The organism is Streptococcus sanguinis (genome assembly GCF_050225395.1).
GTDB lineage: Bacteria > Bacillota > Bacilli > Lactobacillales > Streptococcaceae > Streptococcus.
Genome location: NZ_CP071431.1, coordinates 2,186,749 through 2,290,000 on the forward strand (window position 1 = coordinate 2,186,749; position 103,252 = coordinate 2,290,000).

Consider the following 103,252-nt stretch of genomic DNA (forward strand, 5'->3'; position numbering starts at 1 on the left):
AGCCGATTTTCCGCATTATTCTCTGAAAAGTAGAGATTCAAAAAATCAGTCATAAATAGACTGATTTGGTTAGAATAGATTCTGGGATTTTTTTCTTGAACTTGCTGGATAATTGGCTTTGTTCCCATGGTCCGAATAGCATTGGAAACAATCGTTAAAACAGACAATCCCACAATTCCCACTACAAATCCCATCAGAATTCGATTAGCGGCCTTTTGGCTAATTTTTCGCGGTTTTACTTCCACATTTGTTTTTCTTGGCTTTGGAAACTTCACTTGTCGTGCTCTCTGTCTTAAGTCAGAAAGCCATTGTTTTACATCCAATATTTTTCTCCTTTACATTGTTTATTCTGCTATACTTCAGATAGGCGAGAAACGAATTCATTATAAGCCTGAACATCTCCCCGTATAGCATCTGCCTGCTCTTGAGTGAGATAACCGAATTGAACCCATTTCTGCAATTCTCGAAAAGTCCAATACAAGGCCTCTCCAAACGATAAATCATCTTCAAGCAATTCATCTCTCAGCCAAACACTGTACGGATTTTCTTCTTTTATCCGGTCATGTTGAATGGTATAAATGTTCATATTTCAAACCTCCACATAGAAACCTCTGGGAGTGTTCAGCACAACCCCCTCACTGATATAGGTTTGGATAGCAGCCGTCCAGTTGTTGGCTTGGTAAAAGAACATGACTACCCTATCCATTTCAACCTCTTTTAACAGATGCTGCATAAGCTCAACTTCGTCTTTGCTCACAAATTCAAAGTTATGAGCCATCACAAAGATAAAGGACTTATGAGCTTTGAATAAATACTGGACTAAGTAGTCATCTCCTTCATACCGATTCGCAATCTTCTGTTTTAGAATATAAGCTTCCTGAAGAGACATAACTATATCCACTTCCCAATCAGAGAAACCCGAAACAAAAACATTTTCCTCCCGAATCCCTTTTTCTTCCATCCTCTGACGAACCCCCTCAATACTAAACTTCATCAGGTCTAACTGACAAAGTTCAGAGCTGGATCCGTCTGCTCGAACTCTTATCGTCGCAATCATGAGTGCTCTGTCATCCTCCTTTCATAGTCTAAGATCCCCTCCCAAGTCAGCCATTCTGGCTTACTATCTTCTGGGAACTTTCTCCAAATGCGTTTCATCTCTGTAATTTGGCCAGCAACATTACCAGCCCAGAGATGCCCCTCATAGCGATTGCCATAGCCTAGAAAATAATTACAGTCCTGCTGCAAGCGGCTTAACATCATATAATCAAAATGATAAGGATTTTGACGATTTTCGTAGTCTTTAAGATACTCCCGCAACTCTTCAACCGTCAGATAACCGTCTACCCCAAAACCGAAAGTATCATCTTCACCATCTACATAGAGCTCTCCTTCAAAGTTTTCATCTACTCCAATTTTGCTTAATTGACGGATCGAAAAAGGCAAAGAAAATTTAGCCTTTTGACCGGTCCGGGTATTGGTAATCATTGCATGTTGTGTCATTTTGGTCTCCTTCAAAACAAAAAAAGAGAGGCATTTGCCTCTCCCTTATTCCACCTGCGACAGTTTCCCACCAATAGCGGTCATGGCTTTGTGAGCTTGGGTCACAATACCATTTTGATGGTAGTAGTCCCTGGTATACTTTTCCAAAACTTCAACCATATAGCCCGGCAAGGTTAAATCGTCTTTCTTCTTGATTAAACTATTTAACTGCCCCATCACTGGCCAGACTTCATCATATTTATGATTGACCAGCAATGTCCCTGCCTCTTTCACAAGAGCCAAGACTTTCTTATCTGATTCGTTTCGTGTTTGTGCCATCTGTTTTCCCTCATTTCTTTTAAGTTCTCTGGTATTCACTGATGCAGAAGGCAGGAGGAGGACGGGATTTTCTTTGTTCTGCCTGCTTACAGAATAAGCTCTTAGATTTTTCTTGTAGCAGCTTATTTGGAAAGGTCAGGCCTACCCATTCCACCATACCAGGCGGTTCCCAAAATCTATAAAACATGGCCTACCTCCTTGTCTTAGTTTCCAATAAAAACTTCTCTTTGTGGTATTTAGCCGCAAAGAACAAAATATCTTGAATCTGCTGGTCTTTTTCCAGACGCAACAAATTTTCTTCCAACCAGTGGCGCTTATTCTTTACTAAGTTTCTTAATTCTTCCTCATACTGCCGAATCAGCGAGCCAAGCATTTCCTTATCAGAAGAGCGCTTGTACTTTCTCAGGTCCTGAACAAGGCACTGGATGTCCATTTGATAATCTCGGTAGGTCGGATGATGGCGCACTTCTGGATAGTAGAAGGAATGAGCTGGAATTACGTAAACTAGATTTTTTATGACAAGAGTCAAATCTTCTTTCTTCTGCAACTGGCTTTTCAATAATAGACTAAGATTGGCCATCTCCCCTCCTTTGCTTACAAGTTTCTACTAAAGCTGTGATACCCTCCGGCATCCGGTCCCAATCAATCGAACAGTCCCGCAGAAAACGAGGTTGGGTCTCGGACGGGATAACGGGAATCTGCAATAAGCGGTAAAACCCCCGATATGTAGGAAAATACTGACTGGCAAAAACTAAATCTACTTTTCCCTCCACTTGAACAAATAAGCGTTCACGGTCTACAACTGCCATCGAATCTGAGGTAATTCTTTCAATCTTTTTCAACCTGCTGCCTCCTTGCTTTCTTTTTGGAGCCATTCCAGTTCTTTCAACCGTTTTTCTGGAATCTCCGCATATTCTTCTATCTCTGCTAGTCGACCCGAACCCGTAACAGCCTCCACTTCCTCCAGAAACTTTCTAGTCCCCGCTACGACTCGCTCATACCAGCGGTATTGTTTTTCTGCTATAGCCACCTCTTGAGGAGCTGTCACAAACTGACAGGCTTTCAAGCTCCCCATGAGCTTGTACCAGTCTGGATCCAGAATCAGGCGCTTGCCTTTTTTGGCATAGACATGGAGCTTGTCATTGATAACGCCGACCGCCTTTTTGGCCATATCCTCCCGCTGATAGTACCACTCCAGGAGGAAATCATGAGATTTATCACCGAACATGCGGACCTCATAGCGGTTTTTATAGCCGTACAGCTCCCGAATGGTTTCCAGCGAAACCTTGGACTGGTGAGCCTGTTCAAAGTCCTTTTCATAGAAGTTCAACAGAACAGATGACTGCCTAGAGCCAAAATAAACTGAGCAGCCGTCTGCCTGGTTCTGCGTTTCCCCATCAATGAACTTGAAAGAGCGCATTTTAGACTGAATCAAGCCCTGCTCTTTCTTTACCTTGAGCTTGTATAAGTCATAGTTCCCGTCCTTGTTATAGGTTTCATCCAGTGAAACATCCAGGCGAGTGATTTTAAGAAAATCGGCCGCCTCTTCCTGAGACTGGGTTTTCCTCTTGGCATAAGCCAGAGCTGCCTCTACAACCTCCTGCCAGGTTCGGCCCCCTTGCTCATTTTTCAAGTACCACTCGAACTCCCGACAGCCTCGCCCGGTCATCTCAACCAACGTCCCCATGTTCTCGTCTTTCTCCGAGTGATAGACATTGATAAAATTGAAATTTTCAAGCATACTATAGCCGTAGCGACCAAAGTCATACTGGATAAAGGGCTTCTTTTTCAGTCCAAAGACTTTATCTATCACTCCTAACCAATCCAAAGTACGAAAGCGGAAGCGGATATAGTCAATCCGGCCAGTCAAGCGGACACTAGATGTTGAGTTCAGCGACAGCAGTTCCTGCAGGGGCAGACCGACCTTTTTAAAAGATACCGTGTCCTTTCCCAAGTAGCGGTTATAAGTCGCTGGTGAAATGGTTAAGAGCCGACTAAACTCTTTCTTGGAAAAACCCAAGTAGAGGCGTAGCCTCTCCATGTCCTTTGTTTCAATCCCTTTCATACAGCATAGATTCACCTTCCTTTTTTAATTTGTCAGTCTTTCGACTTTAAAAATTGCTGAAAGTCTTTCTTTCAGCAATTTTTAAAATCGCCTTGAAAGCTAGAGTCTCAAGGCATTCATGATTTTGTGATTCACCGTAACCCCCTTATTAACATACAGGGGGTTACATGAAAGCAGCCCGCCTCACGGCCGGCCGCTTTCAGCTAGGCAGAAGCGCCCAGCGCCTCACCGCTTAAGCTAGCGCTGTTCGCTTGTCCGCTCTAGCCAAATTGTTCCTGAACAATCTGTTTATAAGACTTGTCCGAGCGTTCCCTCTCTTCAAAGACCTGACGAAAGGCCGCCAAGTCTTTTTGTTTGATAACTGGACTGCCGGTCTCTCCAGTTTCAAAGGGATAGAATCCATCTTTTAAGAGGTCAAAGACCGTTCGGATATTTCGGTCTGTCAGGTTGGAGAATTCTTCCTGCAGAGCCTGTAAAGCCTCTTTACGAGTTAAAACCTGATTCTCTGATACAGGTGAAGCAGGCTGATGTTGGCTGCCTGCCTCCAGAGGATCAAAAGGATTTTCAATCCGTTCATATTTCTCAAAGAGATCATAAAAATTGAAATCTTTGTCAATCAAGGGAGCATAGAATTCTTGAGCCTGGTCGCCAAAATTGGCACAGTAGCCTCGGCCATAGACACGCTTTCCTGCTAAATAGGATACATTACGAAAGTTCTTATTCTTGTTTTCTTCCCCAAACATAGCCGCATAAGCATATTCATCTAGGCGGCCCATTGTGACATGGAACATCATATTAGAGCGGATTTTCAGCGGTAAGTCGTCATGACCAGGACGTTGGAAAGCTTTAATGATATAACAGCCTGCCTGACGGCCCTTTAATGTCACATTATCATCCGCCTTTCGATACCGTTCCCACAAACCATAAGAAGCATTCCCATCAAGAGAAGACATGAAGGAATTCACTTCATCATGAATCAGAAAAACGGGTTTTAGGTCATATTTTTCAAAATTCCTCAACTCTTTCTCGCCTCGCTCTTCCATGAGTTGATTCATGTGAGCATAACGAGCCTCCATTATTTGTTCGAACCGCTCATACATGGCGACAATGTCTTCTTTGGTATAAAAGACTCGATCTTTAAAGACCTCTAGTCGGGCTAAGGGAACAAAATCAGCATGTTTTGGATCACATAGATAAGCCGCACCTTCCTTTCCCGCTCCGACCAACAGAGAACGCAAAAAGACTGTCTTCCCGCCGCCAATTCCCCCAGCAAGAAGCAAATTAGGATTTTCAACATAGTTCCAGTACACAGACTTAGACAGTTTCAGTCCTTTGCCTTTAACGACTTTTACATCCCTCGCATGGATTCGGTTCAGATAAGCAGAATAGGCCAATTTATAAACGATAAATTTTTCTTCGTAGTTATCTTCAATATAATCCATGAAAAAAGTGGTTTCAAAGTCCCCACCTAGTTTCAAAAACTGGTCTTGAAACTTAGAACCGGACAATTCCAGCATGACCTCCAGCTCATAGCGGCCTTGCTTGAGGTAAACTCTGGGAAACTTGATGGTTCTTTTCTTGCCCGCTTCTTTCTTCTTTTTCTCGTAGTAGTAGCCTCGCTCATAAAGATAACGAGCTAGGATACTCATGCGAAATAGTTTTTTCCAGAAAAGCAACCGCTCCTCCAGGAAGCGATTGAGAAAGGCCGCCAAGAAAAAGTTCAGCAACCATCCGGCTCCCACCATTAACAGTAAAGCTTGATTCAGAGCTTGAACTTCTTCTCTGCGAATGTAGAGCAGGAAGCCCAAGGCCAGCCATACAGGAAGCAGCAGGAGGCCATACAAGAGTAAGGGGATTTTCATCATCCAAGGCCGAATCCGCACCCCCTTATAGCGGAAAATGGAGTGTAAAACAGACATTTCCTCTCCTTCCTAGTCCAATTAAAAAAGACCGAATCTGGTTGATTCAGTCTTACCCTTTATTTTCCGGTGCTTTGTCTGGTTTTGGAGAAGCTGCCTTCTTAAAGCCATCAACCCGCAAGGCGAAACCATACGAGCGGACTTCATAAGGATCTGTATTTCGCTGGTTGACTGTCCGGTTAAAGTTATAGATAAAGGGACTGGCTTTGCCAATCACCTCAATCTCAGACATGAAAGGAACTTCTTCGGGTTGGTAGCCATCCGGCAATTTCAGGCCAATAACATCATTGAGCTTATCTGAGAAGACCTCAATGTGGGTAGCATGAGCCTCTCGCTCCCCGTCTTCGGAAATATCAAATGCTTCCCGGAAACCAACAAAGGTCAGCTTGCCAAGGTTCGCCAGATTGTAAGGATCGGTACTGGTATTAAATTTTTCTACTACAAAAGTCATAGTTGCCTCCTTATTTTGCCAATTTCATTTTCTTTGCTTCAAAGACGATTTCATCTTTAGACTTCCCACGAGAACGGACGGACCCAACGGTCATCACAAGACCAGTCAGGCTCTCAATTTTCTGCATTCCCTTATCTTTTGGAATATCAGAGTTTTCCAGGCCATAAACCCGAATCCGGACACCATTTTGCACATCTCCGCTGACTTCAAAGTCACGGTATGCGTCATTGTAAGTAGTCGCTGGTCGTTCCGTAAAGTTTGGTAGGACAAAGAGTCCTGTCTTTCCAATCACTTCTTGCCCCACAGGGAGCACTTGCAAATCTGCCATGTGTATTCCTCATTTCTTTTATTTGTTCTATTTGCTTTTACTTAGAAAGCAGCCGCAGGAGCACGAGCCATTATCATCTATCCACCTCATTCCTAGATTCCCAAATATTCCTTTTTCAACTGACGCTTATAGCTGTTTCGACAGTCCATCAGCTGCTTAGAAAAAGCGTCATGGCTATCGTGACGGTGAAAAATTGCATCCATCTCTCCCATGCTCTCCTGATAGCACTGCTCACAGTGCGCTGGATCCCCCTTGTACATCCGCAGGGAAAATCTAAACCTTTCCAATATTCCTTCAAATCGATTTTCAAAATAACGCATTTCAAACTCCTCTCTGCAGCTTTCGATACTGTTTTTCAATCTGTCTCTTGTATGGCAGCATAAGAGACTGTGTCACGATTTTATCTCTTTCTATGGATTGTTTGCTTAATCGTTCTAAAGCCTCTATGCTGCTTTTACAGAGTCGTTTTAACATCAGCCTATTATTCTTATAAATTTTAAAAGAAAATAAAAAGTTATCGTAGATTCTACGATAACCCGATTGATAATAGACAATAACAACTTCACTATGATTCATTCCTGATCATCCAGTTTCCTTTCTCTTTACTCAAAACAAATCAGATAGTCTAGCATCGCTGCATGAACTTTATTCAAGCCTGCTTCCAGCTGCCAGAGCTCATCATAAATTTTTCGTGCGTCAGCTGTCTTGAAGGTCCGACTTACTCCGAAGAAGGAATCTTGTAGTCTAAGCACATACCCGTCTTCTGTTTTTGTCACACTTCCTAAAAACTCAGTGTTTGCATAGTTGTCATAAAGTTTTAGGACTTGATCAACCCCATCTACAACCAAAGCTACAAAAGTCTCATTTTTTATTTCTTCAAATAAATCCATTTCATCCTCCTTTATTTAACTAACTTCAAAACTTGACTGAAAAATTTCTAATATAATCTGGATTCGACAAAAAACCACTAACCAAACAATACAAAAGCATATAAATCATCTCACCCCCTCTATCCTCTCACCGCCTTTCCAAGCAAAAGTATTATCAAAAGAAAGACAAAGACAGAAAGAGAAGCTGTTAAAATAAATAGACTCACAATAAACAGCAATATTTTCTTAACCATCTCCATCACCTCATTTCTATAAAATAAAAAACCAGCTCTTGGCTGGCTGTATCATCTGCTTAAAAGAGAAGAAAATAGTAGAGTCTCTAAGATAATCTTTTATTGAAATTCTTCAGATGAATAATATTATCAAATCTATCTTCATCACTAACAGTCTTTTTATATTTATCAAAGAACTGTGGTTGAATAGTCAATAAATGAGACAAGAAACGTTCGTTAACTTTTAAAGCGTTAAACATACTATCTACTGTTAGAAGTTTGGACAAAATAGTATTTAGCATACTCCTTACTTTAGATGGTCTTCTCACTATTATCTCATCATCAAGTCTTTCAAAAGTTTTATAATTATTTTTTCTAATCAATCTATAAAAATAACCATGTTGAGATGGACTAACCAAGCCTAATTTAAATGCTCGGTACTCAAGCGCTTGTATAGAAACAGAGTATTTCCGTTTTAAATCAATATAATTATCTGGATTACTTACCCGTTTTCCAACAAGGCTCGTCATATCTTTACAAAATTCTTCTTTGGGAAGTAAGAAACAAGAGGCAAAATTATTAGCTTCTGATTCTTTTTCTAAAAATTCATCTTTAGACAACGTGCTAAAATCAATATTTCTATGTAGTAGAAGATGTCCTAATTCATGAGCTAAGTCAAAATTTCTCCTCACAGCTGTTTTTCCAATCCCTAAAATAATAAACGGTTTATTAGTATTAGACCATATACTATAGGCGTCTTCATTGTTTGCCATATTTCTTTCAAAAATATAAATACCTGATTTTTCTAACTGATAGAGAAGATCGCTGTTATCATTAGAGACTTCTAAAAATCTTTTTGCAAATAATGCAATTTCTTCTAAACTAACAGTGTCTTGGTCTTTTTGAGAAATAATATCTACTAAATCTATAATTTTTTGATTAGGAATAGTAACCATACTTTCTAAATAGATAACAAGTCTATCTAATGTGTTTAAATAAGCTTCCTGTATGTCTGTGGCTTTTCTTGTGTTTTCTGCTTCATTTCTAAAAGCTACTGATGTCATGTCAAAATTTGAAATAGAATTCATCTGAAAAAAATAGTCTGAACGAACCCCAAACAAATTAGTCATTTTTTGTTTAACAGATGCTTTAGGGGAAGTTTCATTTTTTTCAAATTGCCAAACAGCTTGCTCAGTTATATCTAGTTTAGTCGCCAACTCCTTCCTTGTCATGCCATACAAAAGGCGTAATTGTTTTAATATATCACCATTAAACATGAGTGAAAACCCCTTTACATTTTAAGTTATTTATTTGATTTCTTTTACTTCAGCTATCCTTTCATCAAAGATTGAAATATCATCATCACTCTCTTGAGGAGAATAGGTAATATTAGTATATTGTGAATTATCATTGCTGTCAAATTGACTTGACTGAATATAATCTGTTAAATCTTGTGCCAGTCTTAAATTATTTGTAATTGGATTAGGAAAAATTAACTGAATATTTGTAAGCTTTTCATTAGAAACTTTGTATGAAAGAACAAAGAAATAAGCAATGTCTTTATAAATATCTCCTTCATCATCAATTAAAGAAATAAGCGACTCCCTCTCATCCTCAAAAAGAGAAATCGGTTGTTCAAACAAACCTTCTAGCGGCTCCTTACTTTGACGAATTACTCTCTTATTAATTTCCAAATAAGCCTCAATATATTCCTTTTCTTCTTGTTCTGTAGTTTCTGTAACATTAGATTTAGAAAAGCCTCTTTTTAAAGCGTCTTCAGATTTGACAATAAATAAGAATTTCCCAAAAGTTGTTTCACAAATATATTCACCATACTCCCATGTGCGCCCAGCTTTTTTGATATTAGAATCCTGTATAAAGCTAAATTTATTTTCTTCAAACGCTTTGAAGAGAGAGCTATCAATTATATTCACCCGACCATTTTTCGCAGCAGAGTTAATCCTATACCGATCTTTTTCTGCTTTCATTTTTTGGGAGAAATCATCATTTCCTTTTAAAACAGAATCTACAATTAGTTGACAATGTTCAGCACGCAACACTTCTAATTGACTCATTTATTCACCTCGAAATATAATTTCCTTTATTATATCATATTTTAAAACAAAGTTACAAATATATCCAATAAAATTAAAGTGTTTTGGCTCGAATAAGTTAATCTTTTAATTTTCTGCTCTCCTAAACAGATGACTAATCTGATTAGTACGCGCTCTTATCCTCGCGCATTATTTCACTAGGAGTCCCTAGCTACCGCCCAATCCACCTGCCGACGAAAAACAAAAGTCCCTCGCTTTCCATATATCTCTCTATGTAGACAAGCTTCATCTCCGACGCCACCAGCGCCAGCAGTTCCTTGTGATTCATCCAAGCCAGCTCACAAGGCTAAAAGCTGATGCGTGTGTGCTAGATTTGTCATAACCTAGAACAGCTCCAATCCCCCACTTTTAACCTCTCTAGCAAACTTGACAAATTGTTAAGTTTACTATATACTAAAGTTGCTACGCTTTAGTGTGTCTGATTGTCTGAAAGGATTGTCTGACGCACTTTTATTTAATTTTCAAAGAACAATCTTCAATCTAGACTGTCAATCTTACTGCTCAATTTTTATCTATCTAAAGCATAACATTGAGAAAGATCGGACTAGATTTAAACAACATTTTGTTGTTAAAAATATAATACAACGTTTTGTTGTTTTTGTCAATGTTTTTTTGAAAAAATTTAAAAATTTTTTAAAAAGAGGTTATCTCATGTTCCCAGAACGCTTAAAAAAACTAAGAAAAGCTGCTGGAATGTCTCAAAAAAATCTTGCTTTAAAACTTAATACTAGTCAACAAAATATAAACTATTGGGAAAATGGCCAGCGAAACCCAAAAAGAGAAAAACTAATAGAAACAGCAGATTTTTTTGATGTCTCTGTAGACTATCTCTTGGGTAATACTGATGAAAAGAAACCTGTTTTGGAAACAGCACAAATACTTTTTAGAAAAACAGTAGATGATTTTAACTTAACAAAAGAGCAGCAAGAGCAATTTAAAATTGATATTGACAATTTTATTGAAATGAGAAGAAAAGCTTTTGAAGAAGAGCAAGACTAAATGAATCCTATTTACCAAAAAATCACTGCTATAGCTCGTACTGAAATTTACCAGTTTATTAAACTTCACGATATTTCCCTAATAAACTATTCTTTTGAAAGTTATTTCCAAGCAAAAAAAGAACAGTATCACATCAAGGTTTTCGAACATCATTTTGAAAATGATTTAATATCAGGCATCACCATGATTGATCCTCTTGGAATTTCTATATCTTACGAAAAAGATTGTATTCAAGAAAGACAGAATTTCACCAAATGTCATGAATTAGGGCACTTACTTTTAAATCACAAAGGCAGCCTCTTTACAGAAAGTCTAAAAAATAAAACCGCCCAAGAATTAGAAGCAGATTATTTTGCTTCTATTATTTTAATGCCAGATATAGTTCTTTTAACTAAAATTTTCTATCAACAAAAAACTTATCAAGGAGTTATGCAAGATTTAGCAGTTTCTAATAAAGCTTTAGAAGTTCGACTAACTCAACTATTTCAACACTATACAGATATGAGCTACCCCAAAGCACAAGGAATTGTGACCAGCTTTAGAGCAGGTACATCTGCTGGAAGAAAATTAATTTCTTACTTGGAGATTATTAAAGACAATATCATCAGCAACTATGAAACGATTAAAATTAAAGCTAGTGATAAACTAAAACTACTGCTAGAGAATAATAATTTTATTACTCATATTGAATTTCCAGAACTTCAAAATCAATCATTTTGCCAAAAAATAAAAAGCGCCCTTCCACATATCAAAACCTGGTCTAAGTACGATAAAGGACTTACACTATGGTATGCCTGGAACAGCAAGCAGCTAACCGACACAGAAGTCAACAGAAAAGTCAAATTCGCCTTCTATGATCTACAAAATAAAAAAGACTGAGTGATTCAGTCCATTTCTTTATATCTACCTAATTATTTTCATAATCCCATTCAGTCATCTTCTTTGCCTTTCTATAGGTTTCAGAATTTTTCTCTACATAATCATCATTATCAAAAGTAAGTACACCATCTCTTAAGACATATGGAAATTCGTGCATGCTCGTCTGCCGAACTACAATCACCTGTTTTTTGGTATCCACATGCCACATAACCCCCTCATTTTTATCACCATTTTTCACCCAAAAGGCATCCTTAAATAGAGCTGTTTCTCCATCAATTTTCAGAATGTTATCTTCGATAACTGTATTGTTCTGTCTATGATAAACATAATAGGTACCATCTAGGTTATTCCCTGAACTTTTAGAACCACCGTTAGAATTGATACCCACTAAGTATACTACAAGAGATAAAGCAGCAATCGATCCAATAAGAATCCATGCGAACTTTTTATTAATAACTTTGTCTTCTTTTTCTTCCATTATTCCGCCTCCATATATTCTATAAATATTATACCATACACTCTATACAAACTAAATACCCTTGACTTTTATAGAATGTATAGTATAATAAGACTACTAGGAATTGTGCTCACTGCACACCCAAACACCCCAACTACTGCAAACAGTTGGGGTATTTTTTTATGTTCCTTGCGGTTTAAACAGGGTTAGTTAGGCTAGTCATCTCGATTGTCCTTGCTATCTAGCCATTTGCAAATGAATACGCGATTACGTTTGCTGCGATAGCAAGTAAGAGCTATAGGAATTGACTCACTGATACCACCCCCTTCGCTTCTCAACTAAAGTTAAGAGATGATACCGTCATTATATCATAAAATAGACAAAATAAAATGTACGAATAAAAAAACTCATACGCTTTATTTTACCTTACTCCATCTCCTATCTCTAATCATTTCTTTCCAAAATTTCTTCTATCATATTTAATCGAGAACGCATCCGCCAAATCTGTAATTTCAGTTCTTTATTAGATTTATCCCATCTAAAATGTTGAACAACCTCTTGAATGCTCCAGAGTATATCTTCTTTTGTAAAATTATGTTGAAACTTATTCATAAATCAATTGTAGCATATTTTACTAACAATAAATATTTCACCCTCAAATGCACTTTTTTCACCCTCAAATGACCATAATTACTTTCTGCTTTAAACTATAGACAATTAATTCTTTTTTTATATAATAAAGTTAATCAAACGTCATATGATTACTGAGTGTAGACATTATATCAAGACATATTTTTTTTTCATGTTCAAAAATAAAGAAATGATTTCCTTGGAATTCCATATTTCCTAGATAATCATTAGTATGTATCTGCCAATCTTTCACATAAGTAGTCGGACTAACAAAATCTTGTTCACCGCTATATGTCTTAATTGGGCATGAAATTTTTTTAGTTGGAAAATAAGAATTACTCATTAATTTATAATCAGATTTAATAATAGGTAAAAAAAATTTTATAATTTCCGGATACGGAAGTAATTCCTCTGGAACACCTCCCATCTTGATTAATATTTCAACTATTTCACTGTCACTTTTTCCTAACAAATAATTGTTATTACTTAAATGTAATTTTGGAAAACAACCCGAAAAAAAACAAAAATCCGGAGAAATAGAGTACTTTTCGTAAAGATATACTCCCGAACAAAATGCAAGTAGTCCTCCCATGCTGTGTCCCCAAAAAATAAACTTGGAATCTCTATAAGATAAATATATCTTGTTAGAAATCTCCTCAATTACCTCAACAAAATTCTCATTAAATTCCTCATTAATTCTATTCCCCCTGCCGGATAATTGAAGAGGAACTATTTCTATTTCCTCTTCAAAATAATCTTGCCACCTTAAAAATTCATTTCCCTGCCCACCAGCAAATGGGAAACATATCATTATTATTTTGTTCTTCCGTTTTCTTTCTATCATTTATAACCCTCTAAAATTTATAATTATTTCAATATGTATAATTTATCTGACATTACTTTAGTAATTGTTAAATTTGATAAATCTTCACCTTCAATATTATGACAAACTGCACAACTATAACCTTCGAAGTTCTCTAATAAACAACAATTTATTCTAACTTTCATTTCACCCCCATCAAACACTATTAGTTTTTCAAGATCTATATTAAATGAATCTAGAGATTTCAATAAACCTATTCCCTTATATTTTAAATACGCCTCTTTTACACACCACATTCTATAAAATAATCGCTTCCTTTCTTGAAAAGGTTTACTTTCTAAAAATAGTCTTTCTTTTAAATGAAAAAAAGTAATTAGATTGTCAAAATCAATATCCTCCTCTTTCTCAATATCAATTCCAATTATACCATTTCCAATGGCACAAATTACAATATCATCTGAGTGCGAAATATTATATTGTATTGAACTAAATTCAATTTTAGGCTTACCAAAAGGATTGTCTATAAAATTAATTTCATTTTTTTTAAATCCAAAATCATGAATTAAACCATAGCGAACTAATAATTCAGATAAAATACTCTGAATTTTATTTTTATCAAATATGTATGAAGAAAGTTTCTGTTTTTTTTCTTCTGAAAGAATTTCAAAAAAATCATCATATAAATTATTATAATCCATTTCCTTAACATTGGCATAATATATATTTAACAATGTTTTCTCCTTAATACAAATAGGCGAAAGTTAATCAATAGTATACTTTCACCTATATTCGATTCAAATTATCTATCTACTCTACGGACTTTAAAGAGTCTAACATATTAATATTTCTCAATTTAAAAATCATAAAAATATTAATAATCATAGCAAAAACCAATGTTATAATACTTGAATATACAAAAGTAGATATACTTATATTTTCGTTAAATACATAAAAATCGGTTCCAATTGATTTTATAACATTAAGGAAACTGTAGTAGCCTATCATTAACCCCAATACGCAACCAAAAATTGTTAGAATAATTACTTCTCTAAATACATATGCTTCAACTTCTCCATTCTTAAAACCTAAAACCTTTAAAGTGGATATTTCACGAGTTCTTTCTGAAACATTTATATTATTAATATTATACAGCACAAGAAAAGCTAAGAGTCCTGCAGCTACAATTAGTATGATAACTATCATATTCATTCCTTGTAATCCTTCATCAATTTGATTCACTATGGTTTGTTTTTTATTAATGTAAGTTACCTCTTCAATACCTCTCAACTTTTTATACAAAGTATTTTTCTCACTATTGTTAGCTTTAACAAATTTTATATAATAGTTATTATAAATTGGTTTCTGTTTATAAAGACTTTCATATAATTTAGGTGATAAATATAGATAGTTTTCCTGATAATTCTTAGTAATTTTAGATATTTTAACTTTTTTCTTTTCTGTATCTCCATATAAATTGAAAGTAATAGTATCACCCTCTGATACTCCCAATCGTTGAGCAATATTATGACTTATTATAGCACTACTTTCATCAAAAGATAAATGATCATTAGTCTTGTAGTCATTTAAAGAAATAAAAGATTCTATATTTGCATTTCTCAATTCAGGTACAATAAGATTAATATTATAGTTGGTATTTTCTTTCTCAATCTCAATTGAAGAATTTTGAAACTTCAAAAACTTCACGTCATTAGATTCTAAAATTTTTGATACTGAGTTGTCTACCGTTTTGACTCCAAAAGTAGCATCATATTTAAATATTTCTTTGTACTGATCTCGAGTAAAATTTTGTAGACTTTCTCTTAAGCCAAAAGCTGTAACTAGAATCATTGTACATCCCATTACGCCTAATATTGTCATCCACATTCTTTTTTTATCTAAAAAGACATTTCGTATTGTAACCTTATATAAAAAAGAAATCCTTTTCCAAATAAAAGTAACCCGCTCTAGAATTACTCGCTTACCAGCCACTGGTGCTTGAGGTACCAATAATTGAGAGCTAGTTTGACTAACATTGTTTCTGACAGAAACTAATGTTGAAATCACAGTTACTATTGTAAGACCAATAATTGAAATTAAGGCAACCTCCCAATCAACACTCTGAGTAAGAGTTGGAAGTGAATATTTTATCGAATATGTATCCCAAATGCTATTTGGAATACTTCTGAAACCAACAAAGGCACCTATAGTACTACCTAAAATACTTGCAGTCATTGAGTATATGAGATACTTCAGTAACACCCTCTGATTAGAGTAACCTAACGATTTTAATGTACCAATTATTATTCGTTCTTCCTCTACTAATCTAGTCATTGTAGTCATTGCAACAAAAGCTGCAACAACTATAAAAATAATTGGAAATATCCGCGCCACTCCTGAAATACTATTGATATCATTCTTTAAAGCAATATAGCCTACATTAGCATCTCTATCACTTATTAGCCAATTTTTACTATCAGAAATATCTTCCCTAATCGATTTTTTCAATTGATTTATTTTGTTCGAATAGTCTACATTAGCAATTCCCTTACCTTTGATATAAGTAGGTGAAACTGTCAAATAAAGTTGATTATAAAACTCATTTAATAATAAACTCGTTTTCCCGTAGATAACAAAATCAATTTTCCCAGTTCCTACAGATGAAGAAACTGACCCATTTGAAAAATATTCAGGGGAATTAACAATCCCAACAATAGTCACCTCATCAGTTTTTAATAATCTACTTGAAAATAATTTAATTTTATCACCCACTTTAATTTTAGAATCAGAAAATCCCTCAACAGGTTTTACTATTACAACCTCTTTATCATCTTTAGGCATTTTTCCCTCAATTAAAGTTAGCTTGTTCATACCTAAGTTATCAAAACTAGATAAAGCAATCAAACGTAACGTATAATTTTCTGAATTAATTTCCGATTGACTATCTAATAAACTAGTTTTTAATATTTTTTTCACATTCTTTTGGTTTGATATTTTAACTAATTCCTTATTAGAAAACATTGAATTAGAAATAATCTTAATATCAAATAAATTAGCATTAGAAAAATATGAATCCGAAGTTTTCGTCATACTTGGCGAAGTAGAAAGAAGGCCTGAAAACATCATTGACCCCAAAAATGTTATTCCTAAAATTGCTAGATACCTTCCTAAAGACTGCTTAATTGTTCTAAAAATGTTTTTATAAAATGATTTCATTACATTCACCATTACCACTCAATTTCATCTATGTTCTTAGGAAACTCATTAACAATATTTTCTATTATTCTCCCACTATTAACTCGTATAATTCTATCTCCTATATCCTCAATCAACGAATTATGAGTTATAATAACAACAGTTTTATTGTTTTTTCTACAAGTATCCTGTAAAAGCTTCAAGATACTTTTACCGGTTTTATAGTCTAGAGCACCAGTCGGTTCATCACATAAAAGAATATCTGGATTTTTAGCAATAGCCCTTGCTATTGCTACTCTTTGCTGCTCACCACCTGAAAGCTGAGAAGGAAAATTACTCAATCTTTGTTCTAATCCTACTTCTTTTAGCACCTGAGTTTCGTTAAGTGGATTTTGAGAAATTTGTGAAGCTAGCTCTACATTTTCTAAAGCAGTTAAATTAGGAATCAAATTATAAAATTGGAATACAAAACCAATATTTTTTCTTCGATATTCTGTCAATTGCTTTTGAGAAAAAGTACTAATATTTTGCCCTTCAACCCAGATGTCTCCATCAGAAGAACTGTCCATTCCACCTAACAGATTCAGTATAGTCGTTTTACCAGCACCACTAGCACCAACAATGATAACCAATTCACCTTTTTTTATTGTAAAACTAACATCATCAACTGCTGTAACAACAATTTCCCCACTATTATACCTTTTACTGACATTTTTAAATTCTACAATTGTATCCATATTATTCTTCACTCCTATTCATGTTAAACAACATATCCATATCTTCTTTTTTCAATAACTCAAACTCTTTAGCCTTTGCTTCCTGATGAATTTTAGTCAGTCCTTTTTCTACTAACTCATCTACAGTTACATATTGATATAATTTTTCAATGTCTGTATGATAACCTAATTTAGATAATTCTGAAATGACTCTTATAGATTTTATAGAATCAAGTCCATTTGCAAAAAGATCTGATTTAACATTTAAATTTTCCACTCCAAGTATTTTTTTGACTAGTTCAAGTACATCAGATTCTAGTTTTGATTTTGGCTTAGAGTTTTTTGATATCGGCAATTTTATTGAATAAGACTTCAATTTTTTGATGTCTGTTTTTCCGCTATTACTTAATGGCATCTGTTCAATCTTTTCAAATATGGAAGGCACCCATTTTCTTGGCAGAGTATTTAATAATGAAGTTCTAAGTTCCATATTAGACAATTTTTTTTCCCCTGTATAGAATGCAACTAGTAACTCTTTACCATTTATAACTCTACTAACTACTGAAACGTCAGATATACCTTCCAACTTCAATAATTGTGATTCAATTTCTCCAATCTCTATTCTAGTACCATTTATTTTTATTTGTCCATCTTCCCTCCCAATAAATATAAGCTGCCCTAATCTATTCCAATAAGCAATATCACCTGTTTTATAATATCTCATCCCACCTCGCGATGAATCTGCTCCAAATACATCCTGAGTTAAATGTTCATTACCAAAGTAGCCTTTAGCTACTTGAATTCCATAAATCACTAATTCTCCTGCAACTCCGATGGGTAAATCTTTCATTTCTTTATTAACAATACGAATCTCTGTGTTATACACAGGTTTCCCAATAGGAATAATACTGTTTGATAAAGCTTTCTTATCTACAGAATAGCACGTTACATCTATAGCTGCTTCAGTCGGCCCGTATAAATTATAAATTTGAACCCCAGGATTTTCCATCAAAGCAGCTTTAACAGTCTCATATTGTAGTTGCTCACCACTACATACAATTTTCTTCAAATTAGTTCGTACACTATCTTCAAGAAAAACGTTTAATAAACTTGGAACAAAATGTGCACATGTAATTTCTTCAGAAATAATCAATTTCTTCAAATAATCTGTATCTTTTGCGGTTCCTAAATCACAAAGGATTTGTACAGCTCCAATTACATGTGGTAGTATTAATTCCCAAACTGAAACATCAAAACTTATAGATGTCTTTTGCAATATTCTATCATTCGCTGTAAATTTTAATTGTTGCTTCATCCATAAAATTCTGTTTAAAATACCGGCGTGTGTATTCTCAACTCCTTTAGGATTTCCTGTAGTTCCAGAGGTATACAAAATATATGCTGAATCATCTGCTCTAAATCTGATATCTAAAGACTCTGTTGAATAGAAAAACAACTCTCCCAACAAATCTTTTATATCTATAAGAATAACATTATCTTTTTCCCTTTTAATTTCGTTATTTATGCTATTAGCAATATAGAATTTAGATTGTGAATTACTAATTATATATTTCCTTCTTTCTAAAGGATATTCGATATCAACAGGAACGTAGACTCCACCCGATTTTAATATTCCCCAGAAAACAATCATTAAATTCAGATCATTATTGAGACAGACACAAACCCTATCACCTTTTTTTAAGCCATGTTCTAACAGATAATGAGCAAACTGATTAGATTTATCATCAAGTTCTTTATAAGTCAAGGTTCCTGTGGAATCCTTTGATGCCACTTTTTGGGGATTTAATTTGGCAACTTCTTCAAAAAGTTGCGAGACATATTGAGTTCCAATATCCTCTGAAATTCCTTTAGAGAAATCATTGATTTTTTCTAATTCATCCTCGGGAACAATAGTTATATCTTTAATTTTTTGTTGTGAATTATCTATAATTTGTTTTACAACATGAAGTATTCTTGAATGGAAAGCTTCAATTTCTTCTAAAGAGAGGTTATTTATCTGATAGTCATAAGAAATTTCAATCGATTCTCCATCTCTCTCATTAACCATCATTACCAACGGAACTTCTGAAGTCCCATTTGAATAATATCTTGTTTTCACATGATATTTCGAAGCAGATTCACTTTTACCATTTTGATAATTAAACATAACATCAAACATACCCGAATCAAACCCCTGGGATGCAGATAAAAATTTCATAATATTACTTAGACTATAACTTTGATGTTTAAACAATATTTTATGTTTATCTTGCACTGCCTTAAATAAATCTTGTAATGTATCTTGGTCCTGTTGAATGTCTATCGTCATCGGAAGCATACCAATAAACATACCAAGAATTTGTCTTTCCTTTCCTTTTCGATTTAGAGTCGGCAAACCGATTGTAATAGCTGAATTTTGCCTACTAATTTTTGATAAATAAATAAATAGAGCCGACTCAAATAATACTGCCAGTGACAGTTTAGAATTATTGCAGAATTCTGTCACTGTTTGACTTTCCAAATCAGTAAGATTAAAAAAGATCCTATCTCCAGTAATATCGTCGCGATTAATTGGAATATTACTCAATTCTGATAACACAAAATCTTCTGAATAAAGCTGTTCAAAATAGGCTCTCCCTTTTTCATTTTTATCCTCTATTTTCTTAAAATCAAGCGATTCTAGATAGGCTTTATATAATTGACGCTTAGGATTAGTAATACTCTCACCTTTTAAAAGTTTAGTATATTTATCAATAACTTGATCAACAACCAAAGGGAAAGACCAAGCATCAAATATCAAGTGATTTACTATAGCAAACACTCCCACTTTGCCATTTCCATGTTTAAATATACAAAAGTTATAAAGTTTTGAATTTTCCAATTGTTGAATTTTTTTACTCTGTTCAGTAAAATATGCGTTGATATATTCATTTGAATAACCTGTAAAGTCTAATTCTTCAAAATTATCAAATTGATTATTCTCTATGAAATATTGGTAAGGTTCCCCATCTAACTCAGAAAATCTCAACCAAAAATTATCGTTTTCAAAAATAATTTGATTCAGAACCTCTGACATAAACTCAAAATTATAATCAAATTGAAAGAACCCCACTCCACCTAAATTTGAAACTGCTAAACTAGGATTAACCTTTTGAATATTCCAAATATTTCTTTGAGCATTAGTTAATGGAAAATTTTCAACCATTATTAACTCCTTTCTTATAAGCGATATATTCTACTAAATCATTTACCGTCTCTGCAAATAATAACAGATCGTCTGGTGTAAAGGATTCATCAAATTCTTTATTAATCTCCGAACAAAATCTCAAAATTTGTATAGAATACATTCCAAAAAAGTATAAATTTTCAAGATTTTCAGGTTTAAAACCAACAATATCAAAATGAATCTTCTTTATTTTATTTAAAATTTCTTTTCTGTAGTATTGAGATTCCGGCTCAACAAAGTTGCTACTAGCAATATTTTTAAAAGTCTCCTTTGTCGAATAACACCAATAATTTTCATCATTTAAAATGAGCTTAATATTTTGTTTGAAACTTCCTAAAATATCTTCAAGGACTCCATCCTGAAAATATTCTAGGTATCTTGCAAATTTACAATTTAGTTCTCCACTGTCCCCCCTCTCAATTGTTGGAATAAAAGGGAATTGAGTCGTATATATGTTTAACTCCTCCATTTTTAAACTTGGTAGATATTTCTCTCCAAATTTCATTAAAATATTGTTTGGTTTCAGCACATCATCTTGTGAAGGATGTGCGATATTAACCGTACAATTAAATCCAACTGGAAAAGTTACCTCTGCTCCCAGTTGTCTATCAACTCTCAATTTACGAATTTCTTCAAATCCACTATATCTACCATTATCATAATTAAACGCAAATTGCTTAGAGATATCGAGAACTCTTTCATAGAAAGTAGCAATTCCTGAATCAAATTCTATAAAATCAACCGTATTAAAGTTTCCTAATATAGAGACATTGGCACTCTCTAATTCAGGCAAATGATAAGTATTTATCATCCCTAAATAATATCTGGGACTAGCAACCCACTTTGATACAGCATCTGCAAACATTGTAAGAAGAACAGCTGGTACAGTCACTTTCTTTTTTGCGATTAATTCTTGGAATTCTTCCCATTCTTGTGCCGTTAACAATGTGAATTTATCAATTTTAAAACGTTGATTTTCGAACTTTCTTATGCTTCTTCTATCTTTTAATGGTAAATTTGGAGCAGGAGGTAAATTTTCTAACCTAGCTATTTTCTTCTCTTTAGCATTTAAATAATCAGTTGTTCCTTTTTGCTTTTCATAATGAACGACATAATCTCTATATGTTAATCCATTATCATAAACACGTTTATGTCTAAATCCAAGAGCATTCTGAAATAACTGAGTTAAAAATAAAGCTACTCCATCACCATCCATCAACAGCGGACTAATTGACATCTGAACATTTGTACTATCTTTCCACTGTGTAACAATAATTTTTAGCAACGGCCATTCACCATAGTTAATATGATTATTAATTAAAGACTGTTTTTGACTTTCAAGAATATTCTCATTTCGTAGAATTTTTGAATATTTTTTAAGCTCTACTCTAAATTTTAATTTTTCATTACTAGTTTGTTGTTTAAACTCCTTTACAATTTTTGTTCTAAGAATATCATGATTTTGAATCAGTAAATTCACAGATTTCTCTAGTCTCACTTTTAAAATTTTAGGAAAAATAAAACCTGTTTTATCAAAATTCAAGCAAACATATATATTACTTAATCGACGGTTAAATTTCAAAACCCCTTTATTTTCGACCCAATACGATTTTTGTACATCCGATAATGGATAAATATCAAACCTTTCTTGATCATTATGAATAATTGTTTGATTTTTTTTTGAAGGCTTTGTTGATTCTAATAATTCTTTAAGTATTTTTTCTCTTTCTATAGGATCCAAGTTTTCAATATTCATATCCAATTTTTATTCCTCCATTTACTACAAATTTTAAGATCTTTCTATAATTAATTGTTTTAATATTTCAATAGCAATCTTCTCAATAGTTGGATTTTCAAAAATTTTCTGAATCGACAATTGGATAGAATACTTTAAGTTAATTTTTTTAGTTAATTCTAAAACTGTTAGAGAATTACAGCCCATTTCAAAAATGTTACTATAGATACTCATGCCACTTGATCCTAAAAGTTGACACAAAGTATCAAATACATATTGCTCCGTCTCATTTCGAGGAAGAGTCATCTTTTGGTTGCTTTTATGTAATTTTATAGCATTTTTATCTAGTTCATGAATACTTAGTTTGCCATTGTCGTTAGTCGGTGTCTCCTCTAAAATATAGAACTCTTCTGGAACCATATAAAGAGGTAAGTATTGTTTTAGAAAATCAATTAGTTTATCTACTAAATTTTCTTCAAAATCTAATTGCTTATTTTCTAATACTAGATAAGCTGATATATATTCTCTACTTCCTTTTTCGCCTTTTATAATATGAGCTGTCTCCACATTAGGAAATTTTTCTAAAATATTTTTGATTTCTGAAACTTCTATCCTAATTCCATTTATCTTAATCTGGCTGTCCACCCTACCATAAAAATATACGATATTTGCCCCTGTAATCTTCCCTTTATCTCCGCTTAGATAAACTCTTTTTTCCCGAGATTGCTTAGAACAAGTTAAGAAAGTCTTAAACTTTTTATCAGTCTCTTTCTGTGAGGTATATCCTAAAGCCAAGTTTTGTCCTGATATTGCTATCTCACCAATTACATTCTTGGGAAGAGGTTGTAGTAAATTATCAACGATTGTTATAGCAATATTGTTAATCGGTTTCCCAATTGGAATTTCAAAAGGCTCATCAATATCTATCTTAGAAGAAAAATTGAATTCCGATGTACTGATAGTCCCCTCTGATGGACCATATAAATTTCTAAATTCATAAAATTTCGACCAATTTTTTGCTAAATTAAAAGGGCATTTTTCTCCAGCTACACTGACCATTCTCAATGTTTTAAATTCTTGCGGCTTTACACTCGAAAGGATAGAAGGAGTCGTGGTTAAAACAGAAATACCATAGTACTCAATATTACTCTTTAAATTTTCAGCCAATAAACTTTGAGTTAATGGTACGCACAGACAAGATCCGCTTGAAAGAGAAATCAAGATATCAAAAAGGCAACCATCAAAAGCAATATTAAAAGTCATTAACACTTTATCATCAGCAAAATAATCATAATTTTTTATTAAATTCGATATACCTTGATGAGAAATACATACCCCTTTTGGAACACCGGTTGTACCAGATGTATATATGATATATGCAATATCATTTTGTTCAACAATTTTTGAAGTAATCTTTCGTTCAATTGCTGGTTCATCTTCTTTTAGTACATCTAAGCTAACTACTGGGGTATTGCTTGGTAAATTTTCAATATCTTTTTCATCCCTAGCTATTATACAGTCTATTGAGGAATCATTAATAATATGCTCAATACGTTTAATTGGAAACTTTCTATCTATCGGAACATACACTGCACCTAACTTCCAAATAGCTAGTATTGAACTAATTAATTCAAAACTCCTATCTAAATATACACCTACCTTGCTTTGCTTATTTAACAGCATTTTATTTTGTAATAAATACGCAAGAAAATTAGAATGCTTATCAAGTTGACTGTAGGTATAAGACTGACTTTCTTCCTTTATCGCTACTTTTTCTCCATGATTTTGAACGATATATTCAAATCTTTCTAAAATTGATACTAAATCATTATCATCTCTATCCCCTACCAATTCAGCATACCAATTTGAATCTTCCAAAAGAATTAGACGATTATCGCTTACTGGGTGGTCCAAATAATTCAAAACAATTTTAAAAGTCGCTAGATATAAATCTAAAGCCTCGTCAATTTGTTCATTACTGAATTGTTCCGAATTGTATGTAATTGTGATGCCTAACTTATTTTCTAAGGAGTTATTAACAAATTGAGCTGAAAAAGAAAAATTCGTTTTTTCTGTCACCTTAAGATCATAAAGCGAAAAGAATCTATTATTCAGTGTGTCAGATTTATAAGCATGAAAATCAACATAATTAAAAGCTGTGTAGAATATTGCATCTTTATTGTTGTCACTCAACATTTTAGAAAGAGGATAGCGCCTATATGGCAGAATTTCTTTTTCTTTTTCAAAATTACTTAAAATAAAGTCTGACCAATTTTTAGAATCTGGGATTTTTACTGTGAACGGAAGTGTATTCAAAAACAACCCCAAAGTAGACTCTCCCCCTATCTCTGGCCGGCCATTTGCCACAATACCTGTAGTAATCTTTTTTTCATTGGAAAGCATTGACAACACTTTTAGATGTACACTCAAACAAATATTTTTCAACGGAACTTTTAACCGATTGCTCAATTGATATAAAGAGACAGTATCATCACTATTAAGATTTCTTGATTTGTCATAAATTTTAATATTAGTATTCTTGCTTTGAGTTACCCCGTAAGGTGACACTAAATTACTCTTTTTAACTTCATTTTCCCAAAATTTTTGATGAATTTTATCATCACTAGCAGATCTCTCCAATTTAATAAAATCTGCATAAGTTCCTTTGTTATTATCCTCCTCAATTAATATATTATGTGCTTCTCCATTTAGCTCTTTAAAATAATATTCGCAAAACGTCTGCATAAGCGTCGCTACACTCCACCCGTCTAAAATAGAGTGATGAAAATCCAAACAAATACTAAACTTATCATTGTTTTGATTTTTAAATACCCCTACTTGCCACAAAGGGGGAAGCTCCCATTCAAATGATAGATGTCGTCTCTCAGATACGTAATCATTAATATCGTTTTCTAACAACTTATCCTCAAAATTTATAAATTCTGTTATTGATACTTCAGCTTTTTTATGCACCAATTGGATAGGCTCTGATAAATCTCCTATCCTAAACGAAGTTCTCAACACTGGATTTTCATCCATCAATATTTGAAAAGCTTTTTTAATCAAATTAAAATCATATTCCCCCGAAAAAGAATATATAAAAACATCATGATAGAGTCCATCTTCTTTTTCCGTATAAAAAACCATGCCTTTTTGCAACTCACTTAAAGGGTATGCATTTTCAATAGTACTCATATATCCTCCTATAAAATTATAATTCTACTCAAACTATATACCTTTTATGATTAGTTGTCAACACTTTATTTCATTAATATATATGTTTATGTATAATTTCTAAGGAAAATTATAAATGTAAATTCATATAAAATAAAATAAAATAGGCAAATAAGCGCACTCACTTACTCACCTATTCAAATTATTAGCTAAAGTTACATTTTCGTTACAAATTATCTTTTGACTCTCTTCCCCTACTAGATCCTGTACAAAAACTTGAGATAGAAATACTCTCAACATTTTCTCTGAATCAGTTAATCTATTTCTAATATTGTTCTCAATCCTCTTAATAGGGTTCCCAAGCAAACTAGTATTATATTGTATTTTAAACAATGGATTATTTTTTTCAATTGCTTCAAAAATGTCTAACATAGTAATCTCAGATAAGCTCCTTACAACTGAAATACCCCCATTAATTCCTTCTTTCGTAATAATTAAATTTTCAGATTTTAATTTATCAATAATTTTTACAGTTGTAGAATAAGAAAATCCTAAACTTTCAGAAATTAATTTCACCGAAATATACTTTCTATCATCCTTCTGAGATGCTAAACTAATAAAAATAACTATTTCTATTGCTTGAAAAAAGCATTTGAATATGACACTTATTACCTCTTCTATTGACTTCTTAAATACTTTGTATTAGAATTTCAGAATACCGTGTATATCGAAATTATTATAATTGTTACAATTAGTAGTTACACGTTTTAAATTATACTCTATGACTTCATTATATAATAATAAGGATTTTTTTACCATTGTCAGTTATTAAAGGAGGACAAATAAATGACTAAAATACTCTCTTTACTATGCTCAATAAATTTTTTTATAAATGCCGCTTTACACTATGCTTTATTTCTAGGAGCACCTTTTGGACAATTTATCTGGGGCGGCTACTACACGATTATTCCTAAACAAATCCGCATTTATAATTTGCTGTTTTTCGCTCTATGGTTTTTTTGTGGTATAACATATTTAACTTATGGAAAAGTGATCAAACTATCTTGCCACAAACTATTATTGAATATTAAAATAATTATTTTCACACTTTTCTTGTTCCTAGCTAGTGTATTCAACTTATTTGTAACTACTAGTTACTTAGAAAAATATTGTACTGGATCTATATCTATTTTTACTTTTTTCTTAAGTATTGCTTTAGTTGTTAAAAATTTAAAATTATTCCAAGATAATGCTCTATTTTGTAATCCTTTTAAATGACTGTTAAGCATATCTAGCCTTACTTTTTCCTTATTTCATGCCCTCTCATGGCATAAAAGGGACTTTCCTTCGGCATAAAAAGGATATTTCTCCTCTGAAATACCTTCTGTCCGATTTTTGACCGACTTCTTTCTATTTTCCAACCTCTTTTATCACATTTTATTACACTTTAATAAGCCTAAAATACTGTTCTATCAACTTTTGCAAAATTACCCTACAAAATCCAAGGCATGCAGGGGGCATCTAAATCAACAGGAAAAAGCCTTGATTTATAAGGCTTTTTTGCTTGTCTATAACTGATTTGCCCCATCATTTGCCCCACATTTTTTTATGAGCAATCTTTCCAAACATCTCTAATTTGATTAAATTCTTCAAAAATTTTCTCTTCTAAAGTGTGTCCATATACTTCTACTAACATTGAAATATCTCTATGCCCTAGAATTTTTGCAATAACTCCAAGGTCAAATCCTTTGTGCCAGAGGTAGCTTCCATAGGTATGACGTGCTCCTTTTGTCGTGATAATTGGATAAATATCTAATTCATTTAAAAGAACACTCAAAGCTTTATTGACACTTGCAATATCTGGTACCAAGTGAATATATCCATAATGCTGAAAAATCATTTTATACCTATTCTTGATTCCTAGCTCTTTATTAGCCTTCTCCTGTTCAATTTTTAGGACTTGTAATATCTTAATACATTCTTCGTCTATCGGTACCATCCGAATAGACGTTTTATTTTTTGGAGGGACAAATTTATGAGAAAGGGTATTAAACCTCCTATATGTTTTTAGCAGTCCTCTGTCAAAGTCAACTTCATTCCAAGTTAACGCTATTAACTCTCCAAACCTCATGCCTGTTTTTAATAGAAAATAGACAATATAAGGAACAATTGAACGTTGGTAATCAAATTTTCTCTTTACTGCTAAAAGTAAATCCAGATAGTCCTTTTCTGTATGTAAATATTTCTCTTCTGTCATCTGTTGTTCTTTGGATGAAAATAACTCGACATGTTGTGTAAAATCATCTATTAGAACTTTGTCTGCAATTGCCATTTGGATGCTCTGATGAATCCCAGTATTCAATCTACCAAGAAAATTTCTACCAACTGTTTGTCCATACTTATTCATAATTCTTTGGTATTCACTCGCACGAATTTGAGTGACTTTTTTATTTCCAAATAATCTTTCAATTGTGTTTTTACGGAGAAGATATTTTTTCTTTGTCTCTTCCGACCTACTACTCGGTAGAATTTTTAGTTCAAGCCATTCTTGATACAGATCTACAAGAGAAATATCTCTAGAAATTCTTTTTCCTAAACGAAGTTCTTGCAGAATCGGTTCAGCTTCTGACTCTGCAAGTTTTTTTGTTTTAAAACCGCTATTATGAACAACAGTTTTCCCTTCGCTACGAATTTCATAGGTCCATAAATTACTATCTCCTCGCTTTCGATAACGAACACTTGCCATATTACGCCACCTCAGTTCCTAGAATCTCATTTACAACACTTTTTGGAACAACCATCAAACGTTTGCGATTATAAAATGTATAGCCTCGTGAGACAAGTAATTCTCTTGCCTGATGAATGATATCATTTGCTGTATGAGGGCGATAGCCCATTTCAATTAATTCTTTGTTACTAATTAAATTATTGTCCATAGTTATCCTCCTTATTTATTTTCTAAATTCAGAAACTCGCCTACAAGTAGTTGTAATTCTGCATTTAATTTAGGGAGATTCTGTATTAATACTTCTTTTAATTCTTCCGCAAATTGGTTCGTTTCTTCTCTCAATAGTTTGCGGACTCTTGTTTTTTTCTTTTTGATGCTGTCTGATTTTAAATTTGGAAAAGCCAATGATAACAGTTCAGGATTGTTGAGAAAGATAATTGTAAATGCTCTTTGCTCCACTCGAATATGTTCTAGCTTATAAAATCCGAAATTATCAAGTCGATTCATAACATCTTGGACCATCTCCTCACCAATCGCTTTGGTTCTAAGTTGGAATTCCAGTCTCCACCAAAACGGATTTACAGCCAAATCTAGCTTCTCATCGCGCTTGTGAGCAATGATTTCTTTATTCTTATCATATAACCTAACTTGTACATTACTACCGCTAGAACCCCAATATTTCGTCTCTAATTCACCCCCTCTACCATAGAAGACCTTATGGGTAACACCACCTTTAATATGTTGCAAATTAACGATTTCAGGCCTATTGAAAATGTCAAATGCCAAATCAAAACGAGACAAACGTACTGTCAATGAATTCAATCTAGCAAAGTACATTAATTGCCTCCATACTTTCATTCCATCAAATTCTTTTAAAGTATTAGGATTGAAATCAATTCGAATCAATTGTTCATTTCCATAAGTGGATAATTGAAAAAATATAATATTGATTGAATCATACTCATTAAAATCTTTAGCTAAAGTAAATACATCATCTCGTACGTTATCATGTATTTCAAATGAATCAACTCTTGTACTTATTGCCTGTTTCAGATTTTTAAAAATTTGTCTTAGGGAACCAATGTCTGTATCCCAGATAACCGTTAATCTATCAATACTGACATCTAACCGCTGTACTAATTCTCCTACATCACATCGTTCTTGAATACTTCTTAAATCTTGTATAGAAACCAACAAAATTGTCCCCCTTCTTTTAGATTTTTTAGGTTTCAGAAACACCGTCAAATCAACGATTGCTCGTTCCGTCGTTCTTTGGGCGTTGCCCTAAGTGTCCCTTTTTGCTGGCTGTTAGAATAGCCAGCTTTTGCTTGGCTAGAAATTGTCTGGACGGCAGTCTGCAGGACTTCGCCTGACTTCCCGTCAGGCTCGTCCCTTGTCCTTGTCCACACAATTTCTAGCTCCAAGGCTTCGAATAGTCATAAGTCATAGTCTCATCCTCAACTTCCTCCTCACTCACTGTCCCTAAACTTATGAACTATTTTTTATCATTTATAACTTATTTCTAAGTTATAAATATATTTTATAAAAAATATTTGGGCAAGTCAACTAAAAACTTGATTTGTAAGTTTTTAGGTGATAAAATAAGTTAAAAATAAAAATAGGAGTTTCCCATGACCTTTATTATTCAAAATTTTGGACCCAATTTGGCACGATTGCGCATAGAAAAAGGAGTAAGCCAAACTCAACTAGCTGAAGATTTAGGAATCGGTAAACAGTCCATCTCTGATTACGAAAAACAAAAAAGCTATCCTACCTTTGCAAATTTGGATAAGATAGCGGAATATTTTAATGCAACTCCAACCCAACTCTTTGGAACGAGTAAAGAGATTGAGTTAGAAAAGAGTGTTCTTGAATCTAATGAATACTCTGATAAAGTAAGTGAAATCTTAAAAGCTGTCAAATACATCGAGCATTTCCTACATACTGATGGACAGTACTTAGAGGATTTACTTTACCTAACAAGAGGCAACCAACTATACACAGAAGATGGAGATGAGTTGTATATTGATCCAACTTCTCAGAAAAGAACACTTCATAACCAATATGAACCTGGTTTTATTGTAGCAAGGGATAAATCTCCACTAGAACTCTTAATTGAAAATAAGGAATTGTTTGATAAATAGAAAAAGCGAGGATAACCTCGCTTCAGATTGAAGTTAAAATCTTTAGAAGACACTTTTATAAGGACTTTGTCTTCAATCTGTGAAAAGGAGTGAAAACTCCTTTTCTTTTTGTAAGTCAGACTGAAACTTCCAAATTGTTTATTTATTTTATTGACATTTTCTATAAAAATAAGTACAATAGTTTTATTAACAAACTATACTATACTATATAGGGGGTATTGAAATGAAATTTTCTAATCGTTTACTGCTATTCCTTGCAGGAGTTGTTTTTGTCCTTTTAGGACTTTTCCTATTTACAAACCCAGTAGCTAATCTTGTTGCTTACAGCTGGTGGATTTCATTTGGTTTACTGGTTTCTTCTATAGCAGCTATTTTAGGCTATTTCTCTGCACCAAAAGAGCTTCGCTCACCTGTTTATCTTTTCGAAGGGTTTGTTAGTCTTCTCTTAGCTCTTTACCTCGTTGCTTATGGCTTTGTGACCCTGCCGGTCGTCATTCCGACCATTGTAGGAATTTGGTTAATTGTAGAAGCCATTATTGCTTTCTTTAAAGGCATTCGTCTAGGATTGATTTTCCCTATTATTGGTAGCAATATCACGTGGGTAGCCTTGCTTGAATTTTTACTAGGTCTAGTGATTCTGTTCAATCCAGTGGCTACAGGTGTCTTTGTCGTTTATGTCATTGCCTTTTCATTTTTAGTTACTGGCTTCACCTACATTATTGAGGCCTTTCGTAAATAGTCTAGTTGCTATTTCTATCGCATTCAAAAAAGCTGGGAAATCATATTCTCAGCTTTTTCGTCTCTTTAATTATCACTTTTTCGCATTCCATTCTGCGTAGAATTGCTCCAAGTATTCTTCCAAAAAGTGATGGCATAGTGCTCTAGCATTCGATAAGTTGCAATAATAACCGGTCGAGAACGGGGCATCGACTCAATCATACCGAAAATAAAAGAGCGAATGTTATCTGCAAAAAGAAAGCTTAGATTCTTTGCGATTTCAACAAAAAAAGCACTGTTTGTACTGACCCCAAAAAGTTAGACAAGTAATTTAAGTGAAGGATTTAGTTCTGTATTTCACAGGACTAATGTAAGTGGCTCATTTGGACTATCCTCCTGTTTTGTTTTGTCACTTACAGTATAGTCTTTTTAGGCTTTTCTTGTATTTTGAGTTTAACTAATGCATGTTCTTAAAATTTCCTAAGTCTACCAACAGCTCTATCCAAATCTTTCTTTTTAATCAAAATTTTAAAGTTGTCTAATTTATAGAATATAAGTTTTGTAATAAAACCTCAATCTCTTTGTAAAATATTGTATATTACATAAAAGATTATTGTATGCTATAATTCACCTTGTGTAGCAGTATTTTGTACTACTAAATATAGGAGATTTTATTCTATCTCTATAAAGTAATAAAGGAGTGTAAGCCCATGGAAAATGTTGTTGTCTCAATTTTTGATATTGAAAGTGAAGCCTTTCAGGCCTTTTCAGAATTAAAACAGTTTGGTCAAACTGAAAATACAAAATTAGCTCAGGCTTCAATTGTAAAAGCTGAAAATGGTGTTGTTAACGTCAAAGATAGCTTTGATTTGATGGATTCCCTAGGAGATGATTATTTCGAAGGCGGATTAATTGGTAGTTTAATCGGAATTTTAGGTGGACCACTAGGTGTTCTCTTTGGTTTTGCTGCTGGTGGAGCAATTGGCGCCTCCGTTGGTTCAGACAAAGAATTGGCCAATTCGGTATTAATTACAACCGTTAGTAATAAGTTGACAAATGGCGAAGTAGCTATTATTGCACTTGTACAAGAAAATGATGAATCTGTTTTAAATTCTATTTTTGAAAAGTATCAGGTTCACATTGCTAGGTGGGATGTCGCTACTGTTGCGGCAGAAATAGAGTCAGCTCTCAAAATTCAAGAAGATTTAGAGCATCAAGCTAAAGCTCGCTTAATTGCGGATAAAAAAGAAGCTCGTCGTGAAAAATTTGATAAATTGAAAGCTAATATTAAAGAGAAATTTTCGAAAAAAAATTAACAGACTGAAGAGACTGAGGTAATTAGGAATCGGTAAACAGTCCATCTCTGATTACGAAAAACAAAAAAGCTATCCTACCTTTGCAAATTTGGATAAGATAGCAGAATATTTTAATGCAACTCCAACCCAACTCTTTGGAACGAGTAAAGAGATTGAGTTAGAAAAGAGTGTTCTTGAATCTAATGAATACTCTGATAAAGTAAGTGAAATCTTAAAAGCTGTCAAATACATCGAGTATTTCCTACATACTGATGGACAGTACTTAGAGGATTTACTTTACCTAACAAGAGGCAACCAACTATACACAGAAGATGGAAAAGAGTTGTATATTGATCCAACTTCTCAGAAAAGAACACTTCATACCCAATATGAACCTGGTTTTATTGAAGCAAGAGATAAATCTCCACTAGAGCTCTTAATTGAAAATAAGGAGCTATTAGATTAAATAAAAAAAGCGAGGATATCCTCGCTTTTCTATTGTAAAATCTTATTCTTCATTATCAATCATCAAACACTCTGCCTGTGAGTTGGTACATGAGGTAAATGTGCTCCAAGGTTTTGACAATTCGCGCCACATAAAGTTATTTAAGCATCTCCTTTTCTCTCATTACCATTTTATGGTATAATAAATTGTACTTCTAAAATAGAAAGGTCTTAAGATGACAACTCTTATTAAACATAAACGTGTAGAATTTTCAGAACTTTTTTATGACTTAGTTTTTGTTTTTGCAATTTCAAAAGTAACTACTTTAATCGACCATCTTCATAACGGTATTTTGACTTGGAATTCTTTCCTTGATTTTTTCATTGCTATTTTGTTTCTCATCGATTCCTGGATGATTCAAACCGATTATACCAATCGCTATGGAAAGAACTCTTTATTTAACATGGTAATCATGTTTATCAAAATGGGACTTTTACTCTTTATAGCCAATATGATTGGACCTGATTGGCAACAATATTCTCATTATCTCTGTTGGGCTATTGGTACATTAACCTTTACCTTATTTTTACAATATTTGGTTGAATTTTTTAGAAAATCAACCGATAATGCTAATCGGGAAAGTATCAAAGGTTTTCTATGGATAACAGGTCTAGGAAGTTTAGGAGTCTATCTAGCAGCTCTTCTTCCTATTTACGTTGGGGTCTCTATCTTATTTGCTAGTATTCTGCTAACATTTATTATGCCAATTATCTTGCTTAGTAAAGATAAGCATTACCAGGTAAATCTCCCCCATTTAATCGAGCGCATCTCCCTTCTTGTCATTATTACGTTTGGAGAGATGATTATGGGGCTAGCTAACTTCTTTACAATCGAGAATTTCTCGATTTATTCGGTTCTTTATTTCATAATTATGATTTCTCTGTTCTTGTTTTATTTTGGTCAATTCGACCATGCTATTGATGAAAAATCTAATCAAAAGGGGCTATTTCTAATTTACAGTCACTATCCTATTTTCATTGGGCTTATGATGATGACTGTATCGATGAGTTTTCTTCTGAATCCTGAAGCTAATCGTCTCTTTGCAACCAGCTTCTCTTATATCGGATTTGGCCTCTTTCAAGCTGCTGTCCTAGTAAATGGGCCCTATAACAAACACTATCTTCGCTATTCGAAAAGTTACTACTGTGTCCAAGCGACACTCTATCTGGCTGCCTTGATTCTCTCTTTAATCTTTGCTTCTAATCCTATAATAGTAGTGAGTATAACAACCATTTTAGCTCTAGCTATAGCCATTCATTTTATTTATTTTTATGTGACACAGAATAAAAAATATTCCAAATCTAACTGGGGGTTCTTTTAATGAGTTTATAACATAAAAAAGCTTTGGGAACCAAGGCTTTATATGATATCAATCACCGACCACGAAAATGTTTAGCTTACAGAACTGCTAGTGAAGCTCTAGAGGATGAGTTCGAGTAAATGTTGCACTTATTCTTGCAATTTATCATTTACTTGATGCACGAACTCGATATTTTTTTCGTTAATTTGTTTTTGCCCCACTTTTGCCCCATTTTTAAATCCTGACATTGAAAATACCTAAAAGTATTTCCCTAAAATCAGCTATATTTCAACATTTTTGTTTATTTTCAATATGAAAAGTTCTTACAAATTCATGCAGGGGGCATAGAAATAGATAAGAAAAAGCCTTGATTTACAAGGTTTTTTTGTTTGTTCAAAATCAATTTACCGTGCAATTAGTCGGGGGTTCACAATAAACTTTTTACTGCCATAAACTCCTCTGTGATTTTTTCGTCCAAAGTATACCCATATACCTCTACAAGCATTGAAATATCTTTATGTCCCAAAATCTTAGCAATAATTCCTAAATCAATACCTTATGCCATAAGTGGCTCCCATAAGTATGATGTGCACCTTTTGTTGTTAAAATTTGCTCAACCTCTAAATTCTTAAGCAAGCCTTTAAGATACTTATTGACTGAAGCAATATCAAGTTTTCAAGCCAATAAATCTAGCCAACTTATAAATGACCCTAATTCGGACCTTTCGGCCAGTTAAACCATCATATTTACCTCACAGAGTAATAATTCGTCGCTTACTTGATATCTTTTGTCACCATAAAGCCAATCAGCCTCTCAATTTTCTCCATTCCCTATCTTTGAAGATATCAGAGTTTTCTAGGCCATAGTTCCAAATTTCAGACTCCATTTTGGACATCTCCGTTAACTTCAAAGTCACGGTACGCGTCACTGTAATGAGTTGCTGGTCGTTCCGTAAAGTCGACAGGACAAAGCCCCTTGTCTTTCCAATCACTTCTTTCCCCGCAAGGAGCACATGTAGATCTGCCATTTGTATTCCTCATTTCTTTTATTTGTTCTGTTTGTCTTTTACTCAAAAAGCAGCTGGAGCACGAGCCAATCTCATTATTCCACCTCAAATTCCTAAATATACTTTCTTCAAACGCCGCTGATAGCTATTCTTGCAGTCCATCAAGCGCTTGGAAAAGCTATCATGGCAATCATGACGATTAAAAAGTGATTCCATTTCTCCCAAACTTTCCTGATAACATTGCTCACAATGTACTTTATCTTCACGGTACATTCGTACTGAGAATCTAAACCTTTCCAAGATTCCCTCAAATCTATTTTTAAAATAGTCCATTTTTACCTCTTTTCTAAATTTCTTAGCTCTCTTTCTACAGCTTGTTTATAAGGCAGCATTAGCCGATAAGTCGATAATTGATCCAGAGAAATCGACTTTTGATTAAGCTGCTCTAATTGTTTGAGTGTACTTACACATGCTCTTTTCATCATCAAACAATCACAAGCATAAATTTTGAACGAAAAGAAAAAGTTATCGTAGATTCTACGATAACCCTTCTTATAATATTCGATTACTTCATCACTATACAATCATTCATACTCCTCTCTATATTTTCCTAGTTCAAAAATTTCTTTTTACCTCACAATAAAAAGGTAACTTGTAAATATACAAATCACCTTTTCCTATTTATTATGAAGTCAACACTGACAGTTCTTCGGCTATTTTCCTTAAAGTAAAACGGATTTCCTCTCCTTCTTCATATTCTCTATCCGCCTCCACCGAGGCCAATTTTCTTTCAAACCTATTAATAGCACTAAGCAACTCCTTAGAATCGGTGGCCTCTTTTCGTGCCTGAGATAACTCTTGATTCTTAACCTTTAACTCAGACACCTCAGCATTCAATTGAGCATTCTGAAGAATGACCTCTTTCATCATATCCATGGTTTCTAAGATTTCCTTAGCACGAGAGCTGTTCTTATATAAACTTTCACGTGCCATTTTTTCATATTTCATTTCATCAGAAATATACTTTGTATCTTCTTTAATAGATTGATGTTCTTTTGATAATTCCTTTGACAACGAATCATGACTTTTTGATAATCTCTTTGACAATGAATCATGAATTTTTGATATTTTATTTGACAATGATTCATGATCTTTTGATAATGCTTCATTATCTCTAATAATATTCCACAGCGCTGCAGCGCCACCCAATACCCCAGCTACAGCTGTTAGTATCCCGCCCAAAGTGATCCAATCCATAATTGAAAATTCTCCTATCATTATTTTCTTCTTTCATTTTAACATATTTCCAATAAATATTTCATCATCATCCAATCATTCATATTCTTTCTCTCATCTTCTTTTTACCCTCTCACAGCTAACCAACAGCGTAGCTAATATCAAAAACAAGGTGGCCATCGTCATCTCGGCTGCCAATATTGATGCGATTTCAAAAGGGGACGGCATGGATTCAAATGGTGATTGATTATCACTGAAAGCAGTCTGAAAACGCAGTCCATCACAGACTATAATTCTGCACTGGATTATGACGGTGCTGGTTCAACTTCTGGTGGCACGACTTGGGCTATTGGACACATGGGATTTGCCCAAGGATTCTCCACAGGCACCAAGCAGTCTTATGTCAGCGCCATCGTCTCCGGCTTAGCTGGTGATACGATTACTATCACTGACTCAAAAGGCCGCATCATTGCACAAACAAGAGCAGATATTGACTTTGACCATATCGTCTTTTCAGATAAGGTACTCAAGGAAGGAAAGAACTACACGGTCACAAGCTCTGACGGCCATAAAGCAACTGTCACTGCAACGAGGCAGACAACTCCCCATCCTTCAGGTAGAATTGTAGACAAAAATACTGTTCCGCTCCTTCCAAACGGACATCATCCAGCCTTCCCAGGGAATGGTACTCCTCCCAAAGAGAACAAGAACTGATCCTCTTGTAAAGCATGCAGCAATACTCAATGAAAGTCAAAGAGAAGACTGCACTAATTAGCTGTAGACTGCTCAAAGCACTGTTTTAAAGTTAAGAATCAGACAGTAAAGGGAGTATATTGAGGCGACGCTGACGTAGTTTAAAGAAATTTTCAAAAGGTATTAAAAATCCCCTTCCTTTAGGCACAAGAAAGGAGGGGGCATTGCATAACAAAAACTACGAGAGAAGACTGAAGTAAAATAAGTTTGACGAAAACTTGACAAAGATGGTTACACACCGAGCATATTCCTAAGGATGTCTTATAATTTTTTTGGTTTAGGAATTAAGAAAGATTATATATATCAAGTTTTGATATGCCTCACGCTTGCATATCCAAGCGGCTTTCCCCGTAGTTCTGAGCAACTAATTTGTTCTAGGAAACATCTTAGTTGCTTTTTATTTTAAAACAACTATATTACGGAACATCACAGTCTGGATTAACAAAAGAATACAAGATAGTGACTGATTGTAAAAAAAGCATTTTCTTGCTTTCTAAAAAACGGCTACTGCTAATCCGGGTTTGGAGCAAAAAATCTCTGTCCCTTAAGGGAACAGAGATGAAATTTATTTCTTCTTCGCACGGAAGACAATGAAGCCTACCAAGCCTACTAGAGCTACTCCAGCAGCAATCATGATCCAGCTAGCATTCTCACCCGCTTTAGGGAGAACTTTCTTGGTTCCAACATTAGAGGCATTTCCTCCGCCAGTACCATTGTCTGATTCGATGATCACAACAGTGCTTCCTGTAGTGCTGCTTGAGCTAGAAGTCGTGCTACTGCTACTTGAGCTAGAGCTAGAACTACTACTGCTGCTCTTAGAGCTATTGTCCGAGCTAGGTTTCGGCGGTTGCGGAACTCCTGGAACTGGTGTATTGGTAATGTTCATACCATCAACAGTAGCTGTATAACCATAAACACGGTCTTCAGTAACTGAGTAGACAATATCTTTTCCATCTTCACCAGTCGCTGGCAAGTCAGTGAACTCATACTTCCACTCACCCTTATCATTCGGACCAACTTCTTTATGAGCGACTTCAGTGCCATTTGCATAGAGACGAACGGTAATCTTGTCTGGGCGTTTGCCATCTTTATCGTTATCATCATTCCAAGTCTTGGTACCTGAAGCAGTAATCAATGCCTTACGGTTGGTAAAGTCTTTGTAAATAATACCAGAACCATAATTTTTGAGCTGAGCGGCATTAACCTGAATCTCTTCATCTGACAGTTGGTAACCTTCTGGTGCCTTGGTTTCCTTAATCAGATAATGCTCCTTAATCAAGTTGCTGAAAGAAGCAATCCCATTAGCATCACTGGTTGCTTTTTGAACAATTGTCACACCATCTTCATCGTACAATGTGAATTCAGCACCTGCTAGGGCTTTACCAGCTTCATCTTTCTTAGTCACCTGCACACCATAGACATCCCCATGTGCATAGCCGTTTGCACGTTGGTAGCGGACAGCAACTGAAGATTTTTGCTCTTCGATATTATCTGCTCGCATGATTGCTTCGTTCGGGAAGAGTGTTCCATCAGTCGGAACTGTAGGGAAGTTGACACGATAGCGAACATAGAAGCCTTCATTGGCACCGATATGCCCCATGTTAATGGTAAAGGAACGCTTGTCAGCAGCAAGACTAATCGTATAATTTGCTGTCACATCCTCGCGTTGCTGGCTTAGTCGATAAGAGTTATCAGCCGGGTCAACAACCCATGAGCCTTTAAGAATTTGGAAGCTGTTGAGATCAATTTCTCCGGTATTAAAGCCCAGAGTATCTGAAATAACAACATTATCCAGTTCTTGATTTTGTTGGTTGATATTCAGGCTGTAAGTAATGCTCTTGATATTATCCGCATTATTCCAGCCGTATTTTATGAAAGTATAAGGAGTTGCTTGGCCAGGAAGACCTTTGTAGTCAATTTTTCCATATTCAACAATCTTCTTGCCAACGATAAGTTTCAGAGGAATAGAGCCTTTATCTCTAGCTACTGTATGATCAACGCGAGCTAAAAGATGGACTTTCCCTTCAATATGAGAGCGAGTCAGGACATAGTCTGTATAGGTCAGTGTAAGCTGTTTAGAGCTTGCATCAACCACAGCTGTCGCTACGAGATTGCCGTCATCATCTTTGACTTCAAAATCAGCTCCCTCCAAGGCAAATTCAGCAGGAAGTCCAATGGTCGTAGTATCTCCTGGCTGAACCTTGCCATAATTAAAGGCAAAGTTTGCGTCAATTTGGAATTTTTCCCAAGGGGAAAGGCCGTCAGTCAGTTCTTCACCCTTTTGATTGTAAACATTTACTGAGGTGATAACATCGTCTACCGTGTTAGCTCTGGCAGATTGACTGCTAGAAAACAGGCTAAAGAGGAGCACAAAGGCTACTGAGAAAAAGCGCGCAATAGTATGAGATATTCTTTTCATAAATAATCCCTCCGTTTTTTTCCTTTTTTCCTTTTTATTGAATATGTAAAAATATTAAAATTTCTTTACATTTCCAATATACTACATATATTAGACTAGCATACGATTGACTATAAGTCAACTATTTACCTTTACCAGTTCAGCTTTTGTCGACAATGTGTAAACCAGTTTATTTCTCCAAAAACCTTGTCATATAAGAATTGAAAACAGTTTCCTCCGTTATCTCCTTGTATTTTCTTGAAACAAAAATGTAATATTTGGCTGCATAATAAATGAACAAATATGAATTATATGACCATAAATATTCATATATATAAATTTGTTTTTAAAGATAAGCATAATTATTAATGCTTGCTACATAACTAGTCACAATAAAAAAACTGAACAAATATGCTCAGTTTTCTAATTGATAAATATAAGACAAAGATTATATCTAATTTATACGAGTATATAATCCCGTTATTTTTCTACATCATTCCGCCCATCATGCCTGGATCCATAGCTGGAGCTGGGCTAGCTGGTTCTGGTTGATTAGCCACCACTGCTTCGGTTGTCAAGATAAGACTGGCAACAGAAGCGGCATTTTGCAAGGCTGAACGGGTCACCTTAACTGGGTCAATGATTCCAGCCTCAATCATGTTAACCCATTCTCCAGTCGCGGCATTGAAGCCTGTACCAGCTTCAGAGTTTTTCAGACGGTCAATGACGATTGATCCTTCAAAGCCTGCATTCAGAGCGATTTGACGGACAGGCTCTTCCAAGGCGCGGAGAACGATGTTGCGACCAGTCCCTTCATCCCCTGCCAACTCAAGACCTGCGACAGCGTCCAGTACGTTGATATAGGCCGTACCACCACCGGAGACGATTCCTTCTTCTACCGCTGCACGGGTTGCGTTAAGGGCATCTTCGATGCGGAGTTTCATTTCTTTTAGTTCTGTTTCAGTTGCAGCTCCAACCTTAATCACAGCTACACCACCGGACAATTTAGCCAGACGCTCTTGCAGTTTTTCACGGTCAAACTCAGAAGTGCTGCTTTCAATCTGTGACTTAATGACTGCCACACGGTTAGCAATGGCTTCTGGATTGCCGGAGCCTTCCACAATCACAGTGCTGTCCTTATCAACAGTGACTTTAGAAGCTTGTCCAAGCGCTTCAATCGTAGCATCCTTGAGCTCTAAGCCAAGATCATCTGTAATCACTGTACCGCCTGTCAAGATAGCGATGTCTTCCAACATAGCCTTACGACGATCACCAAAGCCTGGTGCCTTGACAGCTACGACATTAAAGGTTCCGCGAATCTTATTAAGAACCAATGTTGGCAGAGCTTCACCGTCCACATCATCTGCGACAATCAAGAGCGGACGGTTGGTTTTCAAAATGTTTTCCAGTAATGGCAGGATTTCCTGAATGTTAGAAATTTTCTTGTCAGTAATCAGGATGTAAGGATTGTCCAGTTCGGCTACCATTTTTTCATTGTCAGTTACCATATACTGAGACAAGTAGCCACGGTCAAATTGCATCCCCTCAACCACATCCAACTCAGTTTCCATCCCTTTGGACTCTTCAATGGTAATAACGCCGTCATTTCCAACTTTTTCCATAGCTTCAGAGATGTACTCGCCGACTTTCTCGCTGCGAGAAGAAACGGCAGCAACTTGAGCAATAGCTTCCTTGTTAGAAACTGGTACTGAGTTAGATTTGAGGGCTTCAACAGCTGTCGCAACAGCTGCTTCAATCCCACGGCGGATACCGATTGGATTAGCACCAGCTGTAACATTTTTAATCCCCTCGCGGACGATAGCCTGTGTCAAAACAGTTGCTGTTGTTGTTCCGTCACCAGCGATATCGTTGGTCTTTGAAGCAACTTCTGAAACCAGCTTAGCGCCCATGTTTTCAAAATGGTCTTCCAGTTCGATTTCCTTGGCAATGGTTACACCATCATTGGTGATAAGGGGTGAGCCAAAGGATTTTTCCAAAACGACATTGCGGCCTTTAGGACCCAAAGTCACCTTGACAGTATTTGCCAAGATGTCAACTCCACGAACCATACTGCTTCTTGCATCTGCTGAAAATTTAATATCTTTTGCCATTTTATTATTCCTCTCTTCTAATCTTACTCGACAACTGCTAGAATATTGGCTTCACTGACTAAGAGATAAGCTTCATCTCCGTCCTTGACTTCCACGCCTGCGTGATTTTCTACGAGAACCTTGTCTCCTTCCTTGACACTCAGGGATACCAGCTCACCGTTCAAAGTACGAATACCTTGTCCGACTGCTACAACTTCAGCTGTCTTAGTCGCTGCTTGGCCGTTGCCTGCAATGACAAATCCGCCAACTTTCTGCTCTTTTTCTTCTACTTTTAAGACCACACGGTCTCCTAATGGTTTTAACATAGTTTTCCTCCAAAGATTGAATTTTTAGCACTCTAAACTATTGAGTGCTAATCTATAGTTATTATTTTATCACTTGGTCAGAAATAGTCAAGAAAAAAACCGGCTAGATGACAGAAAAATTTTATTTTTTCTTCACTGCCTCCTAAAGTCAAAGAAAAAAACAAGTCCGAGCTAAAATCCTCTCAGACTTGTCTTTAGGGGGAGAAATGTCTATCTTGCAAGTTTTAGTTTTGCTTCAAAATCATCAATTACTTTTTGCAGATTTAAGCGTCCTCTATAGATGCCATAGCCAAATACGAGCATGGCTAAGATACCAAGTAGAGCTAGGACGATTCCTGCAATCAGTGCTAGGAGATTGGTCTCATGAAAGAGATAAATCAGAACAAGACCGATGCTGGCAATGGCAAAGAAGAGACTGAACCAGCGTCCTAGATTTTCAATCATATGCTTCTGGTAGTGAATTTCTGTTTCATAGCCTTGAATCAATTCTTGTTCTGTCATGATTTTCTCCTTTTAATATTTCAATCCTGGGTTGAAGAAACCAACTAATACACCAACAAAAGCAACTACAACGAGGATGAGCATAACTTTGATTGGAGAAAAGTTTTTCTTCGCCATCAGCCACCAACAGAAAACGATAAAGAGTGCTGTCAAGAGACCAGGGTAGACACCATCTAACTGATCTTGCATGACCAAAAATGCTTTACCAGATGAATCTTTCAATTGGAAAGCCGTTTTTACTGGAACCCAAGTGGCAGCAACTGCTCCGATAACCATACCACCAACGATAGATACTGATTTACGGATAGCCTGTCCTTGAGGACCTACCAAAAATTCAACAGCTTTATCACCTAATTCATAACCTTTGAAATAGGCGAATTTCATACCTGCATAGGCAAGTAAATTCCATACTACGATGTAGAAAATTGCACCTAGAGGTGAACCGCCATTAGAGAGTCCTAGGGCAATCCCTAGAATAATCGGAATCAAGGTACCAACAATAAGGGAATCCCCAATACCTGCAACCGGTCCCATAAGACCAGCCCGCAGTCCATTTATAGTTTCATCATCAACTCCATCAGCACCATTGGCACGCGCTTCTTCAAGACCAGCTGTAATCCCAACAATCAAAGCTCCCAGCTGAGGTTCTGTATTAAAGAAAGCAGTATATGTTTGCATAGCCTTTGCCTGCTCTTCTTTATCCTTATAAAGCTCCTCCACCACTGGCAACATAGAAGCTAAATAACCAAAGGTCTGCATGTGTTCTTGTGAAAAACAGGTTAGATTCCCATAGTACCAATGATGGAAAGATTTGCCTAAAGTTTTTCTCGTTAATTTCACCATCTTAAATATCCTCCTCATCATCGTCTTCAACAAAATCTGCATTTGTTCCCGCAGTAGCTTGCGCTCTTATATTTTTTGCCATTTGAATTTCATAAAACAGAACAGCGAAAATCAGAGAAACAACAGCACAAGAAACAAGATTCAGACCCAGAGAAGCTGCCAATGTAAAACCGACAAAGAAAGGAATGAAATCAACAGCTTTTTCAACAATTTGTTTTAAAAGGATAGCGATTCCGACACATGGAAGCAGTGAGCCAACTGTAAAGAGAGTTTTCATAGGAATTCCATCCAACGGTAGAGCTGATTTCAAAGTTGTTACAGCCTCAGCACCTAGTTTACACATGATGAGTGTAGGCAGGAATGAAAAAACCAAGTGTGAAATCCAAGGGAAACCCCAATCGACTACATATAGCTTTTTAAAATCCTTTTTTTCTACTGCTTTCCAACCAATATGCTGCCAAAGCAGATTCATAGTTGCTGTACCATAGAAGAGTACTGTACCAACTGTTCCTACCAGAGTTCCCATTGATTTTGCAAGGTTTGCCGCATCAGCAGAATCTAAAGTTAAACCTTGTGTCTTAATGGCAACCATAGCAAGTGGAATCCCGATGTAAGAAACAGCTCGCACATCAGCAGAGACAGTACCACCAGGAGTGACCAAAGCGATGTAAACCAATTGCATAGCAACTCCACAAACAATACCGAGCTTAATATCTCCTAAGATAAGACCAGATATTAAACCTCCTACTAAGGGACGTCCTAATGTATAGTTACCAATAGATGTACCACCTAAACCAGGCATAGATGACAAACATGCAAATAATCCCAGTAAAGCGGCTTGCAGCCAAGAAATTGTCATAATAGACTCTCCTTTTCATTATTGTAATTAAAAACCAAATTTAGACTTGAAATCGCTCCAGTAACCGATGGAAACATCAGGCAAGAGCTGGAATTTGACTTTGTAGCCAGCTTTTTCAATCGCTTCAATCGCTTCTGCCTCTTCCTGAGTGATGGACTGGTTGTTGCCCAGCTTAACAGCTCCCGGACGGTCATTAGCAGGACCGACGATGATTTCCTTAACATCCCCAGGTACAAAACCTTGGTCCACTAGGATTTCCTTCATATCTACAGGATTTTTCGTAATGAGGAAATAACGGCTGTCTGACTCGGTGACCTTGCCTGATTTTTCCTTGAAGGCTTCCTTGGTCCAAACAAAAGTCTTCTTGTCAGAAGCTCCCTTGTAGGCCTGAATCAAAACCTTGTTTCCTGCCGCAGCATTATTAACTGCAATCAAGCCATCACAAGGGTATTCCTTAGCCCAGCGAGTGACTGTTTGACCGTGGATCATGCGGTCGTCAATCCGTACAAATGATACTGTCATCTTTAAAATCTCCTTTTATCTTTTATAATGTATAGCGGAAGCACTAAATGTCATCTTCATCTTCGTCAGCTGCATCACTTACGACTTCAAATTCCTGCAAAGCAGCTGTGGCCTCGGAAAGGATGGCCTGAGCCAGCTCTTTTCCGTCCAAGATGTCTTTCATAACCAAGCCAGTAAGTCCCATGGTCAGGTTCAAACCGCCCAAGATAACTGCTGAGTCGAGCTTACCCATGTCAGCTAAGACGCTAGCTGCTGTCGTCAGAGGACTGCCTCCTACAATATCAGCCAGAACTAAGACACTGTCATCAGCGCTTAAGCCAGACAAGGCCTGAGTAAAATCAACTGCAAAATCATCAACTGACTTGCCTTCCTGAAGACCGACCGCAATCACCTGATCCGTCTTGTCTCCAGCAAACATCTTCAAGGAACTCTGCACGCCTGCAGCCAGTCCCCCATGGCTGACCAGTACAAGGTATTTCATCTTTCCTGCCTCCTTTATCCTTCAACTTCTTAGCCAAGTCAGGCTTTAGATGACGAAGGATTTATTGATGATTTTATTGTACAGAATATGGAACCGGTTTCATATTGTCAAATGTCACTTTGCCCAGATGACATTTGTTAGGAAAAATATGACATTTGTCATATTGGTCTAGTCAGCTGTGCTTTTTTCTGGCTTAATTAGAAATAAAAAAGAAAGCAGATTATTTTCCGCTTTCTATTTCTCTTTGAATGCTCGGTAGGGCACTGTCAATCTCTTGATTCTGCATAGCATTTTGAATCAGATAGTCCATCCGGTCCATCGTATGACGGTCTACTTCCAGACTGATGTCAATGATGGAGCGATTCATCATGTGGTCTAGCCTCTCAGAAGTCAAGGAATCCAAGCCAAAATCATCAGCTTGTAAGATTTCTCTAGCCTGTTGACTTTTCACCACAGATGGTAAGACTGAGGTCCCCTGCGATTTTTCAAACAAGGCCTGCTGACTTTCTTTATCCTGTGACAGCAAGAGCATAAATTCCCAAGCTAGCTTCTCTTGCTTGGTATTGGAAGACATAGCAAAAAGCGAGGTCTTGACCTGTGTTCCCATCACCTGGCTATTGGCTGTTGGCATCGGGATACAAGTCCAAGAAAAGCTAGAATACTTGGCAACATGGTATGGGTAGGGCTTGTAGGTCCGATACTGGGCCAGACTCATGGGGTAGAAGGCCACCCGCCCCTCATCAAAATCATTAGAAGTCACCTTATAATGCTGGCTGAGCATGTCTAGCTTGCTCATAAAGGCCAAGGCTTGGTGCATCTCTGAACTGTCTACATTGATACCGGATTTATCGGTAAGATGGCCGCCATAAGCTACCAGAGCTTGCTGCCAAGTGTAATCTGTTATACCGTACTGGTCCACCATACCATCACCATTAGTATCCTTTGTCACTTTCTTGCAAATCTCATAGAAATCCGCCAGGGTCCAACCTGACTCAGGAATGCTAATTCCTTCTTTTTCAAGCAGGTCTTTATTGACACACATCATGATAGGATTGCTCTCAACTGGAAGAGCATAGCTGACCCCCTGATATTGCCCAGCTTCATAAGCCACCGGATAAAAGGCTGTTCGTTCATCATCCGTTAGGAGGGTATCCAAGGATTTGAGCGCGCCAGTCGAAGCCAACATGCTAAAATCGTTTTCTGGTACCATAAAGAGATCTGGCTGTTCGCCTCTCAGGACTTGCTCTGCCAGCCAGTCAGCGTAATCATCCTTGGGAATACCGCTTTCGTAGACGACCTTGACATGAGGATGCGTCTTTTCAAATTTTTTAATCAGGCTGTCCAAGACCTTGTTTTCGCGGCTGTTAGGCACATCCCAGCTAGAGCCAGCATAGACCCCGATACGAAGGACTTTTTCCTGAGCTGAAGCCCAAAAGACAAAAGCCAGAGCAACAGATATGATCAGGACAACCAGTAGGGCCAAATGTCTCAATCTCCACTTCATTTGTCGCTTTCCTTACTAAAATCTCTCTGGGTGACTCCGGTCTGCACAGCCCAGATAGCCAGCTGGGTTCGGTCACGCAAGTTGAGCTTGGCTAGGATGCCTGACAGGTAATTTCGGACTGTCCCTTCTGATAGAAAGAGCTTGGCTGCAATTTCTTTATTAGAAATCCCAAAGCCAATCTGCTGGATAATCTTCCACTCCGTCCGGCTCATGTCCTCTATATTTTCTTCCGTCACTGTGATAGCAAAGTTGGACTGAGCCATCTGTGAAAAGATTTTGAAGACCTTGGTGGCAATATTGGGATTGATCATAGCTCCGCCTCGATAGACTGTCTGAATAGCTTCGTGAAGTTCTTCTGTCGAAACCCCTTTGAGAATATAACCAGACGCACCGTATTTGAGAGCGGAGAAGATAAATTCATCGTCATCAAAGGTCGTCAGAATGATAATCTTAACATCTGGATACTGCTCCTTGACAGCCTTGGTACAGAGAACACCGTCCATGACTGGCATGCGAATATCCATCAAAATCACATCTGGGCGCACCCGATGAAGCTTTTCCAGCACTTCCTTGCCGTCTCCGACTGTCCCGACAACCTCAATATCTGCGTGGGCAGACAGGATGATTTGCAGAGACTCGCGAATCAAGGCCTGATCGTCTGCTATTAAAACCTTAATCATGTCTTCCTCCTATTTTTGGGATTTCGATATGCGTGTAGAAACCGTCCCGATTTTCAAATCGGACGCTTCCGCCAATAATCATTAGGCGCTCCTGCATCTGCTTGAGGCCATAGCCATAGTGGAGTTCATCAAAACCAACACCATCATCCTGAATGGTCATTACATAGGACTCTTCCTCCAGCAACTCAATCCAGATAGTCTTGGCATGCCCATGGCGGACAGAGTTGGTAATAGACTCCTGAATCACCCGGAAGACAATGTCTTCCTTGGCGATATCCAAGTCAATATTATCCCATTCGTAACGGAGATGAATCTCCAAATTGGAGATGGCTTCATACTCACGGATAATCTTAATCAGAGCTTCCTTCAAAGTGTTATTTTCCAGAGCTCCCGGCCGCATTTTATTGAGCGAGCCTCGGACATCACGGATACCGTCTCGAACGACGACTGAGACATTGTTGAGCTGCTCCTTAGCTCGGTTAGTATCAATATCAACCAAGACCTTGACCGCATCAATACCCGCTGAAATTCCCGTCAAGGCATGGCCCAATGTATCGTGAATCTCTCTGGCAATCCGCTTCCGCTCTCGGTCTTCTGCTATCTTTTCGGACAAGGCCAGATAAGAATTCAACTCGCGATTGGCCTGAGAAGCCATGCGCAGCTCTTCCTCAATCCGATGACGCTCTGTAATAGCCGACAAGATATAGAAGAGCAAGGAAATCATAAAGACAACGATATTGAGGGAGTAGAGAAAGTTCTTACCGAAAAGCAGTAACAGCCGAACGGACTCTGGGTAAAACCGAATATAGGTATCTAGAGAAGGCAGCTTGATAAAGAGCGACATGAGGTCATAGTTGGACAAGAGCAGCATGCCAAAGCTCAAAATAATGAAAGAAAACCAGTACTTCTTGTCCTTGGAAGAATTGAACTCCTTAGAGCCATAGAAAATATCCGCAAACACCAAGAGGATCAAGCCATTGTAGGACGAGTGCAAGACGGAAAAGATGACCAGCATGAGCAGGATTTCAATAATAGTCGCCTTGTCATAGACGGACAGCTGATTGGGGTGGCGCTCCCGGTAGTACATGACCAAAAGCAGACTGCCATAGAGGCTAATTGATACCCAGAAAATCAAGCTGGGAGAGCCCGGAATGGCATCCAAACGCTCCAAAAGCGAGTGACTGAAGCCCTTAGCCGCTACATAGTTGGTCGCAAAGAGATAGATGGACGCATTATAGACAATGGCAACCAGATTGATGACCATCAGGGCTATTTTGCTGTAAAATATACTTTTTTGAGGTCTCATTATTGCCACCCTGTAACTGTGTATTGACTGATATTATCCCTGTTGACTAAGTGAACTGGAATCAGGTATTGGCTGTCGTAGGATTTCCCCTCTTGCATCAGCTCAATTACCTGCGCCACCTTGCGTCCCATCTGAATGGGCGATTGGGCCACGGTCCCCTCTATGTCGCTAGTCGTAGCCAGAAAGTTTTTGATATCTGGTGAACCATCCACGCCATAGATTGAGATTTTCTTATCAAGACCTTGATTTTTAATAGCAGCCAAGGCCCCGATAGCTGCTCGATCATTGAGCGCCATAACTACATTAAAGTCTAAACCTTCATCCAGAGCCCCTTTGACCTGTGGCATGGTTTCCTCAGTCTGGCCTAGTGTTTCTTTCTGGGAAATAATCTTGTAGCTGGGCTGTTTTTCAATCGTATCAATAAATCCCTGAATCCGGTCCATGGCAGAGACGGCATTGCGGTGCTCTAAAAGGAGAATGTTGGCAGAAGGCAAGCGCTTCATCATGTCCTGGGCAATCAGGACGCCTGCTTGGTAGTTATCAGACACAATGGTCGTATCCACTTTTACATCCTGACTGATAGGCGCATCCACTACGATAATTTTAATCCCAGCTCGCTTGGCCTTTTGAAGAGAGGAAATGATACTTGGACTATTGCTTTTGACCGGATTGATAACAATGACATCAACCTTTTCACGGACAAAAAAGTCAATCTGCTGACTCTGCTTGCCCTCATCCAGCTCAGGATCCCGAACGTAAAGTCGGCTGCCCTGCTGGTTGGTTTTCTTCTCCAACTCCGCATTTAAGGTCTTGTAAAAGTCATTGTTCATGGTCATGTAGGTCACCCCAATCTTGACCTGCTTCTCATCTGGCAGAACGCCCTTTAAATAAACAAAAAGCAAACCTAAGATAAGCAGAATGAAAAGCGGCCAGAGAGCCTTCTTTTGATAATGCTGTATCCGTTTTTTGACCTTAGCTGATACCATTTTTCACCCCCTATGCCGCAAGCGCCTTTATGAAACATATAGAATTATTATATTACAAAGCCGCCAAAAAGCAAAATCTTTCCAGAAATGGCCATAATAAAAGAGGCGAGACAGAATCTAAAAAATTCATGATTTTTGATTCTTGGTCCCACCTCGGTAATCATAATTAAACTTTTAAAAGCTTGAGAGAAATAGAATTCAGTCAAACAGATCTTGCGTCCTGCAAAACTGAATGATGATTTTTTAGAGCAAGGTCATTTCCCAGTCTTTGCTTCTTACTTAAAAGGGAAGTTCCTCTTCTTCCAATACTAAATCTGCCAAATCAGCTCCGCTATTATTTTCACGCAGAGCGCGCTGAGCCCGACTTTCCAGCAGCTGGAAGCTATGACAGAGCACCTCTGTCATATAATGAGTCGCCCCCTCCTTTTCATAGCGACGAGTCCGTAGCTCACCATCCAGAGAAATCAAGCTGCCCTTACTTGCATAGCTGGCTAAAGTCTCAGCTAAACGACCCCAGACAACGACATTTACAAAATCCGCCTCACGCTCACCGCTCTGAGATTTATAACGGCGATTAACCGCGACCGTTGCACGAGCCACAGATTTTTCATTCGCAGTCTTGTGCAGTTCAGGCGTAGCCGTCAGCCGGCCAATTACAATTACTTTATTATACATTTTATATCCTCCTAACTTATCATTCGTAATAGGAGGCAAAAAGTGAAAAAAATGTGGTATAGTATAGATAAAAAGGAAAGTTGCAGCTTCTGTCCCTTTCCTACTTGACTTGTACAATGGAGGTTCAGATGACCATTAAACATTCCCCTGTGAAAAATCTTCTTTTTATCCTGATTTCTCTGTGGTTCGGGGGCTTTTCTGTCTTAGCTGCCGTAGACTATCTGACCAGCTCCAACCCCTACAAAGACACTAGTTTCTTTGTCCTTAGTCTGCTAGTTGCTGCTTTCTTCTCACTGCTCCTTATCTTTGCTATTCGCAGACTAACCATTCATGCGACTATCCTCTCCTTTGACCACGAATATGTAACCTACCATTATAGCGGACTCTTATCAGCTGCCACCTACTGCATTCCTATGCAGCAGATTAGTCATGCTCGCTACAGCCGAGACAGTGAAGAATCCGAGATTAGTCTTTGGATGAAGGACGGTTTCCATGACTTTGCAGCCTTTAATCATCCCCGCCATAAGATTTATGCCTATCCTGACAGCCAGCTCATCGGCATTGTTTTCAAGAGAAAGCGCCTCAAAGCATTGGAAGACCACAGCCTAAACAGCCTTATCTACCAATACAAATACAGCACTCCGAGCCAGATTCCCACAGCCACTCCTCAATCATCAACCGACTCGCAAAGCAATAGCGACAGCGTCTTCTTTTGAGAAATCCTGTAAATTTCACATCAAATCACTTTAGATTATGGAGGATATTTAATGGTTTATATAGCATTTACTTATTCCATTCTTTTATTACTTTCAACCTATTATGGTTACAAAAAGGGCATGGGAATATCCAGAATTTCATTAGTCATAAGCTCGCTTTTATTTCTCTCAACCTTTCTTCATCTAATTTTCTTAAATACTTTCTTAAAAACCTTGATATCAATACTGTTACTGTTAATCTCAGTAAGTTATTTCCTTGACAGAAAAAAGAGTAAGAAGCAGATTCATTATCCTCATCATTGTATTCGATTAATTTTTCATGTATTCATAATTTATTTTCTATACCATTAGTTTAAGATAAAGTTATTACCAAAAAAATAGAGTGAAACCAATTGTAGGACGATTTCACTCTATTTTTTGTTTTAGACTGTGCTGTAGCACATTACTGATGTTAAATTCTTTATCCCTGCCAATGTTTGGCTGGGTCAAAGGCAGTTCCAACTAGTTCGCTATCAGCTAATTCGATGATGCCACGTTTTTGAGGCGCATTCGGCAGCTGAAGTTCCCGTGGGCTGCACATCATACCAAAACTCTTTTCGCCTCGAAGTTCTCCAGGAAAAATCAAATTCCCTTTAGGCATCATGGCACCCGGCAGAGCCACAATCGTTTTGAGGCCGACTTTGGCATTAGGAGCACCGGCCACGATTTGAACAGTCTTATCAGCAGCTACCTGCACTTGGCAGATATTCAGGTGGTCACTATCTGGATGAGCTACCATATCAACGATTTCTCCAACCACAAACTTCGGTTGGCTGTCATTAACCAAGTCCGCTGGGAAGCCTGCCTTGCTCAACTCCTGATTGAGAATAGTCACTTGCTCATCTGTCAAAAAGACCTGTCCGCGCTCTGCAATTTCAAAAAGGTCTGACTGCTCAAAAATATTCCAAGCAACAGTCTGGCCATTGTCTTCGCGGTAAACACGCGCTACCCGTCCTTTGCGCTCAGCTGCCAGTTTAGCTCCTTGATTGTCCGCAGCAATAATCATCAGCACGTCACCGACATATTCTTTATTATAGGTAAAAATCATTTTACGCTCCCTTTTTCTCTTATACTCGCTAAAAATTCATTGATTTGACCCTTGGTCTTGCGGTCACGATTGACCAGACGGCCAATCTCCTGTCCCTTTTCCAGCACTACTAAGCTGGGAATACCGTAAACATCCCACTCTTTGGCCAGATCCAGATAAGTATCACAGTCCACTTGGATAAAGCGATAGTCAGGATTTTCCGCTTCTATCTCTGGCAGGAAAGGTTTGATAAATCGGCAATCTCCGCACCAGTCAGCCGTAAAAAAGAAGACAGTCCTCTCCCCTTCATTGACATAAGAAGCCAATTCCTCTATATTTACAGGAACAATCATGCTTCTTCCTCGTAGCTTAGCTGACCATTTTCATAGACAAAGGCAAAATGGCGGTCGTCCTCTAAGACCAGACCACCAACCAAGCGGTCATCTGTGGACTCGTAGAGCTTAACATAAAGGCAGGAAATAGTGCCCTGACTGGAAAAGAAATCTCGCACAAGCTCGACGATTTCCTCCCGATTACGCAGTCTTTTCTGCTCCTGTACGACTTTGGCTGCCCCAAAAGCCAGCGCTCCAGCCCCCAAAAGGGCGGTTGTAGTTAAAATGATTTTTTTAGCTTTCATGTAGAATATTTTAACACAAAAGAGCAGAGGCGACAAACAATATTCCAGATTTTCCTGGGAGAAGTTGGATTCCTAAGTGGGCAGTCCTGTTGATTCATATAAGCTATAAGATTTCCCTACTCATTTACCGCAAAAAGTGATAAAATAGGGGGCAGAAAGAAGGTAAGTTTATGACAACATTATTTTCAAAAATCAAGGAAGTAACAGAACTTTCTGCTATTTCAGGTCACGAGGCACCTGTTCGCAGCTACCTGCGGGATAAAATCACTCCCCACGTCGATGAGGTCGTCACTGATGGTCTGGGCGGCATCTTTGGGATACGCCATGCAGAAGCTGAAAACGCTCCCCGTGTATTGGTAGCAGCTCACATGGACGAGGTTGGCTTTATGGTCAGCGAGATTAAGCCGGACGGGACCTTCCGCGTGGTGGAAATCGGCGGCTGGAACCCCCTGGTCGTTAGCAGCCAACGCTTCAAACTCTTTACCCGTGAAGGTCGGGAAATCCCTCTTATCTCAGGCTCTGTCCCTCCTCATCTGACGCGCGGATCTGGCGGACCAGTTATGCCACAAATTGCTGATATTGTCTTTGACGGTGGCTTTGCAGATAAGGCGGAAGCTGAAAGCTACGACATTCGGCCAGGAGACACGATCGTGCCAGACAGCTCTGCTATTCTCACAGCTAACGGCAAGAACATCATCTCCAAAGCCTGGGACAACCGCTACGGCGTCCTTATGGTCAGCGAATTAGCTCAAGCCTTGTCCGGTCAATCACTAGGCAGCCAACTCTATGTCGGCGCCAATGTTCAAGAAGAGGTTGGCCTGCGTGGTGCCCATGCTTCAACGGCAAAATTTGCCCCTGAGGTCTTTCTGGCTGTGGACTGCTCCCCTGCGGGCGACATCTACGGCGGTCAAGGAGCCATTGGCGACGGAACGTTGATTCGCTTCTTTGATCCTGGTCATCTCATGCTGCCAGCTATGAAGGACTTCCTCTTGACAACTGCTGAAGAAGCTGGCATCAAGTATCAATATTACTGCGGCAAGGGCGGAACGGATGCTGGTGCTGCCCATCTCCAAAGCGGCGGCGTACCATCTACTACCATTGGTGTCTGCGCCCGCTACATTCATTCTCACCAAACCCTCTATGCCATGGACGATTTCTTGCAAGCCCAAGCTTTCCTGCAAGCTTTGGTCAAAAAGCTGGATCGCTCAACAGTGGACACGATTACCAACTATTAATTTCAAAAGGCGGCTCGTTCTTCATTCGGGCTGCTATCTCTTTTGTCTGATACTTTCCCTTTCAACTTTCCAATTTGAAGAAAATTTTGTTATAATGCTTAGCAGAGGTGAAAATATACATGAAAAAAATTGCTTTTGATTCTGAGAAATACTTAAACCTGCAGCGCGACCATATCTTGGAGCGCATTAATCAATTTGAGGGCAAACTTTACATGGAATTCGGCGGTAAAATGCTGGAAGACTTCCATGCTGCCCGTGTCCTGCCAGGCTATGAGCCGGACAATAAAATCAGACTGCTCAAAGAGCTCAAGGACCAAGTAGAGATTGTCATTGCTATCAATGCCAACAACATTGAACATTCTAAGGCGCGTGGCGATTTGGGCATTTCCTATGACCAGGAAGTGCTGCGACTAATCGATACCTTTAACGAGCTGGATATTTATGTAGGCTCAGTGGTCATCACCCAGTATTCCGGTCAGCCGGCGGCGGACCTCTTCCGCAGCCAGCTGGAAAAGAATGGCATCGCCTCCTACATCCACTACCCAATCAAGGGCTATCCGACCGACATGGACCATATCATCTCGCCTGAAGGTATGGGGAAAAACGACTACATCAAAACCAGCCGTAATCTAGTCGTTGTTACCGCACCTGGTCCTGGTTCTGGTAAATTGGCTACTTGCCTATCCAATATGTATCACGACCAAATCAATGGCATCAAATCAGGCTACGCCAAGTTTGAAACCTTCCCAGTTTGGAATCTGCCCCTGCACCATCCGGTCAATCTAGCCTATGAGGCAGCGACGGCAGACCTCGACGATGTTAACATGATTGATCCTTTCCATCTGCAAACCTATGGCAAGACTACAGTCAACTACAATCGTGATATTGAGATTTTCCCAGTCCTCAAGCGCATGCTAGAACGTATCTTAGGTAAGTCTCCTTATGCTTCTCCAACAGACATGGGCGTCAACATGGTCGGCTTTGCTATTGTGGACAATGAGGCTGCCATTGAAGCATCTCAACAGGAAATCATCCGTCGCTACTACCAGACCATTCTGGACTTCAAGGCAGAGCGCGTTTCTGAATCTGCTGTCAAGAAAATCGAACTCTTGATGAATGACTTGGGTATCATACCGCTGGACCGCAAGGTAACAGTTATTGCGCGCGATAAAGCTGAAACCACTGGTGAGCCAGCTCTGGCCTTGGAATTGCCAAACGGTCAAATCGTAACCGGTAAAACCTCTGAACTCTTTGGCCCTACGGCAGCTGTATTGATTAATGCCATTAAGAAACTAGCCAATATTGCCAAAGAGACCAAGCTGATTGAACCTGAGTATGTCAAGCCAATCCAAGGTCTGAAAATCAATCATCTGGGCAGCCGCAATCCTCGCCTCCACTCAAACGAAATCTTGATGGCTCTGGCAATCACAGCCATGGAAAATCAAGATGCTGCGCATGCCATGCAACAACTTGGCAATCTCAAGGGCAGCGAGGCCCACTCCACTGTCACTCTGACTGATGAAGACAAAAACGTCCTGCGCAAGCTAGGCATCCATGTAACCATGGACCCCGTTTACCAGTATGATAGACTTTATAGAAAATAAAAAAACAAGCTCTATTATAAGCTTGTTAAGATAGCTGGCGACGCCAGCTTTTTTTGTTAATAGCGCTTAGATAGGATGAAACGCAAGAGATAGTAAAGTCCCAAAACCAGAATAATGGTCAAGGTCAGAAACTGATTAAGACTTAAGATGATTGGGAAAATCATGGACAAAACACTCAAGCACGCTGCCAGCAGCAAAAGGATATTAAAAAGCAAAGTACGAGTCTTTTCGTCAATCATGCGATTGCGCTCATCAGTCACCTGAATGTAGAGCTTCTCAAAATTTTCCTCCCGTCTTAGGGCCAGATTATACCGAATGGTCAGCAAAGAAAGCCCCAGCAGGATACCAACCATGACTCCTTCCTGATGATCATCCAGAGAATGAAAGTGGCTCCAGGCCAGTCCTACCAAGATGATAAAGGTTAAGATACGCCCCACGATAACTTTCCTTTGAAGTTTTTTTCGAAATTCTTGTTTAGTTAATGTTTCCATGTCAGCCTCCTATTTTTCATACGCTTGAAAAATTTTCAACATCACCACAATCAGGAAAATTCCCACAAAAGGCAGGATTTCCTTAGGGATAAAATTGGCTTGAAAATGGAGATGAGATAAGCCAACCACCACCAAAATAGCCAATATCCATTTACACAAATAAGTCCATTTCATGATTCATCCTCCTCAAAGAGAAAAACTTCTTCAATCCTTAAATTGAAAAAGGATGCAATTTTATGAGCCAAAAGCAGCGAGGCATTGTAGCGGCCTTTTTCCAAAGAAATAATCGTTTGTCTCGTGACCTCTAGCTTCTCAGCCAGCTCCTCCTGGCTGAGCTTTTTTCTTTTTCGTAATTCTTGAATTCGATTTTCCAAGGCTGCCTCCTTTCTACAATGTAAAACAAACTTTACTTTTCAAATATAGTATAGCTCCCTTTACATCTTTTGTCAAGAAGAAAGCGGCAGAAAAAGGACTGAAAATTTAAACATTGCAGTCCTTTCATCATCTTTATTGATTTCCTTTGTTATTTGATTTCCAAAGCTACAGTCAATTCTACACAAGCTCCTCCTTGGTCTGGATTGAGTAGGATCAGACGACCACCATGCAAGAGAGCTACCTGCTTAGAAAAGGCTAAGCCGATACCATGATGGGGATTAGCTGAATTGCGGCTTTGGTCACTCTGATAAAAGAGCTGTTCCGCTCCCAGCAACATCTCCTCTGAAAATGCAGGGCCATTGTTCCAGATAGCAAAAACCAACTGGTTCTGCTGCACTGATACCATTAGCTTGACTTCCTTTTGACCCTGGTTTGCATGTTCAAGCGCATTCAGTAAAATATTGAGCAAAGCTCGCTTGAGATAGTCCAAATGAATCGACAAAATCAGACTAAGGTCACAATCTTCTTGGAGATAAAAACGATAGCTTTCCTGTTTGCTGAACAGTGCCCAGTCGTCCTGTAAATCAGCCAAAAAGTCCTCCAAGGAAAGCTGACTGAACTGATTAGAATCAATCTGAAAAGTCTTAGCGTAATCAATCAAAGAGCCACAATACTCTTCCATCTTGTGACTGGCCTGCAAAATCTCAGCAGCATAGTCTGCCTGTGGCTGGCCTAACTGCGCCAATTCCAAGAGCTCAGCATTCCCCTTAATCACAGTTAGGGGCGTCTTCAAATCGTGCGATGTCGCTGATAGCTGTAAAATCAACTCCTGATTATGCTGCTGCTCTCTTTCTAGAAGACGAGCATTATCTTGGTGGCTGCTCCGTAAATCGCTGTAGACTTCTAGCATTTCCTCAATCCGAAAAAGCTGACTTTGATTTTCTTCTAAAAGCTTCTCGCTCTTTAGCATTTTTATTTCCCTGTCGATTTTTCGGAGCAATTTCAAAATATGATAAAAAGTAATCAGCAGCAAGCTCCCTGCCCAAAAGAACAAGGTGAAAAGAACGTGATTACTTCCTTGCGTAAATTCATAGCCTATAAGTACAAAAATCAAAACATGAAAGAAGACGATTTTTAAACTGGTTGTCCAGACTAGGCTTTTGAAATTTCGGGTTCTAATTGCCATCTATAGCCTACTCCTCTCACTGTTGCGATTGCTTGCAGCCCTTCTTGTTTGCATTTTTGGCGAATCTGATATACGTATTCTGAAATAGAGCGAAGCTGTGTTTCTGAGCTTTCTGGGTAAAGCAAGGTATGCAGGCGTTCAGCTGAAAAGGTCTGCTTGGGATTGCTAGCTAGTAAATGTAGCAACTTAAACTCTCGCTCTGAAAATTTCAAGACTTTACCAAAACAGGCAACTTCATAGCGCTCTGGATAAAATTGACAAGAAGCAATTTCAGAATAGCGCTCCTCACGTCTTTCCTCCCGACGAAGATGAGCTCTGACACGCGCCAGCAATTCTTTGGTCCCAAAAGGTTTGACAATATAGTCATCTGCCCCACGAAAGAGCCCTTCCACCTTGTCCGCCTCCAACTCCTTAGCCGTCAGAAAGATGATGGGACACGAAAGATGAGGACGAATGTAGGAGCACAGCTCAAAACCATTAACAGGCTCCATCATCACATCTAGCAAAATCAAGTCATATCCGACAAAATTCGTCAGCTCTAGCTCTTCTATCCGATCAAGCGTCGTCACATCATAAGCATCGAGCTCTAGGACGTTTTTCACCAGCTTCAAAATGCTCCGGTCGTCATCAACCACCAAAATACGATACTGTCTCATAATTTCCATTATAGCATACCTCTAGCGAACATCTCGTTTCAAGCTTAAGAATATAGCAGAGCTCCAAACCAAAGCTAGCCAGAACAGCTGTATCCCCAGACCTGATAAATCTATTGAATGCTGAAGCCCTTCATACTCAAAGAGATTTAGGGTAGCCAGATCGGGCAGGTATTTTGCTTCCTTGATGAACGTTGCCAACAAACGACTGAGACCAATCAAGAGAGGAAAGAGCACTGACACCGGCACAACCCAAGATTGAAATAGCAAAGCGAGGCCGGCAGTTAAAAAAGCCAGAAAAAGATTGCTGAGAAGACCAAAAGAGCTGTAATAGAGGAATTTCCCCAGTAAGGACCAGCTAAAGTCTAGGTCAAAACGAGCCAGCATAACAAGGAAACAGCTGCCTATCATGATACTGTAGAGGATCAGGAGCAGCATGGCCAGAAAAAGGATTTTCCCAGCCAACCAAGCCCTTCTATTTGATACGGTTAGAAAATTCGTTCGCATCCCAGACTTGACAAACTCCTGGGCAAAATAGAGGGAAGTAAAGATGACGATGACAGGCTGTGCCAGATAGAGGGCATGCAAAGCCTCACTCAGAGCCTTTGTCTGGCCAACTGCTGTTTGACTGTAGTCAAGATTCATCAGAAAAAATGGAACGATTACCAGAGCCACCAAGGCTGCACCAAGAGCGAGATAGTAAGAACGGAACTTAATCCATTCGCTTCTAAGTAGAGCTTTTATCATCAGTATCGCCCTCCTAAATCAGTCTTCAAAAAGCGCAGAGAGGTCATGCCGCCAATGACTAATATCCATGCACCAAGTATCAACAGCCCTTGCAAGGGATTGTTGGCATATTGGGAAGTTGGCGTTGCAGCAAACAACTCTCCTGCTGGCTGTGGCAGATAAGCTCCCCAACTCGTGTGAGCTGCCAGGTAGTTTCCCAGATTATAGATCTGTGGTACGAGAAAAAGCAGAGGAACTAGCATGGTCCGAGCCAATAAACCTAACAAAAATGAAAGGATTCCCAAGAGGGTTAGAGATAAGGTTTTCCACAAAATCAGACTCCAAGCTGCCTGATTGAGCAGAATCGGATTAAGCCCTTCCTTTCCTAAAGCCAGGTGCATGACCATATAACTAAAGTAGATTGATAAAAAGCTACTGGCAAGAGAAAAGCAAGCAAAGGTCATGAGTTTCCCCACAAGCAACTTCAGGCGGTTATTACAGGTCAAAAGACTGGTTCTCAAGCTATGAGACTGAAATTCCATAGCTCCCAAAATTCCAGCTAAAATGACCAAAACCATGCCTGCCATAGAGGCACCATTGAGGCCTAGATATTCCAGCGGGTCAATGGCTTCTGCCAGGCCGGGAACCGTCTCAGGCGTGGCATCCAAGCCGACAGATAAATACTGTCGACCCTCCAGCCAGGATACGGCAGGCACCAAGAGCAGCATGAAGGCCATACTCACTTTGAAAGCCTTGGTTGAGCGAATTTTCAACCATTCTGAATGCAATAAAGACATCGTTTCTTTCATCTTAAACCTCCTCTGTCAAATCAAAGAAGAGATCTTCTAGACTGTCTGAATCTTGCAGCACCTCTTCCAATGGTCCCTGCTCAATAATTCGCCCATGATGAATCAAGACTACATCATCTGTCACCATTTGCACCTCTGATAGGATATGAGAAGATAGAAGTACCGTTTTCCCTAAATCAGCCTGCTGACGGATGAACTTTCTAAACCACTTGATCCCACTTGGATCCAGTCCATTGGTCGGCTCATCTAATATAAGAAACTGAGGATCACCCAGCAAAGCCGCAGCCAAACCCAAGCGTTGACCTTCCCCCAGAGACAGGCTTGACAAGAGGTCCTTCCTCTTATGAGCGATTCCAGTCATCTCCAAAACCTCATCGATCCGAGACTTGGGAATAGCATTACTCGCCGCAATAATCCTCAGGTGGTCATAGACCTTTCGATTTGGCAGACCGCCAATGCCGTCAAAGGCTGCACCTACCGTTCTGAGCGGATAGGTCATTGACTGATAGGTTTGCCCATCAAAAGTCGCAGTCCCAGACGTCGCTCGATCTAACCCCAAGAGAATCCTCAAGGTCGAACTTTTCCCTGCGCCATTTGGGCCCAGAAAAGCTGTAATCCGCCCGCTTCTAGCTGTAAAAGAAATATCTTCTAAAATCTGCTTGCTGCCATGCTTCTTGCAGACCCCTTCTATTTTCACCATATGTTCCATACTGAACTCCTTTTGATTTTTCTTTAGTATACAGGGGCAAGTTCAGAGAAAGTTCAGACAATGAAAAAACTTGCCTTGCGACAAGTTTCTTTTCTCATTTTTCAACCGCATCCCAGAGCTGGCGAATGCTTTTTTTCTGCACGGGATCGACAAAGTGTGGGGCGATTTCCACCAGAGATTGCAAGACAAAAGCTCGCTCAGCCACATAAGGATGAGGAACAATCAAGTTTGGACTGTATAACTCTTCTTGTCCTATGTAAAGAATATCCAAATCAATCACACGAGGTCCCCATTTGATTTCCCGCACGCGCCCTAGATCCGATTCGATAGCCAAGAGCGTCTGCATTAACTCCTCAGGATTGAGCCAAGTCTCAACTTCAACAACTTGATTGAGAAACGGATCCTGCTCAACGCCACCCCAAGGCTCTGTCTCAATGCGGCTTGATGCCTGCAAAACTCTTATATTTTGCTCTGCCATTTTTTCCAGAGCCGCATCCAGATTGGCAGTTGGGCTGCCTTGATTGCTCCCCAGAGCGATAAAGGCTTTCCGCTTTTGACGCACCAGCTTGACTGAGCAGGTCTCTAAAGGCAGCGGCACGGGTGCCCAAGGCTTCTTGACCTCCAAGCTGACCTTCTGCACCAAAGGATGAGTCAGAAAAATCCGATCAATCAGCTTGTAAGCCAGCGTTTCAATCAAGTCTTCCTTGCTTTCCTGACACCAGTAGGTCAAATCCTGAGCCAATTCTCCATAGTGGATAGAAGCTGTCAGGTCGCCTGTTTTGGCAGCCCGAGTCATATCATAGTCCAAAATCAGATCCAGCACAAAACGCTGGCCCAATTCCTTCTCTGCTCCAAACAGACCGTGATAAGCATATACTTCCAAATCCTTTATGCGCAGCTGATCCATTCTCTTGTCCTTTCTGATTCAAGTTTCTGCATTTTATCCTTGATAAAACTATCTAACCTTTCCTAACATGCTCCACCACTGATAAGATCAATGTCCCATCAGCTTGTAAGCTTCATTTTTCAGATCCTTATCCGTCGCTAAAACGCCGCGCGCTGCTGTAGTAACCGTTGCAGTGCCAGGCTTTCTGACTCCGCGCATATTCATACACATATGCTCAGCTTCCACCCAGACCAGAGCCCCTTGAGCACCCAGATAGTCCATCAAGGCCTCAGCAATCTCTACGGTCAATCGCTCTTGAATCTGCGGTTTCTTGGCATAGACCTCTACTGTTCGGGCCAGCTTGGACAGGCCTGCTACCCGACCATTAGGCACATAGGCGATGTGAACCTTCCCGTAAAATGGCAGGAAGTGGTGCTCACACATGGAATGAAAGAAAATATCCTTCTCCACTACCATATTATTGTCAATGATTTCAAAAGACTTGGCCAGATGCTCCTCAGCAGTCTCACCCAGCCCAGCAAAGATTTCCTGGTACATTTTAGCAATGCGCTGTGGCGTCTCCTGCAAGCCTTCGCGGCTTCCGTCTTCTCCAACCGCCTCAATAATCTGGGCAACAGCTGCTTCAATTTTCTTCGTGTCCATATATGCTCCTATGTTCATTTTTATTTTTTGATAATTGACTTGACTGAGAAGGACGCTCAGCAAAGTCTAACTCGCGATTCTCAAGGATTGATTTTCTAACCTGAGCTAGAAAATAAAGAGAACCCGTGATCAACAAAAGTTCATCTGACTCATGCTCTACTGCTAAATAATCTGCTAAATAATCCGGCCATTCTTTGTAAGACAGGCCTTGCTGCTCAGCCCAGGCTTGCATGCTCTCTTCAGAAAAACTCCGCGGATCAGCAAAGGCTGTCAAGCTTATAGCTGCTTTGGGAATCTTTTGCAGCAGCTCCACCATATCATCCAAGGCCTTGGTTTGGATACAAGCAAATAAAATGTGCTTCTTATAAGTCGGATAATGCTGGTCCAGTGTCGCAGCTAGCGACCGCAGGGCATGGGGATTATGGGCTCCATCCAGCAAGATAAGCGGCTGATCCAATATTCTTTCCAAACGCCCAGGCCATACAGCAGCAAGCAAGGCCCTCTCAACCTCTGCTTTTGTCAATAAAGGCAGCGACTGCAGCTGACAGTATAGGTCGCACAAGTGCAGAGCCAGTCCAGCATTATCTGCCTGATGCAGTCCCATCAGAGCTGTTTGATACGAGTCTTTGGACCGATAGGCATTCGAAAAGGAAAAGCACTCCCCCTCCTCTGACTCTTGAGGTTCCACTTGATAAGCTTGAGACCAAGAAAAGAGCGGAGCATCTTTTTCAGCAGCCTTTTGCTCGACTACTGCCAGAGCCTCTGGCTCCAACCTACCGGTCACAATGGGAACTCCATGCTTGATAATGCCAGCTTTCTGCTGGGCAATAGCCTCTAGACTGTCACCTAGCAAGGCCACATGATCCAGACCGACTGTTGTGATTGCAGTCAGCAAGGGCTGGCAGACATTGGTACTGTCCAAAAGCCCACCCATGCCGACCTCGATAATAGCCACATCCACCTGCTGCTCAGCAAAATAATCATAAGCTAGAGCAGTTATAATCTCAAACTCAGTCACACCCTGCAAGCTAGAGTCTGTCGCATGCTGGGCCAAGAGGTCCTGATAAAGGCTCAGCAATCGCTGAAGATCTTGGTCGGAAATCGCATTGCCATTAATGGCAATCTGCTCATTGTAGCTGACTAGGTAGGGAGAGGTGAAAGTGCCAACACGCAGGGCTCGCACCTCCAAAAGTTGGCGCAGATGGGCAATGGTTGAACCCTTGCCATTAGTCCCCGCAATATGAATGACTGGCAGCTGCAAATGCGGATGCCCCCGCAGCTCCAGCAAACGCTCCATCCGCTCCAAGCCAAAATTGGGACTAGCTGTCCGATAAGCTTCCAGCCAGCTTAAATCAGGTAATTCTTGTTTTTTCATCTTACTTATACTGACCTAGATTGAGATCTTCTGTCTGCTGCGCTAGACGAATCGCATCGCCAACGGCAGCAGCCATCCGGTGCTTAGCCACTTCGTGCACTCTGACAACTTCAACACCTCTGCTGGCCGCAAGGCTAGTCAGATGGGCTGAAGCTGTATCACGGTTTTCAAAGCCTTCCTGAGTCTCAGGATTGACCTCAAAGCCGTTTTCTTCTAAGATACTAACGAGAAACCGCTTACGAGAAACCCCAAGAAAAATAGGAAAACCAGCCTGATGGAGACTATCCAGCTCCTGCAAAATGAGAAGATTCTCCCGCTTGGTCAAACCGAAACCAATCCCTGGATCCAGCATGATATGATCACGCGAAAGGCCGGCATGTTCCGCCACCTTCAAAGATTTCTCAAAACACTTCCACATTAGTTCTGCAATCGGCAGCTCTGCAAAAAGAGACAATTCTTTCTTACTAAAAGCAGGGGCAAAGCCAAATTCTGGGAAAATTTTTGAGCTAGCGTGTTGAGGACGAGCCATCACTGGATTAAACATGACAATGACTGGCGCGCCATATTTCGCAGCTGTCTCTGCCATCTTTTCATCACCCAAGAGACCAGTAATATCGTTGATGATATCTGCACCCGCAGCCAAAGCCGCTGCAGCCACTTCCGACTTCCAAGTGTCCACAGAAATTACAATATCACTTTCCCGGCGAATAGCTTCAATGACTGGCACCACCCGCTCTATCTCTTCTTGAATAGCCACAAAATGACTGCCTGGCCGAGTAGACTCACCACCAATATCCAGCATGTGAGCTCCCTCAGCAATCAGCTTTCTAGCCTGAGACAATGCCGTCTCAACCGTGTTGTAGCGCCCACCATCTGAAAAGGAATCCGGCGTCGCATTGATAATACCACAGAGGCCCGTTCGGCCATCTGGAGCAATTGCTTTTAGATTTACCATTTGACTTTCATCTCATTTCTATCGACTGCCCTGCTCTTCAACAAAAAAGGCACACTCATCTAGTGTACCGCAAAGCTCTCAGCAGATGCAGCATCCAGTCCTATGAACTGCACTCGACTTCACAAGAAGACCTTATCTAGTCCCTTGTTTCATTTACCATTTTACCATAATTCTTCTATTTGACAAAACACTTTCTAAAAGCAAAAGGGTAAAAGGCTGAGAATAATCATATTTCGGAGAATATGGGCCAGCATAGACAGCTCCAAACGCTGAAAATAAGGCCTGAGGAGATGGGCAAAGACTAGTCCCAAAACTAGATAGGACAGAAAACACAGAGTTTCCTGAGGATTTTTCGCAAGGGAAAAGCAGAGCAAACCTAGTGCAATCCCCCAGCTCTTCCGATAGCGAAGAGAGAAGTCACTGTCAACAAATTTCGGTGCTGCAGGGGATAAAACGACGATGTCAATCCCCAGAAGCAAAAGAGAAGATGACAGAAAACTCTCCGTCAGCATCTGCTCCACCGCCTGTTCTGACTGCGACTCCTTGCCACACAGCAGAAGAACCCCCGCAGCATTGACCAAAATCATCAAAAAATACAAGAAAAGCAAGTGTCGATAATTGCTTGACTGACGAAGAGAACCTTTGATTTCCTGAAGTTCTCTGGAAAAATAAAAGGCACAACAAAAAAGCAACCCCAGCAAGCCCACCATAAAAAGCAGATTAGCCTGACTAAAGACCAAGCGATGAGGCATTGGATGAAACATGAGTAGCAGTCCCGTCTGAGTCAACATAGCCAGTAATAACAATTGAATGATTTTCTCTAATTTCAGCATATTCTCTCCATTCTTCTCTTATCATTATAGAAGAAGTAAGAGCAAGCTGGGAGAAATCCCCTCAAATGTCCTAATTTGTGCCTCAAATGACAAAAAAGCAGATATTCTCTGCTTTCCTACTTGTTCACCAAACCTGTCAGTATCATGATGAGTACTGCAACTCCATTTCTCAACATGTGTGCCAAAATAGACATTTCCAAACGCTTAAATATATAAGCAACCGCAGCTAAAACAGCACCCATACCTGCATATATAACAAAACTGCCGATATTGGTCGGGCCATGAAAAAGACCGAAAAGAATGACTCCTACAACCAATCCCCAAACATAATGCTTGGTAAAAATCTTCTGAGGAATCAAGCCACGAAAGACCACCTCTTCCAAAATAGGAGCCTGAATCACGGCACCTACCACTAATAAAATCTTGGGTACATGCTGAAATAAAGCATTCAAGGCATCCTGATTGGCAGTGGAAATAGCCTGGCCTTCCAGCAGCATGATAATTGCTCCCAGCATGTTGACGCCAATCATGACAACATTAGAAACAGCTAACCAGCCAAACGAAGACCATTTAAAAAAGCTAAAGTCAAGGCTCAGCAGTTCTTCTTGCTTAGCCATTCTCAGAACAAAAAAGATAATCAAAATATATACCACCAGCACAAAGATGGTCTGTCCTACTGAAAAATTCTTCTCAGAAGACGTCATTTGCCGGATAAATATAAATGGTATCTGGCTGAGAAATAGGACAAACAGAGTCAGTAGGATGTACTCTAATTTTTTTAGAATTGCTTTCATATCTTCCTCCTTTTCCTTCCTAGTATAGCTCAATTTTCTTATTTTGTATAGACAATTCTTAACTGCAAGCATTTTATATATCACGGGTTGGGAACTAATACTGATAGTGACTATGAGATAGAATCGCTCAATGTTTTCAAGGCCAGCAACCAAGAAAATCCTTTATTAAAGCATATAAAAAGCCCAGTCAAACTGAGCTTTTGAATTTTTTGATTTATTGATTTTTGAAGCGTTCGACATCACGAGCAATGACCAACTCTTCGTCAGTCGGGATAACCAAGACTTTGACCTTGGCATCAGGAGTGGAAATCACGCCTTCTGCACCACGAACATTCTTTTCTGGATCTACGTTACAGCCAAACCAAGAAATACCATTAATAACCAGTTCACGAATGGTCACAGAATTTTCACCGATTCCTGCGGTAAAGATGATAGCATCAGCTCCATTCAAGACGGCAAGATACTGACCAATGTATTTTTGAATCCGGTCTACAAAAATGTCGTTGGCTAATTGAGCCTTGGCATCACCTGCCCGCATCGCCTCATGAATATCACGCATATCACTAGACTTCTCAGAAACTCCTAGCAGGCCTGATTCACGATTCAAAACGCGGCTAATATCTTCTGGAGTATTAAAGTCATCTGTGTATTGCATCAGGTAAGGAATGATGGCTGGGTCAATATCCCCTGTACGCGTTCCCATCATGACACCGCCAAGTGGTGTGAATCCCATAGAAGTATCTACAGAAACGCCCTTGTCTACTGCTGTGATAGAAGCTCCGTTACCAATATGGCAAGTGATAAGTTTGAGTTCTTCAATTGGACGTCCCAAAATTTTAGCAGCTTCCTTGGCTACATACTCATGGCTAGTACCGTGAGCTCCGTACTTGCGGACCTTGTTTTCAGTGTAATATTTAGTCGGAATCGGATAGCGATATGCTTTTTCCGGCATAGTTGTATGGAAAGAGGTGTCAAAGACCACCACGCTGGTAATGTCTGGCAGAATTTCTCTAAAAGCACGGATGCCTGCAGCGTTGGCTGGATTATGCAATGGAGCCAGAAGAGACAACTCCTCTACCTTTTGAATCACTTCTTCATCAACGAGAGCTGAATCCTTAAAGTATTCACCACCAGCCACAACACGGTGACCCACACCGGTAATCTCATCATAAGATTCAATGATATTAAAGCGTTTCAAATCATCCAGCAAAATTTTTACGGCCTGCGTGTGATCTGCAATATCAAGAACCTGCTTTTCTGAACGACCGTCAAATTTCACTGTTGAAATAGAATCCTTGAGACCAATCCGTTCCAGCAAGCCCTTAGCCAAGACCTTTTCTTCCGGCATCAAGTAGAGTTGCCATTTTAAGCTTGAGCTTCCTGCATTAATAGAAATTGTTTTCGACATTTCTTCACCTCTTTAAGCGTTTTCAAAATTATTATATCAAAATTTTGTTTGAATTTCACTACCTTTGTACCAGTTTTGAAAACTTTGACGGAATTTAAACATTTCTTCATGGTCCTGCAAATCCCGCAGAGGATAGATAAAAGGCTGAATATTATTCGCTTCCTGTTTCCTCAAGACAAAAAGAGTTTTGGCATGCTTGCTGCTTGAGAAAATAGACTCTGGCAAGGTTATCATCGCGATGAACTGAGCTTTGGCTAGGAGCCATTTTTTCAGCAGAGGAGCTTGAGCGCTGGTCAAGAGGTCATTCGGCGCCAGAAATATGGCATAGCCTCCCGGTTTAAGATATTTGAGCGACTGTTCCATTAGAAGATGGTGGGCATAAGTGTGCTCATCCGGACTAGCCACTTCATAGCGAGAGGCGATACTGTCATCCGGATAATAACCGACCGGTAAATCACTGATAATGATGTCACTCTCTTTCAGAACCTGAGGCCGAACCGCATCACCCTGAGCAAAGTGAGCCTTAGAGTTCATAACCTCTGCAATGCTGGCAGAAAGGTCAATTAATAAATCATCTAGCTCCAGACCTAAGTAGTCAATCTTCTTTTGGGTATGATTGAGAATAGTCTCAGCCAAATTTCCTGTTCCGCTGCCGATTTCTAATACATCAGCTTCCTCTCCGTGAGCCAGCTGATCCAATAAGAAAGTAATCAGAAAACCAATTGTGTCAGGTGTGAATTGATGATTGACCTGCATGGGCTCCGTCTGGGCAGCCTTCATCAGGATAAACTGATAGGCTCTCCGCCACTCTTCCTTGGTCAAATGCAGAGCGCGGATTTTTTCATCGTTGGCCAGAACTTCTTGTAAGTCCGTATCTCCATCTAGGTAAATGCCGTTCTGCTCAATCAGAGCATCGTAAAAATTGGTCGCCAGAGTGTTTTGGATATTCTGGACGTTTTCGAGAATCAGAGTATAAGCTTGTTCTATCTTTTCAAAATTCATGGAATCCTCCGTTCATCCTATCATACCAAAAATAAGGCCCCTTTCCAAGATATATAAAATTACAAAGATTTTACAGTTATATTAGTCTGACTTACCAGCTTTTTCCGAAACCGCTCTCTCCTTTTTGTCAGTTGCTTTCTTGTCTTCCTTAGCTTTATCCTCATCCTTCTTAGAAATGACAAAAGTAAAAGAATAGGAATGCCCGCTGCTGAGCCGACTGCTGATTTCCAGATCCTTCCCTTTCTTACGGTAGACCGCCTTGCCCTGCTCAAACTCCATCTCACCGCTATCATCCTTGGCTGTAGCTTTTGTCAGAACTGCCATAGCATAGGCTTCCGTCCTTTCCCTGTTAAAAAGCTGCAAACGCTGACTGCTGACTTGACGGTTGAGATAAAACTGCAGGAGCAGGCTAAAGACAGCGGCCATCAATAGCGCATACAGTAAAATCCCAGCCTCAACTTTCTTCTTCCACACGATAGACGAACTCCCTCTCTAAGCCTTTTTCAAAGCGAAAATGAAGATGGACAAGCTTACTGTCCTGACGCACATCAGCTGCTTCCAAACCATAAATCATAGGCTGGTAGCCGCGACCGCTCTTATCTGTTTTACGGAAATCATCTCCCTTGGATTTACCCAAGGCCAAGTCCCTGCCATCCTGTCTGATGTAGATTTTGTTGTCTTCAACCTTGTCAAATTGACTTCGCGAAAGCTCCGTCTCCAGTTGGTCGGTAAACAAAAGCCACTCTTGCTGCTGATTGTTTTCCTGCTGATGCAGTTCTGAAGATAAGAGCTGGGTCATGGCCTGAAAGACTAACACACCGCCACTGAGAACCAGCAAGGCTACTAAAGCCTCCAAGAGAGTAAAGGCCTTGACTTTAAGGTTTTTGGACACGAATAACTACCTCCCCTTCGTGATAGACCAGCAGCTGCTTATCTGTCTTAAGCTGACGCACAGCAATTCCATTGATATGAAGCTCTTCTTGTCCTGTTTGAAGGGCCATACGAGCTACCCGAAGCACCTCTTCCTGCTGCAGAAGGATCTGCTGCTCCTTACGAGACCGGCTAAGCTGTCCCAAAAGCAGACTGGCAATAGCCGCAAAAACTGCCATGGCCACCAGAGCTTCCAGCAGAATGCTAGCCTGAAGATGTCGTCTTTTTAAACTTTCCGTTGCCCATATAAAGCTGGTAAACAACTGTCCTGTCCTCCGTCTGAAAAGTAATTTTGCTGAGTGATGAATTTCCCCCAGCTCGGTCAAACTGAATGACCTGCTGCTCATGCTCCTGCAAAGTTTGTGGAAAGTCCAGCTCTTGATAGCCATTGGAAATCTGACGTCCTGAAATCTTGAGAGAAAGCTTCTCATGACCGGCTAAGCTCAACCTCTGCGTCTCCTGGTAGAGCCTCTCAAACTCTAAAAAGAAGAGTTGCTCTTGAACCTGATTGAAACCAGCCCTGACCGAGCCAGACAAGCCCAGTAAGAGAAAACTCACAACAAAAAGAACGAGGAGACTTTCCAGCAGCGTAAAAGCCTTAATTGGCAACCGCTTGAGTTTCGCCACTGTGTTTTCCATAGTAAGCCTTATAAGAATCTGCCTGTTTCTGGCTGATATTTCCTGCGCTGACTAGCTTGCTCAGGCTAGCCTTTTCATTGGTATTCTTCAGTTCATACAGCTCTGCCTGGCTTTCTACTACCTTGACCACCGCTGCAGTTCCTGTATCTGAAACAGCATCTTTTTGCTTGGTCAGATTAGGCACAAAGAGCAGCAAGAGAACGCTGATAACCAGCAAGACAATCAGCATTTCCACAAGGGTAAATGCTTGAACTTTTAAGGTATTAAGTTTTTTCATTACAAATGAACCTCCATATTCTGATAAATGGGCAAGAGCATTGCCGCATAAAGTAAAACAATCACTAAGGCAACAAAAATAAATACTAGGGGCTGAATGAAATTCATGGCCCGGTTGATACGTAGGAAAAATTCCTCCCAAGTCTTTTCAGCATAGACTTCCAGCTCACTTCCTAGCTTGGACTTGACCTCACCATACTCGATCATCAAGGACAATTCTTTCTTAAAGAAAGGATAGCTTGCCACCTTGTCCGCATAGCCTTGACCGCCTTGCAAAGCTGCAGCCATATCTTCTCCGATTTCTTTAAAGAGCTGGGAAGGCTGCTCCTGCATAATCGCAAAAATCTGACTCAGTTCCAAGCCCTGGCCAATCATATTTCCCCATTCACGAGCATAATAAGCGGTCAAGTAAGCCTGTACCAAATGTCCAAAAAAGGGCAGAGCTGCTAGTTTGCTGAAAAAACGAATCTTGGATGACTTTCGATAGTAAAAGACAGCCACTGAAACCAAGGCGGCCCAAGCAAGGCTGCTCCACAAAAAAATCTGAGGCAGGTGATTAATCAGCTGAGTAGCTAGATTCTGACTGTCTAATTGAGGCAGAAGATAGTTGCGCAATCCCAGCATGATAAGGACCAAAAAGCCCAGCAGCATGAGAGGATAGGTCCCTACCTCTATCAATTTTTTCTTAACCTTGGACAGATTTTCCAGATAGGCCTCAATTTTGCCCAGACTAAGTGTCAGATTGCCATGTAGCTCAGATAAGGAAAGCTGGGTTACAACGCTGTCGGAAAATCCCAGTCGACTGACAATCTCTGAAAAGGACTGACCAGCTGACAAGCCTGCCCGCATTTCAGTGACATATACTTCCTCCAACAAGGCACTTCGTCTCAGAAAGTCTACAATCTCTGCTAAGTGAAAACCGCTGCTGAAGAGATTATGAAAGAGCTCAATAATCTTTTTCTGCTTAGGCGTAGACAATTTTTTCGGTCTGCCTTTGCTCTGCACTGATATGTCCTTCTGCAAAAAGCTGATCAATCTGCTGATTCCAGATCTCGGATTCGTGCTCTTGATAGTTTTGACTGACAAAATCAACGACACCTCCTCCCCCAATTAAACGCTGGTAACAAACACCTTGAAGCACCATTCTTAGCTCGTCCTCACTAACGCCTAATTCCAAAAGCCGCTCATAGACACCGCGAACACTCTTGGCATGAATTGTTGAAAAGACCGTAGCTCCGGTCAGACTTGCCCGAACCACTGCCCTAGCTGTCTCTCGATCACGGATTTCCCCGATAATCAAGAGATCCGGACGATGTCGCAGAGATAGCTTAATCAGACTGTCATAAGTCATGCCGATGGTTTCGTTCAGCTGCAGCTGCAGCATAGCCTCTTGCTTAATCTCAACCGGATCTTCAATCGACATAACCTGCTGACCAGAAAATTTGAGCTGAGCCAAATGGTACATTAAGGTCGTCTTGCCGCTGCCGACCGGACCCGAGAAAAGATAGAGACCGCGAGCCTGAATTTTCTTTCGCAGCTCCGGCAATTGCTCAAACCAAAAGCGCAGCTCCCTGTCTTCGTCATGAAGGAGTCGGATAACCAGACTTTCAAAACCACGGTAATCCCCAACTGTCGACAGCCGGATTGAAACCTTGGCTTCCTCGCAGTCATAATCGCAAGACCCAAGCTGACTGCGGCGCTTCTCTCCAACATTCATACCTGCGACAAACTTAAAGTGGCTGATAACAGCTGACAGAAGCTCGAAATCATAAGTTTTTATAAAGCGACGTTCATCACCGATTCTCATATAAAGCTCATAGCAAGTAGTCTTAGGAATGAGGTAAATATCCTGCGCCCCCTCTTGCCGAGCCTGCCTAATCATTTCTTTTGCAATTTCTTGAACCATACATCCTCCTCACCTTACTATTCGCAAAAAATCCAGAAAAAGAAAAAACAGCAGAAGAAACTTAACTTCTAACAAGTTAGGTCTCTTCTGCTGCTCTATTATCAGATTTGCAAAATATATTCTTTCGATTTAAAGAGGCTTAGCGGATTTTAGTTTGACTGAGCAAGCTCGGTGCTTTTCAAGGCCGTTCTGCTTAGTATAGCCTGGCCGATACTTGCTCTTAGGAATCTTGCACTCATTCTCCAGCAAAAACAGCGAATGATACTGCTGAACATTCTCATCGCACTCCTCGCACCAGCGCTGATCCTCCGGATCCCAAAAAATTGTCATTAAATCACTGCGGCTCTTATACAAAGGTGACTGGTCTGCCATTTGCAGCCAGCGGTTTTTATAATACTTAAGGGCTTCATAATAATCATCGAACTGCTTCTTTGCAACGATATCCTCTTCCCAGCCATCCAGGAACCACCACGGTTCATAGTCCCCGTACATCTCAATTACACAATACATACTCGTCCTCTCTTTGTACCGTATATTATATATGAATTCTTTGACGAACAAAACTATTTTGCTCAAAATCAGAAAACAAGAACTTTATTGGAACGGAGACAAGCACATTACTCTTCATAATATGAAGAGTAATCTCACGGATAGTAATCTTAATAACCTTAGGAACAAATATTGTGTTCTTATAAAGACTTTCTATTTTAACGGTCTGTGAAATAAACCTCAATCTTTTTATTCAAAAAAGGTGAGACAAATGTCGTTTTGTCCCACCCTATTGTCTGCATGATCTTAAGCAAAATTTTCATCTTACTTGTTTCTGCATTATAAAGTTTCTAAAGCAATCATTGTGGTCACAGCTGCGTCATAGTAATTGTCTGACGGTAAACCTTGCATGAAGAGATATTTATTTTGCTGCACCAATTTGCGGAATTCTATATTGTTGTTAGCCGCATAGAATACTGGAGCAGTAAAGCTGCCAGCCTGATTGCTATTGAGAGCCTTGCCTTTCAGGTTGTAGCCCGCATAAATCTTTTCTTGATTGAGGAAGAAGCTCAACATCTTCTTCAGCATTTTTTGACTTTTTTCATCCTTGCTTTGAGCCAGGTTGTAAGGAAGCCGGCAAGCGTTATACGAATAATAGCCATCATTTGCAGATTCAACCGTATCAGCATCAGCTGCCCGAACTTTGTCGCCTTCAACCCAGATAAAGTCTGGTATCAAACCAGTCTTATTATCAGCGCTGATTGCTTCAAGTTTGCTAAGCATATTATCTCGGATTGTCAGCCACTGCTTATCCTTTGTCAGCTCATAGAAAGCTTGGAACTGCTGCGGCAATGTATCAGAAGTCCGCATGAGATTATAAAATTTCGATTCTGCATTTGCCCAGTTCCCAACCGTCAAAACGCCGTTGCTTTCATTATAGTTATATGCCAAGACATCTTTCAGAATAGCCTGAGCCTGATCTTGGTATTCTTTAGCCTTGTCCGGCCACTGCTTAGCAGCCTGAATCAAAGCATAGGCAATGTAGAGATCACCGTCTGTAGCATTGTTTTCGTCTTCATGGTTGCTCTTACCATCCTTAATCGTCTGTTTCCAAGACATGAGTTGGGTATCTTTCAGACGATGAGCTAGATAATATTGGTAGAGCTTTTCAAAATCAGCAGAACTGGCATCGCCTTGCTTAGCTGCATCCACAGCAATCACCATGCCATAACCCTGTGCCTCAGACAGCACAACATCTTCAGTCTTACTGTTTGTCGTCCTGATATAAGACAATTTGTCCTTGGTTACGACATATTCTTTAGACCATTGGCTGTATATCTTCTTTTTGATATTAGGAGTACTGCCCATGCGGGTGTACAACAGGATACCAGCCAAGACAGCCAGAATTGTCACAAACCAAATAAATCTTAATCTTGTTCTTTTCACACTTTCTCCTAACCTGCAAATCGTTTTGTTTTAACCCACTTGGTTTCTTTCCGCTTCAAAATCTTGTCCAAGATAACAGATCCTACTGCATCTAAAGAAACAACGATAAAGAGCTGAGAGTAAGTCAAATAGGACACAAGAGCCAGCCAAATCTGTTTGGTGGTCGCCTGTCCAAACTGAGAAGCCAGGGCGATATTGATCTGCAAAAGATAAAGCAAAATCATCAGAAGCCAGTTAAAGAGCATCAGCTGGACGATATAGATATTCTGAGCATCAAAAGCGAAAGGAATCCGCACATCTGGTACAAAGAGCTGGGTAATCATCGCCGCTACATTGGCAAAGAAAACCAAGTCAGATAAGACAATCGCCAGATTGAACCAGAAGAAGATACAAGAATAATTGAACACTTCCAGTTTCACGCGCCAGTTACCGCCACTAAAAAGATGTTTGAAGTTGGCAAGAACTACCTCGTAATTCCCCTTAGCCCAGCGCTTACGCTGCATGTAGTAGGACTTGAGGGTTTCTGGCTCTTGTTGGAAGGCCTCTGAGTTATAAGCCAAGGCAATCAGCTTGCCGCTCTGCATAATCTTAAAGGAAATTTCCGTGTCCTCTGTCAAGGCACCATTTTTCCAACCACCAATACTCTTAACAAACTCAGTGTTAATCAAGAAGTTCGTACCTGGAATCCGTCCAATCTTAAAGAGATGCCACATACCTACGTGGTAAACACGCTGAGTTACAACGATTTCTTGATTGATACAACGTGTCAGGAAGTTCTGGTTGGCATTGCGGGTCTTGTTGCGTCCGAAAGAAGCAACGTGGCGTTCTGGATCTTCCAAAACTTTTTTGACTAGGAAGTAAAGAGCATTCTTTTCTGGCATAGCATCCGCATCATAGACACAGATATATTCACCCTTGGCCATCTTCAGGGCGTCATTCAGCACCCCTGCCTTACCTCCCGTACCAGTACGGTCTGTAATTGTAATATTGCGTCCAGCGTACTCAGGCATAGCCTGAACTTTCAGCATTTCTTGATAAGTGTCATCCGAGCAGTTGTCCGCAAAGAGCAGAACTTCCACTCGGTCATGAGGATAGTCCAAGTCCAGAATGGCCTTAGTTGTCTGAGCGATAACCACATCTTCATTGTGGGCTGGGACAACGACTGTAACCATAGGATAATGTTCCAATGGGCTGGTATCCACGTTGAAGTCACTGCGTTTCATCCAGAAATGCACGGAAGAGCATAGAATAACCAAAGCCCAAGCCAGAGACATCCAGATGGAGAACAGAGTGACAATCATAATAAGTTGACTAATCATGACGAGTCACCGCCCTAAAATTTTTATTGACCCGATTGTAAATAACCAGATAATAAATGAAGAGGACCAAAAAGCTAATAGCAAAAAAGATACTTAGCACCATAGAGATGATAAAAAATACTTCTGTTAAAGACATGTGTTTACCTCCTAGTATTCTACGATAATGTCGGTTTCAAGCTGACGCTCCAGATTGCTCAAAGCGTCATCGAAATTATGGAATTTGTCAATATTTTGAGCGTTCAGTTTTAAACTGCCGGACTGAAACTGAATTTTTTGGTCAGTTTTCTTATTCTCAAAGTGCATCATCGTTAAATCTTCACGCACTTTCTCTTGGAAATATTCCTTGACTTCCTGATCCAGATCTTCTACCAGAACGAGAAAGTTACCATTGGATACATAGTAAACTGTTTCTACATTCTGGAAGTCCCAGTTAAGCAGTCGTAAAATTCTCTTGAGCATCCGCTTGTACTCCCGAGAGTGAATTTGATAAAAATGATGATTGTGCGCCCAATGGACCAACAAGGCCTGAAAGGCTGGAGCTTGTTTCTGATTTACTTTCTGAACCATTTCTTCATAGGCCTCAGCAGCATCTTCGCTATCATCCTGCACTAATCCCAAGCGCTGATGAAGATAGAAATTCACTCGACTGGTCAGCCAAGCGCTGACAGGGAAGACATAAAGCAAGAAGAGAACTTGATTGTCCGGTAGGTAGGTTACATCAAAGAGCAAGATCAGAGTTGCGATAACCACACCCAGAATCATAGCCCATGTCACCAAGAGATCGGATAGGACAAAGACACTAAAAATACCTAATAAAATCAGCGCGATTCCGATATAAAATATGTTAGCTGCAAAATTCCAACTGTAGAAAAGAATTAGTCCAATTGTCAGTACAAAGACTGCTAATGATTTTTCTAGTCCTTTTTTCCTAAACATTTTTTACTCCTGTCTTAAATTCTTCCTGCCTAGCTGTCTGCTTAAAATAGTGAGCTATTGCTTGAGCAATCCGCTCAGAAGCCTTACCGTCACCATACGGATTGCTGGCTTGGGCCATTTCCTGATAGAGTGACTCATCTGTCAGCAGGGCTTCCATTGCCTCTGCTACTGCTTGAGTTTCTGTACCGACCAGCTTCAAGGTGCCGGCTTCAACTCCTTCTGGTCTCTCTGTTGTATCACGAAGTACCAGTACAGGCTTACCTAAGGAAGGTGCTTCCTCTTGTACTCCGCCTGAGTCTGACATGATGAAGTAGCTTTTAGCTGCGATATTATGGAAATCCAACACATCTAAAGGCTCAATCAGATGAATTTTCTCATTGTCACTCAGAATTTCTCTAGCCGCTTCCTGAACCGCTGGACTCAGGTGAACGGGATAGACAATTTCCACATCATCATGGGCATCTACAATCTGCCGTAGAGTTCGAAAGACCCTTCTCATCGGCTCACCTTGATTTTCCCGGCGATGCATGGTCACCAAAATCATCTTGCGAGCTGGATTAATACGGTCAAGAACCTCGTGCTGATAATCAGCCTGGACTGTCAGCTTGAGAGCGTCAATAGCTGTATTTCCTGTCACAAAAACTGTTTCTGCTGGATGGTTTTCCTTGAGCAAGTTAGCCTTACTCTGATCCGTTGGTGCAAAATACAAGTCGGTCAAAGAGTCGGTCATCTGACGATTCATTTCTTCTGGAAAAGGAGAGTATTTATTCCAAGTCCGCAAGCCAGCTTCTACGTGACCGATACGAACCTGATTATAAAACGCTGCAAGACTAGCTGCAAAGGTCGTTGTCGTATCACCGTGCACCAGCATAATATCTGGCTTGTTTTCCTTTAAGATATCATCTAGCTTATGCAGGATCTTGACAGTAATATCTGTCAGGGTTTGATTCTTCCCCATAATATCCAAATCATAATCAGGCTTAATCTTAAAAGTCTCAAGTACCTGATCCAGCATCTGACGATGCTGAGCAGTCACAACTGTTGTTGTCTCAAACAAGTCTGCCTGCTTCTTCAGTTCAATAACCAGTGGAGCCATCTTAATTGCTTCTGGACGAGTTCCAAAAACAACCATTACCTTAATTTTCTTCATTTTTCCTCACCAAAAATCAGCATTGTTATATTAACTTTTTACTAAAAAATGTTTGTTTTAAGCAACCTTAGTTATTTTACCATCAAGCGTTTCAATAATCAAAGCATGAACTATTATTTTATACTTTCTTAATAGTAATTTACATGTTGGTAACTTATTTAAGATTATTTTAATTTTCTTAACTTAACTGTAACTTAAAATTACTGAAATTTTTCGGTTTTCTCAAAAAAATAAATAAAAAGGAAAGAACTTATAGGCTTAAAGTCCTGTTTTATGCAGAATTTTGTGGTTTTTGCCTATATTTTTTAATATTTATTCATTGTAATAAAATATTATTCTATTTGTAATCTAATTGTTTTCTATTCTTTATATTTCAAAATCCTCCCTTCCTGAATGAGCTGGCTAGATAAATGCCAGCTACTGTTCTCTACAATCTTCGACCACTACCATTAAAACCAACCTCCTCTTTTTAAAAATTTCAAACCTGCCTCTCCTACTATTTTAGGATGTTTAAAATAGTATAACCTAGCGCTATCATACTACAAAAAACCAGCTACCTCCCTGATTAAAAATAAATATGGCATCTCGCATCATAGAAAAACTGAAACAGGAAATCTTGAGTGTTTCTTCTATAGTTGTTTATCCATAAAGGAGAACTTAAAAACAACTTCCTAAGTATATTATAGGATAATATTTAGTAGTGAGCAAGAAATTATCAGCTGCAACAAAAAATCCCTCCCGAAAATCGGGAGGGAAAGTTCTTTATTTAAGAACAATATTTTCTTCAGTTTCAAATCCACCTGGCAGTTCTGTCACTTCGTCGATAATTTCAACTTCATTAACAGCCTGAGGCTCCAAATTGCGATAGCGGGCCATACCAGTACCAGCTGGGATAATCTTACCGATGATAACATTTTCCTTAAGGCCAAGGAGATGGTCTTTCTTACCACGGATCGCAGCATCTGTCAGGACACGAGTTGTTTCCTGGAAGGAAGCTGCAGATAGGAAGCTGTTTGTCTCAAGGGAAGCCTTGGTGATTCCCATGAGGACTGGACGAGCTGTCGCAGGTACACCGCCTGAGATAACCACATCACGGTTAGCATCTGTAAAGTCAGTGATATCCATGAGAGTACCCATGAGGAGATCTGTGTCACCTGGATCCATGACGCGCACCTTGCGAATCATTTGACGAACCATTACCTCAATGTGTTTGTCGCCGATTTCTACCCCTTGGCTGCGGTAAACTTTCTGTACTTCAGCAAGCAGGTAAGTTTCAACAGACAAGACATCGCGGACAGCCAGCAAGTGCTTAGGCTGGATAGAACCTTCGGTCAAGGCAGCACCACGAGAAACTTGGTCGCCCACTTCTACCTTCATGCGGGCTGTAAATGGTACCACATATTCACCTTCGCCAGTTTGGCCTTTAACAAAGACCTTCTTGGTACGAGTAGATGCATCTTCTTCGATAGCAGTAACTTCACCCTTGACTTCAGTGATGACCGCTTCCCCTTTTGGATTGCGGGCTTCAAAGATTTCTTGGACACGAGGAAGACCTTGCGTGATATCGGTATTAGAGGCAACACCACCCGTGTGGAAGGTACGCATGGTCAGCTGTGTACCAGGCTCCCCGATAGACTGGGCAGCGATGGTTCCGACTGCTTCACCGACTTCAACCGCATCACCCGTCGCCAAGTTGATACCGTAACAATGACGGCAGACACCGTGCCGGGTGTTACATGTAAAGACAGATCGGATCGTCACTTCTTCAACACCAGCATTGACAATCTCACGCGCCTTGTCTTCTGTGATCAATTCATTTGGACCAATAATGGCAGCACCAGTTTCTGGATGTTTAACTGTTTTCTTAGTGTAACGACCATTTAGGCGCTCTTCCAGAGACTCGATCATTTCCTTGCCTTCTGTGATAGAAGTGATGAGCAAGCCGCGATCTGTACCACAGTCGTCTTCACGGATAATCACATCTTGGGCAACGTCAACCAGACGACGAGTCAGGTAACCTGAGTCGGCAGTCTTAAGGGCCGTATCGGTCATACCCTTACGAGCACCGTGGGTTGAGAAGAACATTTCCAGAACGGACAGCCCTTCACGGAAGTTAGACAAGATTGGCAATTCCATGATACGTCCATTTGGCGCAGCCATCAGACCACGCATACCGGCCAACTGGGAGAAGTTAGAGATGTTACCCCGGGCTCCAGAGTCCATCATCATAACGATAGGGTTCTTCGGATCCTGGTTGGCAACCAGACGTTTTTCCAATTTCTCACGAGCTGCCCGCCACTCAGCAGTCACTGCATTGTAGCGTTCGTCATCAGTAATCATACCGCGGCGGAATTGTTTAGTAATTTGTTCAACACGCTTATGGGATTCTTCAATAATCTCAGCCTTGTCTTCGACAACTGGGATATCAGCGATACCTACTGTCAGACCAGCCAAAGTAGAATGGTGATAACCCAAGTTCTTCAAGCGATCAAGAAGAGCAGATGTTTCTGTTGTACGGAATCGTTTGAAGATTTCTGCGATGATGTTACCAAGATTTTTCTTCTTAAACGGAACATTGATCTCAAGCTGTTCAATGACTTCCTTGATGTCTTGTCCTGACTCCAAGAAGTACTTAGCTGGCACACCTTCTGTCAAGTTAGCATTAGTCGGCTCTTGCAAGTAAGGCAATTCCTCTGGCATAATCGCGTTAAAGAGAATTTTACCAACAGTTGTAATCAAAATCTTATGCTTCTGGTCTTCAGTCCAAGGTTTATTAAGACTGTCCGTTGCGATACCAACACGAGTATGCAAGTGAACATAGCCATTACGGAGGGCCATGACCGCCTCATCCATATCCTTGAAAATCATGCCTTCGCCTTCGCGGCCAGCCTCTTCCATGGTCAGGTAGTAGTTCCCCAAGACCATATCCTGAGATGGTGTTACAACTGGTTTACCATCTTTCGGATTCAAGATGTGCTCAGCAGCCAGCATGAGGATACGAGCTTCAGCTTGCGCTTCTTCTGAAAGCGGTACGTGGATGGCCATTTGGTCACCGTCAAAGTCGGCATTGTAGGCTTCACAGACCAGTGGATGCAAACGCAGAGCTTTACCGTCAATCAGAACTGGCTCAAAAGCCTGAATTCCCAAACGGTGAAGAGTCGGTGCGCGGTTAAGAAGCACTGGGTGTTCCTTGATCACTTCTTCCAGAATATCCCAGATACGCTCATCTCCACGTTCTACCAAGCGTTTGGCAGCTTTCACGTTCTGCACGATATCACGAGCAACGATTTCCCGCATCACAAACGGCTTGAAGAGCTCAATCGCCATTTCACGCGGCACACCACATTGATACATTTTCAACGTAGGACCAACGGCGATAACGGAACGACCTGAGAAGTCAACCCGTTTACCCAGCAAGTTTTGACGGAAACGCCCTTGTTTTCCTTTGAGCATGTGGCTCAGAGACTTAAGTGGACGGCTGCCTGGTCCTGTAATCGGACGGCCCCGACGACCATTATCAATCAAAGCGTCAACCGCTTCTTGAAGCATCCGCTTCTCATTTTGAACGATGATACCAGGGGCGTTGAGTTCAAGCAAACGAGCCAAACGGTTGTTCCGGTTGATAACCCGGCGATAGAGATCATTGAGGTCAGAAGCCGCAAAACGACCACCATCCAGCTGAACCATCGGACGCAAATCTGGCGGAATAACCGGCAGGATATTGAGAACCATCCATTCTGGCTTATTGCCAGACTTGTAGAAAGCATCCAAGACGTCCAAACGACGGACAGCCTTGATCCGTTTTTGACCTGAAGCAGTTTTCAATTCTTCTTTTAGGACAGCAATCTCAGCTTCCAAGTCCACTTGTTTCAAGAGATCTTGAATAGCTTCTGCTCCCATTTTGGCTACAAATGAGCCTGCGCCGTACTCGCGTAAACGCTCACGGTACTCACGCTCCGTCATGATTGACTTGTGCTCTAGCGGTGTATCCTTAGGATCAATCACCACATAAGCCGCAAAATAAATGACTTCTTCCAGGGCACGTGGGCTCATATCCAAAGTGAGTCCCATGCGGCTTGGAATTCCTTTAAAGTACCAAATATGTGAAACAGGTGCCTTCAATTCGATATGACCCATGCGCTCACGGCGAACCTTGGCGCGGGTTACTTCAACACCACAGCGGTCACAGACGATTCCTTTGTAACGAATCCGTTTGTACTTACCACAGGCACATTCCCAGTCCTTTGTTGGACCGAAGATCACTTCGTCAAAAAGGCCTTCGCGTTCTGGTTTCAGGGTTCGGTAATTGATTGTTTCAGGTTTCTTCACTTCCCCATAAGACCATGAACGGACCTTGTTAGGAGAAGCTAGGGTGATTTGCATACTTTTAAAACGATTTACATCAACCACTATTTCTTACCTTTCTTCATTTTCTAATCAGTGTGTATTCTTATTCTTTTCCTTCAGCCTCAAAAGCTGCTTTCGCTTCTTGAGCTGCTTTTTCACGCGCTTTTTCAAGATCGTCAACGTGAATCACATCATCATCTTCACCTTCGTCTAGGTCACGCAGTTCTACTTCATTGTCATCTTCATCGAGAACGCGCATGTCCAGACCAAGAGATTGCAATTCTTTGACAAGAACGCGGAAGGATTCTGGCACACCTGGTTTTGGAATTGGTTTCCCTTTGGTAATAGCTTCATAAGCCTTCAAACGTCCATTGACATCATCTGACTTGTAAGTCAAGATTTCTTGCAGAACGTTAGAAGCACCGTAAGCTTCCAAGGCCCAAACTTCCATCTCACCAAAACGTTGTCCACCAAACTGAGCTTTACCTCCAAGCGGCTGTTGGGTAACCATTGAGTAAGGACCTACTGAGCGGGCATGGAGTTTGTCATCTACCATGTGGTGGAGCTTGATCATGTACATGACACCGACAGATACACGGTTGTCAAACGGCTCACCGGTACGTCCGTCATAGAGAATAGTCTTGGCATCACTATCCATACCAGCTTCGCGCACTGTATCCCAGAGGTCTTCTGAGCTTGCTCCATCAAAGACTGGTGTCGCAATATGGATGCCCAAGTTACGTGCTGCCATACCAAGGTGGAGCTCCATAACCTGACCGATATTCATACGTGATGGTACCCCGAGTGGGTTCAGCATGATATCAACTGGTGTTCCATCTGGCAAGTAAGGCATGTCTTCCACAGGAACGATACGGGATACAACCCCCTTGTTTCCGTGACGACCAGCCATCTTATCTCCGACCTTAATCTTACGTTTTTGAGCGATGTAGACGCGAACCAGCATATTAACGCCAGATTGCAGTTCATCACCATTAGCACGGGTAAAGATCTTCACGTCACGAACCACTCCGTCGGCACCGTGTGGCACACGCAGAGAGGTATCGCGGACTTCACGAGACTTGTCTCCGAAGATAGCGTGCAAGAGACGTTCCTCAGCAGAAAGGTCTTTTTCACCCTTAGGGGTAACTTTACCTACTAAGATGTCGCCTTCCTTGACTTCCGCCCCAATGCGGATAATCCCCATTTCGTCCAGATTGCGTAGGGCATCTTCCCCTACGTTTGGAATTTCGCGGGTAATTTCTTCTGGGCCAAGCTTGGTGTCGCGAGTTTCTGATTCGTATTCTTCCAAGTGAACAGAGGTGTAGACATCGTCTTTCACCAGACGCTCACTCATGATAACCGCATCCTCGAAGTTGTAACCTTCCCATGTCATGTAGGCAACGATTGGGTTTTGTCCCAGGGCCATTTCTCCATTTTCCATAGAAGGTCCGTCAGCGATAAAGTCGCCTTTTTCAACGACATCGCCAACTTTTACCAAGGTACGTTGGTTGTAAGCAGTTCCTGAGTTCGAACGGCGGAATTTTTGAATTTGGTAAACATCAAGAGAACCATCTTCACGGCGGACTTCAACCTTGTCTGCATCCGCATAGGTAACCTTACCATCATGCTGAGCAATAACCGCTGCACCAGAGTCGTGGGCAGCTTGGTATTCCATACCAGTACCAACATAAGGTGCTTTTGGATCAATCAAAGGCACAGCCTGACGCTGCATGTTGGCACCCATGAGAGCACGGTTGGAGTCGTCATTTTCTAAGAAAGGAATACATGCTGTCGCTACGGCAACTACCTGCTTAGGCGATACATCCATGTAGTCTACTTGGTCTGATGGGAATTCTTGGTTATTACCTTGGTGGCGTCCCATAACGATAGGCTCTGCAAAGCCACCTTTTTCATTCAGCTTAGAGTTGGCCTGCGCTACGATAAATTCATCTTCCTCATCAGCTGTCAGCCAAACGATTTCGTTGGTTACTACGCCAGCTTCACGGTCTACTTTACGGTAAGGCGTTTGAATAAATCCGTATTTGTTAAGGTGTCCATAAGAAGACAAGTTATTAATCAAACCGATGTTTGGTCCTTCAGGCGTTTCGATTGGACACATACGGCCATAGTGAGTATAGTGCACGTCCCGCACTTCATAACCAGCACGGTCACGTGTCAAACCACCAGGTCCCAAGGCAGAAAGACGGCGCTTGTGAGAAAGCTCAGACAGCGGATTGTGTTGGTCCATGAACTGAGACAATTGTGAAGAACCAAAGAATTCTTTAATGGCTGCAGTCACTGGACGGATATTGATGATTTGCTGTGGAGTTAGTACTTCGTTATCCTGAACAGACATCCGTTCACGAACATTACGCTCCATCCGAGAAAGTCCAAGACGGACTTGGTTAGCCAAAAGCTCACCAACAGCACGAATACGACGGTTCCCCAAGTGGTCAATATCGTCCACGCGACCAATGCCTTCAGCCAAGTTGAGGAAGTAGCTCATCTCAGCCAAGATGTCAGCTGGTGTCACAATCCGTACCTTGTCAGACGGATTTGCATTACCAATAATGGTCACAACGCGGTCTGGATCAGTCGGAGCCACTACCTTGAACTTCTGCAATTCTACAGGGTCTGTCAAAACAGCTGAATCGTTTGGAATATAAGTGATTTTGTTCAAACCATTGTCCAACTGCTCTGCAATGCTGTCAATGACACTGCGGGTCATAACTGTACCAGCTTCAACCAAGATTTCTCCTGTTTCAGCATCTACCAATGGCTCTGCAATGGTTTGGTTCAGCAAGCGTGTCTTGACGCTGAGTTTCTTATTAATCTTGTAACGACCAACTGCTGCCAAGTCATAACGATGCGGATCAAAGAAACGCGCTTCAAGAAGGGAACGAGAACTTTCAGCCGTCTTAGGCTCTCCTGGACGAAGACGCTCATAGATTTCTTTCAGAGCTTCATCTGTACGGGAGTCCATTGGGTTCTTGTGGATATCTTTTTCGATGGTATTGCGCACCAAGTCGCTGTCACCAAAGATGTCCAAGATCTCATCATCTCCTGAGAAACCAAGCGCACGCACCAGAGTGGTAAATGGAATCTTCCGCGTCCGGTCAATACGAGTGTAGGCAATGTCTTTTGAGTCTGTTTCCAACTCTAACCAAGCTCCGCGGTTAGGAATAACCGTTGAACCGTAGCCAACTTTTCCATTTTTGTCAACTTTATCGTTAAAGTAAACCCCTGGAGAACGCACCAACTGGGATACGATAATCCGCTCACCACCATTGATGATGAAGGTTCCCATTTCAGTCATGATTGGGAAATCGCCAAAGAAGACTTCCTGAGTCTTGATTTCACCAGTTTCCTTGTTAATCAGACGGAAGGTTACAAAGATTGGCGCTGAGTAGCTGGCATCGTGGATACGTGCTTCTTCCAGCGTATATTTAGGCTCACGGATTTCATAGCCAACAAATTCCAATTCCATGGTGTCGGTAAAGTTTGAAATAGGAAGTACATCTTCAAAGACTTCCTTCAGACCATGATCCAAGAAATCTTGGAACGAATCCGTTTGGATTTCAATCAAATTTGGTAAATCAAGAACTTCCTTAATTCTTGAAAAACTACGACGGGTACGGTGTTTACCGTATCGAACTTCATGTCCTGCCAAGTTTTTACTCCTTTATGATAAGATACTAAGCCCTTGATAAAGCGAGAAGAAGCATATCTTTACCTCACGCTTTTTAGAGCGAGTTCTGTGAAATGTTTTCAGAGAAAAATCCTCTGTCATTTACAATGCTGCAAAACAGCCACAATCAGTCCCTTTTGTTTAATTTTCAGAAAAATTAAATTATAGTTACATAATCCGTTTTTCCTAAAAATAGGCACAAAAAGAGCAGCTAAATCTGACTTATTCAAGTTTGATTTAACTGCTGTAAGCTTCTATTTGGACAATATTTCAAATAAAGCACACGACAAATTATTGTTATCATTATACCTTATTTAGCTAGAAATTGCAAGGATTTCATCCGCTTTCTGAAAAGTTAAAAACTGTTCTTGATGCGCTAGTTCCCCTGCCGATTATTGTTAGAATTGGAACTTGAATTAGAATTAGAGGTAGAACCGCCCAGTATAGCTGACCAAGCCTTCTGATAATCCGCATCTGATGCCCCGATACCAAACCGGTAGGTCGTGGTCGGAGCACCGTTTTTAGCCCAATAGCTAGGCACTGTCGGACCGCTGAGATTAACAGAGCGGCCGTTTACCGTTACTGTACCTGGCTTTTCCCCTGTGGACTTGAGTACATCAGACTTAATCACACTCGGATCAAGAGTGAACTTATCACCAACACCCCAGGCATTCGGATCTGCCTGATAGATAGCATCTGCCATATAGGCCATGTAGGAAGCGTTATTGTTATAACCAGTCAATGCCGCCATAGAGCTATTATCATCATGACCAATCCAGCCTCCCAAGGTCATCTTTGGAGTAGAAAGCATCAGCCACATATCACCATTGGTGTTGGTCGTTCCAGTCTTACCAATCCAATCAGCTCCAGCCAAGGTTCCATTGACCTGACTGATTCTGGATTTGTAGGTCGTAGTAGCCCCAGAATTGATAACTCCCCGCATGAGCTCCTGCATAATCGTAGCAGCTGCTGGGCTGTAAATCTGAACAGGATTGGCCTTATGCTGGTAAATCACCTTGCCATCTCGGTCAGTGATTTTTTCAACCATGTATTTTTTCTGGTAGGTTCCATTATTAGCCAAGGTTTGGAAACCATTGGTATGCTGAGCTACAGATACTTCAATTCCCCCGCCCATTGGGAGACTCTCAATGCTGTAGTCATCAATGTAATAACCCATTTTTTCCATATAGCCACGGACATTGACACCTTTTTCGCGTAATCCGCGGTAAGTCCAATAAGCTGGGATATTCCAAGAAGTATTGAGCGCTTCTTGTAGATCCATCATGGCTGTACCACGGCTGTCCACGTGCATGATTGGGTCACCGCTTGAAAAGTTAGTTGGATAATTGGAAAGAACGCTGGCACTACCCATCAGACCTTGGTCAATAGCAATCCCATAAGCCAGAATCGGCTTAATGGTCGAACCCGGTGACCGCTCCGTATCAAAGGCATGATTGTTCTGATTGGAAGCGTAGTCTCTGCCTCCGACAAAGCCAATCACAGCACCGGTTTTGTTATCCAAGAGGACATTTCCCACTTCAACTGCACCAGTTCCGTCGTCCAAGATGCCGCCATAGTTGGCTACTGCATTTTGCATAGCAGTATGAATGTTCTTGTTAATCGTGGTGGTGACAGTATAGCCGCCATCGCTCAGTTCTTTAGCAGCCAATTCCTTGTAGGCTTTGACAGTGTCATTGTTTTTCAGCTCTTGCTGAGAAACATTGTCCCGCTGAATCAAGTACTCGTACATGGTCTGCTGAGCTTCTTCAATCGCTGTGTAATAAAGGTAGCCATGCGAAGATTTTTCCGAGCTTTCAGATGGCTTGAAATCCTTGGTCAGGTCGTAGTCCTTGTACTCCTTGTACTCTTTTTCGCTTAGATGGCCCGTCCGATACATATTATAGAGCACATCCTTGGCACGTTCCAAGCCCAGAGCCATATCCCCTGCACTCTTGAGACTGCCATCGGCTGCATAAGGCGAATAAACAATTGGACTCTGTGGCAAGCCGGCAATAAAAGCAGACTGGGGCACTGTCAAATCCTTAGCAGAGACACCAAAAATTCCTTGAGCAGCTTCTTCCACACCAGCGATATTCTGCCCCTTATTGTTGCGCCCAAAAGGCGAAACGTTCAAGTAGGTCGTCAAAATATCATCCTTGGACATGTAGCGTTCCAAAGCCAGCGCATCAACAATCTCCGCCGCTTTCCGCTTGAAAGTCGGTGCATCACCCACCACCTGCTGCTTAATCAACTGCTGAGTAATAGTTGAACCCCCGCTGGACGAGCCAACTCCGACAACAGAGCCGAGCGTAGCCCGAAGCACAGCTTTAGGCACCACTCCGTTATGCGTTTCAAAATTCTCATCCTCTGTAGCGATAACGGCTTTTTTTACATTTTCAGAGATGGCGTCACTCTTAACCGGGATGCGGAGCAAATCATTGTCCACTTCTGCAATCAAGCTGCCATCAGCATAGGTAAGCTTAGAAATACCAGAGATATTATTCACCTGCTTGACCAGCTCATCTTGCTTGGGCACTTCAACCTTACTGAAAAGACTAGCTGCATAGCCTATCCCGATCCCAGCACCGATTACGCCACCGAAGAAGATAAACACAAAAGCCATATTCATCAGAAGCTTAAAAGTCCGCAAGAAAACAGCAAAAACATCACCGATAGACCAGCCATTGTTGCCACTAGCGATCTTCTTGCTCCATTCTGGAAGATGTATTTTTTTGATAAACTGCTGGGCTTTTCCCCAGAACTCTTTTAATTTTTCTATTAATTGTTCCAAGTTTGATTCTCCTTGTTATCTTCCCATTATACCAAATATCTATGATTTATTTCAAGGAAACATTGCTATTTAAAAGCTTTATGATACAATAGAGTAACATAAATTTAAAATATAGATAAGCCAATTTATTGGCTTTTAGAATAGGAGAGACATGATGCACATTTTTGATGAGCTAAAAGAACGTGGCTTGGTATTCCAAACCACTGATGAAGCAGCTTTACGCAAGGCCTTAGAAGAAGGACAAGTCTCTTATTATAGTGGATACGATCCGACCGCTGACAGCCTGCACCTTGGCCACTTGGTAGCCATTCTGACCAGCCGTCGCTTGCAACTAGCCGGACACAAACCCTACGCTCTGGTCGGAGGAGCAACTGGATTGATTGGCGATCCATCCTTTAAGGATGCAGAGCGCAGTCTCCAAACCAAGGAAACCGTGGAAGGCTGGGTGAAATCTATCCAAGATCAGCTTTCTCGTTTTCTGGACTTTGAAAAGGGCGATAATAAGGCCGAAATGGTCAACAATTATGACTGGTTCAGCAGCATCAGCTTTATCGACTTCCTGCGTGATGTCGGCAAATACTTTACTGTCAACTACATGATGAGTAAAGATTCCGTCAAGAGCCGGATTGAGACAGGGATTTCCTATACAGAATTCGCCTACCAGATCATGCAAGGATATGACTTCTATATCCTCAATCAAAACCACGGCGTAACCCTGCAAATCGGTGGTTCTGACCAGTGGGGCAATATGACAGCAGGTACAGAGCTCCTGCGCCGCAAGGCTGACAAGACTGGCCATGTGATAACCGTTCCGCTCATTACCGACGCTACTGGCAAAAAATTCGGCAAGTCAGAAGGCAATGCTGTCTGGCTCAATCCTGACAAGACTTCTCCTTATGAAATGTATCAATTCTGGATGAATGTCATGGACGCAGATGCTATCCGCTTCCTGAAAATCTTCACCTTCCTAACCTTGGATGAAATCGAAGAGATTCGCCAACAATTTGAAGCTGCACCACACGAACGCTTGGCTCAGAAAGTCCTAGCTCGCGAAGTGGTCAGTCTGGTTCACGGTCAAGAAGCTTACCAGGAAGCCCTCAACATCACTGAGCAGCTCTTTGCCGGAAATATCAAGAACCTATCTGTCAAGGAACTCAAACAAGGTTTGCGCGGTGTGCCTAACTATCAGGTCCAAGCAGAAGACAACCTCAATATTGTAGAACTGCTTGTGACAGCCGGCGTGGTAAACTCAAAACGGCAAGCTCGCGAGGACGTCCAAAACGGCGCTATCTATCTCAATGGTGAGCGCATCCAAGATTTAGACTATGTCCTCAACGTCTCAGATAAACTGGAAGACGAGCTGACAGTTATCCGCCGCGGTAAGAAGAAATACTTTGTCCTGACCTACTAAAGATAAAAATCCGATTATCTGAATCGGATTTTTCTATGTCTCACCAAGGAAAGGACATTCAACTTTATAAAAACAGATAGAAAGAGAGTTCTCATGAAACCAAAACTCGCCCGCTTTGCCCAAGCTTCGGCTCTGGCCTGTCCACTCTGCCAGCAAAGCTTAGCTATGGAAGAAAACAGCCTCAAGTGTCCTAATCGCCATTCATACGACATTGCTAAATTCGGTTATGTCAATCTAGCTCCCCAGGCCAAACAAGCTAAAGACTATGACAAAACGAGTTTTCAAAATAGGCAAGTCATCTTGGAAGCCGGCTTTTATCAGCATATCCTAGACGAGTTGCAGGATCTGCTGCAGACCCTTCCTGAAGAACAGACCATTCTAGACGTCGCTTGCGGCGAGGGATATTATGCTCGAAAAATTCAGGAAAAATTCCCCAACAAAGAAATTTATGCTTTTGATCTATCCAAAGATTCCATCCAGTTAGCTGCAAAAAGTGATCAGAGCTTTGCTGTAAGATGGTTCGTAGGTGATTTGGCACACTTGCCCGTTCAGGATCAAAGCATGGATGTCTTGCTAGACATCTTCTCACCAGCTAACTACCATGAATTTCAGCGAGTATTGAAAAAAGAGGGACTCATCATTAAAGTCATCCCAACAGAAAACCATCTGAAAGAAATTCGTCAAAAAGCTGCTCAGTATCTGGACAAGAAAGATTATTCTAATCAAGATATCATCCAGCACTTCCAGAAACACTTTACTATCCTATCTAGAAAGACTGTAGAATCCACACATGCACTGCATTCTAAGGAGAAAACTGCCCTGCTGCAGATGACTCCATTACTCTTTCATGTTGAAAAAAATCTAATCAACTGGGAGCAGCTTACACATGCCACAATTTCAGCTGAGTTTCTTATCGGAAAACTAAAACAAGCAAAAATCTGAGTACTTTTCAGTAAAAAATGAAGTTATAGCAGCCATTTTAATAACGCAGACAGGCCTGTCTGCGTTATTTATTTATCTACTGATTAATAGACCGTCTTCTCTGTCTCTGGATCAAAGAAGTGCGCTTTATTGAGGTCAAAGCCTAGGTCAATACCTGCACCAGTTTCTAGGTAATCCCGTGAATCTACACGCGCTACAAACTCACTAGAACCAACTTGGCAGTAGAGATGAGACTCTGCTCCCAGCAATTCTGAAACAGAAATCTTAGCATGCACAACTGAATTCGGGAAAGTTTCCAAGAAAGCAGCTTCTGCATTAACATCCTCTGGACGAATACCGAAGATCAGCTCCTTGCCCTCGTAACCTTTCTCCCGCAGAACCTTGAGAGCTCCTTCTGGAACTGTCAAGCGCAGCCCTTCTGCGACAATCTCAGTCCCTTCAAGTTTAACTGGGATGAAGTTCATAGCTGGGCTACCAATGAAGCCGGCAACGAACTTATTAACTGGGTTGTTATAGACTTCCTGAGGTGTACCAATCTGCTCCACTCGACCAATCGTTCCAGTTCCAGCAGGATTCTTGGTCGCTGACATGATAACGATACGATCCGCCAAGGTCATAGCTTCAGTCTGGTCGTGGGTAACATAAATAGTTGTTGCACCGATACGGCGGTGAATTTTAGCAATCTCTGCCCGCATAGAAACACGCAGCTTAGCATCCAAGTTAGACAGAGGCTCATCCATAAGGAAAACCTTTGCATCCCGAACGATTGCGCGTCCCATAGCTACCCGCTGACGCTGACCACCAGACAAATCAGCTGGCTTGCGCTGCAAGAATTCCTTCAAGCCTAGGATTTCTGCTGCTTCGTTGACCCGTTTGTCAATATCTTCCTTGCTGTACTTGCGCAACTTGAGACCAAAGGCCATGTTGTCGTAGACAGTCATGTGTGGATAAAGGGCATAGTTCTGGAAGACCATGGCGATATCACGGTCTTTTGGTGCCACATCATTGACCACTGTACCGTCAATAGAGGCAGTTCCTTCTGTAATATCCTCCAAGCCTGCAATCATACGCAGCGTAGTTGATTTTCCGCAACCAGACGGACCGACAAAAACGATAAATTCCTTGTCCTTGATATCTAGATTGAAGTCTTCCACTGAATAGTGATCGCTGTTGGGATATTTTTTATAGATATTTTTCAGATTTAATTCGACCATAATAAGCCCCTTCTTTTGATTAAAAATATTTTCTTTTAAGCTCTCGTTTGCAAAGCGCTTTCACATTGTCCATTATATCGTTTTTTTTTAACTTTTTCAAGCACTTTTAGTAAAACGTTTGCATAATTTTTAAAATTTTCTCCATCAAAAAAGAGGCCACTGGGCCTCTTTAAAACTTATTCTTCTTTTTTTCTACTACGGAATGACAATCCAGCTGCGCCTAAAGCGCTGATAAGTCCTGCAACTGTGAAAAGAGCATTAGAAGCTTGACCCGTATGCGGCAAGACTGACGCACCACTCTTACTTTCCTTGTTTTTAAGCTGAGCTGGCTGGGTGACCTTAGCTGATGAAGACTGCTCTTGTACTGATTTGATCCCATCAACTGCTGGCAAAATACCGCTAGTTACTTGGTAAGCAGGTAAAGCATCAGCTACTGCCGCGTCAGCAGCATTGACACCGCCGGTAAATTCCGGAAGAGCCGCCATTTGAGGAGCGCTGTCTGGATGTGCACTCCTGACTGATGGCTGAACGCCAGCATCATAGGCGTTATTTTCTGCCATGGTTGGCTCAGAATCATTGACGCCTCCTGTAAATTCAGGCCGTGTTACTGTTGCTCCTTCTGAATCATTTACATTGCCACTAAATTCTGGTTGTACTGAAGACTGCGGAGCTGTATCGGGATGAGTTCCAACTTCATGGCTGGACAAATCATATTCCGACGCCGTTGCCGTTGCTGGCTCAGAGTCGCTGACGCCTCCACTAAATTCAGGCCGTGTTGCTGTTGGTGCTTCTGAATCATTTACATTGCCACTGAATTCTGGTTGTACTGAAGACTGCGGAGCTGTATCGGGATGAGTTCCAACTTCATGGCTAGACAAATCATATTCCGACGCCGTTGCTGTTGCTGGCTCAGAGTCGCTGACGCCTCCACTAAATTCTTGCCTAGCTTCCTGTGGTGAATCACTTGGAATAGAAGAAGCTGTCTCAACTTTAGCAGCATTCTTGACAATCGCTTCTAGATTTTCAAGAGCTTTTGTCTGCTCAGCAGCGATCTGTTCCTGCAGCTTCTCTGCTTTTTCTGCACTGTCTACACTATCGTCTAGCTGTGCAATCGCATCTGTCACCGTCTTTAATACTGCTCGAATCTTTTCTTTAGCTTGCTTTTTATCGAGCTCTGAAAGTGTTTGATGATGTTCAATTGCTTCAATCTGTTTGTCGACTTCTTCTTCAAGCTCATCTAAAACCAAGTCTTTGCCAACTGGATGAATCGTATCCAAGCTAGCAATTCCAGCTTCCTCAATTCTCTCCAGTTCCTCTTCGGTATCAGCCTTTTCAAGCGCTCTTTTCGCATCTGCTAAAGTTGCTTCCGCTTCAGCTTTTGCCGTAGCCTGTTCTGCCTCTGACAGATTCGGGTTGCTCCGTAAGTCTGCTAGCTTATTAGACAGAGCAAGATCTAGTTTCAGTCCAGTCGTAACTTTTAGCAAACTTTGCTTTTCTGCCGCTACCTGTCCTTGAATTTTTTCAGCATCATCAGGACTTTCAACCCAAGCATTATAAGCTGCAATTGCTTTTTGAGCTATGGCTGCTGCATCTTCAATTTTCTTTTTAGCTGCAGTTTTTTCTTCAGCAGAAATACTTTGGCTCTTCTCAACAGCCTCGATAGTAGCTGTTTTTTCTTCCTGAATTTCTTTTAAAAACTGCTCTTTGCCAATAGGGTGAATCTTGGCTAAGTGGGCTACAGCTGTTTCTTTTGCCCGGTCATAGACTTCCTGAGAATCTGCTCCTTCAATAGCCTTCTTGGCTGCTTCCACCACCTGCTCTATCTCGCCTCTAACCGCTTTCTTTTCTGCTTCTGAAAGATTAGGATTTGCTTCCAAGTCAGCTAACTTAGCTACTAGAGCGAAATCTACGGTTGAACTTGCTATAAATTTGAAAAACTTATCTTCCTCGGTTACTGCTTGCTCTTGAATCACTTCCGCCTGCTCTGCTGTTGCTGCATTAACATCTAATTTCTGGATTGCATCTTCTGCTTCTGCAGCCTTCTTTCTTGCAGACTCCTGGAAGCTTTTCTTTTGCTCCTCAGGCAATAAATCGCTACTATCTACAAGTTTGTCAAACTCTGCTTTCCCATTTTGGATTTCATCTAGAAGTAAATCTTTGCCGACTGGATTGATAGAGTTGATGTCTGCCAATCCATCTTCTTTGGCTTGATCAATCCTTTCTTTATCCTCAGCTGCGGCAATTTCATTCTGAGCCTTTGCCGCTGTTTGATTGACTTCGTCCTTAGCTGCTGCAAGCTCCTCATCTGACAAATTCGGATTATTCCCAAGATCTGTCATTTTCTCAGCCAGAAATGTGCCTACTTCCTTGTTAGCAGCCTCCCTGACTGTTGTCAAATCCTGATTTACTGGCGATGCAGCGACTGGAGTCTCTACTGCATTTGCCACTGGCTGCTCCTCATCAGCCGCCACTATACTGTGACCTAAAAACAGAGCACAAATAAGGACTGAACCAACACCTAAAACTGACTTCCGAATAGAATATCGCAAAACTTTTTCTGTTCTTTTCATTTTATTCTCCTCTGAACATATTTTATGATCCCGATCAGTAACCCTTAATAAAAAGTCCAGTCAAACCTCCCATAAATCTTTCAGATTAGGTAATCTTTAAACTACACTTTCTATTTGACTTCTGATAAGATTTTTTATTATTTTATCATATTAACTTGTTAAAACAAAAGGATTATCGGCTTGATTTATGTACATTTTTGTGAAATCGTCCAGTTTTCAAACAGACATGATGTCCAGAAATTAAACTAAAAATTTCCCCATTTAACAATGTGTAAACTTTTTTAGTAAAAATTCTGGGCTATTTTCTAGCTTATTTCAGACAGAAAAAGTAAAATAGTATAGGAGGGATAAAATTATGGCTCTTAATACACGAGATAGGATTTTAGATGCATTTTTTGAATTAGCAGATAAACAGCCAGACAGGTCGCGTTTTACCTTTACAGAAATCGCTAAAGAAGCCGGTTTGTCAAGACAAGCTATTTACAAACGACACTTTAATAACACTACTGAAATTATCGAATACATTCGCCAAGATATGGTAAAGCAAGCCTTTGCCCCCAACTGGAATAGCAACAATGCTGAAGCGGACTTAGATCCTTTCACTTTTTTGGCTCAAACGATTCTTCCCGCTATTTATGAGCAACGCCAACGCATTAAAATATTATATACTAGTTCTGTCGATCCCTTGTGGAGCGATTTTATTACTGCCAGTTACAAGGACTGGATCGAGCAGAATTTAAATCTTGACCACCAAAAATTAGGTATTCCTGAAGACCTGGCCAATCAACTGCTGGCCGGCTGGATTAGTTCTCTTATTGAGAATTGGATCACTCAGGATGACCCCGTTCCTTGCAAGCAGTTCTCTAAGACATTTCTCAACCTTGTATCTTCACCCCTAACCAGCTTTGCTGCCTATGATAGTCCAGCTGGTCCTTCAAATAAAATTGTTATCGCATAACCAACTAGAAGAAAAACAGAGAAATGACAGAACCGGTCCTTGTAAGGGAAGACTGGTTTTTTAATATTTTGATATTAAATTTTAAAAATAATTGGACATTTCATCTATAAAGTGTTATCATTTTAGTTGACAAGCGGTAAACTATTTCGTTGGAATTTGCTCTATTTTTAGACATACCAGCAAGAACTTAATATAAAAGAAGGAAGGTACTTATGCCCCAAGATACTCGAGACAAAGTCGTCAATGCCTTAATTGAGCTGGCAGAGCAAAATCCTGAAAAGTCTTATTTTACTTTTTCAGAGATTGCAAAACAAGCTGGTCTATCGCGCCAGGCCATCTATAAAAAGCATTTTAGCAATGTTGAAGACATTATCCAATACATCCGCCAGACAATTATGACTCCGTTTTTGCCCCTGTATGAAAGCTACGAAGAAGGAAGTGGAGAAAATCCGTTCTGTTTCTTTGCCCAACATATGATTCCTACCCTCTATGAACATAGGAAATGGATGAAGGTGCTCTACACTACAGCTATCGATCCTTTCTGGAGTGACTATCTATCTACCTTCTTCACTCAGTGGGTCGTGCAAAATTTAGAAATTGACTCTAAGAAATTGGAAATTCCAAAAGAAATGGCTACGGAAATTGTTGTTAGATGGATTAACTCCCTCATTGAAATTTGGATTATCAAAGAAGATCCTATGCCAGCAGAGGATTTCGCCAAGCTCTTCCTGAATGTGATTTCAACCCCTATGGATCAGTTTATAACACCTCACAGTGAATCCTAATTCAACTCAAAATTATGAAGCCCGCCTAATTTAGGCAGGCTTTTTTTGTCTGTAAAATTTCTTACTCTCCCAAAGAAAAGAGAGCAGATAGTCTTCTGCTCTCATCAATATATAAGCTATAAAATTAAACACCAAGCTTCATTTAATCTACTCGATAATAGAAGCTACCTTGTTCGTCAAAGCTATTCAGGCCAACCCCTGTCCAGATTCTGTCTTGACCAGCATCGGAGTTGTCTGTAAAGTTTTCCTTGTCTGCGACCTTAACTCCCTTAGGAAGAAACTCAATCAGAAAACCTCCGCTTTCTCCGCCGTAGACACCTCCAGCAGCAGTGCCATAGTCTGTTAGAGAAGCTCCATACAATTCATAACCACTTGAAACCAAGCCCTTGTCATCAAAAACAAGCTGGTTGCCAGAAGCATCCTGCCAGGTTCCTTTAACGCTGGCATAATTACCATTTGCAAGTGCTGAAATGTCCATCGCTTCTTTCTTTTCCTTAGTTTTTTCTGTGCTCGCACTCTCTGAGCTAGCGCTGCTAGCCGCTGAAGATGCTGCTGCAGTTGATTGATTGGATACCTGCCCCACAGAACTTGTTACTGAGCCAGTACTGCTAGTAGGCGTCTCTGATTGATTCGTAGCACTGCCGTTTGAACAAGCTGTCATAGCTAATAAAGCAGCTCCTGCTAGTAAAAAAGGTAAAGCTTTTTTCTTCATTTTTCTCCTCTTTCTCACGGTAAGATAAAACATGTGATTAGTAACATTATAGATTATTTTATCGCTTTTTACAAGAAGAAGTCTAGCAACTGGGCAGGCGCAAAACTACTGACTTTATTCATTCAGCTTCTGCCACATCCAGAACCCTGTAGATTGTTTTTGCCAGAGCTGCTTCATAATCTGATGCACCATAAGGCTTATCAGTCGTGACGTGGGCTGTCTGCTTTTCTAGGTCTACCGCCACATCTGACACTTCCTCCATAGATAGGAAGTGCTGGGTGATGTGTTTGGCACAATTTTGACAAGATAAGTTTTCTAATTGAACTGTTTGTTTCATAGATTCATTCCTCCGTATATTTCTTCATTTTAACATTTTAAAGCGTCCTAGACGCAGAGCATTGGCCACAACTGACACTGAGCTCAAGCTCATGGCTAGACCAGCCAGCATAGGATTGAGCAAGGGACCGCCGAAAAGATGCAATAGCCCCATAGCAATCGGGATGCCTAGTGTATTGTAGGCAAAAGCCCAGAAGAGATTTTCCTTAATATTGCGGATGGTCGCCTGACTGAGCTTGATAGCCTTGACTACATCCTGCAAATCACTATGCATGAGCACTACATCTGCCGACTCAATAGCTACATCAGCGCCTGATCCGATGGCAATTCCCACATCTGCCTGAACCAGAGCCGGTGCGTCATTGATACCGTCTCCGACCATAGCCAGTTTTTTCCCAGATTCCTGTAAGTTCTTGATAGCAGTGGCCTTACCATCTGGCAATACACCTGCGATGACTTTTTGGATTCCAGCTTTCTGGGCAATAGCTTTCGCTGTTTCTTCACGATCTCCTGTCAGCATGATGACTTTCAGCCCCATAGACTGGAGCTCCTGCACCGCCTTCAAGCTGCTGGATTTCATCTCATCTGCTACCGCTAAAATACCTACTAGCTGTCCATCTATTGCGACAAACATAGCTGTCTTCCCTTCTTGGGAAAGCTCCAACAACTGTTCTTGAAAGGCACTGCTGTCAATGTTCTTTTCTTTCATCAAGCTTTCATTTCCCACCAGAAGCTGTCTGCCCTCAACCTGAGCGGATAAGCCTCGTCCAACCATAGCCTCAAAATGACTGACAGGCAGTAAGTCAAGCCCCTCCTCTTCAGCTGCTGCCAAAATAGCCTGAGCCAAAGGGTGTTCAGAATGCTGCTCAGCACTAGCTATTAGCTTCAACAAGTCAGACCGATTCAAATCACCCAAGGATAGCAGATCTGTCAGACTAGGCTTACCAACCGTAATCGTCCCCGTCTTATCAAGAACAATAGTATCCAGCTGATAAGCCGCTTCCAACGCTTGACCAGACTTAATCAGAATTCCATTTTCAGCCCCTTTACCAGTCCCAACCATGATGGCTGTCGGAGTGGCTAGCCCCAGCGCACAAGGGCAGGCAATGACCAGAACCGCGATAAAGATTGACAGAGAAAAGCTAAGGCTCTCACCAGCTAGAAAATACCAGCACAGCGCAGATAAAGTGGCCAAGCTCAGCACGATTGGGACAAAATAAAGCGAAATCTTATCGGCTAAAGCCGCAATCGGTGCCTTAGACCCTTGCGCTTCCTCCACCAATCTAACAATCTGAGCTAAGGTCGTATCCGAACCCACCCTAGTTGCTTGGTAGTCAATACTACCATTTTGATTGATTGTTGCACTGGTAATGGTGTCGCCGACCTTCTTTTCAATCGGGACACTTTCTCCAGTCATCATGGACTCATCCACAAAGGTCTGCCCCTCAGTCACAAGGCCATCTACCGGCATACGCTCCCCTGGCTTGATACGGATAATGTCTCCAACTCGGATATCCTCCGTATCAATGGTTACAGCCTCACCATAACGAATCACTGTCGCCTGACTAGGCACTAGCTCAAGCAGAGACTGAATTGCCTGAGACGTTCTGCCCTTAGCAGAACTCTCCAGATATTTGCCCAGAAGAACCAAGGCAATAATCACTGCAACCGACTCAAAATAGAGTTGATGAACAAAGGCATGGTGGCCAAGAAAAACCTGACTGACCGAGTAGAGGCTGTAGAAAAATGCTGCGCTGGTTCCCACTGCAATCAGACTATCCATATTGGGATGTCGCTTGATAAGATTGCGAAATCCTCTCTGATAGAAGCCACGACCAATCCACACAGCAGGCAGAGTCAAAAGAAGTTGTGACAGAACGAAGACCAAGGGATGCGCCATATGATCCAAGAAGCTAGGCAGAGGAAGGCCGACCATACTGCCCATAGAGATATAAAGTAAGGGCAGAGCTGTGACCAAAAGAATCAGTAATTCTTGCTTTTTCCTTTCCAATTCCTTCACTTTCATTGCAGCCTCTTCGCTCACATCGGACGGTCGGTTTTTTCCTTTTTCTTCTGCCTGATAACCAGCCTCAGCTACAGCATCCAGCACTTGCTGGCTGTCAAATCCTGCCTTAGGAAGCAAACTGAGACGTTCTGTCGCCAGATTGACACTGACATCCTCAACCGTTTCTAAATCTTTGACCGCCATCTCCACTGTCATAGCACAAGATGCACAGGTCATTCCTGATAGCTTGTATTCTTTTTTCTCACTCATCGATGCGTCTCCTTTCCATGCCCGCACCGACACTGACCTTGCGGACAGTGGCATTTAATTTCCAGCGGAGCCGAAGCTCTTTTCTTATCAATGACTTGGCTGAGCCGATCCAAGTCCCCTTGACTGAACTGACTTCTCTCAATCATCGAAATCAAAAGATCTCCGTGTTTAGTATTACAGATATTGTCAAAAAGCGCCTGCCAAGTACTTTCCAGATGATCCGATTCTAAAATCCGAGCATCATAGTAAAACTTACCCTCTATTTTTTCCATAGCGATAAATTCTTTTGTCTTCAGACGATTCAAAAGTGTCTTGATGGTTGCCGGTTTCCAGGAAAAATCGGCTTCCAACCGCGCTATAATCTCTGTACTGCGACTGTGTGGATAGGACCATAGTACACGCATGACTTGCCATTCTGCTTGGCTAATATTTTGCTGTTCCATTGTTTAACACCCCTTATCATTTACATTTGTAATCCAACTCTTTATTAGTTTACATCTGTAATCGTAATTTGTCAAGTATTTTTATCATCATTTCCTGATATACAAAAAAGAAGGCGGGATAGTCCCGTCTTCTCAAGTGTGCCTATATTAATGCGCCAACATCTCTTGAGCAATTTCTTGACCTGTCAATTTACTTGGATAGTAGGTTGGCCAATTTTCCAGTTCATCAAAGAGTGCTTCCTGGCTTTCGCCGCCATAGAAGATATGGAAATGAGCCGCCTTAGTCGGTGCAATGTTGTGGTCGCTAAACTGAACATACTTGTACTCCCCAGCATCTGCATCTGTCGCTTCAAACATGAAGCGTACCCCTCGATTTCCCTTAGAGTAAGTCAGAGTGTGCTTGCCAACGTATTTATACGTATATTTCTTGGATTTTCCATCTACCACAAATTCCATAGTCTTGTCTGTGATATTGATATTGGAAACATCTGTCTTGTAGCCCTTGTCATAGTACTCCTTGTATTCAGCTGCCGTCATTTTTCCAGTCAGCTTAGCCTTGTAATCAAAGACTTGGTCCAAGGTCCCGTCCTTCAGATAAGGATAAACAGACTGCCACTCGCCAGCATAGTCAGACAAGATCCGATCCTTGACGGCACTGTCTTCAAAGTAGCCGTTTTGGACTGTCTTATCGTCTTCTTCTTTCTCGGCTGCAATCTCCGCTCCCTCTTGGTCAGTTGTCTTCTTGAGAGCCTTTAGATTGGACTGCATGATAGAAACATAGTCTGCCCCATCCTTGGTCTGCTCCTCGGTCAAGCTTTCCAGCGGATTCAAGACATCAAGCTCTACTCCTGTTTCCTTAGCTAATGTAGAAGCCAGAGCTTGAGAAGCATTCTCTTCAAAGTAGATATACTTGATATTATTTTTCTTAATGTACTCGGTCAATTCAGCCAAGCGTGAAGCGGATGGCTCACTGTCTGGTGAAAGTCCAGAAATTGGCACCTGCTTCAAGCCATAGTCCAATGCCAGATAGTTAAAGGCTGCGTGCTGAGTAACAAAGCTCTTTTGCTTGGCATTGGCCAACCCATCCTCATATTCCTTATCCAAGGCTTCCAGCTTCTTGATATAAGCCGCTGCATTTTTCTCAAAAGCAGCTTTCTTGTCAGGATAAGACTTGCTCAGGCTATCACGGATGTGCTCCACCATTTTAATAGCCCGCTTCGGAGATAACCAAACATGGGGATCATAGGCATGATGATGTCCCTCTTCGCCATGTTCATGGTCTTCTTCCTCTTCACCACCAGGCAGCAAGAGCATATCTCCTGTCGCCTTGATAACCGTTTCTTCCTTATTTTTCAAAGTTTTTAACAGTTCAGGAACCCAAGTCTCCATGTTTTCATTTTCATAGACAAAGGCATCTGCATCCTGAATAGTCGCAACTGCCTTAGCTGAAGGTTCATAATCATGCGGCTCTGTACCAGCCCCGATTAGAAGTTCAACATTAGCCTCATCTCCAGCCACCTGCTTGGTAAACTCATAAACAGGATAAAAAGTTGTGACAATATTGAGCTTGCCATCTGCATTTTTTTGATTGGAACAAGCTACTAAGAAAATACTCAGTAAACCTGCTAATAGTAAGCTAATTTTTTTCATTTTCTGCTCCTATTTCATAAATTTTTTGACCAGATTGACCAGCAAGAACAAGCTGACGAAGATAATCGTAATGCTAGCGCTAGCTGGCGTCTCTGCATAGTAAGAAATATAAAGTCCGGCTATCATACCAAAGAAACCAATGGCATTTGCCAGCAAAATGACCGACTTGAAATTTTTCCCAATCCGCAGGGCAATACTAGCTGGCAAGACCATGATGGTCGAAACAAGCAAGGCTCCCGCAGCTGGAATCATGAGGGCAATCGCAACACCCGTCACGATATTGAAGAGGATAGACATGGTCCGCACAGGCAGCCCATCCACAAAGGCCGTATCCTCATCAAAGGTCAAGATATACATGGGGCGAATGAAGAGGAAGGTCAAGACAAGCACCACAGCAGCAATGACAAAGAGAGAAATCACCTGCTCCCTACTGATAGTCACAATGGATCCAAATAGATACTGGTCCAGACTCATCGAGCTAGAACTCTTGCCCTTACTCATAACAATCAGGGAAATGGCTAAGCCAGTTGACATGAGAATGGCTGTCCCAATTTCCATGAAATTCTTATAGATTGTGCGCAGGTACTCTAAGAAGACTGCTGCGATAATGACGACAAGCACCGTTGTGAGGGTGGGCGATAGTCCAAGAACCAAACCAAAAGCTACACCTGCCAATGAAACGTGACTGAGCGTGTCACTCATGAGACTCTGCCTACGTAAAATCAGGAAGGTCCCCAGAATCGGTGAGAAGAGACTCATGGCAATAACTGCCAAGAAGGCTCGCTGCATAAAATCATAGGAAAATAGATTAAGCATGACTCACCTCCTGTCCATTGTCGCTTTCATGCACATTGAAACAGCGCCAAGGTGAGTCCTGATTACGGACCAGGTGGATGTTGCGATCAGCATATTTACGAACTTCTTCCGGATCGTGTGTAATCATCAAGACAGCTTTCCCATGCTTATGAGCACTATGGTGCATGAGCTTGTAAAATTCATCCTTGCTGCCTGCATCCATCCCTGTTGTCGGCTCATCAAGGACAAAAATATCCGGATCCGAAGCAAACATCCGAGCAATCACAGCCCTCTGCTTTTGCCCGCCAGAGAGAGAACCAATCCGCTTATCCCGATGTTCCCACATTCCAACCGACTCCAGACTTACCTTGATATGCTCCTCATCATGCTCATTCAAACGGCGAAACCAACCCTTGCGCGGATAACGTCCCGACTTGACAAACTCATACACCGTACTAGGAAAACCAGCATTAAAACTAGCAATCTGCTGAGGAAGGTAGGCAATCCGCAATTTCTTGCCTCGCACATTAGTCTTGGAAATCTTCACTTCCCCATGCTTAGGCTGCAAAATACCCAAACTAGCCTTGATAAGCGTCGTCTTAGCAGCTCCATTTTCCCCCGTCAAAGTTACAAACTCA

104 protein-coding genes and 2 pseudogenes (2 of these 106 running past the window's edge) are annotated in these 103,252 nt (G+C 40.4%); 16 read left to right on the forward strand and 90 right to left on the reverse strand.

Going from position 1 to position 103,252, the window contains the following annotated elements; genetic code table 11:
- The 16 genes from J1C81_RS10605 to J1C81_RS10680 form a co-directional block, all read right to left on the reverse strand.
- On the reverse strand, positions 1-245 hold the beginning of the coding sequence (locus J1C81_RS10605; RefSeq protein ID WP_235787744.1) for a conjugal transfer protein. It extends 634 nt beyond the left edge of the window; 245 of the gene's 879 nt are visible here — the first part of the coding sequence; its start codon is at positions 243-245; its stop codon lies off the left edge, out of view.
- Positions 246-352: 107 nt separating this feature from the next.
- Positions 353-586: an asparagine synthase gene (locus J1C81_RS10610; RefSeq protein WP_002916217.1), complete on the reverse strand. Its 234-nt coding sequence runs from the start codon at positions 584-586 to the stop codon at positions 353-355.
- Positions 587-589: 3 nt separating this feature from the next.
- On the reverse strand, positions 590-1,057 hold the full coding sequence (locus J1C81_RS10615) for a hypothetical protein (RefSeq protein ID WP_002916218.1): 468 nt from the start codon (positions 1,055-1,057) through the stop codon (positions 590-592).
- Complete coding sequence (locus tag J1C81_RS10620) at positions 1,054-1,500, reverse strand: LPD11 domain-containing protein (protein WP_002916219.1); 447 nt, start codon at positions 1,498-1,500, stop codon at positions 1,054-1,056. Before J1C81_RS10620 ends, J1C81_RS10615 begins: the two co-directional genes overlap by 4 nt.
- Positions 1,501-1,545: 45 nt before the next feature.
- Positions 1,546-1,818: a hypothetical protein gene (locus tag J1C81_RS10625; protein WP_032909834.1), complete on the reverse strand. Its 273-nt coding sequence runs from the start codon at positions 1,816-1,818 to the stop codon at positions 1,546-1,548.
- A 190-nt stretch (positions 1,819-2,008) separates the two neighbouring features.
- Entirely contained in the window at positions 2,009-2,398 is a 390-nt protein-coding gene (locus J1C81_RS10630; RefSeq protein WP_002916221.1) for a hypothetical protein, read from the reverse strand.
- Complete coding sequence (locus J1C81_RS10635; protein ID WP_002916222.1) at positions 2,385-2,660, reverse strand: hypothetical protein; 276 nt, start codon at positions 2,658-2,660, stop codon at positions 2,385-2,387. The genes J1C81_RS10630 and J1C81_RS10635 overlap by 14 nt, the downstream gene beginning before the upstream one ends.
- Positions 2,657-3,883, reverse strand: coding sequence for a replication initiation factor domain-containing protein (locus J1C81_RS10640; RefSeq protein WP_002916223.1), 1,227 nt, complete (start codon positions 3,881-3,883; stop codon positions 2,657-2,659). The genes J1C81_RS10635 and J1C81_RS10640 overlap by 4 nt, the downstream gene beginning before the upstream one ends.
- A gap of 260 nt (positions 3,884-4,143) precedes the next feature.
- Positions 4,144-5,802 carry an FtsK/SpoIIIE domain-containing protein gene (locus J1C81_RS10645; protein WP_002916225.1) on the reverse strand — a complete coding sequence of 553 codons (1,659 nt, stop codon included), beginning with the start codon at positions 5,800-5,802 and terminating at the stop codon, positions 4,144-4,146.
- Between the two features lie 52 nt (positions 5,803-5,854).
- Positions 5,855-6,253, reverse strand: a complete 399-nt coding sequence (locus J1C81_RS10650; protein ID WP_002916226.1) for a hypothetical protein — start codon at positions 6,251-6,253, stop codon at positions 5,855-5,857.
- A gap of 10 nt (positions 6,254-6,263) precedes the next feature.
- On the reverse strand, positions 6,264-6,581 hold the full coding sequence (locus tag J1C81_RS10655; protein WP_002916227.1) for a hypothetical protein: 318 nt from the start codon (positions 6,579-6,581) through the stop codon (positions 6,264-6,266).
- Positions 6,582-6,673: 92 nt separating this feature from the next.
- Positions 6,674-6,901 carry a hypothetical protein gene (locus J1C81_RS10660; RefSeq protein WP_002916228.1) on the reverse strand — a complete coding sequence of 76 codons (228 nt, stop codon included), beginning with the start codon at positions 6,899-6,901 and terminating at the stop codon, positions 6,674-6,676.
- A 1-nt stretch (position 6,902) separates the two neighbouring features.
- A complete protein-coding gene (locus J1C81_RS10665) occupies positions 6,903-7,157 on the reverse strand; it encodes a hypothetical protein (protein ID WP_002916229.1) in 255 nt (84 codons plus the stop codon).
- 26 nt (positions 7,158-7,183) lie between these two features.
- The gene (locus J1C81_RS10670; RefSeq protein ID WP_002916230.1) at positions 7,184-7,471 is read right to left on the reverse strand and encodes a hypothetical protein; all 288 of its coding nucleotides are present in this window, start codon (positions 7,469-7,471) and stop codon (positions 7,184-7,186) included.
- A 319-nt stretch (positions 7,472-7,790) separates the two neighbouring features.
- Positions 7,791-8,960, reverse strand: coding sequence for an XRE family transcriptional regulator (locus J1C81_RS10675; protein ID WP_268683722.1), 1,170 nt, complete (start codon positions 8,958-8,960; stop codon positions 7,791-7,793).
- A 30-nt stretch (positions 8,961-8,990) separates the two neighbouring features.
- Positions 8,991-9,758 (reverse strand): hypothetical protein, encoded by a 768-nt coding sequence (locus J1C81_RS10680; RefSeq protein WP_002916233.1) that lies wholly within the window; start codon positions 9,756-9,758, stop codon positions 8,991-8,993.
- A 690-nt stretch (positions 9,759-10,448) separates the two neighbouring features.
- Here J1C81_RS10680 and J1C81_RS10685 point away from each other — a divergent pair.
- The gene (locus J1C81_RS10685) at positions 10,449-10,796 is read left to right on the forward strand and encodes a helix-turn-helix domain-containing protein (RefSeq protein WP_032909837.1); all 348 of its coding nucleotides are present in this window, start codon (positions 10,449-10,451) and stop codon (positions 10,794-10,796) included.
- Positions 10,797-11,675, forward strand: coding sequence for an ImmA/IrrE family metallo-endopeptidase (locus J1C81_RS10690; RefSeq protein WP_002916241.1), 879 nt, complete (start codon positions 10,797-10,799; stop codon positions 11,673-11,675).
- Between the two features lie 28 nt (positions 11,676-11,703).
- Here the strand turns inward: J1C81_RS10690 and J1C81_RS10695 are convergent, their stop codons facing one another.
- The 9 genes from J1C81_RS10695 to J1C81_RS10735 all read right to left on the reverse strand — a co-directional run bounded on the left by J1C81_RS10695 (position 11,704) and on the right by J1C81_RS10735 (position 26,204).
- Positions 11,704-12,153, reverse strand: coding sequence for a hypothetical protein (locus J1C81_RS10695; RefSeq protein ID WP_002916242.1), 450 nt, complete (start codon positions 12,151-12,153; stop codon positions 11,704-11,706).
- A 721-nt stretch (positions 12,154-12,874) separates the two neighbouring features.
- Complete coding sequence (locus J1C81_RS10700) at positions 12,875-13,606, reverse strand: thioesterase II family protein (RefSeq protein WP_268683726.1); 732 nt, start codon at positions 13,604-13,606, stop codon at positions 12,875-12,877.
- 23 nt (positions 13,607-13,629) lie between these two features.
- On the reverse strand, positions 13,630-14,316 hold the full coding sequence (locus J1C81_RS10705) for a 4'-phosphopantetheinyl transferase family protein (protein WP_427197458.1): 687 nt from the start codon (positions 14,314-14,316) through the stop codon (positions 13,630-13,632).
- Positions 14,317-14,392: 76 nt separating this feature from the next.
- Positions 14,393-16,798, reverse strand: a complete 2,406-nt coding sequence (locus J1C81_RS10710; protein ID WP_268683728.1) for an ABC transporter permease — start codon at positions 16,796-16,798, stop codon at positions 14,393-14,395.
- 11 nt (positions 16,799-16,809) lie between these two features.
- Positions 16,810-17,514: an ABC transporter ATP-binding protein gene (locus tag J1C81_RS10715; RefSeq protein ID WP_032909841.1), complete on the reverse strand. Its 705-nt coding sequence runs from the start codon at positions 17,512-17,514 to the stop codon at positions 16,810-16,812.
- A 1-nt stretch (position 17,515) separates the two neighbouring features.
- The gene (locus J1C81_RS10720; RefSeq protein ID WP_002916249.1) at positions 17,516-20,698 is read right to left on the reverse strand and encodes a non-ribosomal peptide synthetase; all 3,183 of its coding nucleotides are present in this window, start codon (positions 20,696-20,698) and stop codon (positions 17,516-17,518) included.
- Entirely contained in the window at positions 20,691-22,475 is a 1,785-nt protein-coding gene (locus tag J1C81_RS10725; RefSeq protein WP_002916250.1) for a condensation domain-containing protein, read from the reverse strand. Before J1C81_RS10725 ends, J1C81_RS10720 begins: the two co-directional genes overlap by 8 nt.
- Before the next feature lie 33 nt (positions 22,476-22,508).
- Positions 22,509-25,649 (reverse strand): amino acid adenylation domain-containing protein, encoded by a 3,141-nt coding sequence (locus J1C81_RS10730; RefSeq protein WP_427197459.1) that lies wholly within the window; start codon positions 25,647-25,649, stop codon positions 22,509-22,511.
- Between the two features lie 168 nt (positions 25,650-25,817).
- Positions 25,818-26,204, reverse strand: a complete 387-nt coding sequence (locus J1C81_RS10735; RefSeq protein WP_002916252.1) for an Rrf2 family transcriptional regulator — start codon at positions 26,202-26,204, stop codon at positions 25,818-25,820.
- A 270-nt stretch (positions 26,205-26,474) separates the two neighbouring features.
- On the opposite strand from J1C81_RS10735, the gene J1C81_RS10740 reads away from it, so the two are divergent.
- Positions 26,475-26,906: a hypothetical protein gene (locus J1C81_RS10740; protein WP_268683733.1), complete on the forward strand. Its 432-nt coding sequence runs from the start codon at positions 26,475-26,477 to the stop codon at positions 26,904-26,906.
- 328 nt (positions 26,907-27,234) lie between these two features.
- Here J1C81_RS10740 and J1C81_RS10745 read toward each other — a convergent pair whose 3' ends face one another.
- The 4 genes from J1C81_RS10745 to J1C81_RS10760 are packed head-to-tail and all read right to left on the reverse strand — an operon-like array spanning position 27,235 to position 29,780.
- Positions 27,235-28,374, reverse strand: coding sequence for a site-specific integrase (locus J1C81_RS10745; RefSeq protein ID WP_002911106.1), 1,140 nt, complete (start codon positions 28,372-28,374; stop codon positions 27,235-27,237).
- 1 nt (position 28,375) lies between these two features.
- Positions 28,376-28,564 (reverse strand): DUF3173 domain-containing protein, encoded by a 189-nt coding sequence (locus J1C81_RS10750; protein ID WP_000369785.1) that lies wholly within the window; start codon positions 28,562-28,564, stop codon positions 28,376-28,378.
- An 11-nt stretch (positions 28,565-28,575) separates the two neighbouring features.
- Positions 28,576-29,553, reverse strand: a complete 978-nt coding sequence (locus tag J1C81_RS10755) for a hypothetical protein (RefSeq protein ID WP_002896713.1) — start codon at positions 29,551-29,553, stop codon at positions 28,576-28,578.
- A gap of 44 nt (positions 29,554-29,597) precedes the next feature.
- A complete protein-coding gene (locus tag J1C81_RS10760; protein WP_002916824.1) occupies positions 29,598-29,780 on the reverse strand; it encodes a hypothetical protein in 183 nt (60 codons plus the stop codon).
- A 207-nt stretch (positions 29,781-29,987) separates the two neighbouring features.
- Between J1C81_RS10760 and J1C81_RS10765 the strand changes: the two genes are divergently transcribed.
- From J1C81_RS10765 to J1C81_RS10785, 5 genes are all read left to right on the forward strand, one after another.
- On the forward strand, positions 29,988-30,500 hold the full coding sequence (locus J1C81_RS10765) for a helix-turn-helix domain-containing protein (RefSeq protein ID WP_002911102.1): 513 nt from the start codon (positions 29,988-29,990) through the stop codon (positions 30,498-30,500).
- A gap of 223 nt (positions 30,501-30,723) precedes the next feature.
- Positions 30,724-31,239: an HdeD family acid-resistance protein gene (locus J1C81_RS10770; RefSeq protein ID WP_002916825.1), complete on the forward strand. Its 516-nt coding sequence runs from the start codon at positions 30,724-30,726 to the stop codon at positions 31,237-31,239.
- A gap of 688 nt (positions 31,240-31,927) precedes the next feature.
- Complete coding sequence (locus J1C81_RS10775) at positions 31,928-32,533, forward strand: DUF1269 domain-containing protein (RefSeq protein WP_002916827.1); 606 nt, start codon at positions 31,928-31,930, stop codon at positions 32,531-32,533.
- Positions 32,534-32,561: 28 nt separating this feature from the next.
- Positions 32,562-32,978, forward strand: coding sequence for a helix-turn-helix domain-containing protein (locus tag J1C81_RS10780; protein WP_155114792.1), 417 nt, complete (start codon positions 32,562-32,564; stop codon positions 32,976-32,978).
- 214 nt (positions 32,979-33,192) lie between these two features.
- A complete protein-coding gene (locus J1C81_RS10785) occupies positions 33,193-34,338 on the forward strand; it encodes a low temperature requirement protein A (protein ID WP_002916830.1) in 1,146 nt (381 codons plus the stop codon).
- Between the two features lie 406 nt (positions 34,339-34,744).
- Here the strand turns inward: J1C81_RS10785 and J1C81_RS10790 are convergent.
- From J1C81_RS10790 to J1C81_RS10805, 4 genes and pseudogenes are all read right to left on the reverse strand, one after another.
- Positions 34,745-34,980, reverse strand: a pseudogene (locus J1C81_RS10790) (tyrosine-type recombinase/integrase); the annotation flags it as partial.
- Between the two features lie 142 nt (positions 34,981-35,122).
- Positions 35,123-35,344, reverse strand: coding sequence for a hypothetical protein (locus J1C81_RS10795; protein WP_002916832.1), 222 nt, complete (start codon positions 35,342-35,344; stop codon positions 35,123-35,125).
- 84 nt (positions 35,345-35,428) lie between these two features.
- A complete protein-coding gene (locus J1C81_RS10800; protein ID WP_032910019.1) occupies positions 35,429-35,656 on the reverse strand; it encodes a hypothetical protein in 228 nt (75 codons plus the stop codon).
- 351 nt (positions 35,657-36,007) lie between these two features.
- The gene (locus J1C81_RS10805) at positions 36,008-36,601 is read right to left on the reverse strand and encodes a hypothetical protein (protein WP_002916837.1); all 594 of its coding nucleotides are present in this window, start codon (positions 36,599-36,601) and stop codon (positions 36,008-36,010) included.
- A gap of 88 nt (positions 36,602-36,689) precedes the next feature.
- Here J1C81_RS10805 and J1C81_RS10810 point away from each other — a divergent pair.
- Positions 36,690-37,273 (forward strand): annotated as a pseudogene (locus J1C81_RS10810) (carbohydrate-binding domain-containing protein); the annotation flags it as partial.
- Positions 37,274-37,877: 604 nt separating this feature from the next.
- Here the strand turns inward: J1C81_RS10810 and J1C81_RS10815 are convergent.
- From J1C81_RS10815 to J1C81_RS10875, 13 genes are all read right to left on the reverse strand, one after another.
- Positions 37,878-39,731 carry a Cna B-type domain-containing protein gene (locus tag J1C81_RS10815; protein ID WP_002916843.1) on the reverse strand — a complete coding sequence of 618 codons (1,854 nt, stop codon included), beginning with the start codon at positions 39,729-39,731 and terminating at the stop codon, positions 37,878-37,880.
- Between the two features lie 467 nt (positions 39,732-40,198).
- Positions 40,199-41,821, reverse strand: coding sequence for a chaperonin GroEL (gene groL / locus J1C81_RS10820; protein ID WP_002898576.1), 1,623 nt, complete (start codon positions 41,819-41,821; stop codon positions 40,199-40,201).
- A gap of 23 nt (positions 41,822-41,844) precedes the next feature.
- On the reverse strand, positions 41,845-42,126 hold the full coding sequence (gene groES, locus J1C81_RS10825) for a co-chaperone GroES (RefSeq protein ID WP_002916854.1): 282 nt from the start codon (positions 42,124-42,126) through the stop codon (positions 41,845-41,847).
- A gap of 210 nt (positions 42,127-42,336) precedes the next feature.
- Complete coding sequence (locus tag J1C81_RS10830; protein WP_004189594.1) at positions 42,337-42,627, reverse strand: hypothetical protein; 291 nt, start codon at positions 42,625-42,627, stop codon at positions 42,337-42,339.
- A gap of 12 nt (positions 42,628-42,639) precedes the next feature.
- A complete protein-coding gene (locus J1C81_RS10835) occupies positions 42,640-43,470 on the reverse strand; it encodes a PTS system mannose/fructose/sorbose family transporter subunit IID (protein WP_002923061.1) in 831 nt (276 codons plus the stop codon).
- Between the two features lies 1 nt (position 43,471).
- A complete protein-coding gene (locus tag J1C81_RS10840) occupies positions 43,472-44,329 on the reverse strand; it encodes a PTS mannose/fructose/sorbose/N-acetylgalactosamine transporter subunit IIC (protein WP_004189597.1) in 858 nt (285 codons plus the stop codon).
- Positions 44,330-44,356: 27 nt separating this feature from the next.
- Positions 44,357-44,851 carry a PTS system mannose/fructose/N-acetylgalactosamine-transporter subunit IIB gene (locus tag J1C81_RS10845; RefSeq protein WP_002896729.1) on the reverse strand — a complete coding sequence of 165 codons (495 nt, stop codon included), beginning with the start codon at positions 44,849-44,851 and terminating at the stop codon, positions 44,357-44,359.
- Between the two features lie 43 nt (positions 44,852-44,894).
- Positions 44,895-45,332, reverse strand: coding sequence for a PTS sugar transporter subunit IIA (locus J1C81_RS10850; RefSeq protein WP_002919851.1), 438 nt, complete (start codon positions 45,330-45,332; stop codon positions 44,895-44,897).
- 220 nt (positions 45,333-45,552) lie between these two features.
- Positions 45,553-46,836, reverse strand: a complete 1,284-nt coding sequence (locus tag J1C81_RS10855; protein ID WP_004189602.1) for an ABC transporter substrate-binding protein — start codon at positions 46,834-46,836, stop codon at positions 45,553-45,555.
- A complete protein-coding gene (locus J1C81_RS10860) occupies positions 46,833-47,516 on the reverse strand; it encodes a response regulator transcription factor (protein ID WP_002896732.1) in 684 nt (227 codons plus the stop codon). Before J1C81_RS10860 ends, J1C81_RS10855 begins: the two co-directional genes overlap by 4 nt.
- Complete coding sequence (locus J1C81_RS10865) at positions 47,509-48,822, reverse strand: sensor histidine kinase (protein WP_002896734.1); 1,314 nt, start codon at positions 48,820-48,822, stop codon at positions 47,509-47,511. Before J1C81_RS10865 ends, J1C81_RS10860 begins: the two co-directional genes overlap by 8 nt.
- A complete protein-coding gene (locus J1C81_RS10870) occupies positions 48,822-49,808 on the reverse strand; it encodes a substrate-binding domain-containing protein (protein WP_004189606.1) in 987 nt (328 codons plus the stop codon). Before J1C81_RS10870 ends, J1C81_RS10865 begins: the two co-directional genes overlap by 1 nt.
- A gap of 279 nt (positions 49,809-50,087) precedes the next feature.
- Positions 50,088-50,483: a single-stranded DNA-binding protein gene (locus tag J1C81_RS10875; protein WP_002918330.1), complete on the reverse strand. Its 396-nt coding sequence runs from the start codon at positions 50,481-50,483 to the stop codon at positions 50,088-50,090.
- Between the two features lie 128 nt (positions 50,484-50,611).
- On the opposite strand from J1C81_RS10875, the gene J1C81_RS10880 reads away from it, so the two are divergent.
- Positions 50,612-51,199 carry a hypothetical protein gene (locus J1C81_RS10880; protein WP_032910021.1) on the forward strand — a complete coding sequence of 196 codons (588 nt, stop codon included), beginning with the start codon at positions 50,612-50,614 and terminating at the stop codon, positions 51,197-51,199.
- Between the two features lie 460 nt (positions 51,200-51,659).
- Here J1C81_RS10880 and ytpR read toward each other — a convergent pair whose 3' ends face one another.
- Genes ytpR through J1C81_RS10895 form a run of 3 tightly spaced genes read right to left on the reverse strand, consistent with a single transcriptional unit; the run spans position 51,660 to position 52,902 of the window.
- Positions 51,660-52,286: a YtpR family tRNA-binding protein gene (gene ytpR, locus J1C81_RS10885; protein ID WP_004189613.1), complete on the reverse strand. Its 627-nt coding sequence runs from the start codon at positions 52,284-52,286 to the stop codon at positions 51,660-51,662.
- On the reverse strand, positions 52,283-52,618 hold the full coding sequence (locus J1C81_RS10890) for a thioredoxin family protein (protein ID WP_004189616.1): 336 nt from the start codon (positions 52,616-52,618) through the stop codon (positions 52,283-52,285). The genes ytpR and J1C81_RS10890 overlap by 4 nt, the downstream gene beginning before the upstream one ends.
- A complete protein-coding gene (locus J1C81_RS10895) occupies positions 52,615-52,902 on the reverse strand; it encodes a DUF4651 domain-containing protein (RefSeq protein WP_002903480.1) in 288 nt (95 codons plus the stop codon). The genes J1C81_RS10890 and J1C81_RS10895 overlap by 4 nt, the downstream gene beginning before the upstream one ends.
- 170 nt (positions 52,903-53,072) lie before the next feature.
- Between J1C81_RS10895 and pepA the strand changes: the two genes are divergently transcribed.
- Both pepA and J1C81_RS10905 read left to right on the forward strand, forming a co-directional pair.
- Positions 53,073-54,137, forward strand: a complete 1,065-nt coding sequence (pepA, locus tag J1C81_RS10900; RefSeq protein ID WP_004189619.1) for a glutamyl aminopeptidase — start codon at positions 53,073-53,075, stop codon at positions 54,135-54,137.
- Positions 54,138-54,256: 119 nt separating this feature from the next.
- Entirely contained in the window at positions 54,257-55,741 is a 1,485-nt protein-coding gene (locus J1C81_RS10905; RefSeq protein ID WP_004189622.1) for a DUF1846 domain-containing protein, read from the forward strand.
- 56 nt (positions 55,742-55,797) lie between these two features.
- Here the strand turns inward: J1C81_RS10905 and J1C81_RS10910 are convergent, their stop codons facing one another.
- The 32 genes from J1C81_RS10910 to pbp1b all read right to left on the reverse strand — a co-directional run bounded on the left by J1C81_RS10910 (position 55,798) and on the right by pbp1b (position 88,523).
- On the reverse strand, positions 55,798-56,232 hold the full coding sequence (locus tag J1C81_RS10910; protein WP_004189625.1) for a hypothetical protein: 435 nt from the start codon (positions 56,230-56,232) through the stop codon (positions 55,798-55,800).
- 9 nt (positions 56,233-56,241) lie between these two features.
- Positions 56,242-56,406 carry a hypothetical protein gene (locus J1C81_RS10915; RefSeq protein WP_004189628.1) on the reverse strand — a complete coding sequence of 55 codons (165 nt, stop codon included), beginning with the start codon at positions 56,404-56,406 and terminating at the stop codon, positions 56,242-56,244.
- Positions 56,403-56,606: a helix-turn-helix transcriptional regulator gene (locus tag J1C81_RS10920; RefSeq protein WP_002896748.1), complete on the reverse strand. Its 204-nt coding sequence runs from the start codon at positions 56,604-56,606 to the stop codon at positions 56,403-56,405. The genes J1C81_RS10915 and J1C81_RS10920 overlap by 4 nt, the downstream gene beginning before the upstream one ends.
- 149 nt (positions 56,607-56,755) lie before the next feature.
- Positions 56,756-57,793 carry a sensor histidine kinase gene (locus J1C81_RS10925; protein WP_004189632.1) on the reverse strand — a complete coding sequence of 346 codons (1,038 nt, stop codon included), beginning with the start codon at positions 57,791-57,793 and terminating at the stop codon, positions 56,756-56,758.
- Positions 57,760-58,458, reverse strand: coding sequence for a response regulator transcription factor (locus tag J1C81_RS10930; RefSeq protein ID WP_002903588.1), 699 nt, complete (start codon positions 58,456-58,458; stop codon positions 57,760-57,762). Before J1C81_RS10930 ends, J1C81_RS10925 begins: the two co-directional genes overlap by 34 nt.
- A 12-nt stretch (positions 58,459-58,470) precedes the next feature.
- Positions 58,471-59,193 (reverse strand): hypothetical protein, encoded by a 723-nt coding sequence (locus J1C81_RS10935; RefSeq protein WP_004189636.1) that lies wholly within the window; start codon positions 59,191-59,193, stop codon positions 58,471-58,473.
- Positions 59,193-59,981: a lantibiotic ABC transporter permease gene (locus J1C81_RS10940; RefSeq protein WP_004189639.1), complete on the reverse strand. Its 789-nt coding sequence runs from the start codon at positions 59,979-59,981 to the stop codon at positions 59,193-59,195. Before J1C81_RS10940 ends, J1C81_RS10935 begins: the two co-directional genes overlap by 1 nt.
- Position 59,982: 1 nt before the next feature.
- On the reverse strand, positions 59,983-60,690 hold the full coding sequence (locus tag J1C81_RS10945; RefSeq protein WP_004189642.1) for an ABC transporter ATP-binding protein: 708 nt from the start codon (positions 60,688-60,690) through the stop codon (positions 59,983-59,985).
- Between the two features lie 94 nt (positions 60,691-60,784).
- A complete protein-coding gene (folK, locus tag J1C81_RS10950) occupies positions 60,785-61,597 on the reverse strand; it encodes a 2-amino-4-hydroxy-6-hydroxymethyldihydropteridine diphosphokinase (RefSeq protein WP_004189645.1) in 813 nt (270 codons plus the stop codon).
- An 87-nt stretch (positions 61,598-61,684) separates the two neighbouring features.
- Positions 61,685-62,239: a GTP cyclohydrolase I FolE gene (folE, locus tag J1C81_RS10955; RefSeq protein WP_002896758.1), complete on the reverse strand. Its 555-nt coding sequence runs from the start codon at positions 62,237-62,239 to the stop codon at positions 61,685-61,687.
- Positions 62,220-63,614, reverse strand: a complete 1,395-nt coding sequence (locus tag J1C81_RS10960; protein WP_004189648.1) for a bifunctional folylpolyglutamate synthase/dihydrofolate synthase — start codon at positions 63,612-63,614, stop codon at positions 62,220-62,222. Before J1C81_RS10960 ends, folE begins: the two co-directional genes overlap by 20 nt.
- Before the next feature lies 1 nt (position 63,615).
- On the reverse strand, positions 63,616-64,569 hold the full coding sequence (gene folP / locus J1C81_RS10965) for a dihydropteroate synthase (protein ID WP_004189650.1): 954 nt from the start codon (positions 64,567-64,569) through the stop codon (positions 63,616-63,618).
- 194 nt (positions 64,570-64,763) lie between these two features.
- On the reverse strand, positions 64,764-65,402 hold the full coding sequence (locus tag J1C81_RS10970; RefSeq protein WP_004189652.1) for a CPBP family glutamic-type intramembrane protease: 639 nt from the start codon (positions 65,400-65,402) through the stop codon (positions 64,764-64,766).
- Positions 65,403-65,518: 116 nt separating this feature from the next.
- Positions 65,519-66,268 carry a CPBP family intramembrane glutamic endopeptidase gene (locus tag J1C81_RS10975; RefSeq protein WP_032910028.1) on the reverse strand — a complete coding sequence of 250 codons (750 nt, stop codon included), beginning with the start codon at positions 66,266-66,268 and terminating at the stop codon, positions 65,519-65,521.
- A 142-nt stretch (positions 66,269-66,410) separates the two neighbouring features.
- Positions 66,411-67,604: an acetate kinase gene (locus J1C81_RS10980; protein ID WP_004189656.1), complete on the reverse strand. Its 1,194-nt coding sequence runs from the start codon at positions 67,602-67,604 to the stop codon at positions 66,411-66,413.
- Between the two features lie 36 nt (positions 67,605-67,640).
- Positions 67,641-68,606, reverse strand: coding sequence for a class I SAM-dependent methyltransferase (locus J1C81_RS10985; protein ID WP_004189658.1), 966 nt, complete (start codon positions 68,604-68,606; stop codon positions 67,641-67,643).
- An 81-nt stretch (positions 68,607-68,687) separates the two neighbouring features.
- Entirely contained in the window at positions 68,688-69,080 is a 393-nt protein-coding gene (comGG, locus tag J1C81_RS10990; RefSeq protein ID WP_004189660.1) for a competence type IV pilus minor pilin ComGG, read from the reverse strand.
- Positions 69,061-69,498, reverse strand: coding sequence for a competence type IV pilus minor pilin ComGF (gene comGF / locus J1C81_RS10995; RefSeq protein ID WP_004189661.1), 438 nt, complete (start codon positions 69,496-69,498; stop codon positions 69,061-69,063). The genes comGG and comGF overlap by 20 nt, the downstream gene beginning before the upstream one ends.
- Positions 69,482-69,715, reverse strand: a complete 234-nt coding sequence (comGE, locus tag J1C81_RS11000; protein ID WP_050540746.1) for a competence type IV pilus minor pilin ComGE — start codon at positions 69,713-69,715, stop codon at positions 69,482-69,484. Before comGE ends, comGF begins: the two co-directional genes overlap by 17 nt.
- Before the next feature lie 25 nt (positions 69,716-69,740).
- Positions 69,741-70,175 carry a competence type IV pilus minor pilin ComGD gene (gene comGD, locus J1C81_RS11005; RefSeq protein WP_004189664.1) on the reverse strand — a complete coding sequence of 145 codons (435 nt, stop codon included), beginning with the start codon at positions 70,173-70,175 and terminating at the stop codon, positions 69,741-69,743.
- Positions 70,135-70,452: a competence type IV pilus major pilin ComGC gene (gene comGC, locus J1C81_RS11010; RefSeq protein WP_002896769.1), complete on the reverse strand. Its 318-nt coding sequence runs from the start codon at positions 70,450-70,452 to the stop codon at positions 70,135-70,137. Before comGC ends, comGD begins: the two co-directional genes overlap by 41 nt.
- On the reverse strand, positions 70,452-71,486 hold the full coding sequence (gene comGB, locus J1C81_RS11015; protein WP_263281148.1) for a competence type IV pilus assembly protein ComGB: 1,035 nt from the start codon (positions 71,484-71,486) through the stop codon (positions 70,452-70,454). The genes comGC and comGB overlap by 1 nt, the downstream gene beginning before the upstream one ends.
- Positions 71,416-72,357 carry a competence type IV pilus ATPase ComGA gene (comGA, locus tag J1C81_RS11020; RefSeq protein ID WP_002898643.1) on the reverse strand — a complete coding sequence of 314 codons (942 nt, stop codon included), beginning with the start codon at positions 72,355-72,357 and terminating at the stop codon, positions 71,416-71,418. Before comGA ends, comGB begins: the two co-directional genes overlap by 71 nt.
- Before the next feature lie 129 nt (positions 72,358-72,486).
- Positions 72,487-72,867: a DUF1033 family protein gene (locus tag J1C81_RS11025; protein WP_002907451.1), complete on the reverse strand. Its 381-nt coding sequence runs from the start codon at positions 72,865-72,867 to the stop codon at positions 72,487-72,489.
- A 318-nt stretch (positions 72,868-73,185) separates the two neighbouring features.
- On the reverse strand, positions 73,186-74,292 hold the full coding sequence (locus J1C81_RS11030; RefSeq protein WP_004189680.1) for a glycosyl hydrolase family 8: 1,107 nt from the start codon (positions 74,290-74,292) through the stop codon (positions 73,186-73,188).
- Positions 74,293-74,300: 8 nt separating this feature from the next.
- The gene (locus tag J1C81_RS11035) at positions 74,301-75,611 is read right to left on the reverse strand and encodes a glycosyltransferase family 2 protein (RefSeq protein ID WP_002896777.1); all 1,311 of its coding nucleotides are present in this window, start codon (positions 75,609-75,611) and stop codon (positions 74,301-74,303) included.
- Complete coding sequence (locus J1C81_RS11040; protein ID WP_002896778.1) at positions 75,604-75,747, reverse strand: hypothetical protein; 144 nt, start codon at positions 75,745-75,747, stop codon at positions 75,604-75,606. The genes J1C81_RS11035 and J1C81_RS11040 overlap by 8 nt, the downstream gene beginning before the upstream one ends.
- Positions 75,748-75,758: 11 nt before the next feature.
- A complete protein-coding gene (locus tag J1C81_RS11045; protein WP_002903501.1) occupies positions 75,759-76,547 on the reverse strand; it encodes a hypothetical protein in 789 nt (262 codons plus the stop codon).
- Positions 76,540-77,697, reverse strand: a complete 1,158-nt coding sequence (gene wecB, locus J1C81_RS11050) for a non-hydrolyzing UDP-N-acetylglucosamine 2-epimerase (RefSeq protein ID WP_004189687.1) — start codon at positions 77,695-77,697, stop codon at positions 76,540-76,542. The genes J1C81_RS11045 and wecB overlap by 8 nt, the downstream gene beginning before the upstream one ends.
- A 762-nt stretch (positions 77,698-78,459) precedes the next feature.
- Positions 78,460-82,107: a DNA-directed RNA polymerase subunit beta' gene (gene rpoC / locus J1C81_RS11055; RefSeq protein ID WP_002919871.1), complete on the reverse strand. Its 3,648-nt coding sequence runs from the start codon at positions 82,105-82,107 to the stop codon at positions 78,460-78,462.
- 40 nt (positions 82,108-82,147) lie between these two features.
- Positions 82,148-85,714 carry a DNA-directed RNA polymerase subunit beta gene (gene rpoB, locus J1C81_RS11060; RefSeq protein ID WP_002919872.1) on the reverse strand — a complete coding sequence of 1,189 codons (3,567 nt, stop codon included), beginning with the start codon at positions 85,712-85,714 and terminating at the stop codon, positions 82,148-82,150.
- Between the two features lie 394 nt (positions 85,715-86,108).
- Positions 86,109-88,523, reverse strand: a complete 2,415-nt coding sequence (gene pbp1b, locus J1C81_RS11065; protein ID WP_004189693.1) for a penicillin-binding protein PBP1B — start codon at positions 88,521-88,523, stop codon at positions 86,109-86,111.
- Between the two features lie 154 nt (positions 88,524-88,677).
- Between pbp1b and tyrS the strand changes: the two genes are divergently transcribed.
- Together tyrS and J1C81_RS11075 are read left to right on the forward strand one after the other, a co-directional pair.
- On the forward strand, positions 88,678-89,934 hold the full coding sequence (tyrS, locus tag J1C81_RS11070; protein ID WP_032910025.1) for a tyrosine--tRNA ligase: 1,257 nt from the start codon (positions 88,678-88,680) through the stop codon (positions 89,932-89,934).
- A 93-nt stretch (positions 89,935-90,027) separates the two neighbouring features.
- Complete coding sequence (locus J1C81_RS11075) at positions 90,028-90,876, forward strand: putative RNA methyltransferase (protein WP_004189697.1); 849 nt, start codon at positions 90,028-90,030, stop codon at positions 90,874-90,876.
- An 83-nt stretch (positions 90,877-90,959) separates the two neighbouring features.
- Here J1C81_RS11075 and J1C81_RS11080 read toward each other — a convergent pair whose 3' ends face one another.
- Together J1C81_RS11080 and J1C81_RS11085 are read right to left on the reverse strand one after the other, a co-directional pair.
- A complete protein-coding gene (locus tag J1C81_RS11080) occupies positions 90,960-92,090 on the reverse strand; it encodes an ABC transporter ATP-binding protein (RefSeq protein WP_004189699.1) in 1,131 nt (376 codons plus the stop codon).
- 176 nt (positions 92,091-92,266) lie between these two features.
- The gene (locus J1C81_RS11085; RefSeq protein ID WP_004189700.1) at positions 92,267-94,660 is read right to left on the reverse strand and encodes an SIALI-17 repeat-containing surface protein; all 2,394 of its coding nucleotides are present in this window, start codon (positions 94,658-94,660) and stop codon (positions 92,267-92,269) included.
- Between the two features lie 355 nt (positions 94,661-95,015).
- On the opposite strand from J1C81_RS11085, the gene J1C81_RS11090 reads away from it, so the two are divergent.
- Positions 95,016-95,618 carry a TetR/AcrR family transcriptional regulator gene (locus J1C81_RS11090; RefSeq protein ID WP_002896831.1) on the forward strand — a complete coding sequence of 201 codons (603 nt, stop codon included), beginning with the start codon at positions 95,016-95,018 and terminating at the stop codon, positions 95,616-95,618.
- Positions 95,619-95,830: 212 nt separating this feature from the next.
- Complete coding sequence (locus tag J1C81_RS11095; RefSeq protein WP_004189702.1) at positions 95,831-96,403, forward strand: TetR/AcrR family transcriptional regulator; 573 nt, start codon at positions 95,831-95,833, stop codon at positions 96,401-96,403.
- A 142-nt stretch (positions 96,404-96,545) separates the two neighbouring features.
- Here J1C81_RS11095 and J1C81_RS11100 read toward each other — a convergent pair whose 3' ends face one another.
- From J1C81_RS11100 to J1C81_RS11130, 7 genes are all read right to left on the reverse strand, one after another.
- A complete protein-coding gene (locus J1C81_RS11100; protein ID WP_004189703.1) occupies positions 96,546-97,148 on the reverse strand; it encodes a DUF6287 domain-containing protein in 603 nt (200 codons plus the stop codon).
- 85 nt (positions 97,149-97,233) lie between these two features.
- Positions 97,234-97,452 carry a heavy-metal-associated domain-containing protein gene (locus J1C81_RS11105; RefSeq protein WP_004189705.1) on the reverse strand — a complete coding sequence of 73 codons (219 nt, stop codon included), beginning with the start codon at positions 97,450-97,452 and terminating at the stop codon, positions 97,234-97,236.
- Between the two features lie 24 nt (positions 97,453-97,476).
- Entirely contained in the window at positions 97,477-99,726 is a 2,250-nt protein-coding gene (locus J1C81_RS11110) for a heavy metal translocating P-type ATPase (RefSeq protein WP_004189706.1), read from the reverse strand.
- Entirely contained in the window at positions 99,723-100,169 is a 447-nt protein-coding gene (locus tag J1C81_RS11115) for a CopY/TcrY family copper transport repressor (RefSeq protein ID WP_004189708.1), read from the reverse strand. The genes J1C81_RS11110 and J1C81_RS11115 overlap by 4 nt, the downstream gene beginning before the upstream one ends.
- A 147-nt stretch (positions 100,170-100,316) precedes the next feature.
- Entirely contained in the window at positions 100,317-101,819 is a 1,503-nt protein-coding gene (locus J1C81_RS11120; RefSeq protein ID WP_004189711.1) for a zinc ABC transporter substrate-binding protein AdcA, read from the reverse strand.
- Between the two features lie 9 nt (positions 101,820-101,828).
- Positions 101,829-102,635: a metal ABC transporter permease gene (locus tag J1C81_RS11125; RefSeq protein ID WP_004189713.1), complete on the reverse strand. Its 807-nt coding sequence runs from the start codon at positions 102,633-102,635 to the stop codon at positions 101,829-101,831.
- Positions 102,628-103,252, reverse strand: the 3' portion of a protein-coding gene (locus J1C81_RS11130) for a metal ABC transporter ATP-binding protein (protein WP_004189716.1). Its footprint extends 86 nt past the window's final position; 625 of the gene's 711 nt are visible here — the last part of the coding sequence; its start codon lies off the right edge, out of view; the stop codon is at positions 102,628-102,630. The genes J1C81_RS11125 and J1C81_RS11130 overlap by 8 nt, the downstream gene beginning before the upstream one ends.

Coding starts and splice junctions, on each gene's coding strand:
- J1C81_RS10625 (WP_032909834.1), bottom strand. CDS start 1,818: ATGGCACAAACACGAAACGAATCAGATAAGAAAGTCTTGGCTCTTGTG.
- J1C81_RS11045 (WP_002903501.1), bottom strand. CDS start 76,547: ATGTTTAGGAAAAAAGGACTAGAAAAATCATTAGCAGTCTTTGTACTG.
- J1C81_RS10650 (WP_002916226.1), bottom strand. CDS start 6,253: ATGACTTTTGTAGTAGAAAAATTTAATACCAGTACCGATCCTTACAAT.
- J1C81_RS10745 (WP_002911106.1), bottom strand. CDS start 28,374: ATGGCAAGTGTTCGTTATCGAAAGCGAGGAGATAGTAATTTATGGACC.
- J1C81_RS10750 (WP_000369785.1), bottom strand. CDS start 28,564: ATGGACAATAATTTAATTAGTAACAAAGAATTAATTGAAATGGGCTAT.
- J1C81_RS10805 (WP_002916837.1), bottom strand. CDS start 36,601: ATGATAGGAGAATTTTCAATTATGGATTGGATCACTTTGGGCGGGATA.
- J1C81_RS10645 (WP_002916225.1), bottom strand. CDS start 5,802: ATGTCTGTTTTACACTCCATTTTCCGCTATAAGGGGGTGCGGATTCGG.
- J1C81_RS10845 (WP_002896729.1), bottom strand. CDS start 44,851: ATGACAGTATCATTTGTACGGATTGACGACCGCATGATCCACGGTCAA.
- J1C81_RS10680 (WP_002916233.1), bottom strand. CDS start 9,758: ATGAGTCAATTAGAAGTGTTGCGTGCTGAACATTGTCAACTAATTGTA.
- J1C81_RS11105 (WP_004189705.1), bottom strand. CDS start 97,452: ATGAAACAAACAGTTCAATTAGAAAACTTATCTTGTCAAAATTGTGCC.
- folP (WP_004189650.1), bottom strand. CDS start 64,569: ATGGTAAATCTAAAAGCAATTGCTCCAGATGGCCGAACGGGCCTCTGT.
- J1C81_RS10975 (WP_032910028.1), bottom strand. CDS start 66,268: ATGCTTGCAGTTAAGAATTGTCTATACAAAATAAGAAAATTGAGCTAT.
- J1C81_RS10860 (WP_002896732.1), bottom strand. CDS start 47,516: ATGATTAAGGTTTTAATAGCAGACGATCAGGCCTTGATTCGCGAGTCT.
- J1C81_RS10730 (WP_427197459.1), bottom strand. CDS start 25,649: ATGAGTACTATTGAAAATGCATACCCTTTAAGTGAGTTGCAAAAAGGC.
- J1C81_RS11110 (WP_004189706.1), bottom strand. CDS start 99,726: ATGAGTGAGAAAAAAGAATACAAGCTATCAGGAATGACCTGTGCATCT.
- J1C81_RS11075 (WP_004189697.1), top strand. CDS start 90,028: ATGAAACCAAAACTCGCCCGCTTTGCCCAAGCTTCGGCTCTGGCCTGT.
- J1C81_RS10930 (WP_002903588.1), bottom strand. CDS start 58,458: ATGGAAATTATGAGACAGTATCGTATTTTGGTGGTTGATGACGACCGG.
- J1C81_RS10880 (WP_032910021.1), top strand. CDS start 50,612: ATGACCATTAAACATTCCCCTGTGAAAAATCTTCTTTTTATCCTGATT.
- J1C81_RS10985 (WP_004189658.1), bottom strand. CDS start 68,606: ATGAATTTTGAAAAGATAGAACAAGCTTATACTCTGATTCTCGAAAAC.
- J1C81_RS10830 (WP_004189594.1), bottom strand. CDS start 42,627: ATGACAGAACAAGAATTGATTCAAGGCTATGAAACAGAAATTCACTAC.
- J1C81_RS10690 (WP_002916241.1), top strand. CDS start 10,797: ATGAATCCTATTTACCAAAAAATCACTGCTATAGCTCGTACTGAAATT.
- J1C81_RS10915 (WP_004189628.1), bottom strand. CDS start 56,406: ATGAAATGGACTTATTTGTGTAAATGGATATTGGCTATTTTGGTGGTG.
- J1C81_RS10725 (WP_002916250.1), bottom strand. CDS start 22,475: ATGAATATTGAAAACTTGGATCCTATAGAAAGAGAAAAAATACTTAAA.
- J1C81_RS11085 (WP_004189700.1), bottom strand. CDS start 94,660: ATGAAAAGAACAGAAAAAGTTTTGCGATATTCTATTCGGAAGTCAGTT.
- J1C81_RS10770 (WP_002916825.1), top strand. CDS start 30,724: ATGAAATTTTCTAATCGTTTACTGCTATTCCTTGCAGGAGTTGTTTTT.
- J1C81_RS11120 (WP_004189711.1), bottom strand. CDS start 101,819: ATGAAAAAAATTAGCTTACTATTAGCAGGTTTACTGAGTATTTTCTTA.
- J1C81_RS10875 (WP_002918330.1), bottom strand. CDS start 50,483: ATGTATAATAAAGTAATTGTAATTGGCCGGCTGACGGCTACGCCTGAA.
- J1C81_RS11100 (WP_004189703.1), bottom strand. CDS start 97,148: ATGTTTTATCTTACCGTGAGAAAGAGGAGAAAAATGAAGAAAAAAGCT.
- J1C81_RS10800 (WP_032910019.1), bottom strand. CDS start 35,656: ATGGACTATTTTAAAAATAGATTTGAGGGAATCTTGGAAAGGTTTAGA.
- J1C81_RS10700 (WP_268683726.1), bottom strand. CDS start 13,606: ATGATAGAAAGAAAACGGAAGAACAAAATAATAATGATATGTTTCCCA.
- comGA (WP_002898643.1), bottom strand. CDS start 72,357: ATGGTTCAAGAAATTGCAAAAGAAATGATTAGGCAGGCTCGGCAAGAG.
- J1C81_RS11115 (WP_004189708.1), bottom strand. CDS start 100,169: ATGGAACAGCAAAATATTAGCCAAGCAGAATGGCAAGTCATGCGTGTA.
- groL (WP_002898576.1), bottom strand. CDS start 41,821: ATGGCAAAAGATATTAAATTTTCAGCAGATGCAAGAAGCAGTATGGTT.
- J1C81_RS11090 (WP_002896831.1), top strand. CDS start 95,016: ATGGCTCTTAATACACGAGATAGGATTTTAGATGCATTTTTTGAATTA.
- J1C81_RS10850 (WP_002919851.1), bottom strand. CDS start 45,332: ATGAAATACCTTGTACTGGTCAGCCATGGGGGACTGGCTGCAGGCGTG.
- J1C81_RS10960 (WP_004189648.1), bottom strand. CDS start 63,614: ATGAAAAAACAAGAATTACCTGATTTAAGCTGGCTGGAAGCTTATCGG.
- folK (WP_004189645.1), bottom strand. CDS start 61,597: ATGGATCAGCTGCGCATAAAGGATTTGGAAGTATATGCTTATCACGGT.
- J1C81_RS10620 (WP_002916219.1), bottom strand. CDS start 1,500: ATGACACAACATGCAATGATTACCAATACCCGGACCGGTCAAAAGGCT.
- J1C81_RS11125 (WP_004189713.1), bottom strand. CDS start 102,635: ATGCTTAATCTATTTTCCTATGATTTTATGCAGCGAGCCTTCTTGGCA.
- J1C81_RS10670 (WP_002916230.1), bottom strand. CDS start 7,471: ATGGATTTATTTGAAGAAATAAAAAATGAGACTTTTGTAGCTTTGGTT.
- J1C81_RS10695 (WP_002916242.1), bottom strand. CDS start 12,153: ATGGAAGAAAAAGAAGACAAAGTTATTAATAAAAAGTTCGCATGGATT.
- J1C81_RS10890 (WP_004189616.1), bottom strand. CDS start 52,618: ATGATTGTTCCTGTAAATATAGAGGAATTGGCTTCTTATGTCAATGAA.
- J1C81_RS10935 (WP_004189636.1), bottom strand. CDS start 59,193: ATGATAAAAGCTCTACTTAGAAGCGAATGGATTAAGTTCCGTTCTTAC.
- J1C81_RS10630 (WP_002916221.1), bottom strand. CDS start 2,398: ATGGCCAATCTTAGTCTATTATTGAAAAGCCAGTTGCAGAAGAAAGAA.
- J1C81_RS10615 (WP_002916218.1), bottom strand. CDS start 1,057: ATGATTGCGACGATAAGAGTTCGAGCAGACGGATCCAGCTCTGAACTT.
- J1C81_RS10905 (WP_004189622.1), top strand. CDS start 54,257: ATGAAAAAAATTGCTTTTGATTCTGAGAAATACTTAAACCTGCAGCGC.
- comGE (WP_050540746.1), bottom strand. CDS start 69,715: ATGGCAGTTTTTGCGGCTATTGCCAGTCTGCTTTTGGGACAGCTTAGC.
- J1C81_RS11035 (WP_002896777.1), bottom strand. CDS start 75,611: ATGATTAGTCAACTTATTATGATTGTCACTCTGTTCTCCATCTGGATG.
- pepA (WP_004189619.1), top strand. CDS start 53,073: ATGACAACATTATTTTCAAAAATCAAGGAAGTAACAGAACTTTCTGCT.
- J1C81_RS10945 (WP_004189642.1), bottom strand. CDS start 60,690: ATGGAACATATGGTGAAAATAGAAGGGGTCTGCAAGAAGCATGGCAGC.
- J1C81_RS10740 (WP_268683733.1), top strand. CDS start 26,475: ATGACTAAAATACTCTCTTTACTATGCTCAATAAATTTTTTTATAAAT.
- wecB (WP_004189687.1), bottom strand. CDS start 77,697: ATGAAGAAAATTAAGGTAATGGTTGTTTTTGGAACTCGTCCAGAAGCA.
- J1C81_RS10815 (WP_002916843.1), bottom strand. CDS start 39,731: ATGAAAAGAATATCTCATACTATTGCGCGCTTTTTCTCAGTAGCCTTT.
- J1C81_RS11080 (WP_004189699.1), bottom strand. CDS start 92,090: ATGGTCGAATTAAATCTGAAAAATATCTATAAAAAATATCCCAACAGC.
- J1C81_RS10925 (WP_004189632.1), bottom strand. CDS start 57,793: ATGGCAATTAGAACCCGAAATTTCAAAAGCCTAGTCTGGACAACCAGT.
- J1C81_RS10720 (WP_002916249.1), bottom strand. CDS start 20,698: ATGGTTGAAAATTTTCCATTAACTAATGCTCAAAGAAATATTTGGAAT.
- J1C81_RS10840 (WP_004189597.1), bottom strand. CDS start 44,329: ATGACAATTTCTTGGCTGCAAGCCGCTTTACTGGGATTATTTGCATGT.
- J1C81_RS11095 (WP_004189702.1), top strand. CDS start 95,831: ATGCCCCAAGATACTCGAGACAAAGTCGTCAATGCCTTAATTGAGCTG.
- J1C81_RS10685 (WP_032909837.1), top strand. CDS start 10,449: ATGTTCCCAGAACGCTTAAAAAAACTAAGAAAAGCTGCTGGAATGTCT.
- J1C81_RS10795 (WP_002916832.1), bottom strand. CDS start 35,344: ATGGCAGATCTACATGTGCTCCTTGCGGGGAAAGAAGTGATTGGAAAG.
- J1C81_RS10660 (WP_002916228.1), bottom strand. CDS start 6,901: ATGCGTTATTTTGAAAATCGATTTGAAGGAATATTGGAAAGGTTTAGA.
- J1C81_RS10835 (WP_002923061.1), bottom strand. CDS start 43,470: ATGGTGAAATTAACGAGAAAAACTTTAGGCAAATCTTTCCATCATTGG.
- J1C81_RS10785 (WP_002916830.1), top strand. CDS start 33,193: ATGACAACTCTTATTAAACATAAACGTGTAGAATTTTCAGAACTTTTT.
- J1C81_RS11040 (WP_002896778.1), bottom strand. CDS start 75,747: ATGTCTTTAACAGAAGTATTTTTTATCATCTCTATGGTGCTAAGTATC.
- folE (WP_002896758.1), bottom strand. CDS start 62,239: ATGGACACGAAGAAAATTGAAGCAGCTGTTGCCCAGATTATTGAGGCG.
- J1C81_RS10640 (WP_002916223.1), bottom strand. CDS start 3,883: ATGAAAGGGATTGAAACAAAGGACATGGAGAGGCTACGCCTCTACTTG.
- J1C81_RS10710 (WP_268683728.1), bottom strand. CDS start 16,798: ATGAAATCATTTTATAAAAACATTTTTAGAACAATTAAGCAGTCTTTA.
- comGD (WP_004189664.1), bottom strand. CDS start 70,175: ATGGAAAACACAGTGGCGAAACTCAAGCGGTTGCCAATTAAGGCTTTT.
- J1C81_RS10775 (WP_002916827.1), top strand. CDS start 31,928: ATGGAAAATGTTGTTGTCTCAATTTTTGATATTGAAAGTGAAGCCTTT.
- J1C81_RS10895 (WP_002903480.1), bottom strand. CDS start 52,902: ATGAAAGCTAAAAAAATCATTTTAACTACAACCGCCCTTTTGGGGGCT.
- J1C81_RS10870 (WP_004189606.1), bottom strand. CDS start 49,808: ATGGTATCAGCTAAGGTCAAAAAACGGATACAGCATTATCAAAAGAAG.
- J1C81_RS10855 (WP_004189602.1), bottom strand. CDS start 46,836: ATGAAGTGGAGATTGAGACATTTGGCCCTACTGGTTGTCCTGATCATA.
- comGC (WP_002896769.1), bottom strand. CDS start 70,452: ATGAAAAAACTTAATACCTTAAAAGTTCAAGCATTTACCCTTGTGGAA.
- J1C81_RS10865 (WP_002896734.1), bottom strand. CDS start 48,822: ATGAGACCTCAAAAAAGTATATTTTACAGCAAAATAGCCCTGATGGTC.
- J1C81_RS10980 (WP_004189656.1), bottom strand. CDS start 67,604: ATGTCGAAAACAATTTCTATTAATGCAGGAAGCTCAAGCTTAAAATGG.
- J1C81_RS10970 (WP_004189652.1), bottom strand. CDS start 65,402: ATGCTGAAATTAGAGAAAATCATTCAATTGTTATTACTGGCTATGTTG.
- groES (WP_002916854.1), bottom strand. CDS start 42,126: ATGTTAAAACCATTAGGAGACCGTGTGGTCTTAAAAGTAGAAGAAAAA.
- J1C81_RS10715 (WP_032909841.1), bottom strand. CDS start 17,514: ATGGATACAATTGTAGAATTTAAAAATGTCAGTAAAAGGTATAATAGT.
- tyrS (WP_032910025.1), top strand. CDS start 88,678: ATGCACATTTTTGATGAGCTAAAAGAACGTGGCTTGGTATTCCAAACC.
- J1C81_RS10910 (WP_004189625.1), bottom strand. CDS start 56,232: ATGGAAACATTAACTAAACAAGAATTTCGAAAAAAACTTCAAAGGAAA.
- J1C81_RS10655 (WP_002916227.1), bottom strand. CDS start 6,581: ATGGCAGATTTGCAAGTGCTCCCTGTGGGGCAAGAAGTGATTGGAAAG.
- J1C81_RS10675 (WP_268683722.1), bottom strand. CDS start 8,960: ATGTTTAATGGTGATATATTAAAACAATTACGCCTTTTGTATGGCATG.
- ytpR (WP_004189613.1), bottom strand. CDS start 52,286: ATGATTTTTACCTATAATAAAGAATATGTCGGTGACGTGCTGATGATT.
- J1C81_RS11025 (WP_002907451.1), bottom strand. CDS start 72,867: ATGTATTGTGTAATTGAGATGTACGGGGACTATGAACCGTGGTGGTTC.
- J1C81_RS10665 (WP_002916229.1), bottom strand. CDS start 7,157: ATGAATCATAGTGAAGTTGTTATTGTCTATTATCAATCGGGTTATCGT.
- J1C81_RS10610 (WP_002916217.1), bottom strand. CDS start 586: ATGAACATTTATACCATTCAACATGACCGGATAAAAGAAGAAAATCCG.
- J1C81_RS10940 (WP_004189639.1), bottom strand. CDS start 59,981: ATGAAAGAAACGATGTCTTTATTGCATTCAGAATGGTTGAAAATTCGC.
- J1C81_RS10765 (WP_002911102.1), top strand. CDS start 29,988: ATGACCTTTATTATTCAAAATTTTGGACCCAATTTGGCACGATTGCGC.